Below are 112,098 nucleotides of genomic sequence, written 5' to 3' on the forward strand. Positions count from 1 at the left end.
CAAGGCGGTGAGCCGAGTGCCGCTTTTCGCCGGCTTCTTCGGACTTGCCCTGTTGCTGATGGCGCTCGGCTCGATGTGGTATCGCGAGGGCCGCTGACGCGCCCTTACGAGATACGCCTACGCGCGAAGCTTTTCGGGAAGAGGTTCGGCTGCCGGCGCGGCCACGGTTTCCGCGGTCGGTTGCGCATGGTCGGCGTGAACGACTTCGCCCCTGAAAGCCTCCAGGGCTCCGGGCCTCAGCTCGGCTGCGAGCAGCCGTGTCGGATCGACGGGCCGCGGCATGGCAAGCTGGCCGCCGGGAATGCGCGAGAAGCCGAGCGGCCCGTAATAGGGTCCGTCGCCCACCAGCACCACGAGCGCGGCGCCGTCAGCCCGCGCGGCGTCGAGCGAGATCGCGACGAGCCGTTTGCCGATGCCGAGATTCTTGAACGCGGGACGCACCGCCAGCGGACCGAGCAGCAACGCCCTCCCTTCGCCCGCCGCTATCGGCGTGAGCCTGACCGAGGCGATCACCTTACCGTCGTGAAGCGCGACGAGGGAGAGGTCGCGCCGGTGCGGGCCGCCTTCGCGGATCTTGTAGGCCGCGCGCGCGAACCGTCCCGGCCCGAAGGCCTCGACGTTGATGTCTTCGATTTCGTGATCGTGCGCGGCGAGTTCCGGCACATAAGTGACGTCGGCAAGGCTCATTGTCGAAAAATCCGGTCTTGAACGGGAAGAATGGTACGTGCGGCAGCAACCGCCAGCGCCGGCAAGGCGCTTCAGCTCATTCGTCGTCGCTCGAAACGGACTTTCATCTGGACAATTCCTCCGGGGCATCTTGCCACCGGAAATTCCGCTACCACCAAATCGGGACGCAGGCAATCGCTGTTTTCGTTCGCGCGACGAACTGTTCAACGCAGATCGTTTTGGCTTCCCGCCCTTCCGGCCTAGATAAGGTGCAGAGGAAAGGAGCCAGGCACATGGGACTTCTGGTTGACGGCGTCTGGAAAGACGTCTGGTACGACACGAAAAGCACCGGCGGCAAGTTCGAGCGCTCCAAGTCGCAGTTTCGCGACTGGATCACGCGCGACGGCAAGCCCGCCGACGGCCGCGAGCGCGGCTTCAAGGCCGAGCCCGGCCGCTACCACCTTTACGTTTCCTACGCCTGTCCGTGGGCGCACCGCACCTTGATCTTCCGTGCGCTGAAGGGGCTCGAGGAGATGATCTCCGTCTCCGTCGTCCACCCCTATATGGGCGAAAACGGCTGGACCTTCCGCGGCGGCGAAGGCGCCACCGGCGACACGGTCTACGGGCTCGATTTCCTGCACCAGATCTACACCAAGGCCGACCCGCGCTATTCGGGGCGGGTGACCGTGCCCGTCCTCTGGGACAAACGGGAGGAGACGATCGTCTCCAACGAATCCGCCGAGATCATCCGGATGCTGAACTCCGCCTTCGACGAATGGGGCGATCCGTCGCTGGACTTCTATCCGAGAGAATTGCGCGGCGAGATCGAAACCGTCAACGACATGGTCTATCCGGCGATCAACAACGGCGTCTACCGCGCGGGTTTCGCGACGACACAGGAAGCCTACGAGGAAGCCTTTGACGAGCTCTTTGCCGCATTGGACATGCTCGAAGACCGGCTATCGAAGAGCCGCTATCTCGTCGGCGACCGGATCACCGAGGCCGACTGGCGGCTCTTCACAACGCTCGTCCGCTTCGATGCCGTCTACTACTCGCACTTCAAGTGCAATCTGCGGCGCATCGAGGACTATCCCAACCTGTCGAACTATCTGCGCGAACTGCATCAGGTGCCGGGCGTCGCCCAGACGGTCAACATGCATCACATCAAGGCGCACTATTACGGCAGTCACGTCACCATCAATCCGACGCGGATCGTGCCGAAGGGACCGGCGCTCGACTTCGCCCGCACGCACGATCGCGCGCGGCTGAAAAAGGCCGCCTGAGGCCTCACCATTCCGCGCCGGCGACCTCGCCGCCGAAAAGCTCGGCGAGCCGGCGCAGGGTCGCCGGCGTGGTGCCTTCCGGCAGCGCGTCGAGCGGGAAGAACGCCGCCTCGGCGATCTCGCGGTCGGGCTTCTTGTCGCCAAGCCGCCGATATTGCGTGACGAGGAAGAGGGCGACATGGTCGCGTCGGCTCGCCTGGCGGTTGAAATGCAGCGATTTGAGCTCCGGCGCATCCGTCAGCTCGATATTCGCCTCCTCCATGAGCTCCCGCTCCAGCGCCTGCAGCATGTGTTCGCCAGCTTCCACGCCGCCACCCGGAAGCTGCCAGCCCGGCACATAGGTGTGTCTGATCAGCAGCACGGAATTGCTTTCCCGATCGAACACCGCCCCGCGCACCCCGAGCGTCATCGGTCGGCTCAGCAGAAACCAAAGGTGGAACAGACGGCCGCGCAGCCGCGGCAAAAGGTTGCGGCGGACGCCGGAACCTGGGCTCGCGCTCATACGGCTCGCCTCGGCGGCTGGAATCGAAACGACGCCTGCCTTAAAGAGGTTCGATGTTCAGGCTTGCCCATCTTTCCGATATCCACCTTGGACCCCTACCCGACCTAGCCTATCGCGATCTCGCATCCAAGCGGATAACCGGCTATATCAACTGGCGTCGCAACCGACGCGCCAGCCTCCATGAAGACGTCATAGATTCCATCGTTGCCGATATGAAGGCGGCGCGCCCGGATCATATCGCGGCGACCGGCGACCTGATGAACCTGTCGCTTCCCGGTGAGATCGAGCTTTCGCGGTTGTGGCTGGAGACGCTCGGCGAACCCGACCACGTCTCGGTCGTGCCGGGAAATCACGACGCCTACGTGCCGCGCGCCCTCGACAAGACCTGCGCGGCCTGGGCCCCCTGGATGCTCGGCGACGGCATGACGGAGCCCGCCAGGCGCGGCACCTTTCCCTACATGCGCGTACGCGGCCCGCTCGCCCTCATCGGCGTTTCGTCCGCCCGCGCCACCGCACCCTTCATGGCGAGCGGCTTCTTCGGCGAGAACCAGTCGAAACGACTTGCGACGCTTCTCGACGAGGCGGCGGCACGGTCGCTGTTTCGGGTCGTCATGATCCACCATCCGCCGGTGCGCGGCGCGGCACCGGCGCATAAGCGGCTGTTCGGGATCGGGCGCTTCCAGAATGTCGCGCTCAGGCACGGCATGGACCTGGTCCTGCACGGCCATACGCACCTGCCGACCACGCACTGGATCGACGGCGTGGGCGGGACGCGCATACCTGTCGTCGGCGTCTCCGCCGCGGGTCAGACGCCGGGCGGCTCGCGGCCCGCCGCCCAATACAATCTCTTCGATATCGGCGGAGCGCCGGGGCGCTGGGAAATACAGCTCACCCGGCGCGGCCTTTCCAATACCGCCACAGGCATCAGCGAGATTTCGACGGAAAGGCTTGGGTAACGCTCAGAAGGCGAGTTGCAGCCTGTCCCAGGCAAGCGCGAGCGTGATCGCGATGCCGAACACGGCGCCGAGAAGGGCAATGCCCAACCCCCGGAAGAAGGCGGCCCACATCCGCGACCTGCCGCCGCGGGCGCCGCCCATCTCGTGAATCGCTCCAAGCGCCGTGACGTCGCCTTCCATGAAACGCTGGCGCTCCACGAGCCGCTCGGCGATGTAGCGCGTCACCTGATCGGCCACCGGCTTCATGTCCACCGATTCGGCGAGCACGACCCGGCCGAGCCGCGTGTCCTTCAGGAAGCGGTAGGTGCGCCGGTCACGGCCCATCGTGACATGGCTGACCGCGTCGATCCAAAGCCTCGGCTGCGCTCCCGAGGAAATGGCGAGGTCGAAGCCCTGGTCCTCCGAAGGCACTTCGGCAAAGACCGGTTCGAGCTCCTGCGCCAGAAGTTCGAGCCTGATGCGCTGCGCCTCGCGCATCTCGATCACGACATCGTCGCGGTCGGCTGTCGCGTTCTTCACTTCCCGAATGGCTTCGGAAAGCGAACGCGTCACATTGTTGGTCTTGTTACCGGCTGGCTCACTCATGGCGTCTTTCCACGCAACTTCCTACTGCGGCATGCGCCCAACGGGACGCGGAGAGCCGCTTCAGCTACTTTCCCGAACACCATCCACGCCATGATCGGCCTGGAAGACGCTCAAGGTTAAGCAACAATTAACACAGGCCGAAAGCGAAATCACGATGATTGAACGCTTGCGCACCATTGTCGTTGCATGAGACCGCGAGGGATCAGGAACCCGCTATGTTTCGGCGGATCACGCGCAGCACTTCCTCGGGCGCCTCGTCGGGCAGCATGTGGCCGCGATCGGGGAGAAGGTGACGCGCGAAATGGGGGGGCAGGTTGTGGCACTGCCTGGCAGGCAACACGTTGTCGAGCCCTCCCCAGACCACGCTGACGGGCATCGCAAGCGCGGCCAGACGGTCGCGCGCGATCTCGCCCTGGCTGCCTCCCGGCGCAATGATTTCCGCGATCTTCCGAAGCATCGCGATGGCACCCGGCTGGCGACGGCCTTCCATTGCCGCCCCAACGGCTTCGTCGGGCACCGGCGACGTCCAGCCGAACATCCCCTCCAGGCAGGCGCGCAGACTTTCCTTGTCCCGCGCCGCGGCGAACCGCGCGAGAAGCCGGGCATTGATCTCCGGACCGAATCCGCCAGGGGAAAGTAGAGTCGCCGAAGCGATCCGCGCCGGCTCGGAAATGGCCATCAGCGCCGCGATCGCCCCGCCCATCGAATGGCCGACGAGATGAACGCGGTCGAGCCCACGGGCGGCGAGATCGGCAAGCACCGCCTTGACCGCGATCTTGGCAGGGCCCGCTTCCGGCCAATCGAGCGACGCGCCATGGCCCGGCAGATCATAGGCGAGGCTCGACGTTTCGGGAGCCAGTGCTTCCTGAAGCCCGCGCCAGACGCGATGGCTTCCCCCGAAACCGTGCAGAAACACGAGCTTCGCGGGGCTCTCCCCCTTTTGCACGGCATATAGCGATTGCTGCATGTCTCCTCCTCCGCAAGAATCGCAACCAGCCGGCAAGATTTCACGCCGGGCCGCATAGGTAAAGCGCCGCGGCTTCAGGACCGGTCGTGTCGAGACGGTTCAAGTTGCCGAGGAGAGGCCGGCCTGGCGAAGGGCGTCGACGAGCTTGCGGATCAAGTCCTGCGGGTACTTTCCGCGCTCGAAATAGCCGGCCGGGTCCGCCGAGAAGCGCGGATAGTTCGCCGTGATGTCCTCGAGCAGGACGGCCGCCTCTTCCTTCTTTCCAAGCGCGTCGGCGACGATGAGCTGGGCCGCGAGATAGTGCGCGCGGCGCGTCGTGGCGAGCAGCGAGACCGCATCAGCCGCACCCTCGTAGTCCGAGAGCATGAACTTGGCCAGGAAGAGCGAATAATCCCACCACGTCGGGTGCGCGCTGGCGGCGGTGACCGCACGCTGCATGATCGGCATGCCCTGCTGGTACTCGCCGGAAAAGATCAGCCCGGAGGCATAGGCGGCCGCCATGCTGAGGTCGTAGGTGTTGAGCTCGTAGGCCTTGCGCGCCCACCGCAGGGATTCCTCGACGCTCGCGGTGCGGGAAAGAACATGCCCGTAGGCGCGATGGGCGTAGGGGCTGTTCGGGCCGAGCTGGATCGCCTTGCGCGCGAGCTCCAGCGCTTCGTTCACCGTGGCGTTCGGGGGATAGTCGTGGCGGTCGGTGATCGTTTCCATGTGCAGCGAGGCGAGCTCGGAATAGACCAGCGGCGACTTGGTGTCCTGGTCGATCAGCCTTTCGAAACAGGTATAGGCGAGACGGTGCGCATCCGCCTTCTGGTCGCGATAATACCTGTCGTTGAGCATCAGGCAGCGGGTGAGCCCGGTCTCCAGATGTTCCTCCTCGATGAAGGCGTAGATCGATCCCGACGCCGTGACCACGGAGGTCAGAACGTCGGCGATCTCGTCGTCGACCACGGCTTCAGCGGACTCGGCTTCCGTAATCATTCGGGAGAAGATCGCCCTGCCGCGCTGGGCATTCTGCAGTTCGACCAGCACCTCCCCCTCGCTCGCGCCCGGCGTCACCGTGAAGATGAAATCCATCGTCGCCGTGTAGCCGTTCTTGAAGAAATCGTAGTCACGGGCGATGAACTCGACGGTGTCGAAGCCGGCGAGGCCGCGTCGCAGGGCGGCGCTTACCCGCTCCGTCGCATCGTCCTCCTCCGACGTGGCGAGGAACACCGCAGGCAAAAGGTCGCGCTCGACGGAAGCGGTGAGAGCGACGCGATCGGCCCTCCGCGCCGGATCGTTCGAGGCTGCTTCGGTGCTCGCCGCCGGCGTCTGCAGGTTCTGGTAGGCGATGACGCCGAGCAGGCCGATCAGCACCAGCAAGGCGGCGGAAAGCAGCTTCAACTGGCGAACGACCTGTCCGCCGTCGCCAACGGCCGGCTCGCTCGCGGCAGGCGGCTGAACCGGAGTGGAGGCAGGTTCGACCGCCGCGAATGCCAGGGGCTCGGCGAACTCGTCGACGTCGACATAGAAATATTCCGGCGCGTAGGACCCGCGCGGGATCGCGATGCGGATGGTCTCGGAACGACCTTCGGCCTCGTAGTAGTTTTCCAGGAGTTCGCGCAGCCGCCTCGCCTGAACGCGCACGACCGCGTCGGTGGCCGGATCGAAGCCGGAATCCTTGCCGAACACGTCTACGGCGATCGAAAAGCCCTTCAGCCTGTCGCCATTGCCCGCCTGATGTTGTTCAACCAGATAGCGCAAAAGATCGCGCGCTCGCTCGGAACGAGAAAATGTCTCGCTCGTGACAATCCGCTCCAGCGCATCGTGAACCTGCTCGGCGGGGGGCATGGAACGCCGCAAGTTCGACCCCTCCATTTCTCGTTATCAAAAGATCATACGCGAGTGCGCATGGGGCACAAACAAAATATGGGCAATCAAATAGAAACCGCCGGTCCAAAACGCGTCTGGACCGGCGAAAAGCTGTTGATATTTCTGGCGTTAACTATCGCATAAGTATTCTGTTGGCAGCGGATACAACCGCCTCAAGCGAGGCGGCAACGATATTGGTATTGATTCCGACGCCGAACAGCCGGCCGCCGGGATACTCCATTTCGACATAGCTGACCGCGGACGCATTCGACCCGCGCTGCAGCGAATGCTCGGAATAATCGAGCACTGAAAGCTCGATGCCGATGTGCTTCGACAGGGCATCGACGAACCCGTCTATCGGCCCGGTCCCCGTGCCGGTGATGGTCACGTCCTTGCCCCCGTCGACGATGACGGCCTCCACCACGCGCCGACCTTTGGACGAGGTATCCGGGAAGGTCTGATGGTCGACGAATTTGAGCCGCGCCTCCGGCTGGTCGACATAGACCTCGAGGAAACGGTCGTGGATCTTCCTCGACGGCTGCTCCTTGCCCTCGACATCCGTTATATGCTGGATGTCCTGACTGAATTCGATCTGCAGGCTGCGCGGCAGGTTGAGCCCGTAATCCGCCTGCAGCACATAGGCGATGCCGCCCTTGCCGGACTGCGAGTTGATGCGGATGATCGCCTCGTAGCTGCGGCCCACGTCCTGAGGGTCGATCGGCAGGTAGGGAACTTCCCAAACCGGCGAATTCGCCTTGCGGATGGCCTTCATGCCCTTGTTGATCGCGTCCTGATGGGACCCGGAGAAAGCCGTGTAGACCAGCTCGCCGACATAGGGGTGCCGCTCGGGAATCCGCAACTGGTTCGAATATTCGTAGACGTCCTTCATTCGGTTGATGTCGGAACAGTCCAGCATCGGATCGACGCCCTGCGTGTACATGTTGAGCGCCAGGGTGACGATGTCGACATTGCCGGTGCGCTCGCCGTTGCCGAAGAGCGTGCCCTCGACGCGGTCGGCACCCGCCATCAGGCCGAGCTCGGTTGAAGCGATGCCGGTTCCGCGATCATTGTGGGGATGCAGCGAGATGATCAGGTTTTCCCGATTGTCGAGTTGGCGGCACATCCACTCGATGCGGTCGGCATAGGTGTTCGGCGTCGCCATTTCGACGGTGGACGGCAGGTTGACGATGAGCTTGTTTTCCGCCGTCGGCTTCACGATCTCCGCAACCGCGTTGCAGATCTCCAGCGCCACCTCCAGTTCGGTCCCGGTGAAGCTTTCCGGCGAATACTGGAAGCGATAGCCGCCGCCCGCCGCGGCAGCCATGTCCATGATCATCTTGGCCGCGTCGGTGGCGATCTGCTTGATGCCCGCCACGTCCTTCTCGAACACCACGCGGCGCTGCAACTCGCTGGTGGAGTTGTAGAAATGGACGATGGGGCTCTTCGCGCCGTCCAGCGCCTCGAACGTCCGCGAGATCAGCTCGGGGCGGCACTGCACCAGCACCTGCAGGTCGACGGCGTCGGGAACATTTCCTTCCTCGATCGCCCAGCGAGCGAAGTCGAAATCGGTTTGCGAGGCTGAAGGAAAGCCGATTTCGATTTCCTTGAAGCCCATGTCGAGCAGGAGCTGAAACATGCGCGCCTTGCGCTCGTGGCCCATCGGGTCGATCAGCGCCTGATTGCCGTCGCGCAGATCGACGGAGCACCAGACCGGGGCTTTCTCGATGCGCTTCGACGGCCAGGTGCGGTCGGGAATATCGACCTGCGGGTAGTACTGGTACTTCTCCGCGGCGTCGGGCATGCCCTTGGCCACTGCCGGCTTGCCCGCATCCATCGTCGTTCGTTCGTTCATCGTCTCTCTCCAGCGCTGGCCGGACGTTCAATGCCACGGCGCCAAGCGCGCTTCCATGAATTTCTGCTGTTGTGGACAAGGAGCGTTGGTGCCGGCGGCGGCACATCGACCGCCGGGCGCTCCTTCAGCGTACCCGGCGATCGCCGCTAAGGCCGAGAAGGAGAAGCGTGGAGAGAAGGGCGCGCGCGGTCTCGCCCGCGAATGCGGACGCACGGGAAACGGAATGGGCGCTGCGCTTTGTCATGAGCGGCTTGATAGCCGAACATCCGCGCGGAGGCAAGCGCCAAGCATTTCAGCTCTTCACCCAGCGGGCCACCACGCGTGCGATCGAAGGCCCGAAGAGCAGGACGAAGAGAAACCGCAGGGCCTGCAGCGTCATGATGAAGGATATGTCGACATTGGCCGAGGCGGCCGCGATGATGGCGACCGAATCCATGCCCCCGGGGCTGGTCGCGAGATAGGCGGTGAGCGGATCGATGCCCATCTCGTGGCTGAGAAACCACGCGATCGCCCCGCAGAACGCCATCAGCGCCAGGATGGAAAGCAGGATCTGCGGCAGGGCGCGGGCCGCGTGAACCATCGTCTGCCGCTTGAAGTTCAGGCCGATCGTCCACCCGATCACGAGATAGCTGGCGGCAAGCAGCCATTCCGGAAGCTGGAACTCCGCCCCCGCGCCGAGATGGAGCAGCGAGCCGAGGATGAAAGAGCCGATGAAGAAGGGCGACGGCATTCTCGCCAGCCGCGCCAGCGCGCCTCCGGCGACCGCCACGGCGATGGTGGTGCCGAAGGCGATCCATTCGATCTCGGGAAACCAGACGGTCCTCGGCACGGGCGCGTCGGGAACCACCCAGAGCCGCGCGATCATGGCCGCGCCGAGCGTGACGATGATGACGCGCAGATACTGCATGAAGGCGACGAGGCGCTGGTCGGCGCCGAAGGCGCCCGCCATCAACACCATCGCGGTCGCCGCCCCCGGCGCTGAACCCCACACGCCGGTGGTACCCGGCAATATGCCCCAGCGGCTGATCGCCCAGCCGAGAAAGCTGCTCGCCGCGATCGTGGCGATGACGGCGGCGACGAAGACCGGCCAGTTGGCCGCGAAGGACGGGAAGATGTCGGGCGAGAGCGAGGGGGCGATCAGGCAGCCGACGATCGACTGCGCGGCAATGAACGGCAGCCTGGGAACGCGGATGGTGGCGCCATTCACGCCGGCCACGATCGCCGCGACCATCGGGCCGATCAGCAGTGCCGCCGGCAGGGCGAACAATTCGAAAATGGCGGTCAGCGCGAGGGAAAGGACAAGCAAGATCGTCCATTGCAGCGACGGGCGCATGAACGCCAAGCGTTCGCTGGCCGATTGTCCTGAGGATGCATCCATGCAGCGGTGATAAACCGTCGCGCGTGAATTGCGAAGCCCGTCAGGACGGAAAAAGCGCCCTGGCTAGCCGCCGAGGCCGACCCCGCCCACCGGCGCGGTCTCGACATGGCTGTCGAAGCCGGCGATCAGCGGCCGCGCCTTGGCGATCGCCTCCTGCACCCGCGGCAGCGACAGCGACGCCTTGTGGCTTTCAGCGCTGTCCCAGGCCTCGGTGATCCAGATCGCGTCGGCATCGGCCGGGTCGACGGCTATCACGTAGCTGAGGCAGCCGGGCATCTCGCCCGTGCTTCCAAGGAGAATTTCGACAAGCCGGTCGCGCTCGCCGGCGACCGCGCGCATTTTTCCGATCAATCCATACATCGAATGAACTCCTCTCCTGCGACCAGCCAATGGCCGGCTCTAAGCGAAGGGAACCGCGGCGGTGCCCTTCGGAAGTTTTGCCTCGTCGTCCGGCTCCACATGGATGATGACGCGCACGGAGGGAATCTCCTCCCGCAAGGCATCCTCGATCCGATCACAGATCACATGCGCGTCGCCGACGCTCATCTTGGAATCGACGACGAGGTGGAACTCGATGAAGGTGGCGCGACCGGCGATCCGCGTCCTGAGATCATGAACCTCGATCGCGCCCTTGGAATTGGCCGAGATGACGTCGCGGATGCGAATGTGCTCGTCGGGGTCGACGGCGACGTCCATGAGACCCTGCACCGACGAGCCGATCACCTGCCAGCCCTGCCAGAGGATGTTGAGCGCGACGATCACCGCCAGAAGCGGGTCGAGCCACGTCCAGCCGGTGACGACGGCGCCGATCAGTCCGACGAGAACGCCGGCCGACGTCACCACGTCGGTCATGATGTGCTTGCCGTCGGCGAGCAGCGCCGGCGACCTCTCCCGCCGGCCGGTTCGAATGAGGATCGTCGCCCAGCCGGCGTTGATCACCGCCGCCAGGCCGTTGATGGCAAGGCCGAGCCACGGCTCGTCGAGACGGACCGGTGCCTGGAAGGCGAGCCAGACCTCGCGCAGGATCATCAGCGCGGCGAGCACGATGAGCACGCCCTCGATGACGGCGGAGAAATATTCCGCCTTGTGATGGCCGTATGGATGGTTCTGGTCGGCGGGCTTGTGGCTCACCCTTATCGCCCACCACGCCGCGAGGGCGGCGATCACGTTGACCACCGATTCCAGCGCGTCCGAATAGAGCGCGACCGAGCCGGTGACGTGATAGGCGAAGTATTTCAGCGCCATGACGCCGATGCCGATGAAGATCGACCAAAGCGCGAGGCGCTGGATTCTCTGCTTGGAGGTCATGCCGCGCCCTCCCCGCCTGCACCGGCCATCCCCTTTTCAAGGGAAGATGGCCGGCGAGCCGGACTTGGATAATTCGAAGGACCTGGCATCGATCTCGCTAGGCCGCCTTGACCTTGGCCTTGCGCGGCAGGTGAGCCACCACGTTCTCGATCATGCGCATGCCGGCGTTCTGGCCGAGCGTCATGATCGATTCGGGGTGGAACTGGACGGCTGCCACCGGCTCCCTGCGGTGCTCGAAGGCCATGATCACGCCGTCCTCGGTCTCCGCCGTCACGACGAAATCTTCCGGGAGACGCACGGGATCGGCGAAGATCGAGTGATAGCGGCCGACCGTCACCTCCTTCGGAAGCCCGGAGAAGATGACGCCCTGCTTGTTCACCCTGATGCGCGACGGCTTGCCGTGCATGGGAACATGGAGCTGGCGCAGCTCGCCGCCATAAGCCTCCGCCAAGGCCTGCAGGCCGAGACAGACGCCGAAGATCGGCAGGTCGCGCCTGCGCGCCTTGTCGATCGTCGCCTTGCAGTCGAAATCCTTCGGCATGCCGGGGCCGGGCGAAAGAACGACGAGATCCGGATCGACCTTGTCGAAGACTTCCTCCGCCACCGGCGAGCGCACGGTGGTGACCGTCGCACCGGTTTGGCGGAAATAGTTCGCCAGCGTGTGGACGAAGCTGTCCTCGTGGTCGACCAGCAGGATCGACACGCCCTGCCCCACCAGCGCGCTTTCGCGCTCGGTTTCGGCCGCATTGCCCGCCGAAGCTTCCCTGATCGCCGAGAGCATCGCTGAAGCCTTCAATTCGGTCTCCGCCTCTTCTTCCGCCGGATCGGAATCATAGAGGAGTGTAGCGCCCGCACGCACCTCGGCGATACCGTCCTTGATGCGGATGGTGCGCAGGGTCAGGCCCGTGTTCATGTCGCCGTTGAAATGCACCATCCCGATTGCCCCACCATACCAGGCGCGCGGGCTTTTTTCATGATTTTCGATGAATCGCATGGCCCACAATTTCGGCGCGCCGGTGACGGTCACCGCCCAGGCATGCGAGAGGAAGGCGTCGAAGGCGTCCATGCCCTCGCGCAGCCGCCCCTCGATGTGGTCGACGGTGTGGATGAGGCGCGAATACATCTCGATCTGGCGACGCCCGATGACGCGTACCGAGCCCGGCTCGCAAATGCGGCTCTTGTCGTTGCGGTCGACGTCCGAGCACATGGTCAGCTCGGATTCGTCCTTCTTCGAGTTGAGCAGCTTGAGAATCTGCTCCGAATCCGAGATCGCGTCGTCGCCGCGCTTGATCGTGCCCGAGATCGGACAGGTCTCCACCCGGCGGCCGTTGACGCGCACGAACATTTCCGGCGAGGCACCGATGAGATATTCGCCCTCGCCGAGATTGATGAAGAAGGAATAGGGCGAGGGGTTGATCTTCTTCAGGCGGCGCGTGATGTCGGACGGCTTGGATTCGCAGCGCTCGAAGAACATCTGCCCGGGCACGACCTCGAAGAGATCGCCGCGGCGGAAACTCTCCTTGGCCTTCTCGACCAGCCGCGCATATTCGCCGGGCTCGTGGTCGGCGCGCGGCGGGATCCGGTCCGACGTACGGAACGGCTCGTCATGACCCTCGCGTGGCAGGCCCTCGGTGGAAAAACCCTCGCCCGCATAGTCGTAGCGGTCGTGCCATGCCTTGGCCTGATGGTGGTCGACGACGAGGATTTCGTCGGGCAGGAAGAGCACGAGGTCGCGCTGGCTCCCGGGCCGCTCCAGCTTCTCCTCGACGCGGTCGAACTGGAAGGCGAGGTCGTAGCCGAACGCGCCGTAGAGGCCGAGATTGGAATCCTCCGGAGACTTGAAGAGGGCCGTCAGCGCACGCAGCACCGTGAAGACGGTAGGCACGCGCGAGCGTTCCTCCTCGCTGAAGACGCGACCGGGCTCGGCCACCTGCAGCGCGAGCAGCCTGGGAGAAGCCTCCTTGACGGCAACCTCTTCCAGCCGCTCGAGCGCCTTGCGGATGACCGGAAGCAGCACTTCGCCACGTGCATTCAGTGCCTCCACCCTGACCGCGCGCCCCTTGGAGCTGACCACCAGCGGCGGGTCGATCATCGCGGTATCCCAGCGCGTATAGCGGCCGGGATACTCGTAATTCGAGGAGAAGACACAGCCGCGACGTGAGTTCAGCCGATCGATATAGCTCTCGATCGCGCCTTCATAGGGCGTATCGAAACGCTGGCGCGTGATCGCCACGCCTCCCGCGGTGACGTAGCGCTCCGCGCCATTCTCAAGCAATTCGACTGTCATTCCCGGCTCTCCACTCAGCTAAGCTCTGGTTCCCGGATCGGCTTGAAAAACAAAATGGCCGCCCGGATTTTCCGTTGCGGCCACCACCATTTTCACGCGCACGCGCTCAATCGGCCGCTGTCAGCGGGCCCACCACCAAAGGTTCTTGATCGAGCGCATGTTCATGGCGAAAGCATTATCGCGGGGCACCCCGCTCGGCAAGCGAAATTCTTGCCGCGGGCGCCTGATTTGCGCCTGCGGCAAACTCCCGTCGAGACACCTCTTCCCGCCTCAGTTCACGGGCCCCGGACCGCTCAACTCGCTCATGTCGTCCGCAGGGCGCTCGCCGGTCGCACGATTGTAGATCACCGTGACGATCCAGAGCACGACGCCGATGGCGAGCAGCACGCCGGCAATCGAATACTGTACCGGATCGCGCCCGGTCCACGGGCCGGCAAAGAACGCGCACGACACGGCACCCAGCACCGGCATGAAAGTCGGCGTGCGGAAATGCTCGTGCTCGACCGGGTCTCGCCGGAGAACGAGCACGGCGACGTTCACGACCGTGAAGACGCACAGAAGCAGCAGGGCGGTCGTGCCACCGAGCGCCGGCACCTCGCCGACGAAGGTGATCAGAGCGAAGGCCAGCAGGCTGGTGAAGATGATCGCGACATAGGGCGAGCGACGGCCGGCGTGGACCTTGCCGAAGATGGCGGGCAGGACATGCTCGCGACCCATGCCGTAGACCAGCCGGCTCGCCATCAGCATGTTGATGAGCGCGCTGTTGGCAACCGCGAACATGGTGATGAAGCCGAATATCTCGACCGGGAAGCCCGGCGCGCCCGCCTGCACCACCTTCAGAAGCGGCGTCTCGCCTTCGCCGAGTTCCTCGGCCGGAACCAGCGTTATCGCCGAGATCGAGACGAGCACGTAGATGACGCCGGTGATCAGAAGTCCCGCCAGCAGCACTTTCGGAAAGATGCGGCTCGGATTCTTGCTTTCCTCGGCCATGTTGACCGAATCCTCGAAGCCGACCATCGCGAAGAAGGCGAGAGTCGTGGCGGCGATGACCGACCAGAACGCCCCGCGATCGGCCGATGCGGAGAACTGGGTGACGCGCGAGACGTCGCCCTGCCCTGCGCCGATCGCCCAGAGCCCGATGAAGATGATGATCAGCAGGCCGGTGAGCTCGACCAGCGTGAGCACCACGTTGACCTTCACGCTCTCGCCGACGCCGCGGAAATTGACGATCGCGACCAGCGCCATGAAGGCAAGGCCGATCATGGTGATGCCGGTCGGACCGAAGCCGAGGCTGAAGGCTTCCGACATGTTCGCCGAGAAGGCGCGTGAGGCGGTCGAGGCCGACGTTATGCCCGAGCTCATAACCGCGAAGGCGACGATGAAGGTGATGAAGTGGATGCCGAAGGCCTTATGCGTGTAGAGCGCCGCTCCCGCCGCCTTGGGATATTTCGTCACCAGTTCGAGATAGCTGAAGGCCGTGATCAGCGCGACGACGAACGCCACGAGAAACGGCAGCCAGACCACGCCGCCGACCTCCTTCGCCACCTGGCCGGTGAGCGCGTAGATGCCGGTGCCCAATATGTCGCCGACTATGAACAGGAGCAGGAGCCATGGCCCCATCACCCGGTGCAGGCTCGGCTCGGCCGCGGGCTGGCCGGAAGCCCCCTCTACTGCCGCGTCGTTCATTATCCTCTCCTCGCATTGGATAAATCCCACCGTCAGTCAGTAGAGTACTGCTTGTCATCCTCGTCAATTGTGCCAGTTGCAGTTGTCCGCCTGTATCTGCGCAACGCCGAGATGGCGAGCCAGGAAAGACTCGCCCAGGCCGCGCCGAGCGCCCATCCCGCGGCGACGTCGCTCGGCCAGTGCACGCCGAGATAGATTCGGCTGATGCCCGCCGCCAGCGACAGCAGGATCGCCACCGCCATCACATAGACCCGCACGCGGAACTCTGTGACGAGCCGCATGAGAAGCGCGGCGAGGGTGAGATAGACGAGCGTGCTGAGCGTGGCGTGCCCGCTCGGAAAGCTCGCCGTGTGAATCGTCACGAGATGATCGACCACGTCGGGGCGCGGCCTTTCGTAGAAAAGCTTGAGGAGGTGGCTGACGGCCGCGCCCGAGCTTATCGACAGGAGCACGAACAGCGCCGGCCCGTATTTCCGCGACACCAGCAGGAAGCCGACCACGGCTGCGACCAGCACGACGATGACCGGATAGCCACCGAGCGCCGTGATTTCGGCCACGGTCTCGGCCATCCATGACGGCCCGATCGGATCGGACGGATCGGCCGGGTTGCGGAAGAGCAGCAAGAGGTAGTTGTCGACGCCGGCGATCTCGTTCTCGCTGACCTCGTCTGCGATGGCGAGGAAGATGTAGACGCCCGACGCGAACAGCGCGACCAAGAGCACCGGCAGTGTCGCAAGCCGCGTGTCCGTCATGCCGCGGACCAGATTGGTTACGGATTTGTCCATCGCCTCCTCAACCGATTGCGCGCAGCCGGCTTCTCCCGGCTCGAGTCGCGGCGGAGAACGTCAATCCCCCACGGATTAAGACGCATCGGCCGCGCGACGGGAGCGTTCCTTGTTCACACGCGCGAGCGCTTCGGCCAGAACGCCCATCTTCTGACGGTTTCCAGCGTCCGCCTGGTCGAACTGGACCTGCTGGCGGGATTTGCCGCGCACGGCGCGACGCTGCTTGTCGGCGATGTCGCGGGCGCGGTCGCGGCGCTCGCGCAATTGCTTGACGAGCTGCGAAATATCCTTGTCGGAAAGCTGCTTCAGCTCAGGTTGCCGCGACTTCGCGACAAGCTCGATCTCGCCATCGTTCAGCAGACGCCGTTCGTTCTTCCTGCTCGTGGCCATCCGAAACTCCTTATGGTCGTGTCCGCACCACCAGATCAACTAGGATGCGATGCGTGCGGTTGCCAGTCTATCGGCGATCGAGGAGCGATAAAGGATGAAAAAGCCGATGGCGGCAAATGCCGGCGGCAATTGCATACCTCGCCGGTCGCTCCTATGATTTCCAGGCCTGTCGTTCGCACGCATCGAGAAGCGAGGCCGTTATGGAGCGTGCCACCCAACCTACGGAGTCCCGCGAATCTTCCGGCGCTTGCCGAAGCCTTCTGCTCGCCTGTGCGCTTGCCTGCTTCCTGTCCTCGCCCATCCGAGCCGACGAAAACCGCATCTCGCTCGCGCTCGCAGATTATTTCCTGGCCGATACCTCCGGCGAAGAGCGCGACCAGACTGCCGAACACGCGGCCCGCCTCGCGCATTTCGACGAGATCCTGCATGACGAGCTCGCCGTAAGCGACAAGTTCGAGCTGGTGGAGATCGACTGCCTGCAACCGCGCTGCACCGGCGAGAACATGAGGCTGAAGCAGTTGCTCGAGCTCGCCAGGCAAGCCGGAGCCCGTTTCCTCGCCGTCGGCGCGGTCAACAAGATGAGCACGCTGGTACTCTGGTCACGCGTCGAGGTCTACGACGTCACGACCGGCAAAATGGTCTTCGACCGGCTGATCACCTTCCGGGGCGACAATGACGAGGCCTGGCGGCGGACCGCGCTCTACACCGCGAGGGAACTGATCAGGAACGCACCGGCCGGGAAGCGAGGCTAACCCGCCGGCGCGGCAGGCCGAAAGGCCTCACGGATCATCTCCACCATTCCATCGATCGCCGCGCTGGAACGGCGCGGATTGCGCCGCAGCAACACCCGTGACGAATCGATCTGGGGAAAGCCGTCGGCCTGCGTCAGCTCCCGGCAGTCAGACGGGATCGTGCTGCGCGAAAGGGAAGCGACGGCGAGGCCGGCGGAGGCGACGCTGACGAGCCCCGCCAGCGTGTCGCTGGTATAGGCGACACGATGACGGATACCGTATTGCTTCAGCGAGTTGACGGCCAGCGTCGAGCACCACGTGCAGTCGGTGAAGACCGCGATCGGAAGCGGGTCCCGTTCCTCGAGCCGATGGGCGATGGAGGTCGCCCACACGGTCGGGTCGACGCACAGCACCTCCTCTCCGGTCTGACGGTCCGGGCTATAGATGACGGCGAGATCGATCTGATCGCTCTCCAGCAATGCGAGATGCCGCGCGGAGGTGTCGGAGCGCACCGTAACCTCGACGGCGGGATGACGCTCGGCGAAAGCGGCCAGGGCACGAGGCAGGATCGTCTGGCCATATTCCTCCGGAATGCCAATCCGCACCGGACCGTCAAGCGGACCGGTGCGCATGGCCGCGCTGGTCTCTTCGAGCAACCCGACGACACGCCGGGCATAGGGAAGAAGCTGGTCGCCGCGCGGCGTCAGCGCCACGCCGCGGGGACCTCGCTCGAAGAGCGGCGCGCCGATGCTGTCCTCCAGCCGCCGGACCTGCATGCTCACCGCCGACTGCGTGCGTCCCACGCGTTCCGCCGCGCGGGTGACGTTTCCCGTCTCGACCACCGCGAGGAAGGTGCGCAGGAGATCGCTGTCGAGCGATAGGGACATGGATCCCGCCATCAACGAGTGTGATGTCAGGCATTCTCACTATTCGTTTGTCGAATGTCAAACCAGCGCACAGGCTACGTCCAGTCTTGGAGAGCCTCGAATGACCGACGAGCCGCATCGCACGCCGTATGTCGGCCCTTCGAAGACCGTGCTCGCGCGTCTGAAAGCGATGTGGCGATGCGCTCGGGCAAAGGCCGATAACCGCCGCGCGCTGGCCGACATCGAACCTCGCGCCACCGGGCTCGAAGATGCCGGAATCATCACGCGCGAGGAAGCTGGTCACTTCCTCGAACGGCAGAGGCTGCACCGGATCGCGGATTGGACTCGTCTGCGTGGCCGCGGGCTTTGAGCCTCGTCAGAACAGCCCTTCGATCTGGCCTTGCTCGTTGAGGAAAATCCGTTCCGAGGATGGCGATTTCGGCAGGCCGGGCATCGTCATGATCTCCCCGCAGATCGCAACGACGAAACCCGCACCGGCCGAAAGCCGCACCTCGCGCACCGGCACGACATGGTCGGTCGGCGCGCCGCGCAGGTTCGGGTCGGTCGAGAAGGAATACTGCGTCTTGGCCATGCAGACCGGCAGCCTGCCATAGCCTTGCTGCTCCCACTGGTGAAGCTGGTCGCGCACGCTCTTGTCGGCGATCGCCTCGAGCCCGCGATAGACGCGCTTGACCACCGTATTGATCTTGTCGAAGAGCGGCATCTCGTCCGGATAGAGCGGGGCGAATTGCGCGGCGTCCGAATCCGCGAGCGCGGCGACCTTGCGCGCTAGCTCCTCGATGCCGGCCGAGCCTTGCGCCCAATGCTTGCACAGGACCGCCTCCTCGCCCATCGACACGACATACTCCTTCACCGCCTGGATTTCGGCTTCCGTGTCGGAGTGGAAATGGTTGATCGCGACGATCGCCGGCACGCCGAACTGGCGGACGTTCTCGATATGGCGGCCGAGATTGGCGCAGCCCTTCCTCACCGCCTCGACATTCTCGGTGCCGAGGTCGTCCTTCTTGATGCCGCCATTCATCTTCAGCGCCCGCACGGTGGCCACGATGACCGCGGCCGCCGGCTTGAGGCCGGCCTTGCGGCATTTGATGTCGAAGAACTTCTCCGCGCCGAGGTCGGCCCCGAAGCCCGCTTCGGTGACGACGTAGTCGGCGAGCTTGAGGGCCGTGGAGGTGGCGACGACCGAGTTGCAGCCATGCGCGATATTGGCGAAGGGGCCACCGTGCACGAAGGCTGGATTGTTCTCCAGCGTCTGCACGAGGTTCGGCTGCATCGCGTCCTTGAGCAGCACCGTCATCGCGCCGTCGGCCTTGATGTCGCGTGCAAAGACCGGGCTCTTGTCGCGGCGATAGGCGACGATGATGTCGCCGAGCCGTTTCTCCAGATCCTTCAGGTCGGTGGCGAGACACAGGATCGCCATCACCTCCGAGGCGACCGTGATGTCGAAGCCCGCCTCGCGCGGAAAACCGTTGGTCGCGCCGCCCAGCGAACAGACGATCTGTCGCAGCGCCCGGTCGTTCATGTCCATCACGCGCCGCCAGGTGACGCGGCGCGTGTCGATGCCCTGCTCGTTGCCCCAGTAGATGTGATTGTCGATCAACGCCGAAAGCAGGTTGTGGGCGGTGGTGATTGCGTGGAAATCGCCGGTGAAATGGAGGTTCATGTCCTCCATCGGCACGATCTGCGCGTAGCCGCCGCCGGCCGCCCCGCCCTTGATGCCGAAATTCGGACCGAGCGAGGCTTCGCGGATGCAGATAACGGCCTTCTTGCCGATGCGGTTGAGGCCGTCGCCGAGGCCCACCGTGGTCGTCGTCTTGCCCTCGCCCGCCGGCGTCGGGTTGATCGCCGTGACGAGGATCAGCTTGCCGTCGCCGTTCTTTCGCGCCTGTCTGATGAATTCGGCCGAGACCTTCGCCTTGTCGTGGCCGTAGGGAAGCAGGTGTTCGGCCGGAATGCCGATCTTCGCGCCGATCTCCTGGATCGGCTTCTTGTCGGCCGCGCGCGCGATCTCGATGTCGGATTTGACCATGCGGAGCTCCCCCTCTTCAAGTTTGCCTGGCGTCATGCGTTCCTCGGGTCGCATAAAAGCGCGGCCGGTGGAAGCCGCGCCATTCCAAAACAGCCGCCGAATGCACCGATTGCGACGAGTTCACCGATCCAGCACCAGCCGCAGCTCGACCAGGTTGGAGCGGACGCGCAGGACGTAGAACCCCATCGTGGCGAGATGGCTGGGCATGATCCACCCGTCCTCGCGGCCGTTGGAGATGATCGCCGGCTGCAATCGCAGGGCGCTGGTTATCTGGTCCTCGGTCGCCTGCCACAGCGTGGCCAGGCCGCGCTGGGCGATCACGTCGGCAAAGTCGGTGCGCGCCGCCGTCAGGATGCCGTAATAGCCGTAGAGCTGCCCATAGGCGAACCAGTAGCGGTCATCGGCACGGAAATCGAACCAGCCGCCATTGTAGTTTTCCGAGCGCTCGCGAAGGATCGCCGAGGTCGAACCGATGTCGTTGGCGATGCGGTCGATGAACTGGATGAGGTTGTCGGCGCGGGCGTCGAACACGGCCGTGCAGGTTTCGAGCCGGTCGTTGAAGGCGCGCAGATCGCGCGCCGCCGCCCTGTAGAATGCCGGCGTCGGCGTTTTGAAGCCGAAGGGGTTGAGCCCGAAATACCAGGTATATTCGTCGATCTGCATTGCGCCGCGCGCGTCCTGCAGGCCCGAATCCACCTGGCTCGTGCCGCGGACGCGGCCGAGCGTGTCGACCAATTCGACCGTCGTGCGGCGAATCGCCTGATTCACGCCGCGCTGGAACGAGGCCTTGTTGTCGAAGAACGGCGTGTTGTCCCACGGGACGCCGAACAGGCCGAGCTTGTAGAGGATCATCGAGGAAATCCAGGCGTTCTCGTCGACGTTGAAGTCGATGAGGTCGGCCGTGACCTCCGTGATCGCCGAGCGCCCGCAGGTGCGGGTGCCGCCTTCGCCTGCGCCCGCCTCGCCGCCTTCGCCGCCGGCCGCCCGCATGCCGGTGAAGTTGTAGGCCGCGACATAGTTCGTGTCGAAGCCGGTCCAGCGCTGCGTTTCGAGGAAGAAATATCCGTAGAGGCCGACGAGAACGAGAAGGATGATCCCGATCGGCCCCTTTATCAGCCAGCCACGCCGCGCGTACCATCTGCCGGCGGCCAGGAATGGCCAGCAGATCCATGCGATCACGAGGCCGATGCCCCGTCCGATCGCCTGGAAGATGCGGGTAAAGAAATTGACGATCGGATCAAGCATGGTTTCGTTCACCCTCAATCGACGGGACCGCTGAGCGGTCACCATATACCGCCGTTTCCTTCAGATACGTGTCTTTCGGCGCATCCACAACATGAAGCACCGCTTAGTTGCCCTTGAAGCCGACCAAATCTTCCGGCGGAACGCGGCCCATCTCCTCCTCCCAATGGCGCCGACATAGCGAGACGTAGACATCCTTGCCGATCGCGACCTGCTCGCCCTGGCGCGCGACCTTGCCGTCCGGTCCGAGGCGGACGACCATCGTCGCCTTGCGTCCGCAACGGCAGATTGTGCGGACTTCGCGCAGTTCGTCGGCCAGTGTCAGCAGCGCGCGAGAGCCCGGGAAGAGCTTGCCCTGGAAGTCGGTGCGCAAGCCGTAGCACATGACCGGGATGTGCAGCCGATCGGCCACGCGGGCCAATTGCCAGACCTGTTCTTCCTCGAGGAACTGCGCCTCGTCGACGAACACGCAATGCACCGTGGCATGCTCGTTGTGCTCGCTGATGCGCTCGAACAGATCGTCGCCGTCGCGAAAGATCTCGGCTTCCGCCTCCAGGCCGATGCGGGAGGAGATGTAGCCGGTCTGATCGTCGCGCCTGTAATGGCCGGCGACGAAAAGCATGGTTGTCATGCCGCGCTCGCGGTAGTTATAAGACGCCTGAAGAAGCATGGTTGTCTTGCCGGCGTTCATCGTCGCGTAATGGAAATACAGCTTGGCCATCCGCTTATTAAGCGCACCCGCCGAGCCCGGGCGAGAGGCTGGCCCTCTCCGTCCACCGAAAATCAGCGTTGCCATGTCGCACATAGATCGGCTTGCGCCGCCCTGCGCAAAGTCATGTCGCTTGAAACGGCACGAAAATGGTGTTTGGCTCAAGCGGGAACAACAAGCCTGAAGCGCGTGCAACAGGCAGAAAAACCGATTGCAGATGGGAGACTTTTCATGTCGCGTACCAAGCTTTTTCTCGTAACCATGGGCGTTGCGACGGCGTTGTCCGCAGCCGGCGCAACGGCCGCCGAGCCGGATAGCTGCAAGACCATTCGCTTCTCCGACGTCGGCTGGACCGACATCACCGCAACCACGGCGACGGCTTCCGTCATCGTCGAGGCGCTCGGCTACCAGCCGGAGGTGCAGGTTCTCTCCGTGCCGGTCACCTACGCCTCGCTGAAGAACAACGATATCGACGTCTTCCTCGGCAACTGGATGCCGACCATGGAGGCCGACATCGCGCCCTATCGCGAGGACGGCTCGGTGGAAACGCTGGTCACCAATCTCGAAGGCGCGAAATACACGCTCGCGGTTCCGCAATACACCTACGACGCCGGCCTCAAGAGCTTCGAGGACATCGCCCAGTTCAAGGACCAGCTCGGCGCCAAGATCTACGGCATCGAGCCCGGCAATGACGGCAACCGGCTGATCCTCGACATGATCGAGAAGGATCAGTTCGGCCTCGGCGACTTCGAGCTGGTCGAAAGCTCCGAAGCGGGCATGCTCTCCCAGATCGCCCGTGCGGTGCAATCCGAGCAGCAGGTGGTGTTCCTCGGCTGGGAGCCGCATCCGATGAACGCCAATATCGAAATGGCCTATCTGGAAGGCGGCGACGACGTGTTCGGCCCCAATTACGGCGGCGCGACGGTGCTCACCAACACGCGCAAGGGCTATGCCCAGGAATGCCCGAACGCCGGCAAGCTGTTCACCAGCATGATCTTCTCGCTCGACATGGAGAACGAGATCATGGGCGCGATCCTCGACGACGGCACGGAGCCGAGGGAAGCCGCGAAGGCCTGGCTGACGAAGAACCCGGAAGCCTTCGAACCATGGCTTCAGGGCGTGACGACCTTCGACGGCGGAGACGCCGGCGCGGCCGTCAAATCCGCGCTCGGCCTCTAGGATACCGTCAGGGCCCGCGCCCTGACGTTCGATTGCGGTCGCCGGCCGGGCGACCGCTTTTTCTCACCCGAAGCAAGAGAGCAAGAGAGCGATGGACCCGATCTCCCAATGGATCGCCGGATGGAAAATCCCGATCGGCCGTTGGGGCCGACAGTTCTTCGATTTCCTGACGACCAATTTCGCCTGGTTCTTCGATTCGCTCGCGAGGGGCCTTTCGGCCGTTCTGGACGGGCTTACCGGCCTGCTGCTCTCCCTGCCCGCGATCGCCGTCGTCGCCCTGATCGCAGCGCTCGCCTATGTCCTGCAGCGCTCGTGGAAACTGGCGCTCGGCGTGGCCGTCGGCCTTCTCTTCATAATCAATCAGGGGCTCTGGAAGGAAACCGTGGAGACGCTGGTGCTGGTCGTCGCCGCAGCGACGGTTTCGATGGCGCTCGGCGTGCCGATCGGCATCTGGGCGGCGCACAATGAGCGCGTCTACCGCTTCCTCCAGCCGATCCTCGACCTGATGCAGACGCTGCCGACCTTCGTCTATCTCATTCCGGTTCTCATCCTCTTTGGCCTCGGCGTGGCGCCCGGCCTGATCGTCACGATCATCTTCGCCATGCCGGCGCCGATCCGCCTCACCTGGCTCGGCATCACCTCCGTGCCGAAACCGATGCTGGAGGCGGGAGAGGCCTTCGGCGCGACGAAGCGGCAGCTTCTCTGGAAGGTCGAGCTGCCCTCCGCCCTGCCGACCATCATGGCCGGGCTGACGCAATGCATCATGCTTTCGCTGTCGATGGTCGTCATCGCGGCGCTGATCGGCGCCAACGGCCTCGGCAAGCCGGTCGTGCGGGCACTCAACTCCGTCAACATCCCGCTCGGCCTCGAGGCCGGGCTGGCGATCGTCGTCCTCGCCATCATTCTCGACCGCATGGCGCGCATCGGCCAGGGAGGCGTCAAATGAGCGCTGCAGTTGAGTTCAAAGATGTCGACATCGTCTTCTCCAGGGAGAAGGACAGGAGCGAAGCGCTGACGATGATCGACGCCGGCGCGTCTCGCGCCGAAATCCTGGAAAAAACCGGCGCGGTGCTCGGCTGCTGCCAGGCGAGTCTGACCGTCGAGCAGGGCGAGATCTCCGTGCTGATGGGCCTGTCGGGCTCCGGCAAGTCCACCCTGCTGCGCGCCGTCAACCGATTGAACGAGGTGACGCGAGGCTCGGTCATCGTCCATGACGGCGATTGGTCGGCGGACGTGGTCTCGGCGAATGCCGCCGACCTGCGCAAGATCCGCCGCGAATGCGTCGCCATGGTCTTCCAGCAATTCGCGCTGCTGCCCTGGCGCACGGTGGAGGAGAATGTCGGCTTCGGGCTGGAGCTTGCCGGCGTGCCCGCGGCCGAGCGCAGGGAACGCGTGCGCGAGCAGCTCGAGCTCGTCGGCCTTTCGCAATGGGCCGGCAAATACGCGCACGAGCTTTCGGGCGGCATGCAGCAGCGCGTCGGCCTCGCCCGCGCCTTCGCCACCGAGGCACCAATCCTGCTTATGGACGAGCCGTTCTCCGCCCTCGATCCCCTGATCCGCACCAAGCTGCAGGACGAACTGCTGGCGCTGCAGGAGCGGCTGCACAAGACCATCATCTTCGTCAGCCATGATCTGGAAGAAGCGCTGAAGCTCGGCAACAAGATCACGATCATGGAAGGCGGGCGTATCGTCCAGACCGGCACGCCGGAGGAGATCGTGCTGGAGCCGGCCAACGACTATGTCCGCGACTTCATCTCCAACGTGAACCCGCTTTCCGTGCTCACCGCATGGAACGTCATGCGCGACAAGCGCGACCTGGAACCGGCCGGCGACGGCTGGGTGTGGCTCGACAGGCGCAGGACCACGCGCTTCCAGCTCGACGGCAACGACCTCGTCGTCGCCGCCGAGCGCAACGACAAACCGGCCGTGTGGGTCTCCTGCGATCCGATCGAGCGGCTGCCCGAGGGGACGCACCAGGTCTATTGGGCGAATGCCGGCACGTCATTGAAATCGGTGATGCACGCCATGCACCAGTCGCAGACGGCGCCCGTCGCCCTCTTCGACGAGCAGTCGCGCTTCGTCGGCGCGATCGGCGTGCGCGACGTGCTGAAGGCGGTGGTGCGGCGTTAGGTCTACCTTGCGCAAGATGCCGGCAAGCTCTCTTGCGCCGGCGCCCGACGCACCGCTAAGATGAAACCAGATTGTTTTGTTTCATAACTATCTTAGCGGAGGAAGCATTCCATGAATCCATCAGGTCAGGTCGCGATCGTCACCGGCGGCGGTTCGGGTCTCGGCGAGGCGACGGCCCGGGCGCTGGCGGCCAGGGGCGCGAAGGTGGCGATTCTCGACGTCGGCCTCGACCGCGCCCAGGCGGTGGCGGCGGACATCGGCGGCATCGCGGTCAAATGCGACGTCTCCAGCGCCGAGGGTGCCGAGGCCGCCGTCGCGGAAGTCGCCGACAAGCTCGGCGCGGCCCGCATTCTGGTGAATTGCGCGGGCATCGCGATCGCGCTCAAGACGCTCAGCAAGGACGGCCCGCATCCGCTCGACCAGTACCGCAAGGTCATCGAGGTCAACCTGATCGGCACGTTCAACATGATCCGCCTCGTGACCGATCGTACCCAGAAGCTCGAGCCGCTCGAAAGCGGCGAGCGCGGCGTCGTCATCAACACCGCCTCGGTCGCCGCCTATGACGGACAGATCGGCCAGGCCGCCTATTCCTCGTCGAAGGGTGGCGTCGTCGGCATGACGCTTCCGGTCGCGCGCGACCTCGCCCGTTCGGGCATCCGCGTCATGACCATCGCGCCGGGCATCTTCCTGACGCCGATGATGGCCGGACTGCCGAAGGAAGCCCAGGAATCGCTCGGCCAGCAGGTGCCGTTCCCCTCGCGCCTCGGACAGCCGTCGGAATATGCCGCGCTCGCCTGCCACATCGTCGAGAACCAGATGCTCAACGGCGAGGTGATCCGGCTCGACGGCGCGATCCGCATGGCGCCGCGCTGATCGGACGCGCGCATGGAGGAGAGCACGACAGGAAGGAAAACCGGCCCGTTGAGCGGGATGCTCGTCATCGAGATGGCGGGGCTCGGCCCCGTTCCCCTTGCGGGCCTGATGCTTTCCGAACTCGGCGCGCGCGTCGTGCGCATCGAACGCCTGAAGGCGGAGCGCAGCTTCCTGCATGTGCCGCCGGAATTCGACCTCGACCGGCACGGCCGCGAAATCCTCAGGCTCGATTTGAAACGGCCTGAGGGCGTGGAGCTGCTGCTGCGCATGGTCGAGAAGGCGGACGCCCTCATGGAGGGTTTTCGCCCCGGCGTCATGGAACGGCTCGGGCTCGGGCCGGACGTCGCGCTGACGCGCAACCCCGGCCTCGTCTACGGCAGGATGACCGGCTTCGGCCAAGACGGGCCGCTCGCCGACCGCGCCGGCCATGACCTGACCTATCTGGCGCTGTCGGGCGTGCTCCACGCGATCGGCCCGAAGGACGGCAAGCCGGTGCCGCCGCTGAATCTCGCCGCCGACTATGGCGGCGGGACCATGTTCCTCGTCATAGGCGTGCTTGCCGCCCTCCTCGAGCGAAGCCGTTCGGGAAAAGGCCAGGTGGTGGACGCCGCCATGGTGGACGGCGCCTCGATGCTCGCCGCTCCATTCTTCGGCTTCCTCGCCACCGGCTTCTGGCAGGACCGGCGCGGCGTGAACCTGCTCGATTCGGGCGCGCCCTTCTACGATACCTATGAGACGGCGGATGGCCGCCACGTCGCGGTCGCCTGCCTGGAGCCGCAGTTCTTCGCGGAATTCGCGGCGCTGCTGCCGCTGGAGGAACGCTTCGCCAAGGCGCAATACGATGCCGGTCAATGGCCTGCCATGCGCGAGGCCATCGCCGCGCGGGTCCGGCGGAAGACCCGCGACGAATGGGCGACCCTCTTCGAAAAGACCGATGCCTGCGTCGCTCCCGTCCTTTCCTTGAAGGAAGCGCCGAACCACCCGCACAACATCGCGCGCAAGACGCATTCCCGCGTAGGCGCGCTGACGCGCCCCGCTCCGGCACCGCGTTTCTCGCGCACGCCGGGTGAAATCTCGGGCGAAGCCGGCAACGATCCCGTCGCCGCGCTCGCCGCCTTCGGAATCGAGGACAACGAGGCCGAGGCGCTTGCCAATGCCGGGATAGTCGGCAGATAATAGGAGTAGATCAGTCAGGTTATCGAGGTGGCATGGTGAGTGAAAAGGCCAAGGACGTTCTGCGCGAAACGGACGACGAGGCCATCCGCCTTGCCAAGACCTTGTCGCGCTCCGCGCGCTATGGCGCGCTCGCGGTGCTCGATCCCGCAGGCGGCGCGCCGATGGCAAGCCGCGTCGCGGTCGCCACCGACCTCGACGGCGCGCCGCTGATTCTCGTCTCCGCGCTCTCCGGACATACGGGCGGCCTCGTCGCCGATCCGCGCTGCTCGCTGCTTCTCGGCGAACCGGGCAAGGGCGACCCGCTGGCGCATCCGCGCATCAGCATTGCCTGCCGTGCGGAGAAGATCGCCCGCGACGATGCCCGCCACGCGCGCATCGAGCGCCGTTTCCTCAACCGCCACCCCAAGGCGAAGCTCTATTCGGGATTTGCCGACTTCTCCTTCTTCCGCCTCCAGCCGACCGGCGCCAGCCTGAATGGCGGGTTCGGCAAGGCCTACGCGCTGGGCGCTGCCGATCTGCTGACCTCCGGCCCGGCGAGCGAGGAACTGGCCGACGCGGAGCAGGGTGCCCTCGATCACATGAATTCGGACCATTTGGACGCGATCGGCGTCTACGCGCGCTCCTATGCGGGGGCCGAAACGGGGAAATGGGTGCTCACGGGCCTGGACGCGGATGGAATGGATATCGCCTGCGGCGACGAAACCCGACGCATCTTTTTCCCCGAGCCGCTCACGCAAGCGCGCGAGCTGCGGCACGTCCTGGTCGATATGGCGAAGCAGGGACGGGCCAATTTGGCAAGCTAAAACAGTTACATATCTTGATATGTCACTCGATTAAACCTTGTGATTTGGTTCGATTGCGCTAGTTTAGGTCGGTGCCGGGCGGGATTGATTTGATTTTCTAACTGGCAAATCCGGTTCGACGTCATCGCCCCCAATGACGTCGCAAGGAGAATGCGGCTAACGGGGATAAAATGATATCGAAGGAGCTTGTCCATAACGCTGACAAGGCAGCCGAGTTTTTGGCCGCCATCGGCAACGGAAAACGTTTCGCCATAATGTGCCACTTGCTCGATGGCGAATTGTCGGTCGGAGAGATCGCCGATCGGGTCGAGCTGAGCCAATCGGCGCTTTCACAGCATCTCGCCAAATTGCGCGGACTGGATTTGGTGGAGACGAGACGCGACCGACAGATGATCTATTATTCCTGCCGGTCCAGCGAGGTACGTCACGTCATGAACACTCTGGACGGCATCTTCGGAGCCGAGGCCCCGACATCCGAGGCCGCCGAATAGCCTGCCTGCCAGGCAACAGTTTGCCGGCGCTCATCCGCGGCCGGCATTCCTCCTTCGACTTGCGCGATCACCGCAAGGGCTCCTATTCAGTGGCGAACCGTTGAATGGAGCCCGCAAAGCTTGACATCCGATCCGATAGCAATCCACGACGCCGACGATCCGCGCATCGCCGCCTACCGGGAGATACGCGAGCGCGATCTCGTAGGCCGTGAAAACCGCTTCATCGCCGAAGGCAAGGTGGTGCTCAACGTCCTGTTCTCGGCGCGCCGCTTCGCACCGGAATCGGTCCTCATCCTGGAGAACCGGTTGGCCGGCATGCAGGAAACGCTGCGCCACGCACCGGCTGACATGCCCGTCTATGTCGCGACGCAGGCGGTGATGGACCGCATCGTCGGCTTTCACATCCATCGCGGCATTCTTGCCCTCGGCAGGAAGCGAGGACCCGAAAATATCGCGGCGATGCTCGATTCGATGCCGGCGGATGCGCTCGTCCTGGTGCTTGTCGGCATATCGAACCATGACAATGTCGGCGCGATCTTCCGCAATGCCGCCGCCTTCGGCGCCGATGCGGTGCTGCTCGACCCGACGAGCTGCGACCCGCTCTATCGCAAGGCGATCCGCGTCTCGGTCGGCGCGACGCTCAAGGTTCCCTATGCCGTCGCCCTCGAAGAGGAGATGCTTTTCGACGCGCTCGGACGGGCCGGCTTCAGCCGGATAGCACTGTCGCCCGCGGGAAGGGAGGATATCGCGCAAATCAGGCCCGATGGCCGCACCGCCCTGTTTCTCGGCACCGAAGGTGAAGGCCTGCCACCGGAACTGATGGCGAGGATGCGGACCGCGCGGATAGAGATGGCGAATGATTTCGACAGCTTGAACGTGGCGACCGCCTCTGCGATCGCGCTTCACCGGCTATGGCGGGGCGGAGGCTGAGGGTTTACTTCTTGGGCTCGCTCGCGGCCTGAAGCGCCCTCACCCGGTCCGCCAGGCTCTGCGGTCTCGCGGCCGCGGACTGTTCCTCGCCGCCGCCGGGCGCCTGCAACGCCTTCAGAACCGGTGAATCAGGTCCCTCCAGGGCAGCCGTCATCTTGACCACCTCGGCTGCAAGCTGGTGGATCTGCTCGCGCAGCAGGGCATCGTCGGGAGCACTTCTGCCTGCGTCCTTGGCAGCGCCGCCTCCCTTTCGCACGACCCTTTCGCGAAGCCGCTTGTTTTCACGCGTCAGCTTGGTCAGCCGGTCGCGCAGGCGTTCGCGCTCCTTCTCCTCCTTCGTCGAGGCCTTGCCCTTGCGCCGTCCGGCGGCATCGTCATCCTTCTGCGCGTCGAGCTCGCCATCATCCCCGCCAGCCGACTCGCGCAACCGCGAAAGCTCGTTTTCCCGGCGCTCGAGCCTTTCCTCCAGATCGGCGATTTGCGAGATCATGCCGTCCAGCTTTCTTTCAAGCTCCGCGGCTCGCTTGCGCTCGCTCTTCACCGCGTCCAGCGCAGCCTTGTTGTCGGCGGTCAGCTCCTGGACCTGGCGATCCGCGTCCTTGCGCTGGTTGCGCATCGCGGCGAGATTGGTGGTGAGCTTGTCGATTTCCGCGTCGCGGGCCGCAAGCTCGATCTGATGGCTCGACGAGGCGAGGCTTGCCTCGTCGTACAATTGCTCGAGCTTCTCCAACTCGCCGGTGCGCTCGTCCACCTGCGTCCTGGCGTCCGAGACCTGCTTCCTCAGACCTTCGGCTTCCTCGCCGGCGCCGGAAAGCTGCGAGACCAGCCCTTCGTCCCTGGCGCGAAGTTCCGCGAGCTCGGCCGCCAGCTCGTCGCGCTCCCTGGTGAGCTGCTTCATCTCGACATGCGTGGAATTGAACTCGGCGAGCTGGCGCGCCGACTTCTCCTTGAGGTCCTTGACGCTGATCTCGAGCCTGCGCACCGTCATCGCATATTCGGCGCGCAACGCATCCTTGCTCGCCTGGATCTCGCCCAGGGTCAGGGGCATCGACGCTTCGACGCGCTTCCTGGTCAGCGCCACGGCGCGACGCCAGATCGCCGGGGCGACCGCGACCGCGATGAACCCCGCGCAAAGGAACCCCAAAACGAACAATAACGCTGACTGGATCACGTATCGTCTTCCCGGTGCCGGCTGCTCCGGTCAGAAGCCGGCGCGCGCTCTCTTTGACATGAGAGAGCGCGTCGAATCCAGCCCCCGCCTGCGCGGGATGATGCGGATTTCGAACCCGATCCTCAGAACGGGTTCCAGGTCGGCGACTGGGTCAGCTTGAGATAGCCGAGATTGACGCCGAGCCGTGCCCCGACGCCCGTGCGCACCGGAACGAGCAGGGTGTTGCCGCTCTTGAGAACGGTGAAGCCCAGTCCGGCGACCACATAGGCCGAACCCGCGACGCCGACGAAGCGCTTGTAGAGCTCCGGCACGCTGTCGAGATTGTAGATCAGGATCATCGTGCGCGATCCCTGCCCGCCGAAATCCCAGCCGAGCGAAGGGCCCTGCCAGTAGACGCGGTGGTCGCCCACATTTTTCGTGTAGAGCGTGCCTTCGCCGAAGGTGACGCCGCCGATCAGCGCTCCCGATCCTTCCTCGCCCAGCACATAGCCGTTGGGAAGCCCGTAGGAGGCAAAGACCTTCTCGATGACGGTTGCCAGCCCGCCGGACGTCGAGCCGAAGAACTGGTGCCCGGAATCGAGGACCTCCTGGGCGGTGTAGGTGTTGTTTGCGGCGCGCGCAGCCGTGGTCGTGGCGGATGCGGCGATGCTCGCGATCAAGGCGAGGACCACCGGCAGAGCCATCAACCGGCTGCGCAGAAAAAGCCTCGAAAACATATTTCAATCTCCGTTTCGTAGCCTTCCGCTTGCGCATCCCTGGGCCGGCGGCTCTTGCGGCCGCTTCGACAGGCGAATCTGTACCAAACTAAGACGCAATCCTTTTTCAACCATTAATGAATTACGAACTTGACAGGGAAGTTGGAGCGGCGGCAGTCGCGCGGGGTTTCGGGCGGTGCCGTGGCGGTCAAAACCGGACGCGTTTCCTTGCCGCCACCTCGTCGCTGTGTAACCAATAGCCGGCAGTCGAGCACATGATTCGCCGCCATGGGGCGGAGCCTCTCTCGAGGCCTTGATTCGAATTCTTCACGGGGACCGATTGGTAATGGCCGATATTTTCACCTTGTCCGCTCCGGATCTGGCAGCCCTCCTCTGCAGCCGGGTCTGCCACGACATCATTTCCCCGGTCGGCGCGATCAATAACGGCCTCGAACTGCTCGACGAAGGCGGCGCCGACGAAGACGCGATGCGCCTCATCAGAGCGAGCGCGCGCAACGCGTCCGCGCGGCTGCAATTCGCCCGCATCGCCTTCGGTGCGGCCGGATCGGCGGGCATGCAGATCGACACCGGGGACGCCCAGGCCGTCGCCACCGCCTTCCTCGCCAACGAGAAGCCGGAGCTGGAGTGGAAAGGCGCGCGTGCGCTTCTGCCCAAGAACAAGGTGAAGCTGCTGCTCAACCTGATTCTCGTGGCCAACGGCGCGATTCCGCGCGGCGGCAAGCTGACGGCGGAATTGCACGACCTCGAGACCGAGCCGAAATTCACCCTCACCGCCAACGGCCCGATGGTGCGCGTGCCGGCAAGGTTCCTCGAGCTTCATTCCGGCGTGCCCTCGGGCGAGCCGGTCGACGCCCATGCGATCCAACCCTATTACACGCTGCTTCTGGCAAAAGAGGCGGGAATGACGATTTCGATCCACGCCACGGCGGAGGAGATCGTGCTGACGGCGGCGTGAGGCGACCCGCCCCGCATGCAGCGTTTGCAAAAAATCTAGCTAACCGCTTACCGCCATCTTTACCGGATTAATATTAGCCTTCCCTGACTGAAGCGCGGCATTGGGGGCCGCGAGGAAGATTAGGGGGACTTGGCGATGAGACGATGTATGATCGTCGACGATTCGAGCGTGATCCGGAAAGTGGCGAAGCGGATCCTTGGCGGCCCGGACATGATCGTGGTGGAAGCCGCAAACGGGCGCGAGGCCTTGTCCATGTGCGGCGCCGAGCTTCCCGACATCATCTTGGTGGACGGCGTCCTGCCGGACATGCAGACCGTGGATTTCATCCGCGAGGTCATGTCGATCGATCCACACTTCAAGCCCAGCGTGGTCATATGCATGACCGAATTCGACGTCGGAGCGATCATGCGCGCCAAGCGTGCCGGCGCGAAGGGCTATATCCTCAAGCCGTTCAACCGCCCGCTGCTTCTGGAGCGCTTCCGCGAAATGCAGCTCGCCGCGTAGCGGCAGCGAAATGACGAAGGGCGGCTGACCGCGTCAACCGCCCTTCGAATTGCTTATCTTTCCCGCTCGCTATCCGCGGCTCAGGCGCTCTCGCGCATTTCCTCGGGTTCGCGCAGCACGTAGCCGCGGCCCCAGACCGTCTCGATGAAGTTCTGGCCGCCGGACGCCGCATCGAGCTTCTTGCGCAGCTTGCAGATGAAGACGTCGATGATCTTCAGCTCCGGCTCGTCCATGCCGCCATAGAGGTGATTGAGGAACATTTCCTTGGTGAGCGTCGTGCCCTTGCGCAGCGAGAGCAGCTCCAGCATCTGGTATTCCTTGCCGGTGAGGTGCACGCGCTGGCCGGCAACCTCGACGGTCTTGGCGTCGAGGTTGACGATGAGGTCGCCGGTGGTGATGACCGACTGCGCATGTCCCTTCGAGCGGCGGACGATCGCGTGGATACGCGCCACCAGCTCGTCCTTGTGGAACGGCTTGGTCATGTAGTCGTCGGCGCCGAAGCCGAGACCGCGAACCTTGTCCTCGATGCCGGCCATGCCGGAAAGGATCAGGATCGGCGTCTTGACCTTGGAGAGCCGCAAGGTTCGCAGAACTTCGTAGCCGGACATGTCCGGAAGATTCAGGTCGAGAAGAATGATGTCGTAATCGTAGAGCTTGCCGAGATCGACGCCCTCCTCGCCCAGATCGGTCGTGTAGACGTTGAAACTCTCCGATTTCAGCATCAGTTCGATGCTCTGTGCCGTTGCACTGTCGTCTTCTATCAGCAGAACGCGCATTTAAGTCCCCTTTTCCGCCGCCAAGCCGCCGCTAGCCAGCTTCCGGCACCGGAGCAGTGTTTGCCTGAATCGGAGGCTGCCACCTAATGGTTAACAAAATCTAATTCCGCTTTGCAAGCGATATCGGATTTTTTCAGCTTCCGCGCACACTCTCTTGAATCTAAACGATAAACTCCCGCAGTGAATCTTAATGTGGAAGTTTAACAAACGCCCGCAACCGACTCAAAAAGAGTCATTTTGCAACCTTTAGACTGTCGGCAGGGATTTTTACCCGCCCTTAAGTCCTCGCCACTATGATTAACAATGCGCGTAAACGAATGGTTACCAAGAGAGCGATTCCTTAGGAATTTGTTTCCATTCGCTGCGCCAAGATGGCAGCCGCACCGTCAGAGGTTTTGCGGTTCGACAGGTGAGGTCCCTGCGATTCCGGGAGTAGCGAGTCATGAAATCACGTGAAAACCTTGTTCGCCTGAAGCAGTTTCAAGTGAACGAGAAACGGCGCCAGCTCGCCCAGTTGGACATGATGATCGCCGAATTCGAGCGCATGGCGAGCGAGCTCGAGCTGCAGGTCTCGGCCGAGGAGAAGAAGGCCGGCATCACCGACATCAATCATTTCGCCTATCCGACCTTCGCCAAGGCCGCACGGCAGCGTCGCGACAATCTTCGCAACTCGCAGGCCGACCTGGCACAGCAGCGCGAGGCGGCCGAGACGGCCCTCAAGGATGCCGAAGGCGAGCTCGCCAAGGCGGAAATGCTGGAAATGCGCGACGGCAAGAGCCGTGACGTGGAAGTTGCCGGCCGCAGCGCGATGATCGGCTGAATCGCGCCTAGCGAACGATCGAGGACGGCGCGCCGCCGACATTCCTCCAAAAAGCCGCAAATCGACACTGAAAACGGCGTCAAAGCGCCCTCATCGGACGGTGAGGATTCCCTCCGGGCGGGCGATCATTCGTTTCGGAGACAATTATGGCGATTTCAATCACGCGGCGAGGTTTGCTCGCGGCCTCGATTTTTGCACCCGCAATCATTTCAGCACGCACCGCAAGCGCCGGAACCGGAGAACTGGCGGACCGGCTGAGGGACATCGAAACCGCCGCCGGCGGACGGCTCGGCGTGGCGATCCTCGACACGGGAAACGGAGTTCGCGTCGAACACCGCGCGCATGAACGCTTCGCCATGTGCAGCACATTCAAATTCCTGGCCGCCGCATGCGTGCTCGCGCGCGTCGACCGCGGCGAGGAACAGCTCGACCGCCGCGTCACCTTCGCGAAGGACGACCTGGTGACCTGGTCTCCGGTGACCGAAAAGCATGCCGGGGACGGCATGACCATGACCCAGCTCTGCCACGCGGCGGTGACCGTCAGCGACAACACCGCGGGCAACCTGCTGCTGACGAGCTTCGGCGGCCCTGCCGGGCTCACCGCCTTTGCGCGCTCGCTCGGGGACGAGCTGACACGCCTCGACCGCATCGAACCAGGGCTCAACGAAGCAACGAAGGGCGATCCGAGGGACACGACGACGCCCGCGGCCATGTTGGGCAACCTCGACAGGACGGTTCTCGGCGACGCGCTTTCGCCGGCTTCGCGGGACCGGCTCGGAGCCTGGCTGCGCGCGAACACCACCGGCGACAAACGCCTGAAGGCCGGCCTCCCCGCCGGCTGGACCATCGGTGACAAGACCGGGACCGGCGGCAATGGCGCGACGAACGATGTCGGCGTCATATGGCCGCCCGAACACGCGCCGATTATCGTTTCCGCCTATCTCGCCGAAACGACGATAGCCCCCGAAAAGCGCGAAGCTGCCTTGAGGGAAGTCGGACGCATCGCCGCAAGTCTTCGATCAAGCTGAAAAAGCAACGCGCCCGCTCGATTGTCGGCGGGCGCGTTTTTTCTTGCACCTGCGCTGCGCGGGCAAGGACGACCGCTGCCGGCCAGTGCCCGCGGCACGGCCGGCCTGCAGAACCCGTCAGGCCTCGCGGCCGGACGTCAGTGCCTGTATTGCTGAATGCGCGTGGTGCGAAGTCCGGCAAGGCCGTATTCGTCGATCGAGGCCTGCCAGGAAAGGAATTCCTCGACGGTGAGCTTGTAGCGTTGGCAAGCTTCTTCGAGGCTGAGGAGGCCGCCACGAACGGCGGCGACGACTTCCGCCTTGCGACGGATGACCCACCTTCTCGTATTGGAAGGCGGAAGATCGGCAATGGTAAGCGGACTCCCGTCCGGTCCAATGACATATTTGACACGCGGTCTAACCAGATCGGTCATCGTACTCTCTACAAAAACTCACAGACCTAATCGCCTGCACCTTAGCGCCCTGGCTTTAAAAATTGCCTAAGCGCGTAATAATGCTTAAGTAACAAAGGTAAATTCGGCATTAGGAATTAGCCGCGCCTTTTAACCTTTGAGTCATTCTCGGCCGGGCGCGGTGCAAGGAGTGATGCGGTGGCGCGTGACCGCCGCTTGACCTATATTGCTGCCGGGGGCATGAAGCGCCCTAAAACAGGACAACGGAAGTTTGGTTTCATGAACAGTCTCGATCTTCCCGGTCGGCCCCAGGACACGCGGGTCGTGGTGGCGATGTCAGGTGGCGTCGATTCCTCGGTCGTGGCGGGACTTCTGAAACGCGAAGGCTACGACGTCGTCGGCGTGACCCTGCAGCTCTACGACCATGGCGCGGCCGTCCATCGCGCCGGCTCCTGCTGCGCGGGCCAGGACATCGACGACGCGCGCAGGGTTTCCGAGACGCTCGGCATACCGCATTACGTGCTCGACTACGAGGAGCGCTTCAAGAAGGCGGTGATCGATCCTTTCGCCGAAAGCTACGTGGCCGGCGAAACGCCGATCCCGTGCGTTTCCTGCAACCAGACGGTGAAGTTCGCGGATCTGCTGCAGACGGCGCAGGACCTCGGCGCCGACGCGCTCGCCACCGGACACTATATCCGCAGCCGCGCGAACGGCGCCCATCGCGCCCTCTACCGGCCGGTCGACGCCGATCGCGACCAGAGCTATTTTCTCTTCGCCACCACGCAGGAGCAGATCGACTATCTGCGCTTCCCGCTCGGCGGCATGTCCAAGCCGCAGGTGCGCGAGGCCGCCGAAGCCATGGGGCTTTCGGTCGCCGCCAAGCAGGACAGCCAGGACATCTGCTTCGTGCCGCAGGGCAAGTATTCCGACATCATCGCCAAGCTGAAGCCGACGGCAGCCACGCCCGGCGACATCGTCCACATCGACGGCCGCGTGCTCGGCCGCCACGAGGGCATTCTTCGCTACACGATCGGTCAGCGCCGCGGCATCGGCGTCGCCTCCGGCGAGCCGCTCTACGTCGTCCATCTCGACGCCGACCACGCGCGGGTGGTCGTCGGGCCGCGCGAGGCGCTGGAAACCCACAAGATCTTCCTGCGCGGCGTCAACTGGCTCGGCGACGCCGAGCTGAGGGCCACGCCTTCGGAGGGCATGGAGCTCTACGCCAAGGTGCGCTCGACCCGCCCTCCCCGGCCGGCAACGCTGCACCATCGCGATGGCGCCACCTGGGTGGAACTCACCGAGGGCGAATCCGGCATCGCGCCGGGACAGGCCTGCGTGCTCTATTCCGACGAAGGCGACGAGGCGCGCGTCTTCGGCGGCGGCTTCATCGAGCGTTCGGAACGCGGCGCGGAAGCGGAAGCGATGCTTTCAAGGCTCCAGGCGATGCCGGTGGCCCACTCCGCCTGAATGCCCTCTCCCGGTAGCGCCGGCGTCCATCGCCGGTGCGTCCTTCGAGGCTCCCCTTCGACAAGCTCAGGATCGCACCTCAGGATGAGGGTGGCGTGTAACTTGGTTATGAGATCGCGGGCTCGAGAGCTCTTCGCATCCGGTGACGGTGTCCGCCCTTGCCGTCTATCCTCATCCTTCAGCCCAGTTGGCGTGCTGCAGCACGAACCATCAGCGATTGACAAATGAAGCTGAGTACCTCGGTCGTCTTGTCCATCGTGGATGGAAATGAAAGTAATGGGCGAGATCGCGGCCCATCCGCATCGGCTTGGATAATCTTCGAACCCGCGATTTCGCCGCTGATATCCGGCCTCCCTCATCCTGAGGTGCGATCCTGAGCTTGTCGAAGGGGAGCCTCGAAGGACGCACGACCGCGGTCAGTCGTGGTTGACGCTTCCCGCGGTGAGGATGCGAAGCACGGTGATCGCCTCCTCGCCGCCGGTGCGCGGCTCCGAACGCGTCTGGATGCAGGAGATGAAGTGCTCCAGCTCGCGCGTCAGCGGCATGCCCTCGACGACATTCACATAGGAGGGTTCGTTGGTGGTGAAGGCCCAATGGCCGCTGTCCTGCCAAACCGCGTGACGGTACACGGCGAGCTTGCGGTCCCAGGCCTCGACGTCGTCGAAGACGGCCATCGCCTTGGTGCCGACCACGGTGAGCCGGCGCTCGCGATATGGGTTCAGCCGCGAGGTGAAGAGGTGGCTCCTGACCCCGTCGGGAAAGCGCATGTGCAGATGCGCGAAATCGCTCAGATGGTCGAGCAGCGCCGCGCCCTCGCCCCGGATCTCCACCGGCGGCGCGCCGGTGATCGCGAGGATCATGGACAGGTCGTGCGGCGCGAGATCCCAGAGCGCGTCGTTCTCGGTATGAAACTTGCCGAGCCCGAGGCGATGGGAATGGATATACTTGACCTGGCCAAGCTCACCGCTGTCGATCAACTGCTTGAGTTGCTCGAAGGCGGGATGGAAGCGCAACACGTGGCCGACCATGAAGATGCGCTTGTTCCTGCGCGCGGCCTCGACCGAGCGCTCGGCGTCGGCGACCGTCAGCGCGATCGGCTTCTCGACCAGAACGTCCTTGCCGCTCTCGACGGCGCGGATCGCCATTTCGGCGTGGAACTGCGGCGGCAGCGCCATGACGATGGCGTCGACGTCGTCGCGCTTGAAAAGCTCTTCCGGCTCGATTGCCTGACAGTCCTGCTCGCTGGCGAATCCTTCCGCGCGCGCGCCATTGGCGTCGGAGACGGCATATAAGGCGCCAAGCGACTTGAGAGTGCGGATGTGGTTGGAACCCCAGTATCCGCAACCGAGAACGGCGATACGCGGTTTCATGAACCCTGCGATTGAACGTGGTGCGGGTGAGACATAATCCTGCCAAGCCCTGAACTCAACCCTGCAGAACAGGAAAAGCGTAAGCCGGCTCAAGCTTTCGCAAAAGCGTTCTTTGCCTGCTTGACAGCCAGGCGGTCCCAACCTTATATCCGCGCGTCCCTGGCGGCCGGCATGTGCTCCTCGGATGCACGCGGCGCCTTTGCGGCCCTTCCCGGGGCGGAGTAGCTCAGTAGGTTAGAGCAGAGGAATCATAATCCTTGTGTCGGGGGTTCGAATCCCTCCTCCGCTACCAAAATTGCATTTGTCCGGCCCGGAGACATAGGTAACAGATCGCACCTAAGACATGGGTGACGATCCGCCTCGGCGAGGCTTCTTCTGCTCAACGACACGGAGTTTCCCAGCCCGCGGGAATGTTTCTGAAGACATATCCGATCTGTCGCGGGTCGCCTACGTGATCGCGCCCGCTCTGCCCGGCTTCGGCGATTCCGATGCCCTGCCGGCGTCACCTGCCACTTTCGGTCAGACATCTCAAAATGCTGGGCCGGCTCACGATCGAACCGCGCCGCCCCCTACCTACCTACCTTCATGATTTCGGCACTCCAGTGGGTTTCCATATAGTCATGCAAACCCTGGAGGGCTGGCTTCATCATTCAGCACGCCGAGCAGGCGGACCGCCCGCGCCGTGCAGGGCGTCGACAATCCGTCGGCTGGAGTTCAGGCTGCCTGCTGCACCGCGTAGGTGTTGATGATCGCGCCGTTTTCCAGGCGACGCGTCTCGGTGAGATCGAGCCCCGTCTTCCGGCCTGGTTTGAAAAGCAGCGTACCCTCACCCAAAAGTACAGGCACGACGCAGATCATCAATTCGTCGACCAGACCGGCTTCCAGCAGGGAATGCGTGAGTTCGGCGCTGCCGAAGACATAGAGCGCTTTGGTCTCCTCGGCCTTCATGCGCTTCAGTTCCGGCACGATGTCGGCGGTTACCCGGCTGTTGTTCCAGTCGACCGACTTCAGCGTGCGCGAGGCGACCAGTTTCGGCAGCGCGTTCATGTAGGTTGTGACGTTGCTCGGTTCGGCCGATTTCCAGTAGTCGGCCATGCCCTGATAGGTCACCCGACCGAAAACGAGCGTCGCGGCTTTGTCGCCGAATTCCTCGCTCAGTTTTTCCAATTCCGGTCCCCAGGCGAGATTGTGGAAGTCGAGATCCCACTTCTTGGCGCCTTCGAAATAGCCGTCCACGGACATGAGGTTCCAGACGATCAGCTTGGCCATGTGCATTCTCCCAAGAAACCGATTGCGAATTGCAATCAGTTTACGGTATAGCCAAACCGATCCCGCGACGCAACTGGTATATTCTGAACAAAAGCCATGAAGGGGCGCAGGCCGATTCGGCCGCCCGACCGGTCCGACACATACGAAAGTCCGCTCACTCCCCTCGCGCAGACAATGCAGGCCGACTCAGTTCGTGATGGATCGGGGAATTCGGGCAGCGCGTTTCAGCCGCGACCACCATCTTGCACGAGGGTGCAAAATGAACAGACGCTTAGCTCATGAAGGATGGCTGCCTGGCATCGCAGTCCTGGCCGTCGTCGTTTCGGCGATGGTCTATGTCTGGGCGGCCTGATCCGGCCGCCCCATCGGCCGGGCGCGCCGGCGAACATCTTCGCCAGGCCGCCGTCCGGTTCAACCATCTTCATATATGAAAATACTATGGGCGACGGCGGCGAGCCGTCTCGAAAATATATGCCGTTCCGGCCAGTTTTCGCCGTGCTTTCAGCTCCACGCGACCGTACCCGGCTTCCGGATGGCGCGCCGGAGCATTTCGGAGAACGGCATATGCTCGACATTATCATGCTCGCGATCGGCTTCGGCTTCTTCGCCCTGACGGTGCTCTACGGCACGGCCTGCGAACGACTGTAGGAACAGGGCGATGATCCTCGATTACGCGCTCGGCGGCTTCGCGGCCGCATTCATCCTTTCCTACCTCGTCTACGCGCTCATCCGTCCCGAGCGGTTCTGAGGTGTTCCAATGACATTCAACGGCTGGATTCAGATCCTGATCTTCTGCGCGATCGTGGTCGCGCTCGCAAAGCCGCTCGGCTGGTACATGACGCGCGTGTTCGAGGGCGAGCGCACGTTGCTTTCGCCGCTGCTGCGCCCGCTCGAACGCGGGCTCTACGCGATTGCGGGCGTCGACGAGCGGCAGGAGCAGCACTGGCTCGCCTATGCGGTGGCGATGCTGTTCTTCAACGCCGCGGGTTTTCTCGCCCTGTTCGTGCTGCAGCGCCTTCAGGGCGCGCTGCCGCTCAACCCGATGGAAATGGGCGCGGTGACGTCCGACTCCGCCTTCAACACCGCCGTCAGCTTCGTCACCAACACCAACTGGCAAGGCTATGGCGGCGAGAGCACGATGGGCTATCTCGTCCAGATGGCCGGCCTGACGGTGCAGAACTTCGTTTCCGCCGCCACCGGCATCGCCATCGCCATGGCGCTGATCCGCGGCTTCTCCCGTGCCTCCGCGCGCGGCGTCGGCAATTTCTGGACGGATCTCACGCGCGGCACGCTCTATGTCCTGTTGCCGATCAGCTTGATCTACGCGCTCTTCCTGGTGTTCCAGGGCGTGCCGCAGACGCTTGCGTCCTATGTCGAGGCGACGACGCTGGAGGGTGGCAGGCAGACCATCGCGGTCGGTCCTGTCGCCTCGCAGCTCGCAATAAAGATGCTCGGCACCAATGGCGGCGGCTTCTTCAACGCCAATTCGGCGCATCCCTTCGAGAATCCCAACGCCATCACCAATCTCCTGCAAATGGTGTCGATCTTCGCGATCGGCGCGGCCCTTACCAACGTGTTCGGCCGCATGGTGGGCGACCAGCGGCAGGGCTGGGCGATCCTGGCCGCCATGGGCGTGCTCTTCATCGCCGGCGTGGCCGTGGCTTATTGGGCCGAGGCGGCGGGCAACCCGGCATTCGCCGCGCTCGGAGTGGACGGCGGCAACATGGAAGGCAAGGAGGTGCGCTTCGGCGTCGCCCTCTCCGCCCTTTTCGCCGTCGTCACGACCGCGGCCTCCTGCGGCGCGGTGAACGCCATGCACGACAGCTTCATGCCGCTCGGCGGCCTGATCCCGCTTCTCAACATGCAGCTCGGCGAGGTGATCGTCGGAGGCGTGGGCGCCGGGCTCTACGGCATGCTGCTCTTCGTCATCCTGGCGATCTTCATCGCCGGCCTGATGGTCGGCCGCACGCCCGAATATCTCGGCAAGAAGATCGAGGCCAAGGAGGTCAAGATGGCGATGCTGGCGATCCTGTCGCTGCCGCTGGCGATCCTCGGCTTCACCGCCATGGCCGTCGTGCTGCCGGCCGGGCTCGCCTCGCTCGCCAATGCCGGGCCGCACGGCTTCTCGGAAATTCTCTACGCCTACACGTCGGGAGCCGCCAACAACGGCAGCGCCTTCGCCGGGCTTTCCGCCAACACGCTCTGGTACAACGTGACGATCGGCCTCGCCATGATGATGGGCCGCTTCCTGATCATAGTTCCGGTGCTGGCAATCGCCGGCTCGCTCGCGGCCAAGAAGACCGTCCCCGCATCCGCCGGAACCTTTCCGACCGATGGCGGCCTCTTCGTCGGCCTGCTGGTCGGCGTGGTCCTGGTCGTCGGCGGTCTCACCTTCCTTCCCTCCCTGGCGCTCGGTCCGATCGTCGAGCATCTCGCGATGCTCGCCGGCCAGACCTTCTAGGCCACCGGCGTTCCGACAGGAAACAGATCATGGTTCGTTCCAATCAAACCGACATCCTCAGCGGCGACATAATGTGGCCGGCGTTCGCCAGCGCCTTCGCCAAGCTCGATCCGCGCCGCCAGATCCGCAATCCGGTCATGTTCGTGGTCGAGATCGTGGCGATCCTCACCACGATCCTCCTCCTGCGCGATCTCGTCACCGGGCACGACGGCATCGGCTTTTCCTTCCAGATCGTGATGTGGCTCTGGTTCACGCTGCTCTTCGCCAATTTCGCGGAAGCCGTGGCCGAGGGCAGGGGCAAGGCCCAGGCCGACGCATTGCGGCGCACCCGCACCCAGACCGACGCCAAGCTCCTGTCGCCCGACGGCCGCACGTCCTACGAGGTCGTGCCGGCCACCAGCCTGAAGGTCGGCGACGTGGTCGTTGTCGAGGCGGGCGACATCATCCCTTCCGACGGCGAGGTGATAGAGGGCGTCGCCTCGGTCAACGAGGCCGCCATCACCGGCGAATCCGCGCCCGTCATCCGTGAATCCGGCGGCGACCGTTCGGCCGTCACCGGTGGCACCCAGGTGCTTTCCGACCAGATCAAGGTCAGGATCACGGCCGCGGCCGGCTCGACCTTCCTCGACCACATGATCAGCCTGGTCGAAGGCGCGCAGCGGCAGAAGACGCCGAACGAGATCGCCCTCAACATACTGCTCGCCGGGCTGACCCTGGTCTTCGTGCTGGCGGTGGTCACGATACCGAGCTTCGCCGCCTATGCCGGCGGCACGATCCCGGTCGTCGTTCTCGCGGCCCTCTTCGTCACCCTCATCCCGACGACGATCGGCGCGCTGCTCTCCGCCATCGGCATCGCCGGCATGGACCGGCTGGTTCGTTTCAACGTGCTCGCAATGTCGGGACGCGCCGTTGAAGCGGCGGGCGACGTCGACACGCTGCTGCTCGACAAGACCGGCACGATCACGCTCGGCAACCGCCAGGCGACGGAATTCCTTCCATTGCGCGGGATCGACGAGCGCGAGCTCGCCGACGCCGCGCAGCTCGCCTCGCTTGCCGACGAGACGCCCGAGGGCCGCTCCATCGTCGTGCTCGCCAAGGAAAGATACGGCATTCGCGGGCGCGATATGGGGCAGTTGCATGCCCATTTCGTACCGTTCACCGCGCAGACCCGGATGAGCGGCGTCGATGTCGAAGGCAGCTCGATCCGCAAGGGCGCCATCGACGCCGTGCTCGCCAATGTCGGCGCAGCGGCGACCGCCACCGAGGGCGCCACGTTGCGCGCCCTGCATCCGGGCGTCAGCGCGGAAAGCGTGCGCGAGTTGAAGGAGGTCGCGGAACGCATCGCCAAAAGCGGCGGCACGCCGCTGGCGGTGGTGCGCGATGGCCGCCTGCTCGGCGTCGTCCATCTCAAGGATGTCGTCAAGGGCGGCATCCGGGAGCGCTTTGCCGAGCTGCGGCGCATGGGCATCCGCACCGTCATGATCACCGGCGACAACCCGATGACCGCCGCCGCGATCGCCGCGGAAGCCGGGGTCGACGATTTCCTCGCCCAGGCCACGCCGGAGAACAAGCTGCAGCTCATTCGCGACGAGCAGGCGATGGGCAAGCTCGTCGCCATGTGCGGCGACGGCACCAACGACGCGCCCGCCCTCGCCCAGGCCGATGTCGGCGTCGCCATGAACACCGGCACGGTGGCGGCACGCGAGGCCGGCAACATGGTCGATCTCGACAGCGATCCGACCAAGCTCATCGAGATCGTCGAGATCGGCAAGCAGCTCCTGATGACGCGCGGCTCGCTGACCACATTCTCGATCGCCAACGACGTTGCGAAATATTTCGCCATCATCCCCGCGATGTTCGTCGTCTTCTATCCACAGCTTCAGACGCTCAACATCATGCGGCTCGCGACGCCGGAAAGCGCCATCCTCTCGGCCATCATCTTCAACGCGCTTATCATTATCGCGCTGATCCCGCTCGCGCTGAAAGGCGTCAGATACCGCGCCATCGGCGCCGGTGCCCTCCTGCGCCGCAACCTTCTCGTCTACGGCCTCGGCGGCGTCGTCATCCCGTTCATCGGCATCAAGGCCATCGACCTCGTCATCACCGCCGTCGGCCTCGCATAGAAAGTCAACGACCATGTTTTCCCATCTTCGCCCCGCCCTCACGATGATCGTGGCCCTCACGCTCGTCACCGGGCTCGCCTATCCGCTCGCCGTCACCGGCATCGCGCAATCGCTCTTTCCCGTGCAGGCCAATGGCAGCCTGATCGAACGCGACGGACAGGTGATCGGCTCGTCGCTGATCGGCCAGGCCTTCTCCGGCGAGCAGTACTTCCATCCCCGTCCCTCGGCGGCCGGCGACGGCTACGACGCAGCCGCCTCGGGCGGCTCCAATCTCGGCCCGACCAGCGCGAAACTGATCGAGCGCGTCACAGCCGACGCTTCGGCGCTGAAGAACGAGAACCCGAACGCCGCCATGCCCGTCGACCTCGTGACCGCGTCGGGAAGCGGGCTCGATCCGGACATCTCGCCGGAAGCGGCAAGCTTCCAGGTGCCGCGCGTCGCAAAGGCGCGCGGCATATCCGAGGAGCGCCTGCGCGAGATCGTCGCCGGGTATGTCGAGGACAGGACGCTGGGCATCTTCGGCGAGCCCCGGGTCAACGTGCTTCGCCTCAATCTCGCGCTCGATGCCGAGACCGCAGAATGAGGATCCAGGCCATGCTCACTTCGTCCGAAATCTTCAGGCCCGAGGACGTCGCGATCGGCGTCGATGCGCCGACGGTGAAACAGGTACTGCTACAGGCGGCGCGCCTGCTTGCCGCCTCGTCCAACCTTCCGGAAGCGGAAATATTCAAGGCGCTGGTCGACCGGGAAAGCCTCGGCTCGACAGCGGTCGGACATGGCGTGGCCGCGCCGCATGCCCGCATCCAGGGCGCGGGCCGCGCGCACGCCGTCTTTCTGCGGCTCGCCCGCCCGATAGATTTCGAAGCAGGAGACGACCGGCCGGTCGACCTCGTCTGCGCCATCATCGGTGACTATCACGCGTCGGCCGAACTGCTGCGGACGCTCGCCGGCGCATGCCGCGGCTTGCGAAACGCCGAAACCCTGGCAAAACTTCGGCAGGCAAGGAACAGCGGCGAGCTCTACTCCATGCTGATCGAGGAAAGCGGACCCTGACGCAAGCAATGGCCGAACAGTCCAACCGGGACAAACGTCCCTCTCCCGAGGCACTTCTGGAGCAAGCCGAGCGCGAGACCCGCGGTCGGCTGAAGGTATTTCTGGGCGCGGCGCCCGGCGTCGGCAAGACCTACGAAATGCTGCTCAGCGCGGCGGCGCGGCGGCGGGAGGGCATCGACGTCGTCATCGGCGTGGTCGAGACGCACGGGCGCGCGGACACCCAGGCCCTCGTTCAGGGCTTCGAGATCGTCCCGCTCCGCCGCATTGACTACAAGGGACGTCCGCTCGAGGAGATGGACCTCGACGCAATTCTGAAACGAAGGCCGCAACTGGCGCTCGTCGACGAACTCGCCCACACCAACGCCGAAGGCAGCCGCCATCCCAAGCGCTACATGGATGTCGAGGACCTGCTCGCCGCCGGTATCGACGTCTACACCACCGTCAACATCCAGCATTTCGAAAGTCTCAACGACGTCGTCGCCCAGATCACCCGCATAAGGGTGAGGGAGACGGTGCCGGACCATTTCATCGACCGCGCCGATGAGATCGAAGTGATCGATCTCACCCCCGCCGACCTCATCCAGCGCCTGAAGGAAGGCAAGGTCTACGTGCCGAAGACGGCGCAGCGCGCGCTGAAGCACTATTTCTCGCTCGGCAATTTGACCGCGCTGCGCGAGCTGGCGCTGCGGCGTACCGCGCAGCGCGTCGACCAGCAGCTCCTCACCCACATGCAGGCGCATGCGATCTCCGGCCCCTGGGCGGCCGGCGAGCGCGTGCTGGTCGTCGTCAACGAGCACGAGAAAGCCCTGGCGCTGGTCCGCTATGCCCGCCGGATGGCCGAGCGGCTGCGCGCGCCGTGGCAGGCGCTTTACGTCGAAACCGCGCAAGCGATGCGCCTGACGGAAGCGCAGCGCGACCGCATCGCCGACACGATGCGGCTCGCCGAAAAACTCGGCGGCCAATCCGTCACCATCCCCGGCGGCGAGCTGGCCAAGGACATCATCCGCTACGCGGAGGCGAACAATTTCACCCATCTCGTCATCGGCCGCAGCAAGCGCTCGCGCCTCCATGAGGTGCTGTTCGGATCGATCACCAACGAGATCGTCCGGTCGGCAGGCGACATCGCCGTGCATGTCATCACCGGGCACGAGCAGAACCAGATCGCCGCCAAGACGGTGGCGACGCGCAAGGCCGCCTCTCCCCCGGCCAACCCGAGGCCCTATCTGGTGGGAGCCGGTCTCGTCGCAATCGCGCTCGGCATCGGCGTGCTGCTGACCCGGATACTCGATGTCCAGAACGTCGCGCTGGTTTTCCTCATGGCCGTGCTGGTCTGCGCCGTCACCTACGGCTTGTGGCCCGCCCTGTTCGTCAGCGGCCTCAGCGTGCTCGCCTTCAACTTCTTTTTCCTATCGCCGCATTACACCTTCACCATCAGCAATCCGGAGAACGTCGTCGCGCTGTTCTTCTTCCTGGTGGTGGCGCTGATCGCGAGCAATCTGACGGCGAGCGTCCGCCGCCAGGCAATGGTGGCGCGACGGCGCGCCAAGACCACCGAGGACCTCTATCTGTTCAGCCGCAAACTGGCGGGGACCGCCTCGCTCGATGATCTTCTGTGGGTCACCGCCTCGCAGGTCTCGGCGATGCTGCAGGTCCGCGTTGTCCTGTTCCTCCCCGACGACGGATCGCTGGCGCTGAGCGCGGCCTGGCCGCCGGAGGACGTTGCCGAGGAAGCGGATCTGGCGGCGGCGAAGTGGAGCTGGGAGAACAACCGGCCGGCCGGACGCGGCGCCGACACCCTCCCGGGCGCCAGGCGCCTGTTCCTGCCGATGCGGACCGGCCGGGGTCCGGTCGGCGTCGTCGGCATCGACAACGACAAGTCCGGGCCGATCCTCGACCCGGACCAGCGCCGGCTTCTCGACGCGCTCACCGACCAGGCGGCGCTTGCCATCGAGCGGGTCAATCTCGCGGAGGATGTCGACAAGGCGGAGCGCGCCGCCGAGAAGGATCGCCTGCGCTCGGCGCTGCTCACCTCGATCTCGCATGATCTGCGCACGCCGCTCGCCTCGATCCTCGGCGCCTCGGCGGGGCTGCGCACCCTTTCCGGACTCAGCGCCGCCGATCGCGAGGAGCTGCTTTCGACCATTCAAGAGGAGGCCGAGCGGCTCAACCGCTTCATCGCCAACCTGCTCGACATGACGCGGCTGGAATCCGGCGCCGTCGAGCCGAACATGGATCTGCTCTACATCGGCGAGGTGGTGGCGAGCACGCTGCGGCGGGCGGAGAAGATGCTTGCCGGCCACCGCCTCGAGCGCCGCATCGCGCCCGACCTGCCGATGGTGAGGCTCGATGCCGTGTTGTTCGAACAGGTATTGTTCAACCTGCTCGACAATGCCGTGAAATACGCGCCGCCGGGCTCCGCCATCGGCATCCGGGGCTGGCGCGACGGCGACGCCGTGCATCTTCAGGTGCTCGACGAGGGCGAAGGCATTCCGCTGGAGGACCTGCCGCGCATCTTCGACAAATTCTACCGGGTCCGCAAAAGCGACAGCCAGCGCGCCGGAACCGGCTTGGGACTTGCCATCTGCCGCGGCTTCGTCGAAGCCATGGGGGGGACGATAGAAGCTGCAAGCCGGAACGACCGGACCGGGGCGGTGTTCACCATTACCTTGCCGGTGCCTTCGGACGACCAGCGGACAACGGAAGCGGAAACATGAGCGGCCTTCCCACAAAGATCCTGATCGTGGACGACGAGCCGCCGATCCGCCGCCTCTTGCGGACAAGCCTCGCCTCTCAGGGCTTCCAGGTTGCCGAGGCGGCGACCGGCAGCGAAGCGCTCGCGGAGATCGAAAGCTCCGAACCCGACCTCGTCATTCTCGACCTCGGCCTGCCCGACATGCAGGGCAGCGAGCTTATCCGCCTGCTGCGCGACCAGGGCTCGTCATTGCCGATACTGGTGCTGTCCAGCCGCACGGACGAGCGCGGCAAGGTCGAGGCGCTCGACCTCGGGGCCGACGACTACGTGACCAAGCCCTTCGGCACGGAGGAGTTGCTGGCCAGGATCAGAACGGCCCTGCGTCACCGCCTGCAGCGGCAGGGAGAGCAGCCGGTGTTCCGCAGCAGCGACCTCTCCGTCGACCTGGTGCGTCGAATCGTGCGGGTGCGGGACGAGGAGGTGAAGCTCTCGCCGAAGGAATACGACATATTGCGCACGCTGGTGGCGCATGCCGGCAAGGTTCTCACGCACCGCATGCTTCTCAACGAGGTCTGGGGCGGCGAGACCGACGTCCAGTACCTTCGCATCTATATCCGCCAGCTCCGGCAGAAGATCGAAGCCGATCCGGAACAGCCGCACTTGATCCTCACCGAGACCGGCGTCGGCTATCGGCTGAGGGCGGACTGACGGGGCGGTTCCGGCTTCCACCTGAAATCGGAAGCCTCGCGCAGATGGCGGCGCAGGAGCGCCTCGGCCCATTCCATCTCCCCCGCCTCGACGGCATCGAGGATCGCCAGATGCTCCTTGCACGACTGCTCGATGCGTTCGGCCGGCAGTTCGTGGAAGGCAGCGGATTCCTGCATGCGCCGCAGATTGTTCTGCTGGCGCACGGCATCGGTCAGGAAGCGGTTGCCCGAGAACGCGACCAGCTTCTCGTGGAAGGCGGCGTTGACGCGGAACCACTCGTCGCCGCCCGTATCGCGCCCCCGATCTTCGAGGATGCGTTCATGCGCGCGGCGCAACGCGAGCAGTTGCTGCGGATCGGCCTTGAAGCGCGGCGAGCCGAGCGCGGCGCATTCGACGGCGATGCGGAACTCGTAGCTTTCGAGATAGGCGTCCTCGTCGACCAGCGTGTCGGCGAAGCGCCAGCCATGGCCGGGCAGCCGCTGAACGAGGCCCTCGGCGGCGAACCGCATGAGCAGCTTGCGGATGACGCCGCGCGAGACGCCGTAGCGCGGAATGAGTTCGGCTTCCGACACTTCCTGTGGCAGCTCGCCGAGCGCGCGCTCGCGCATCATGCGGCGATAGAGATCCTCCATGGGAGAGTTCGGCAGCAGCGCCGCCGCGTCGAGATCGGAAACGTCGCGCGCGACCTGAAGGCCGCGCGTCGGCATCGGCGCGAGCACGCCTTGCTGAACGAGCAACTCGAGCGCCGCGCTCACCGGCGAGCGCGAGACGCCGAAGGCACGCGCCAGCTCCGGCACGGAAACCCGCGTTCCCGCCGCCCATCCGGCGTCGCGGATGCGCTCCAGGATCCGTCGCGCCAGATCGATCTGAAGCGGGCTTGCGCCCTCGCCATGCGCGGCTGTTGGTGTGTCCATGAGCGGTACTCCCTGATCGCATTATAGCTCGGAACATGGAAGTTCGCAGTGGGGATAACTCTAAAGTTTATGCTTTTCATATAATCAAAATGCATTATAGTGACCCATCTTCCCGACATGAAAGCCTTTCGTTCATGAACCAAACCACGCCCTTTCCCCTGATCGAAGTCGACGGCGCACCGCGCGCACGCGGCCATGCCTATGGTGAGCAGGCGCGGGAGAGGATCGGCCTCTCGGCTGAACTCTACGTCGCCAGCCTGAGGCGAATGGGTTGCACGCAGGACGACATCGAGCGCTTCATAGCCACCTTCATGCCGGAAACGGCGAAATGGGCGCCTGACCTCGTCGAGGAAATGGAGGGGATAGCGGCGGGAGCAAATCTGCCGCTCTCCTCGGTCGTGCTGGTCAACGCCCGCACCGAGGTGCTGCAACTTGCCAAGCGCGAGCGCGGCGTCGTCGATGGCGAGCCGGACGGCTGCACCGGGGCCGTGGTGCTGCCGGCCGCCACACGCAACGGCAAGGTTCTGCACGGCCAGAACTGGGACTGGAAGGCCGAATGCGCGGAAACCTCGATCGTTCTGCGCATCCGCCGCGACGACGGACCGGACATCCTCACCTTCACCGAGGCCGGCGGGCTCGCCCGAAGCGGCTTCAACTCCGCCGGCATCGCGATCACCGCGAACTATCTGGAATCGGATCGCGACTATCGTCGTCTCGGCATCCCCCTGCCGTTCATCCGCCGCAGGGTGCTCGAGGCGAGGCACTTCGCCATGGCGCTGCGCGTCGTCGCGATCACGCCGAAATCCGGCTCCAACAACATGATGATCAGCACGGCCGAGGGGTTCGCGGTCGATCTCGAATGCGCTCCCGACGAGGCCTTCGCGGTCTATCCGCAAGGCGACATGATCGTGCACGCCAATCACTGGCAGAGCTCCGTCGCGCTTTCGAAGCTCAAGGAGACGGGGCTGGCCGAAGTGCCTGACAGCCTCTACCGCGACCAGCGGGTGCGCACAGCCCTCCAGGGTAGAAGCGGCGATATCGTCCTGGACGATCTAAAGTCCGCGCTCTTCGACGACTTCGCCACACCCTTCTGCGTTTGTCGGCCGCCGCTGGTGAAGGAGGGCGGGAACCTCTCGGCAACCGTCGCCATGATCGTGATGGAGCCGGGCGAAGGCGTGATGGAGATAGCGCCGCTGCCCGCGATCAACCGCGACTTCACGCGCTACGAATTGGCCATGGACGTCGAACCGGCCGAACGCGCAGCCTGAAGCGGGTCGAACGATCGGGAAAGGAAGAAGGAGAGCAAAGCACAAATGGGCCGTTTCTTCCTGTCCCGCGTAGCCAGCGCCATTCCCACGATCCTCATCGTGTCGTTGACCGTCTTCGTGATGATGCGCCTCATTCCGGGCGACCCGGCAACGTTGATGCTGGGCGATCTCGCCCAGCCCGGCCAGGTCGAGGCGATGCGGCGGCAGATGGGTCTCGATCAGCCCATTGCGCTGCAATATTTCATCTGGATGGGAGACGTGCTGACGGGGGATTTCGGCGTCTCGATCTCCTCGCGCCAGTCCGTCCTGCCGCTGATCCTCGACCGCTTCTCCGTCTCGGCGACGATCGTGCTCGTCGCCGTCTTCTTCGCAACCGTGATCGCCGTGCCGGCCGGCATGATCGCCGCCTGGCGGCAGGACAGCGCCCGCGACATCGCCGTCATCGCCACCGCGACGCTGTTCCTGTCCATCCCGAGTTTCTGGATGGGCCTCATGCTGATGATGGTGTTCGGGCTGACGCTGGGGTGGCTGCCGATCGTCGGCTACGTCCCCTTCAGCCGGGATTTCGGCCAGGCGCTCCTGTTCATCGTCATGCCGGTGATTACGCTCGTTCTGGTGGAGTCCGGCTCCATCGCCCGCATGGCGCGCGCCAGCACGATCGAGGTGGCGCGGCTCGAATACATCACCCATGCCCGCGCGAAAGGGCTTTCGGAGACGGCGGTGATGTGGCGCCACGCCTTCAGGAACGCCTTCGCGCCGACCTGGACGCTGATCGGCCTGATCCTCGGCAGCCTGCTCGCCAACATCGCGGTGATCGAGACCGTCTTCACCATTCCCGGACTGGGCCGCCTGCTGGTCGAAAGCATCTATGCCCGCGACTATCCGGTCGTCCAAGGCTGCATGCTCTTCATCGCCTTCCTCTATGTGATGGTCAACCTGCTGGTCGACCTCGTCTATCCGCTGCTCGATCCGAGGGTGACCGCATGATCGCTCGTGCCCTGGGCCTTCCGACCTTCCGTTTCAACGCCGTTCTCGGTGGCGCGATCGTGACCCTGCTCATCCTGGCCGCGCTGTTTGGCCCGTGGCTGGCGCCCCACAATCCGCTGACGCTCAACCTCTCCGCCCGGATGAGCGGGCCGACCTCCGTGAACCTGCTCGGCGCCGACGAGTTCGGCCGCGACATGCTGAGCCGCCTGCTCTACGGCGCACGCACCAGCGCGCTCATAGCCGTCTCGACCGTGGCCTTCGCGCTCGTCACCGGCGTATTCTTCGGCGTGCTCGCGGGTTTTCTGCGCGGCTATGTCGACCGCATCATCATGACTTTCAACGACGCGTTCCTGGCCTTTCCCGGCCTGCTGCTGGCGCTCGGCTTCATGGCGGTGTTCGGCGCCAGCCGCAACGGCATCATCATCGCGCTCGGTCTCGCTTATATGCCGGTCGTCGTCCGCGTCGTGCGCGCCGCGGTGATGTCGATCCGCGAGCGGGAATATGTCGAAGCCTCGCGCGTGATGGGCAACAGCGAGTTCGTCACCATGGCGCGCCATGTCCTGCCCAATTGCATCGCTCCGGTCACCGTGCTCGCGACCACCATGTTCGGCTGGATCGTGCTGTCGGAGAGCGCGCTCAGCTTCCTCGGCCTCGGCGTGCCGCCGCCGGCGCCGAGCTGGGGCAACATGCTTTCCACCGCGCGTCCGTTCATCTCGCAGGCGCCGCACATGATCGTCCTGCCGGGCCTCTGCATCGCCGTCACGCTTCTCGGCGTGAACATGCTGGGCGATGCGGTTCGCGACTGGCTCGACCCGAAGATGAAGGTTTGAACGACGATGCTGGCCGAAACGGATCGCTCTCCCCTGCTCTCGGTCCGCAATCTCCGCGTCGAGGTCCGTCCGGGTGGAGTGCGCGTGGTGGACGGGCTCGATTTCGACCTTCGCGCCGGCGACATGCTCGCGCTCGTGGGCGAATCAGGCTCCGGCAAGACGATGGCCGCGCGCGCGGTGCTCAACCTCCTGCCGCCACCGCTGGTGATCGCGCCCGAAAGCGCGATCGAGTTCGAAGGCCGCGACCTCACGCGCCTCGAACCGTCGGTGCTGCGGCAGATCCGCGGCGCGCGCATCGGCATGGTCTTCCAGGAACCAATGGTGTCGCTCAACCCGTCCATGACCATCGGCGAGCAGATGGCCGAGGGGCTCAGGCTGCATCGCTCCCTGCCGGCGGCCGAGATACGCGACCGTTCGCTCGCCATGCTGGAGCGCATACGCATCCAGAATCCGGGGAAATGCCTCGCCGCCTATCCGCATGAATTCTCGGGCGGCATGCGCCAGCGCATCATGCTCGCTTCCGTGATGCTGCTGAAACCGAAGCTGCTGATCGCCGACGAGCCGACGACGGCGCTCGACACGCTGGTCCAGCGCGACGTGCTCGACCTGATGGTTGAGCTGACGCAGGAAAACGGTACCGCCGTGCTCCTCATCAGCCACGATCTCGGCATGGTCTCGCACTATGTGCGCGACGTCGTGGTGATGCGCCAAGGCGAGGCCGTCGAGCAGGGACGAAGCGCGGACGTCCTCTCCGCGCCGCGGCACGAATATACCCGCAAGCTGGTCGACGCCCTGCCGCGCCGCGGCGGCGCCGGCACTCGCGGCAATGACGAGGACGAACCGCTGGTCGAGGTTCAGGATGTGGTGATCGACTATCCGGGTCGCGCACGGCTCTTCGGACGCGCGGAGGCGAAGCGCGCCGTCCATGGCGTCGACCTGACGGTGAAGCGCGGCGAGACGCTGGCGCTCGTCGGCGCGTCCGGCTCGGGCAAGACCACGCTCGGGCGCGCGATCATGGGGCTGGTGCGGCCTTCCAGCGGTTCCATCGCATTTCGCGGCCAGCCCGTCGCGTTGGGAAGCGGACCCGTGGCGCGCGAGCAGCGCCGCAATATGCAGATCATCTTCCAGGACCCCTATTCCTCCCTCGACCCGCGTCAGCGCATCGAGCAGATCGTCGGCGAGCCGCTGAAGCTGGACCCGAACATGGGCCGCGAGGCGCGCAAGGCGCGGGTGGCTGAAGTCTTCGCCGAGGTCGGCCTGCCCGCCGAATTCATGCGCCGGCTGCCGCATCAGCTTTCGGGCGGCCAGCGCCAGCGGGTCGCGATCGCCCGTGCCATCGTCCGCCGACCGGCGTTCGTGGTCGCCGACGAGCCGGTGTCGGCACTCGACATGACGGTGCAGAAGCAGATTCTGCTTCTGATCCGCTCGCTGCAGGAGCGCTACGGCTTCGCCTGCCTGTTCGTTTCGCACGATCTCGGTGCGGTGGAGCAGGTCGCCGACCGCGTCGCGGTGATGCAGGATGGGCGCATCGTCGAAATCGGCGCGCGCGATGATATATTCGATCGTCCGCGGCACGAATACACGCGCACGCTGCTCGACGCGGCGATGTTGCTCGATCGCCGCTTCGCCGGTGCCGGCGACAGGAAGAAGGAGGCGGCGAACGCATGAGTTGGACCATGCCCAGGCTTCAGGAAGGCGGAATGTCCGGCCGGCTCGGCTATTACGACCGCGGCCCCACGCCTTATTTCGCCTCGCGCCGCGACCCGCGCTTCTCCTATTGCCTCTACGTACCGCAGGACTACGAGTTCGACGGCAGCGAGCGTCTCGATCTCGTCGTGCTCATCCACGGCACCGCCCGCTGGGCCGAGCACTACCGCACGGCCTTCGCCGGCTTCGCGGAGGCGCGGCGCGCCGTGGTGCTCGCACCCCTGTTTCCCGCCGGCATGACCGCGCCCGGCGAGCTTTCGAGCTACAAGCTTCTGCGCCAGGGCGGCATCGACTACGACCGCGTGCTGCTCGACATGGTGGCCGAGGTAGGCGAGCGCTACCGCCTGCGCGACGACCGCTTCCTGCTGCATGGTTTTTCGGGCGGCGGGCATTTCACCCACCGCTTCCTCTATCTCCATCCGGAGCGCCTGCTCGGCGCATCGGTCGGCGCGCCCGGCATCGTCACGCTGCTCGACTTCGAGCATGATTTCTGGATCGGCGTGCGCGACTTCGAAACCGTCTTCGGCAAGCAGCTCGATCTCGACGCGATACGCCGGGTGCCGGTCCATCTGGTGATCGGCGCGGAGGACACGGAAACCTGGGAAATCCGCCTTACACCCGCAGACGATTGGTGGATGAACGGCGCCGAGAGGCTGGCCGAGGCGAATCGCATCGAGCGCATGGCCGCGCTGCGCGAAAGCCTGGAGGCGCATGGTGTGGCGGTGGAGCAGGACGTCGTGCCCGGTGCCGGCCATGATGGGCGGCAGATGCTCGAGCCGGTTCAGGCCTGGTTCGCGAGAACCCTGCAAACAGCGCGCGACGGAAGGGAAGCCGCGGCATGAAGCCGATTGGCAAGATCGCCGAAATCTGGCGCTATCCGGTGAGCTCGATGGGTGGCGAGCGGCTCGACGGAACAAAACTTGCCGCCGGCGGCATCGCGGGCGACCGCATCTGGGGAGTTGCGCGGCGCGAGGACGGCGAGGTGGCCGGACCAGAGAAGCGCAGATATTGGCGGCCGCTGCCCAATCTCTTCTCCAGGCTGGCGGGAGACACGCCACAGATCGGCAAGGGCAACGGCGACTGGTTCGATGCCGCTTCCGTCGAGGCCGAGGCGCTCGCCTCGTCCTTCCTCGACATGCCCGTCGCGCTCAAGCCGCATGTGCCCTTCGAGACCGAGAGGGAAGGCTTCGTCGCACCGCGCTATCAGCGCGCCGACCTGCATGTGCTGACGACCGCCTCGCTGAAAGCGCTTGCGGCGCTGGTCCCGGACCCGAATGAAATCGACGGCCGCCGCTTCCGGCCGAACATCGTCATCGAGACCGTTCCGGAACTGGAAGGTTTCGCGGAACACCGCTTCGTTGGAAAGCGCGTGGCGATAGGCAACGCCGTGATCGCGATATCCGAGCCCTGCGCGCGCTGCTCCTTCACCGCGCTCGCCCAGGGAGAACTCACCTTCGAGCCTGCCGTGCTCCACCGGATCGCGCAGCACGGCAATGGCGGCTTCGGCGTGCTCTGCGCCATCGAAGGACCCGGAGCGATCTCGCTCGGCGACGAGGTCAGGCTGATCGAAGAGTGAAGCTCCGCCAGCTTTCGGTGCTCGGCGGACCGGCGGAGATCGAAAGCTCGACCGCGTCGCCGATCTCGCAAACCATCGCGCCGAAAGTCGTCGCCTCCGTCACGGGTGAAGACGGGGACGGTTCGATCGAGACCTCGCCGCCTGCGCGGCAAGCGGAAAGCGCCGTCTTCACCGCCTCCACATCGACAACCGCTTTTTCGGATGGCGCGAGGTCGGCCCTCAGGCTTTCGAGGCGTGCGCGAGAATTGTCGCTGCCGTGCAGCGGGATATCCGGACTGAGCGCGTCGCGGCTGACGAGCGGATGGTTGGTGTGGAGCGAGCGGCCGCCCTCGATCTCGAGCACAGCCGCGCCGCCCGCCGAGCATTCGAGCGTTGCTATCCCGTAGCGGTCGCCGAGCTGGTAGTTCTGGCCGGAGGCATGGCCTACCGAGCGCAGGAAGCCCGCCGCCCCGGCAACGCTTCCTCGGGCAAGCGCGCGCCTCATGACGAAGGCGACGGGTAGACCCTTCGGGCTGACACCGAGCTGGGCGAGCGTGTTGACGCAGATGCCGAGCCCTCGGCCGGAAACGCCGTTGAGACCAACCATTCCGGCAGACGTGAAGACCATGGTCTCGCTGCCATCCATCTCGGTGATTCTCAGCAATGCCTGGGCGCCTTCGTGCCAGCGCGGCAGGTCCATGGTCTGGCCGACCATGGTTGGCCCGTCGCCGGTCGGTGCCATCGCGAGGCTGGAGCAATGACCGTCGCCGCGCGATTTTCCGAACCACCACTCCTCGTCCATGAGCTGCATGGCGTAGACGGTTTCGGCATCGATGTCCGCGCCCTCGGCAATGCCTGCCACCTCCTCGAGAAGGTCGGGTGCATGACGGGCGATCGCCGATCGAAAATCGGTACCGGCAAGAAAACGCGGCAGGAAGATCTCGGAGCTGGCACCATAAGCCACGTCGATCGCCTCGTGCCAGCGCCCGATCTTTTCGCCGATCACCGCGCGCAAGGTCTCGCCATGCACGCGACCGCGTTCGCGTGGCTCGGCGGGGCAATCGATGACGGGGAGATCGGAGGTACGCATGGCGTCATCCTTCACTGTTTCCGGGTGCCCGGCGATGCTGGCGGCGCTCCCGCGGAAAGGGGCGGGTTTTCCCGCCCCCAACCGCTCGGCATCGAACCGCCGGCTATTCCTTCCAGACACCCCAGGCGCGCGGCTTGTCGCCCGGCCACACTTCGTAGCCATGGACTTTGCCGCCGACCGCGTCGGTCACCATCTCAAAATAGAGGCCGAGGATCGGGACGTCCTGCTCCATCAGCGCATGTATCTTCTTGAAGATCTCCTTGCGCTTCTCGACATCGGTGGTCCGAGTCGATTCCAGGTAGAGCGTGTGGGCCTCCTCGTTCTCCCACTGCAGGGTCGGCGTGGCTTCCTTGTCCCCGACCAGGATGCCATAGATCAGCGACGGGTCGAGCCGGGCCGAATAGCCGAAGGACTGAAGCTGAAACTTGCCGGCCAGATAATTGTCGAGCTGGGCCGCCCAGTCGAGCACTTCCAGCTCGGCATTGATGCCTGCCGCCTGCAGCATGGCCTGCACGATCACCGAATTCTCGTACATGCCCTGGTAGCGGGTGTTGGTCTGGAGCTTGATGGGCTGCCCGGAATAGCCTGCCTCGGCGAGCAGTGCCTGGGCGGCGGCCGGGTCGTATTCGGGCCAGGCGAGGAAATCGTCGTCGAAGAAGACACTTGCCTGCGCCACGCCCGACGGGTTGAAGCCTGCCTGGCCTTCCGTGCGCGTCTGCGCGATCTGCTTGAAGTCGATCGCATGCGCGATGGCGCGGCGCATTCTGACGTCCGACATCAGCGGGTCGTTGGTCTGGACGAGGATGGTCGTCCAGGCAAGCCCCGGCGTCGACAGCACGTTGGCGCCGCGCGCCTTGGCGTCGTTCGTCCGTGACGGCTCCATGTTCGCCATCACGTCGATCTCGCCGGCGAACAGCGCCGTCTCCGCCGCGGCCGTGTCGGGAATGATCATGAAGCGGACAGCGTCGACATAGGCCGTGCGGTCGCCGGTCATGCCGCTGCGCTCTTCCTTCAGCGGGCGATAGTCGTCGTAGCGTTCGAGGGCGACATATTGCCCCTTCTCCCATTCGGCGAGCTTGAACGGTCCGCTGCCGATGGCGGAACCGTCGATCCATTTGCCGTCGTCACCCACATTCTTCGGGCTCGCGATCCATCCGTTGCACTGGATGTTGGCGAGCTGGGCGAGGAACAGCGCGTTCGGCTCTTCGAGAGTGAAGACGACCGTCCGATCGTCCGGGGTCTCCACAGACTGGATCTCGAGCCCCTGGCTGCCGTCGAAGAAGGGAATGCAGCGCCACTCATTGGCCGGGTCCATTCGGCGTTCCCAGTTCCATTTCACGTCCGCCGACGTGACCGGGTCACCGTCGTGATAGGTGGCACCCTCGCGCAGCTTGAAGCTGTAGGTGCGTTCGTCCTGCGAAAGCTCCCACGATTCGGCAAGCACCGGTCCGATCGTCAGGTCGTCGCGATAGCCCACCAACGTCTCGAATATATGGTGCAGGATCGTGTCGCTGTTGGCGTCGCGATCGATACCGTCGGTCGAGCGCATGTCGGCATTGATGCGGACTGTCAGTGTTCCGCCCTGCTTCGGCTCCTGCGCGATCGCCGTGCCTGCCAGCACCAGCAGCATAGCCCCGGCAAGCGAGGCTCCGAGCGCCAATCCCATTGTTCTTGTTCGTGTTCCCATTTTTTTCTCCGCTTGTTCGTCCGCGAAGCATTCTGGCTCAGGCGCGCGCGCGGACCTCGCTCAACGCCTTCTTGAAAAAATCCTTCACCTGCGGGAAAAGCTCCCGGTCGTCATGTGCGACGCCCGGCACCACATCGAGCCGGACGCTCATTCCCTGGTTCTCGAGGCTTCGCTTCAGCGACCGGATGCGATCGATGCGGGTCGCGCCCGCGAGGTCCGCGCCGGGCATCCACCAGGCATCCTTGGGCGTGATGGCGATTTCCCATGTTTCGAGATCCGCGCCGCCGATCACCATCTGCGCCGGCACGCGGCGGATCGCGTCGAGGTCGAGCTTCTTGCCGAAAACGATCTCGAAATCGCGCACGCCGACCCAGAAATCATGGTCGAAGTCGAGCAGCGTCACCACGCCCGGCGCGCCGATGGATGCCGCCAGCAGCCGTTCGGGGTGAAGGTAGAGAAAGCGATGGGTGAAGTGACCGCCGCCGGAAAACCCGTACATCAGCACCCGGTCGCCGGCGATGCGGTAACGTTCGCGCATCTCCTCGACCATGTCGAGCAGCACGGCGTCATAGTGCAGGTCGCCCGCCCGCAGCATCTTGTAGGATGAGAGATCGCCGGGAAAGCAGATATTGGCCGGAAACAGCGGGCAGAGCACGATGACGCCGTTGTCCTCGGCGAAATCGGCAAAGGCGTCGCGATAGGCGAGCATCCCCCGCTCGGTTCCGTGAACGATCACCGCCAGCGGATAGGACTCGTGCCCATCCTCGTCGTAATCCTGCGGCACGTAGGCGCAATAAGCGAAGCGCTTGTCGAAGCGCGAGGCATAAACGGTCGTATGCCCGAAATCGTAATAGGACAGCCGTTTCCCGTGACCGCCGATCTTGCGCATGGGTACCCTCTCCATCTGTGAGAAGCACTATTTCATAATTTTGTTGAACTGAAAAGCATCAAACCGTATCCAATTGCCATGTTAATTGTATTATAAGAACAGGTCATCACATAATGGCTGCCCGCATCCAACCTGCGCATTGCGCGGATTGCAGGGGGCGGTCGCGCGATCTGCAGGGTGGCGAAATGGAGGGACAGCGAATGGCGACCGGCTGGAATTTTCACGAACTCTATCTGTGGCACGACAACGGCAACGCCGCCCTGTTCTACCAGCCAGGGCTCGTCATCGAGCCGGGAGAGCATGCCGAGAACGCGAACACCAAAAGGCGTTTCCGCAATCTCATCGAAGTTTCGGGACTTTCTGAAAAGCTCGTCGCGATCCGCTCCGAGCCGGTCACCGAGGACGATCTCGCCCTCTTCCACGACCGCGACTATATCCGCCGCGTCAGGGCGCGCAGCAAGGAACATGGCGACAGGGGCTACTCGACGCCCTACGGCAAGGGCAGCTACGAGATCGCATGCCTGGCCGCCGGCGGGACGTCCTCGCTCATGGATGCGGTGCTCAAGGGCGAAGTCGACAACGGCTATGCGCTGGTGCGCCCGCCCGGCCACCACGCCGAACGCGGCCGGGGCCTCGGCTTCTGTCTCTTCGGTAACGTGCCCGTCGCCATCCTGAAGAACCGCCTCAGGCACAAGTTCGGCCGTGTGGCGACCGTCGACTGGGACGTCCATCACGGCAACGGTACGCAATCGGCCTTCTATTCCGATCCTTCGGTGTTGACGATTTCGATCCACCAGGAGGGTCTCTATCCCCATGATTCAGGGCGGCTCGAGGAGCGTGGAGAAGGAGAGGGCAAGGGCTACAACATAAACATCCCCCTGCCCGCCGGTTGCGGCCATGGCGCGTACATCGCCGCCTTCGAACGCGTGGTGCTGCCGGTGCTGCGCCGCTATCGGCCCGACCTGATCGTCGTGCCGTCGGGCTTCGACGCATCGGCGGCCGATCCGCTCGGGCGCATGATGCTGCACAGCGAGACCTACCGCGAGATGACGCACATGCTGATGGACGCCGCCGCCGAGCTTTGCGGCGGCAGGCTGGTGATGTCGCACGAGGGCGGTTACTCCGCCGCCTATGTTCCCTATTGCGGGCTGGCCGTGCTGGAACAGCTTTCCGGCATCAGGACGGAGATCGACGATCCCTTCCTGGCGGGCTTCGTCGCCTATCCCGGCCAGGAGCTTCGCCCGCATCAGGAGGCCGCAATTCAACAAGCCGCGGAACTGGTCGACGCGATCGCCTGACACGCGCCCGGAAACCGGAGCCTTGAAGGCGGGCTGGCGGCGTCCGGGAGAAGCATTCCGCCAACGGCGAACGGGTCCGCAAGGCGGCTCGCTCGGCGCCGGCGGGGATTATTTCAGTTGGCCGTCCCTGGTGCGGTCGGCGGCGGCGAAGTCCTTCATCACCTGGCCCATGAATTCCTCGCGGCTCACGCGCCCGTCGCCATTGGCGTCGACAGTGGCGAATTGCTGGGGCGTCAGCAGGCTGGCGAGATCGGACTGGCTCAGAAAGCCGTCGCCATTGGTGTCCAGCCGTGCGAAAGCACCGGTCATGAAGGTCTGATACTCCGCCTGGTCGACGCTACCGTCCTTGTTGGTGTCGAGCTGGTTGAGATGACCTTCGTGGATTGCGGACGGATCCTGCGCCGCCGGCGCCTGCTGGCCTGTGGGAGCCTGCTGCGGTGCTGGTGCTTGTTGCGGCGCGGGGGCCTGCTGCGCCGCGGCGAAGCCGGTGCCGAGAAGCAGGAATCCGGTGGCGATCATGGTTCTACGCATGGTGCGATCCTCCCTCAACGACATGCCAGGCGGTTGCCAAGGAAGCCACCGCCGCCAATGCCCGCGGCAGTTGCAAGCACCGCTCCGCTGCCGGCTCCGATGGTGCTGCCGATGAGGCCGCCGACGATCGCGCCGCCGACGGTACCGGCCACGCAGCCGAATTCATGATTGCGCGCCTGCACCTGCGGGTCCGAGCTGGCCTGACAGCCAGCCACAAGCATCACCGCGCCAATCGCGGCGATCAGTCTTCGTTTCATCATGTCCCTCTCCTTCCTGTGTATCGTCAGGTATTGCCGAGAGGCGACGGTCTTCGATCCCGCGGGGAGTTTTGCGCGTGAAATGCTTCGCTGTCAGCCACGGGAGGCATGACTTTCTTTAAACCGATGAAATCTCGTGTGTTTACAAGCCCGCGCAGTCGCAATCGCCGGACGCCGCGCAGCGCGATGCGCGAGGCTACCAGGGCCTCAGAAATCCTCCCAATCCTCCGCATCCGAAGCCGCCGCCTCGGCAAGCGCGAGAGCAGCATTTCCCACCGACAGGCGCTGCGGCGCCATCGCTGGGCGCGCGCCTTCCCGCGACGGAGGTTGGGCAACCTTGGCCTCGCCCGTCCTGAACTTGCCGATCAGCGAGAAGAGCGATGCGGCCTGCTTCGCCAGCGTGTGGCTGGCGGCGGTGGATTCCTCCACCATGGCGGCGTTCTGCTGCGTGCCCTTGTCTATCGTGCTGATCGCCTGGTTGACCTCGGCCAGGCTGATCGCCTGCTCCTTGGCGCTGGCGACGATCGCGGCAACGTTGACGCTGATCTCCTCGACCTGGCCGATCATCTCCTCGAGCGCCTCGCCGGTCTCGCCGACGAGCTCAACCCCGTTGCGCACCTGCTCGCCCGACGTACCGATCAGTTGTTTGATCTCCTTGGCGGCGCCGGCGGATCGCTGTGCGAGCTCGCGCACCTCCTGGGCGACCACGGCGAAGCCGCGTCCGGCCTCGCCCGCCCGCGCCGCCTCGACGCCGGCGTTCAACGCGAGGAGATTGGTCTGGAAGGCGATCTCGTCGATCATGCCGATGATGTTGGAAATCTGGCGCGACGAGGTTTCGATCGCGCCCATCGCTTCGATCGCCCTTCCGACCACCTCGCCGGAATGCTCGGCATTGGCGCGCGTCTTCGAAACGAGTTCACCGGCTTCCTGCGCCCGCTTGCTGGAATCCGACACCGTCGCGGTGACTTCGGTCATCGCGGCCGCCGTCTGCTCCACCGACGCCGCCTGCTGCTCGGTCCGCTTGGAAAGATCGTCGGCCGCCGACCGGATCTCGCCCGAGGCGGAGGAAATTGTGCCGGCGTTCGCCGCCACCTCCTGCATCGCCTGCCGAAGCCTGCAAACGGCCAGGTTGAAGTCGTGCCGCACCTGCTCCATCGAAGGCACGAACCGGCTCTCGAGGCCGACCGTCAGGTCTCCGTCGGCGAGTGCTTTCAGCCCCGTGCCCAACGCGGAAATCGCCGTCATGCGCTCCGACACGTCGGTGGCAAATTTCACCACCTTGTAGACCTTGCCGTTGAAATCGACGACGGGATTGTAGGCGGCCTGGATCCACACTTCCTTTCCGCCCTTGCCCACGCGCCTGAATTCGTTGGAGATGAATTCGCCGCGCGCAAGGCTCTCCCAGAATTGCCCATATGCCGGCGAAGCGGTGTAGTCGGCGTCGCAGAACATGCGGTGATGCTTGCCGACGATCTCGGAAAGCTCGTAGCCGACCGTCGCGCAGAAATTCGTGTTTGCCGTGAGGATGGTGCCGTCGGGCGCGAATTCGATGACGGCCTGCGAGCGTGAGATCGCTTCGAGCTTTCCCGCATCCTCGACGGCCTTGCGTTTCACATCGGTGATGTCGGTGGCGAACTTCACCACCTTGTACGGCTTGCCGTTGCGGAAAACCGGATTGTAGGAAGCCTCGATCCAGATTTCCTTGCCGCCCTTGCCGAACCGCTTGTATTGGCGGCTGTCGAATTCTCCTCGGGCGAGCCGTGCCCAGAATTCTCGGTAGCCGGCGCTCTCGGCCTCAGCCGGATCGACAAAGATACGGTGATGCCTCCCGACGATCTCGGATAGCTCATAGCCCATGGCGGCGCAGAAATTTTCATTCGCATGAAGAATCTTGCCGTCGAGATCGAACTGGATGACGGCCTGTGATTTCTGCATCGCGGCCAGAATGGCCTTGGCATCCGATGCCGCGTTCGGAAAGAAAGAGATCATAGGGGCCCCCTACCGGCGTTTCACTACATTGGTCACGGACGCCCATCCGTGGCCGCGGTCACAGTCGACATTGCTGAACCACCCCTAGGGAATGCAGCCGCGCGAGACGATGCGCTCCCCTCGCGTCCTGCCCTAACGATGCGGTGATCACCCCGTCGGACCCGACGCTGTGCCCTTCGAGCGCCGTCGATTTCGCGAAGAACGAAAGCGCCTCGTGAAAAGCATAATTAATGCTGCTATTAATTAGTTAATTATGTGCTTACTGTATTTCCCATGGAGCATTACTTTCTCCCGGAAAAATGACAGTTGAAGTCAAGATTTCGCGCACGCGGAAACGCTCGTAAATTCGAGTGCCTGTAGCAAGGAAATCGAGAACGCTCGGCGGGTTCGCCTCAGCGCACGACCAGCACCGGAATGATCGACTGGTTCACCACTTCCGCAGTCTGGCTTCCGAGCATCAGGCGGTCTATGCCGCGCCGGCCATGCGAGGCCATCACGATCAGGTCGCAGCCCAGCTCGCGGGCGCAGTCCACGATCGCGGCCGCCGCCCATTCATCGGGGACATGGAGCGTGCCCGCCTCAACGCCGAGCTTCTCGGCTTCGGTCTGGACCGACTTGAGCACTTCCCCGGCGAACTTCTTCTGCCGGGAATCGTAACGGTCGATATCGTCCTCGTCCGCGATCCAGCCCGCCGACGCCACCCTGCCCATCGTCGGAAAAGGCTCCGTGGCGACGATCACGGTGACCTTGCTGCCGAGCCGTTTGGCGAGTGCGAGCCCATGCGCTACGCCTTTGTGAGCGAATTCCGAACCGTCGGTGGGGACGAGAATATGTCCGTACAAGGCTGCGGTTCCTGTTCCAAAGAAGGGAAGGAAATCACCATCCCCGCCAATCGGCAAGCGGCAACATAGATCCGAAGACGGCAGAAAGTCCGACGCTTATGAGGAAAGCGCCGGACGATCCGCTGCGAGCGCGGATTTCTCGACGCCCTGATCGGAGATGTCGGCAGGAATGTCCATACCGAGCACCAGAGCCGCGGCTGTCCTCGATAGTCCGGGTGCGGACTGAATGCCGTAGCCGCCCTGCCCCGCCAGCCAGAAGAAGCCTTGCACGCCGGGCGCATATCCGGCCACGGGAACCTTGTCGGCCACGAAGCTGCGCAGCCCTGCCCATTTGTTCTCGACGCGCGAGACCTTGATGTTGAAAGCCGTCTCGATGCGATCGATGCAGATCGCGACGTCGATCTCCTCCGGCTGGGCGTCGCAGGGCGCCGACGGCGTCTCGTCGGCGGGCGACACCAGCAGCCTGCCGGCGTCGGGCTTTAGATAGAACTCCTCGTCGATGTCGACGACCATCGCCCATCCGTCGGGCGAGGCGCCTTCGGGCGCGGCGATCATCGCGGCGGTGCGCCGCTTGGGCACCAGCCCGATACCGGTAACGCCCGCGATCACGGCGATCTCGTCCGCCCAGGCGCCGGAAGCATTGACGAAGACGGGCGCACGGAACTCCCCCTTGCGGGTCTCTACGCGCCAGTCGGCGCCGTCATGGGCGAGGCCCAGCACTTCGGCGCCGGTTTCAAGCCGCCCGCCCTTCTCCTTCAGCATGCGCAGATAGCCATGATGCAGCGCGTGGACGTCGATGTCGGCGGCGTCGAGTTCGACGAAGGCCGCCGCCGCGTGATCCTCCCGCAGGAGCGGCATCAGCCTGCGCGCCTCTTCCGCCGAGACCAGCCTGGCATCGCCGCGGCCGGAAACCTCCGCGAAGGTTCTCTCGACGCTTTGCCTCTGCTCCTCGCGCCCGGTCATCAGCACCAGGCGGGGCGACAAGAGAGGATTCTCGGCAAACCCCTTTGGAGGCGCGCGGAAGAAGGGAGCCGACGCGCGAGTGAGCGCACGGATCGTGGATGGACCATAAGTCTGCGAAAACAAGGCGGCCGAGCGCCCGGTGGTGTGATAGCCGGGCTGGCTTTCGCGCTCGAGAAGCAGGACGCGCCGCGCGCCGGCAAGCTCGGCCGCCACCGATGCGCCCGCGATCCCCGCGCCGGCGACGATGACGTCGAAATGCGAAACGGTTTCCTCGGCCATTCGGTCAGAACTCCAGTGATATCATGCCACCCCCGTCCTAGCGCATCGGGCTGGAAGGGGAAAACCGAATTGCTTGTGCCAAAGGCCGTCTAGCGTTCCGTCACGACGGTGCCCTCTGTGACCCGGTCGCTCGGATGCAGGATCACGCGGTCGCCCTCGGAAAGTCCCGACTGGATGACGGTGTTGCGGGCGTCGCGCGCACCCACCTCGATCGGCCGCAACTCGGCCTGCCCGTCCGTGCCGACGGTAAAGACCGCCCAGTCCCGCCCCTGACGGAACAGCGCGCCGAGCGGCACGACCGGCACGTCGCCGTGCTCCTCCACCACGACGCGCACGATGACGCGGTATCCATGGCCGAGATCGCGGCGCTCCTCCGGCGGCGCGCGCAGGTTGAGGACGGTATTGACCCGCTGCTCCTCGATGCCGAGTGCCGAGACCTTGGTGAAGCCTGCCGGCTCGACCCTGTGGACCTCCGCCTCCAGAGGCGGGCCACCCCAGCCTTCGATCGTTGCCGAGGCCCCAGGCGAAATGCGAACCGCGTCGGAGGAAAGAAGCTCGGCGACGATCTCCAGGTCCGCGCGGTCGCCGACTTCCACCAGCGGCGTGCCGGCGGCCACCACCGCCTCGCTCTCGTGATGGATCGCGAGGATTTCGCCGTCGACCGGCGAACGAACGTCCACGCAACACACCTCGCCCAGTTCGCCGCCCTCCGGGCCGATGAGCCGCGCCTCCGCGCTTTCCTGCTCTCGCCTGCGCATGTCGATCGCGGCTTGCGCGCTGGCCACGCGCGCCTCGGCGCGTGCCACGGTCGCCTGCGCCTCCTCCAGCGTACGGTCGGAGATGACGTTGCGGCCTGAAAGCGTGCGGACGCGCTGCAATTCGCTGCGCGCGAAGGTGGCGTCGACTTCCGCTTCGCGCAATTGCGCGTCGGCCAGCTCGACCGCGGCATTCGCCGCCGCAAGCGCGGCCTGCGCCTCGCGCAGCGTGCGGGCGTCGAGGAAGCCGGGCGCGGCCGGCTGGATCCTCGCCACCACCGTCCTGCCGGCCTCGACCTTGTCGCCGACGCGGCCGGGCGTGCGCCGAACCGTTCCCGCGACCGGCGCGGAAACCGCATAGACGTCGCGGATGCGGCTCTTGCCGTCGTCGACGACGGTCACCGCGAGATCGGCACGCCCGATCGTCGCGAGATCGACCGGAACCGGCTGCGGGCGGAAGGTCCAGTAGAGAACCGCGCCGACCGCCAGGACACCCAGCATGATGAAAGCGGTTTTGCGGACGGGAAGAGCCATTGCGTCACTCTCTTGTCTTGAGCACTTCTATGAGGTCGAGGCGGTCGATGCGTCGCCGGACGATCAGGGAAGACAGCGCCGAGGCGACCAGCACGACGATGCTCGCCCAGCCATAGGTGGAAGGATTGATGATGAGCGGGATGCGGAACAGCTCGGTCTGCAGCCCTTGCGCCATGGCGAAGGCCATGGCGTAGCCCAGCGCCCAGCCGATCGGCAGCGCGGCAAGCGTCAGCAGGGCGAATTCGCCGAGCAGTATCCACGACACCTCTGCCCGGGTGAAGCCGAGCACGCGCAGGCTCGCCAGCTCGCGCCCCTGCTCCGAAAGCTGGATGCGCGCGCCGTTGTAGACGACGCCGAAGGCGATGATGCCGCCGAGCGCGACGTAGATCACCACCATCATGACGATGTTTTCGGCCATGGTTTCGCGGAATTTCGCCACCGAGGCGCGCTGCAGCGTGATCGAGCCGACCTGCGGCAGGTTCTTGACGGCCTCGTAAAGCTCGTCGGTGAGATTGGCGTCGATGGTCACATGCACGGCCGTGATCAGCGGCCCCTCGCGCATCAGCCGGTTGGCCGCCAAAATGTCCATGTAGCTGCCGAGCCCGACATAGCTTTCCACGATCGCCGAGACCGGCTGCCGGACCGTCTCCTTGCGATCTTCCATCAGCTCGATCTCGACGAATTCGCCACGGCCGATGTTCAAGATATTGGCGAGCGCGCTGGTGAGCACGATGCCTTCCTCCGGCATCGCCACTTCGTGCCCGTCGGTGTCGAGGAGACGCGAAAGCTCCGATCCTGCCGGCTTGCCGGTGATCGGCACGATCCGCTCCAGATGGCCGTTGCGGAAGCGTGCCGCGATGACGCGCGCAGGCTCCGCCGTCAGCACGCCGGGAAGCCTCTCGACCTCGTGGAAAGCCTCGACCGGCAGCTTGTGGACGAAACTGATCGTCGCATGCTGGCGTTCCGCGCCGAAGAAGGTGATGTCGATCATCTCCTCGATGGCGTCGAGCGAGAACAGCGATCCGACCAGCATCGCAACCGCGAGCGCCATGCCCAGACTGGTGAACAGCGAGCGCACCGGTCGGCGCGAGATGTTGCGGCCGATCATCACCGTCGTCTGCGGCAAATGCCGCAGGAGTGGCACGCCGCCCTGCCAGAGCTTCCTGTATTGCACCGGCGTGGGCGGCCGCATGGCGACCGCCGGCGGCAGGGCCGCGGCGGCGCGAACCGAGCGGATCGCACCGAGAAGCGCGGCCGTCACCGAAACCACCACGGCGATCACATACACGTCGATATTGGTGCGGAAGATGAGGAAGGGGAAATGGAAAAACTCGCCGTAGAGCCGGGTCAGCCCCTGGCCGAGGAGCGTGCCGGCGGCAATCCCTATGAGGACGCCGAGAAGGGCGATGACGATGACGAGCTTGACATAGTGCCAGGCGACGCCGAGGCCGGAATAGCCGACCGCCTTCATCAGCCCGATCTGCTCGCGTTCGAGCGCGATCAGCCGTGACAGGATCATGTTGACGAGGAAGCCCGCGACCAGCAGGAAGATCGGCGGCAGGACATAGCTCATCGCCTGGAGCTGGGTCAGTTCCGCATCGAGGAAGGCGTGGCTCTGCTGATCCTCGCGATCATGCGCGCCGCTGCCGCCATAGGGTTCGAGCAGGCGATCGATCTCGTCGATCACTTCACCCGGCGACTGGTCGCGCAGCAACTTGACGGCGACGGACGAGAACGCGCCTTCGAGGTCGAAGGCCGCGGCGAGCGCGCTCTGCGACATCCAGACGACGCCGAAACGCCTGTCGTCGGGCATCAGGTCGAATGCGCCGAGCGCGTAGATGAACTCCGGCGACAGCGCCACGCCGACGATCGAGAGCTGACGCTTGCGACCGTTTATGACCGCGCCGAACGTATCGCCCGGCTCGAAGCCGTGAGCGTTGGCGAAAGGCTCGTTGACCACCACCTCGTCGGGATGCCCGGGCTCCGGCAGGCGCCCCAGCCGCATGTGGAGTCGGTTCAGCACCTGCTCGCCGTCGTCGGGGATCGAGACCAGCAGACCGGTCGCCGGCTCCGACATCCCCTCTATGTCGAGGACGGCGTTTTCCTGGATGCGCGTCTCCACCGCCGCGACGCCCGGCAGGGCGGCGATCTCGTCGCGCAGGCGCATCGGCGCGCGCGTGGCGGTGGCGAAAACGTCGGCGAAGGCGTTGCGCTCGTAATAGGCCTCGCGCGTCTCGAACAGGGAACGCTGCGCCCCGACCGCGATGACCAGAGTCATCACGCCCGCCGCCATCACCAGCGCGATCGCGCCGACCTGTGCCCAGAGCCGGATGAGATCGCGGATCAGCTTGCGGTCGAGCACGCTCATCGCTTCTTACCAGGCGATGGAGGCCGGAGCCTCCCGCGTCTCGTTCTCGTCGATGCGCGCGACCTGCCCGTCGGCGAAATGGATCACCCGGTCGGCCATCTTTCCGACCGCTGCATTGTGCGTGATGACGAGCACGGTGGTGCCGAGATCCTTGTTGACCGAGGCGAGCGCCTCCAGCACGCGTATGCCGGTCTTGGAATCGAGCGCGCCCGTCGGCTCGTCGCACAGAAGCACCTCCGGCTTCTTGGCGATGGCGCGCGCGATCGCCACGCGCTGCTGCTCGCCGCCGGAGAGCTGCGCGGGAAAATGATCGTGCCGCTCGCGCGGCAGCCCAGCAATTTCCAGCGCTTCGGCAGGGTCCATCGGATCGCGGGCAATCTCGGTCACGAGCGATACGTTCTCGGTCGCGGTGAGGCTCGGCACGAGGTTGTAGAACTGGAAGACGAAGCCGACATGGTCGCGGCGGTATTTCGTCAATTCCCCTTCGCCGAAACCCGTTATCTCCTCGTCGCGGAAGAAGACCTTGCCTTCGGTCGCCGTGTCGAGCCCGCCGAGAATGTTGACGAGTGTGGACTTGCCGCTGCCGGACGGCCCCAGGAGGACGATGAACTCGCCGCTGTCGATCTCGAGATCCACGCCACGCAGGGCGTGCACCTCGACCTCGCCGGTGCGGTAGACCTTGGTGATCCCGTCAATCCTGTAGATGGCTTCCTTGGTCAAAAGGCCTCGATGTCGGGTTTGGGACGTCCGGGACTCGTCGGACGGGACTTCAGCTTCAGGTTGAGCAACGCACTCTACAGCGTCGGCTCCTCGAAGCAACGTCGCGGCCCTGACCGCGGTGCCGACCTAATATGATGGAAGCGGCGCCGGAAATGGCAAGGGACGCGGCAAAAACCATGCTACATTCCAGGCTGGAACGACCGATGCGGCAATCCGACCGGAGGATCTATCATGACCACGGAAAAGAAGAAGCCGAGCGAGACGGAAGCCGAGCGCCTGAAGCGCGAGGCGGACGAGGAGCTGACCCGCGAACTGGAGGACACTTTTCCCGCAAGCGATCCGCCAAAGGTGACGCGCGGCCCATACGAGCGGCAGCACACCTCGCCTTCCGATGGGAGCAAGGAAACCGACTGATCGGCCTGTGGCCATTCCCCATATTTCCGGCGCCCCGCGAAAAAACGCGCGCCGGCGCCGGCGCTGTCAATCTTCTCAAGGGGCTTATCGCCCCGCGATCGTCTTGACCTCGGTGAAATACCCGAGGTGCGGCGGAACCTGGTCGGCATGGCACCACTGTCCCGTTCAATTCCTCCCTGCCGCGAAGCGTTTAGGTAGCGCCAATATATGCATGAATATTGCAATATTACATGAAAACACTATATTTCAGTGATGAGCAATTCACTGATCACTCCGGCACAATGCAGGGCCGCGCGGGCTCTCATTGAATGGTCGCGCGAGAGGCTTGCCGGCGCCTCGCAGGTCGCGCTTCGCACGATAGTCGACTTCGAGAGAGGCGCTCGCTCGCCGCGGGTGGTGACGATGCTGGCGCTGCGGGCGGCCTTGGAGAAGCAGAACGTCGTGTTTCTCGCAAACGGCGAGGCCGTCAATGGCGGTCCGGGCGTTCGCCTGCATGTCCGGCAGCCGCAGGAGGGCCTGCGGCCAGAAGACCTCAACGCCGCGAACGACGACTGAATTCGATGTTTTCCTAATGGATAGTGCCTTATAGGCGAATGGGAGAATTCGATTCCTCCGTTCAGGCTGGATTGAGTTTCATATTCCAATTCTTTCCTTGAGGCAGAAGCGCCTTATCTCTGTTCGCAATGCGATAGCCTCTATTTTCGCGGCCAGATGCAGCTTCGTCTCAGGGAGACTTTCATGAAACGCCTCATACTGATCGGCGCGGCGCTTGCCGCCATCCTCGCCGGCCCCGCGAACGCCCAGTCGCCGAACAAGCTTCTCAACGCTTCCTACGACGTCGCGCGCGAATTGTTCGTCTCCGTCAACGAGGCCTACGCGGCCCAGCACGCCGGCGTGACCATCGACCAGTCGCACGCCGGCACCTCGCGCCAGGCCCGCGCCATCGCGGAGGGGCTCGAGGCGGACGTGGTGACCTTCAACCAGGTCACCGACATCGACTTCCTGGTCAAGAACGGCTTCGTCTCGGAGGATTGGCAGAAAGACTTCGCCAACCAGTCGTCGCCCTTCTATTCGCTGCCCTCCTTCCTGGTGCGCACCGGCAATCCCAAGAACATCAAGGACTGGAGCGATCTCGTCCGCGACGACGTCCAGGTGATCTTCCCGAACCCGAAGACCTCCGGCAACGCGCGCTACACCTATCTGGCGGCGACCGCCTATGCCCGGGAAGCCTTCGGCAATGACGAGGCCAAGGTGAAGGAGTTCATCGATAAGCTGTTCGACAACGTTCCGGTCTTCGACACCGGCGGACGCGCCGCCACCACCACCTTCGTGGAGCGCGAGATCGGCGACGTGCTGATCACCTTCGAGGCGGAGACGCGCGGCATCGCCAAGGAGTTCGGCGAGGACAAGTTCGAGGTCGTCACGCCTTCCGTCAGCCTGCTCGCCGAGTTCCCCGTCGCGATCGTCGATCGCGTCGTCGACAAGCGCGGCTCCCGCGATCTCGCGAAATCCTATCTCGACTTCCTCTATACGCCCGAAGGCCAGAAGATCGCGGCCGAGCACGGCCACCGCGTGAACGATGAAACGGTCGCCGCCGAGTTCAAGGACCAGTTCCCCGAAGTTCGTCTCGTCACCGTCGAGGACGTGTTCGGCGGCTGGGACAAGGTCCAGGAGGAGCACTTCGCTGCCGGAGGTCTGCTCGACCAGATCTACGGCGAGCGTTGACGTCGTCACGCCAATGGTTTTGATGGCCGGCAGGGGATGACCCGCCGGCCATATTCGTGACTACGGAAAGGTCTGTGATCGTGAGACGCCGCGTATTGCCCGGGCTGCCCTTGTCGCTCGGGATCACATTGTTTTATGTCGGGCTGATCGTGGTGCTGCCGCTGGCGGCGCTGGTCTTCAAGGCCGCGAGCCTCGGCCCGGAAGACTATTGGCGCATCGTCTCATCGGCGCGCGCGGTCGCCAGCTACCGCGTCACCGTCCTTTCCGCCTTCGTTGCGACCATATTCAACCTTTTGTTCGGGCTGGCGCTCGCCTGGGTTCTCGTGCGCTACGAATTTCCGGGCAAGCGCTTCGTCGACGCCATAGTGGATCTGCCCTTCGCGCTGCCGACGGCCGTTGCAGGCATAGCGCTCACTACGCTCTTCGCGCCCAACGGCTGGTTCGGCTCGATCCTCGGCGAGATCGGCATCAAGGTCGCGTATACGCCGCTCGGCATCATGATCGCGATGGCCTTCACCAGCCTGCCCTTCGTGGTCCGCACGGTGCAGCCGGTGCTGGAGGATCTCGACCCGGCGCTGGAGGAAGCCGCCCAGACGCTCGGCGGCACCGACACCTCGATCTTCTCGCGCGTGATCCTGCCGCTTCTGGTGCCGGCGCTTCTGGCCGGCGTCTCGCTATCCTTCGCCCGCAGCCTCGGCGAATTCGGCGCCATCATCTTCATCGCCGGCAACCAGCCGATGTCGACGGAGATCACGGCGCTGCTCGCCTTCATCCGCCTCGAGGAATACGACTACCAGGCGGCGGCCGCCATCGCCTCGGTGCTGCTGATCACCGCCTTCGTCATGCTCGCCGTCACCAACCTGCTGCAATCGCGCGCCCTGCGCTACACGGTGAGGAACTGATGACGGCTCCCGCGCGAAACCGCCCTCCCCGCGTCGGCGACAGCCCCGCCGTTCGCCGCACCCTCATCACCGCCGTTCTCGCGATCGGCGCCGTGCTGGTGCTCGCGCCGCTCGTCGTGATCCTCACGCAGGCCTTTTCGCTGGGTTTCAGCTATTTCGCGGAAACCATCACCGCACCCGACACCCGGCATGCCATCCTGCTGACTGTGCTTACGGCCTTGATCGCGGTTCCCGTCAACACCGTCTTCGGCATAGCGGCCGCCTGGGCGATCACGAAATTCGACTTCCCCGGCCGCCGGCTGTTGCTGATCGTCGCTGAGATTCCATTCTCCATCTCGCCGATCGTCGCGGGCGTCGCCTATCTCTTCGTCTACGGATTGCAAGGACTGTTCGGCCAGGCGCTGCAGGACGCGGACATCAAGATATTGTTCGCGCTCCCCGGCATCGTGCTCGCCTCGATGTTCGTCACCGCTCCCTTCGTCGCCCGCGAGTTGATCCCGCTGATGCAGGCGCAGGGGCGCGACCTCGAGGAGGCGGCGACCTCGCTCGGCGCGTCCGGCTGGCGCACCTTCTTCTCGGTCACGCTTCCCAACATCCGCTGGGCGCTGCTCTACGGCGTCGTGCTTTGCAATGCGAGGGTGATGGGCGAGTTCGGCGCCGTCTCGGTCGTGTCGGGCAACATTCGCGGCCAGACCAACACGCTGCCGCTGCATGTCGAGCTGCTCTATCACGACTACAACACGGTCGGCGCATTCGCGGCTGCCTCCATCCTCACCGTGCTCGCCATATTCACCATCATCGCCAAGGTGCTGCTCGAGCGCCAGGGAGCCGGCCGCGGCGGCCGCCCCGCGCTCGCAGCACCCAACGCAATTCCCGCGGAGAAACCCCAATGAAGATCCGTCTCGAAAACGTGGTCAAGACCTTCGAAACCTTCCGCGCGGTGCGCGACGTTTCGCTCGACATCGAAAGCGGCGAGCTCGTCGCGCTGCTCGGGCCTTCGGGGTCGGGAAAGACGACGATTCTGCGCATGGTCGCCGGCCTCGAATTCGCCGATGGCGGTCACATCCACTTCGGCGATCAGGACGCCACCGATATTCCGGTGCGCGACCGCGGCGTCGGCTTCGTCTTCCAGCACTACGCGCTCTTCCCGCATATGACGGTGGCGCAGAACATAGCCTTCGGCATGAAGGTCTCCAAGGTGAGGAGAGCGCGCCAAGAGATCGATGCGCGCGTCGCCGAGCTGTTGCGCCTCGTCAGGCTGGAAGGATTGGGCGACCGCTTCCCGACGCAGATATCCGGCGGACAGCGACAGCGCGTGGCGCTTGCGCGGGCGCTCGCCGTCGACCCCAAGGTGCTCCTGCTCGACGAGCCCTTCGGCGCGCTCGATGCCAATGTGCGCCGCGACCTCCGGCGCTGGCTGCGCGAAATCCACGGCGAGCTCGGCATCACCACGATCTTCGTGACGCACGACCAGGAGGAGGCGCTCGACCTCGCGGATCGCGTCGTCATCCTCAACGAAGGCAGAATCGTGCAGCAGGGCACACCCGAGGAGGTCTGCCGTCGTCCGAATTCCAGCTTCGTCATGCATTTTCTCGGCGATGCCTATCGCCTGCCGGCGCAGGTGGAGGCCGGAATCGCCAGGATCGGCGACGTAGCGCTCGACGCGCCCTCCTGCCCGGAAGGCCCGGCGGAGATCTATGTCCGCCCCGCCGATCTCGGCTGGACCAATTCGGGTTCGGGCATGCCGGCGGTCGTCACACGCGTCATCGATCGGCCCGACGGGCGGCGGGTGCTTGCAGATACCGATGCCGGACAGTCGCTCGAGATCGACGTGCCGCCGGAAACGCCGGTGCGTGCAAGCGACCGCGGCTTCGTCCAGATCAACAGAGGCAGTGTCTTTCCGGCCGCGTGATCCGGTGACGCCTTACGGCCACGAGGCGAAGCTCTCGCGCTCCCGGCGGCTGTCCCTCGCCTGCATCCGGTGGGTGCGCGGAGAAACACCGGTCGCCTTGCGGAAGAAGCGCGTGAAATGCGCCGGGTCGCGAAAGCCGAGGCCGTAGCCGATCTGCGCGATCGGCAGCGCCGATTCCTCGACGCGGGTCCGGGCCTCCTCCAGCATGCGCGCATGGACGAGCGCGAGCGGGCTCCTGCCCGTCGACTTGACGACCGTGTCGTGCAGCCGCCGCTCTGTCACGCCGAGCTCGCTCGCATAGCGGCGGATCGGAAACTGCTCGCGGAAATGTATCTCCACGGCCTGCAGGAAGCGCTGGAGCAATTGCGGCGCAGTGCGATCGTTGCCCTGTGAGAGCGGATGATAGTCGGAGAGGCGCTGCGCGTTGACGAGGATGATCGTGACACAGGCGGCAAGCAGCTCGGCGCCATTCTCCCTCGGCTCACGCACCTCGCGATGAATGGTCTCGGCGGCCATGGCGAGCGCATTCATGCCGACCCCGCCGCCCGTGCGTGCGGCATGGACCAATCGGTCCGCGGTGGTGCGAAGCGCCGCTGAATTGCCGCTTCGCCCTATCGAGAGCGACACCAGATTCTCCGAGAAGGACAGCACATATCCGCCCGAGCCCGGTTCGAGCCGCAGCGATTGCGCCGCGCCCGCCGGCATCCAGCAGAAGGCCGGGGCCTCCAGCCGCAACTGGCCCTTGGACAGCGTGACGGCGCCGCGCCCTTCCGACAGGGCGAGCACATGGCTGTGTCCGCCATAGCGCGCTGAATCCAGTCGCCACTCGCTCGGCGCGAAATTGGGCACGACCGCGTCGGCATAGGCGAGAACGGAAAGGTGGGAGACCTGCATGGGCGATTCATATAAGAATATTCTTAAATTGGCAATTTTTAATCCGAAATTGACAATTCGACCAACTTTACAGCACCGAGATCAAAATTATAGCGTTCAGATGCAGCGGCAATCAGAGCAACTGCCGCAAATCGGTAAAAGACGCATCGGCACAAACGTGCCGCGTATGTTCTGTTGCAAGAAAAAACGCCGGGACTATTCGGAGAGTTGGCCTGAAGCCTTGGCCGCGTTGATTTGCTTTTCTTCGTTCTGCCTGGGTGAAGAAAAATAAATTTGGGAGGATTGCATGAAAAACCTATCGAAATTACGCCTGAGCTACGCCCTGTGCGCGGCTTCGCTTGCGTTGATCGCGGCCTCGCCCGCCCTCTCGCAGGAATCGGTCCGCATCGGCTACGTCGTCTCGAAGACGGGCGCCAACGCCGGCGGCGCGACCACTTCGACCATCCCGAACTACGAATTGTGGGTGCACGAGATCAACGAGGCCGGCGGCATCCAGGTCGGCGACCAGAAGCTGAAGATCGAGGTCGTGGAATATGACGACCGCTCGAGCTCGGAGGAAGCGGTGCGCGCGGTCGAGCGCCTCGCTACCCAGGACAAGGTCGACTTCATCCTGACGCCGTGGGGCACCGGCAACAACCTCGCCGTCGGTCCGATCTTCGACAAATACGGCTATCCGCAGATCGCCGGCACCTCGGTCACCGATCGCGCGCCCGACCTCGCCAAGCGCTGGCCGAATTCCTATTGGCTGCTCGGCACCGGCGGCTCCTACGCGGAAGGCTTCGTCGACCTGCTCGTCAAGCTGCGCGAGGAAGGCAAGATCGGCGACGAAGTGGCGATGGCGTCGATCGCCGACGGCTTCGGCATCGAGCTTTCCACCGCCGGCCGCACGGCGCTGCAGGAGAACGGCTTCAAGCTGGTCTACGACCAGACCTACCCGCTCGGCACGCAGGATCTCGCGCCCATCGTCAACGAGGTCAAGGCGCTGAACCCCGACGTCTTCATCGCCTTCTCCTATCCGCCGGACACGCTCGGCCTGACCGACCAGGCGCGCGTGCTCGGCTTCAACCCGAAGATCTTCTACACCGGCGTCGCGACCGCCTTCCCCCTCTACAAGGACCGGTTCAAGGACGCGGCGAACGGGGTGGTGAGCCTCGGCGGCATCGATCCGAACGACGAGAAGGTCAAGGCCTACATCGCCAAGCACAAGGAAGTCACCGGCAAGGAGCCCGACCGCTGGGCGAGCTTCATGACCTATGCTGGCCTGCAGGCACTGCAGCAGTCGATCGAGCAGTCCGGCACGCTGGACAAGGAGAAAGTCAGCGAGGTGCTGCGCACCGGCACCTTCGACACCGTGCTCGGCAACATCTCCTTCGACAACGAGAACCGCCAGGTGCCGAACATCTTCACCGTCGGCCAGTGGCAGGACGGCGAGTTCGTCGGCCTCGTGCCGACCGACAAGGAGGGCTCCGGCGAACTGGTCTTCCCGAAGCCGGAATGGCCGGCCGCCCAGTAAGGGGCGACTGAACTCCGTGTCCCGCGCGCATCCTCGCGGGACACGTTTATCTCGAATACACGAAGGAACGCTCCGGCGGATCCCGCTATGCTGACCAATGCCATTCTCTCCGGCCTGACCATGGGCGGCATGTATGCCCTCGTCGCCATGGGCCTGACCCTGCAATACGGCGTCTCGCGCATCATGAACCTTGCCTATGGCGAGTTCGTCATCGCGGCTTCCTTCGTCGCCTTCCTGCTGTTCACATCGGGCGGCCTCTCGCCCCTCGTCAGCCTCCTGATCATCGTGCCGGCCGGCTTCGCGGTTTCCTATCTGGTCTACGGCATCCTCCTGACCCCGCTGGTGCGTCGCGCCCGTTCGCGCGAAGCGCTGGAGGCCGACAGCATCCTGTCCACCTTCGGCCTGTTGTTCATCGTGCAGGGGCTGATGCTGGTGTTCTTCGGCGGCAACTACACGAGCTATTCCTATTTCAACACGCCGGTGCAGATCCTTGGCACCACCATCGCCGCCAACCGGCTGGTCGTGCTCGGCTTCGCGGTGCTCTTCGGCGCCGCGTGCTATTTCTTCCTGATGCGCACCCGCACCGGCGTCGCGCTGCGCGCCGTCGCCGTCGATCCGATCGCGGCGGGACTTGTCGCGGTCGACGTGCGCTGGGCGGCGGCCCTCGCCTTCGCGCTCGGCGGCGCGATCGCGGTCACCGGCGGCGTGCTCGTCTCCATGTTCCTCACCTTCAACGCTAATATCGGCGTCGTCTTCACCATGAAGGCGCTGATCGTGGTCATCATGGGCGGCGTCGGCAACGTCGCCGGCGCGCTTGCGGCTGGCATCATCCTCGGACTGGTGGAATCCTTCGTCGCCACCTTCGTCGATCCCGGCCTCACCATCGCGGTCACCTACGCCGTCTTCCTCGCCGTCCTTCTCGTACGGCCCGGCGGTCTTTTCGGAACGGCAAAATGAAGAATTCGCCTGCATTCGTGATCGGCGCGGGAGCCATCCTGTTTGCCGCCCTCGCCTTCGTTCCCTTCTATGTAGACGGCTACGGCCTGGCGCTCGCCATCGGCATCGCCAGCTACACGATCCTCGCGACCGCCTGGGCACTGTTCTCGGGCCCGACGCGCTACATCTCGCTCGCCACGGTCGCCTTCTTCGGCGTCGGCGCCTATACGGTCGCCGTGCTCGGCGAGGTCCTGCCCTGGCCGCTGGTGATGCTGGTCGCCGCGATCAACGGCATGCTGCTCGCCCTCGTCGTCGGGCTCTCCACGCTGCGCCTGGCGGGCATCTATTTCGTCATCTTCACCTTCGGCCTGACCGAGCTGATCAAGCAGCTCGTCACCTGGTACGAGGTCAAGATCACCCGCACCGTCGGCCGCTACGTCTTCCTCGACATCGACCAGCAGACGATCTACTGGCAGCTTCTCGCTCTCGCCGCGATCCTGTTCCTCGTCGGCTATCTGATCGGCCGTTCGCGCCTCGGCTTCGCGCTGCGCATCATCGGCGGCGACGAGACGGTCGCGCGCCACGTCGGCATCGACACCACCCACGCAAAGGTCGCGCTCTTCGTCTTGAGCGCGCTGTTCATGACGCTGACCGGCGCGATCATGGCGCCGCGCTGGACCTATATCGACCCGGCGATCGCCTTCAATCCGCAGGTCTCGTTCCAGGCCGTGATCATGGCGTTGCTGGGCGGCGTGCAGCGGCTATGGGGGCCGGTCCTAGGCGTCATCCCGATGACGCTGCTCTTCGAATATCTCAATGCGAATTTTCCGAACTACTTCATCCTCATCCTCGGCATCGTCTTCATGCTTATCGTCTATCTCCTGCCGCAAGGCGTGGCCGGCGCGGTTTCCAGCCTGCGCGCCTGGTCGCGGCGCGACGGCAAATCCGTAGAGGAAGCACGATGAGCACGCTTCTCCAAGTCAGCGGCGTCACCAAGCGCTTCGGCGGCCTGACGGCCGTGCGCGAGGCGAGCTTCGTGGTGAAAGCGGGTGAAATCCTCGGCCTGCTCGGCCCCAACGGCTCCGGCAAGACGACGATGATGAACCTGATCTCCGGCAATCTGAGGCCGGATGCCGGCGGTATCGCCTTCGAGAACACCGAGATCGCCGGGCGCAGGCCGCATCTCATCGCCCGTGATGGCGTCGCGCGTACCTTCCAGCTCGTCCGCGTCGTTGGCGAGATGAACGCGCGCGAAAACGTCATGGCCGGGCTTGCCTTTCGCAAGTCCCCGCTCTGGGGGAGCGCTGCAGAGGACGAGGCCGACCGGCTCTTGGAGCGCGTCGGGCTCGCCGGCCGCGCGCAGACGCCGGCGGCCGACATGACCTATATCGACCAGAAGCGGCTGGAGCTTGCCCGCGCGCTCGGCCTCAAGCCGCGCCTTCTGCTCCTCGACGAATGGCTCGCCGGGCTGAACCAGACCGAGCTGGAAGGCGGCGTCTCGCTGATCCGCTCGCTCGGTGAGGACGGCGTTACGGTGATCATGGTCGAGCATGTCATGGCGGCGATCCGCTCGCTGTGCGGCAGGTGCGTCGTCATGAATGCCGGCGCGATCATCGCCGAGGGCTCCACGGGCGACGTCATGGCCGACCCGGCCGTCGTCAGTGCCTATCTCGGAGACGAGCATGCTTGAGGTTTCCGCCCTCTCCGTCGCCTATGGCAAGCATCAAGCGCTGCGCGACGTATCCATCGTCGCGGCGCCCGGCGAGATCGTCGCCATCCTCGGCTCCAACGGCGCCGGCAAGTCCAGCCTGCTCAAGGCGCTCGCCGGGTTGGTGCCGAAGTCGCGCGAGACCTCCGTCACGCTCGGCGGCAAGGACATTTCGAGGCTGCGTCCGCACGAGATCGTCGAGGCGGGGCTGGCGCTCGTGCCGGAAGGCCGCGGCCTTTTCGGCGACCTCTCGGTGGCGGAGAACCTGCAGCTCGGCGCCTTCGCCAAGCGCGCCCGTCAGGGCGAGGCGGACCGGCTCGCGCGCGTGCTCGACATGTTTCCGCGGCTCAAGGAACGGCGCGCGCAGATGGCGCGCACGATGAGCGGCGGCGAGCAGCAGATGCTGGCGATCGGCCGCGCGCTGATGTCGTCACCCGACTTCGTCCTGCTCGACGAGCCCTCGCTCGGTCTCGCGCCGGTGGTGACGCAATCGCTCTTCTCGATCCTCGGCGACATCGCGGCGGCCGGCACCGGGATCATTCTCGTCGAGCAGAACACGCGTGCCAGCCTCAGAATCGCGCAGCACGCCTATCTCCTCGAAAACGGCCGAATCGTCGGCCAGGGCACGGCGGCCGAACTCAGTGCCGATCCCGCCGTGCAACGCGCCTATCTCGGCCTCTGAAAGGGAAAGGAAAACGCCTATGTTCAACGTCCAGCTCCTGATCGACAATCAGTATCGCGATGCCAGCGACGGCGCCGTCTTCAACCGCATGGACCCGCTGACGAAAGCGGAAGCCACCAAGGCGGCGGCCGCCACCGTGGCAGACGCCCACGCGGCCGCTTCCGCCGCGGCGGCCGCGTTCCCCGCGTGGTCGAAGACCGGTCCCGGCGAACGCCGCAAATACCTCTTGAAGGCCGCCGACCTTCTGGAGGCGCGCACCCCGGACTTCATCGCCCGCATGGCGGCCGAGACCGGCGCGACGCCCGGCTGGGCCGGTTTCAACGCGCATCTCGCCGCCAACATGCTGCGCGAGGCGGCGTCGATGACGACGCAGATTTCCGGCGAGGTCATTCCTTCCGACGTGCCGGGAAGCTTCGCCATGGGCATCCGTCAGCCGGTCGGCGTCATCCTGGCGATCGCGCCGTGGAATGCGCCAGTCATCCTCGGCGTGCGCTCGATCGCCATGCCGCTCGCCTGCGGCAACACGGTGGTGCTGAAGGCCTCCGAGCTCTGCCCGGCGACGCACCAGCTCATCGCCGAGGTGCTCAAGGAGGCCGGTGTTCCCTCCGGCGTCGTCAACTTCATCACCAACGCGCCCGACGACGCGCCCGAGATCGTCAACGCCCTCATCGCGCATCCCGCCGTGCGCCGCGTCAACTTCACCGGCTCGACCCGTGTCGGCCGCGTCATCGCCGAGACGGCCGCCCGCCATCTGAAGCCGGCGCTGCTGGAGCTCGGCGGCAAGGCCCCGCTGCTGGTGCTCGACGATGCCGATATCGACGCGGCGGTCGACGCCGCCGCCTTCGGCGCCTTCATGAATCAGGGCCAGATCTGCATGTCGACCGAACGCCTCATCGTCGACGAAAAGGTCGCCGACGAGTTCGTTTCCAGGCTCGCCGCCAAGGCCAGGACGCTGAAGGCCGGCAAACCCACCGAGGCCGGCACGATCCTCGGCTCCGTGGTCAACGTCGAGGCGGTGCGTCGCATCGCCGAATTGGTCGAGGACGCGAAGTCGAAGGGCGCGACGGTCGCGGCCGGCGGCGACGCCGACGAGACCGTCATGCAGGCGACCGTCATCGATCGCGTCACCTCGGCCATGCGCGTCTATTCGGAGGAATCCTTCGGCCCGATCGTTTCGGTCATCCGCGTTTCCGGCGTGGAAGAGGCGATCCGCGTCGCCAACGACAGCGAATACGGGCTCTCCGCCGCCGTCTTCAGCCGCGACATCTCGCGCGCCATGGAAGTCGCCGGCCGCATCGAGAGCGGCATCTGCCACATCAACGGCCCGACCGTGCATGACGAGGCGCAGATGCCCTTCGGCGGCGTGAAGGCTTCCGGTTACGGCCGCTTCGGCGGCAAGGCGGCGATCGCCGAGTTCACCGAACTGCGCTGGATCACGATCCAGAACGGCCCGCGCCACTATCCGTTCTGATCGCAACGATCACGCCAGCATTCAAATCCGCGCCGCTTCGGCGCGGATTTTTTATGGGACGTGCGTCCTTCGAGGCTCGCTGCGCTCGCACCTCAGGATGAGGGAGGTTGGGCTATTCAGCCACAGGACGGTGGGCTCGAAGGCGCATCGCGGGACAAAGGAGAGCGACTTTCGAACCCACAACCTCACGGGGCTAGATTCTCGGCTTCCCTCATCCTGAGGCGCGAGCGCAGCGAGCCTCGAAGGACGCACCTCGGGGAGGTTGGCGTATTCACCCACAAGCAGGTGGGCTCAAAGGCGCATCGTGGGACAAAGGAGAGCGACTTTCGAACCCACAACCTCACGGGCCCGATCCTCGGCTTCCCTCATCCTGAGGCGCGAGCGCAGCGAACCTCGCAGGACGCACCTCGGGATGAGGAAATGGGCTATTCACCCACAAGCCGGTGGGCTCGAAGGCGCATCGCGGGACAAAGGAGAGTAACTTTCGAAACCACAACCAACGGTCTTGATCCACAACCTCCCTCATCCTGAGGCGCGAGCGAAGCGAGCCTCGAAGGACGCACCACTACATCGGCCGCCGCCCTCATCCCGCCACAGGCGCCGCCTATCCGGCTCGGATGATCCTGCGACCCGCCGCGATTCTCGCCCTGCTCGTCCTCCCGCTTGCCGCCTGCGCGGCATCCGGTGGACCGCCCGTTCGTCCCGCCGCGATGATGGAGCCGAAGGCCGATCCGATCCCTGCCGGCATACGCCCGCTGACCGTCGAGCAGGACGACGATCTGAGGCACGACTAGCCGGTATGCAAATCGAGCTGGCGGAAACGCGTCTGGTCGACCGCCGCCGCCATCAGCGTCTGGGTATAGGAATGGGACGGATTGTCGAAAATCTCCTCCGTCGGCCCTTCCTCGACGATCTTCCCCTGCTTCATGACGACGAGGTAGTCGGCCATCGCCCGCACGACGGCGAGGTCGTGGCTGATGAACAGATATGACAGGCCGTGCGCCTTCTGCAGGTCGCGCAACAGTTCGACGATCTGCTTCTGCACAGAGCGGTCGAGCGCCGATGTCGGCTCGTCGAGCACGACGACCTTCGGCTTGAGGATCATGGCGCGCGCGATCGCGATGCGCTGGCGCTGGCCGCCGGAGAACTCGTGCGGGTAGCGGTTGCGCATGACCGGATCGAGGCCGACCTCCTTCAGCGCCTCGATCGCCCTGCGGTCCCTCTCCCTGGCGCCCAGCGACGGCTCGTGCACCAGCAAGCCCTCGGTCACGACCTGGCCGACGGTGAGGCGCGGCGAAAGCGAGCCGAACGGATCCTGGAAGACGAGTTGCAGTTCCTTGCGCAGCGGGCGCATTTCGCCCTTGTCGGCGTTGGAGATGTCGCGAGCCTCGAAGCGGATCGCGCCCTCGCTCGGCAGGAGCCTGAGAAGCGCGCGTCCCAGCGTCGACTTGCCGGAGCCGGATTCCCCGACGATGCCGATCGTCTGCCCCTTCCTCAGGGCGAGCGAGATCCGGTCGACCGCGCGCAGCTCCAGCTCCGCCCCACCGAAGAAGCCGCCGCCGGCGCGGAAGACAACCTCGACATTGTGCCCTTCGAGCAGGATCGGCGCATCGGGCACGGGCGGTTCCTTGCGCCCGGTCGGCTCGGCCGAGAGCAGCATCTTCGTGTAGGAATGCCGCGGCGAGGCGAACAGGCTCTCCGTTTCGCCGCTTTCCACCACCTCGCCGGAGCGCATCACATAGACCCGGTCGGCGAAGCGCCGCACGATGCCGAGATCATGCGTGATGAAGACGATCGCCATGCCGAGCTTACGCTGCAGCTCGGCGAGAAGCTTGAGGATTTGCGCCTGGATCGTGACGTCCAGTGCCGTCGTCGGTTCGTCGGCGATCAGCATGTCGGGGTCGTTGGCGAGCGCCATGGCGATCATGACGCGCTGGCGCTGGCCACCCGACATTTCGTGCGGATAGGCGTCGATGCGCCGCTCGGGATCGGGAATACCGACGAGCTTGAGCAGTTCGATGACCCGCGCCCGCGCCTGCGACCGGCTCATGCCGCGATGGTGGATCAGCGGCTCGGCGATCTGCCGCCCTATGCGGTAAAGCGGGTCGAGCGAGGTCATCGGTTCCTGGAAGATCATGGTGATCTTCTCGCCGCGCACGTGGTTGAGCTGCCGTTCCGGCAAGCCGATCAGCTCTTTGTCACGATATCTGGCAGAGCCGCGCGCGCGTCCGTTGGATGCGAGCAAACCCATCATCGCCATCATGGTCTGGCTCTTGCCGGAACCGGATTCGCCGACGATCGCCACCGTCTCGCCCGGCTTCACGTCGATATCGATGCCCTTGACCGCATGCACCACGCCGTCATTGGTCTCGAAATCGACATGCAGGCCGCGAACGCTGAGGATATTGTCTTCCGCCATTCTCAACGGTCCTTCGGATCGAGTGCGTCGCGGAGCCCGTCGCCGAGGAAGTTCAGCGCGAACAGGATCGCGGTGAGCGTCACCGCCGGATAGATCAGCAGCCACGCCGCTCCGCGCATGTTGGACGCGCCTTCGGAGATCAGCAGGCCGAGGCTGGTGAGCGGCTCCTGCACACCGAGCCCGAGGAAGGAAAGCAGGCTTTCGAGCAGGATCGCCTTCGGCACCAGCAGCGTGACGAAGACGACGACCGGCCCCAGCGTGTTGGGAATGATGTGTCGCTTGAGGATGCCGGCATTGTTGACGCCAAGCGCTTCGGCCGCCTGCACGAATTCCTGCCGTTTCAGCGTCAGTGTCTGACCGCGCACGATACGCGCCATGTCGAGCCATTCCGTGCAGCCGATGGCGATGAAGATCAGCACGAAGTTTCGCCCGAAGAAGACGACCAGCAGGATGACGAAGAAGATGAAGGGCAGCGAATAGAGTATGTCCACCACTCTCATCATGACGTTGTCGATACGGCCGCCCAGATAGCCCGCGATCGCGCCGTAGGTGACGCCGAGCAGCAATGCCATCACGGAAGCGAGCACGCCGATCGCCAGCGAGATGCGGATGCCGATCAGGATGCGCGAGAGCAGGTCGCGGCCGTTGGCGTCGGTGCCGAATATGAAGCGTATGCGGCTGACATCGGCCGCCAGCACGCCGCTGCGGCCGTCATCGCTCAGCTCCTCGATGCGGGCATTGGAGAAGAGGTCGGAGCGGTCGACATAGCGCACGATGCGCGGATCGAGCGGCTCCCCGTCGGAGATGGGAACGCGGACCGTGGAGCCGTCCACCTCCGTCTCGCCCATCTCGATGCGGGCGCGGGCGACCGCGCTCTCGAAGGCCGGAACGATGGCGTCCTCCTTCGGATAGGCTTCCAGGCTTGCCGGCGCGCGCACATATTGCGGATAGATGCGGTCGTAGGGATGCGGCGAGAACCACGGCCCGAATACGCCGGCAAGCGCGATGAAGAGCAGCACGAAGGCGCTCGTCACCGCCGCCTTGTTGCGTCGAAGCCTGAGCCAGGCGTCCTGCCACAGCGACCGCCCGGCAGCGGCGGACGCCGTCGGGATTTGCGTTTCAGTCATGGCGGGATTGATATCGGTCATCCGCGCCTCCTCAATCGTAGCGCACGCGCGGATCGAGCCACGCATAGAGAATGTCGACGACGAGATTGAAGACGATCACGAAGACCGCGATCACCACGACGGTTCCCATCACCAACGTGTAGTCGCGTCCGAGCGCGCCCTGCACGAAATAGCGGCCGATGCCAGGAATGCCGAAGATCGTCTCGACCACGACCGAGCCGGTCAGCAGCGCGGCGGCGGCGGGGCCGAGATAGGAGACGACCGGCAGGATCGCCGCCCGCAGCGCATGCACCCCGACGACGACATGCGAGGGAAGACCGTAGGCGCGCGCCGTTCGCACATGATTGGAACGCAGCGCTTCGATCGTCGCGCCGCGCGTGAGCCGCGCGATGATCGCGATCTGCGGCAGCGCGAGCGTGGTGACGGGCAGCACCATGTGCTTCCAGGTGCCCCAGCCGCCGGCGGGCAGCCAGCCCATCATGACGCCGAAGCCGAGGCTGAGCAGGGGCGCGATGACGAAGGTGGGTATGGTGATCCCGAAGGTCGCCGTGCCGACCACCATGTAGTCGACCCACGTGTTCTGGCGCAGCGCCGCCCACGCGCCCAGCACCACGCCGATGACGAGGGCGAGGCTGAGAGCCAGGCTGCCGATCCTGATCGAAACGGGCAGACCGGTGCGGAAGAGATCGACGACGGAGAAGTCACGCCTCGTGAAGCTCGGGCCGAGATCGCCCTGGGCGAGATTGCCGAGATAGATGAGATATTGCTGCCAGAGCGGCTTGTCGAAATTGTAGGCCCGCTCGAGGTTCTGCATGATCAGCGGGTCGAGCGGCCTTTCGAGGTCGAACGGACCTCCCGGCGCAAGACGGATCATGAAGAACGCGATGGTGATGATGATGAACAGCGTCGGCACCGCGCCGACAAAACGCCTGAGCACATATGCGAACATGATCGGCTCCAGATCGGCCATGCGGAGCCGGCAACGCCGCCTGCCCGCATCGGCCTATACGCATGGACGGCGGAAGAAAGCCGCGCGGTGCCGCACGGCTCTCCCGTCAGAGCTTCCTCAGTTCTCGATCGACATCCACCGGGTGCCGTGGAAGTTCATCACATTGTCTTCCCAGCCCTTGAGCTTGTTCGAGACCAGCGAGCCGGAGGAGTAGTAGAGGATCGGAATGATCGGCACTTCCTTCAGCAGCAGTTCCTCGGCCTGGCGCAGGATTTCGCCACGTTCCTTCAAATCGCCGGTCGTTCCGGCCTTCTGCATCAGCGCGTCATACTCGGCGTTCTCCCAGCGGGGATAGTTGAAGCCGAGATTCTGGCTCTCGAACAGGAACAGGAAGTTCTGCGGATCGGAATAATCGCCGATCCAGCCGGCGCGGGTCATGTCGAAATCGCCGTCCTGCTTCATGTAGTCGAAATAGCCGGTGCCCTCCATCTCGACGATGGTGGTGTTGATGCCGATATTCTTCAGCATGTCGGCCAGCGCCGTCATGGTGTTCTTGTGGTTCTCGCCGGTGTTGTGGCGAAGCTCGACGGAGAGCGAGCCTTCAGCGACGCCGGCCTCCTCGAGCAGTTTCTTGGCCGCATCCTCGCGGTCGAGGATGTCCATGTCCTTGTATTCGAGGAACACCGGATTGTCGTAGTTGGAGATGCCGGGCGGCACCATCGACCATCCGGGCAGCATCGAGCCGCGCCAGATTTCATCGGCGAGGAACTCGCGGTCAATCGCCATCGAGATCGCCTGACGTACGCGCGGATCGGCGAGCTTCTCCTTCTTCACCTTGACCGGCAGGTAGTAGGTGCCGAGATAGGGCGCGACATGGACCTGGTCGCCGAGGTTCTGCCTCATGTAGTCCATCTGCTGGTTGTCCAGGTCCGAGCAGGAGAGGACTTCGCCCGCCTCGAAACGGCGCAGACAGGTGGCGCGATCCTCGAACGGAATGAAGTTGACCACGTCGATCTTGACGTTTTCCGCATCGTGGAAATGCGGGTTCTTGCGCATCACGATCTTGTCGTTCGGCGTGAAGCTTTCGAGCATGTAGGCACCGTTGGTCACCATGTTGCCGGGCTTGGTGAAATCGGTGCCGTGCTGCTCGACCGAGGCCTGGTGGATTGGATGCCCGGTCTGGTGGGTCAGCAGCTCGAGGAAATACGGCGTCGGCGCGTTGAGCTTGATCTCGAGCGTATGGTCATCGACCGCCTTCGCGCCGAGCTCGGAAAGCTCCTTCTCGCCCTTGTTGATCGCCTCGGCGTTCTCGATCGGATAGAGCATGTTGGCATAGGGCGCCGCCGTCTCGGGGTTCTGGATGCGCTGATAGGCGAACACGAAGTCGCTCGCCTTCACCGGGTCGCCGTTCGACCATTTCGCGTCCTCGCGCAGCTTGAACGTATAGGTCAGGCCGTCGTCCGAGATTTCCCAGCTCTCCGCGACGCCCGGCACCACCTCGGCCTTGTTGTTCTGGACGACGAGACCTTCATAAAGGTCGCGCATCAGGTTGCCTTCCGGAACCGTCGACGTCTTGTGATGGTCGAGCGTGGTCGGGTCGGTGTCGTTCCCACGATTGTAGACGACCTCGGCGAAGGCCGAACCGGCGAAGACTCCTCCTGCAGCCACGAGGGCGGTGGAAAGCATTGCCGCCTTGACAGCGTTCTTTAGCATTTTCTTGTTCTCCTCTTTTGATCTCCCGCAGGAGATGTGGCCCGATTATGGCCGCTTGAAACTGCAGCGCAAGTGGAGAAAACAAGCATGCGAAACGGTTTTATTTCGTTCTGAACCCCCATTTTGCAAGGTTCTTCATCCTTCCCTTGCGGAAATTGTCGACTGGACAATTCCAACTTGACGGTCAACTTGCAGGCCGTTCGAGTTCGAAAGATCTAGACGGTTTCCAACTTCCCGATCTCCTCCAGAAGCGCAGTATCGACGGCAATGCCCTCGGCCATCAGCCGCTCGCGAATCTCCCTGCGGCGATGGCCTGGAACCCGTGCGCCCTCCATCGCGTCGATGAGCCCCGCCATCTCGCCGAACCGCGCCAGGGCGCCAACGCCGAAAGTGCCCGGATCGATCGCGACGATCGCCTGCCCGGTTCCGGGCGGAGCACCCTCGGCATCGAAGAACGAGGACTGCTCATAGGCGAAATTCGCGCCGGTCAACCCGGCTGCGAGCAGCTCGACCATCAGCGCGAGCGCGGTGCCCTTGGCGTCGCCCATCGGGACCATCGTGCCCGCCAACGCCGCCTTCGCGTCGGTGGTTGGATTGCCGTCGGCGTCGAGTGCCCAACCTTCGGGGATCGCCTCGCCTTTCTGGTTGGCCGCCATGATCCTGCCGCGTGCGACCTTGGAAAGCGAAACGTCGACGACGATCGGTTCCCCGTGCTCGACCGGACATGCGAAGGCTATCGGATTGGTGCCGAACAGCGGGCGCCGCCCGCCCCAGGGCGCGATCGACGGCGGCGAATTCGCGAACATCAGCGCGACCAGTCCGCGTTCGGCAAGCGCCTCGACCGTCAGGCCCGCCACGCCGGCGTGATGCGAACGCGATATGCCGGCGATCGCGATTCCCTGGACAGGCGCCATTTCGGCGAGATGCGACGCCGCGAGCGCCAGCGCCGGATAGGCGAAGCCATGCGCGGCGTCGATGTGGACGGCGCCGGGGCGGATACGGTCGGCGCGGGGCACGGCATGGCCGTCGACCTTGCCCGCGCGCGCCTGCGCGGCGTATGCCGGCACACGGCGCAGACCGTGGCCACCCTGCCCCGCAAGCTCGGCGCCGACCAGGGCGTCGGCCACCAGCCGCGCGTTCTCTGGAGCGGTGTTGGAGGCGACCAACGCATTGACGACGAGCGCATGCGCCTCCTGAACGCCAAGCACGATATCGCTCATTCTCGATCTCCGGGTTCGTGTTGAGGGGTGGAGTTCTGTCGCATCCCGGGAAACCGGAGACAAGCCGAGGGATTGGTTTTCGCCGCCGCCGACGCTATGCCTACAGGCCAACGAGGAGAACTGTCATGCCGAAGACGATGAAGGGTCCGGGAATATTCCTGGCGCAATTCGTGGGGGACGAGGCTCCCTTCAACTCCCTGCCGGCGATCACCAAATGGGCGGCCGATCTCGGCTACAAGGGTGTGCAGATCCCGACCGGGGAAACGCGCCTGTTCGATCTGAAAAAGGCGGCGGAATCGCAGGCCTATTGCGACGAGATCGCGGGCATCTGCGCCGAAACCGGCGTCGAGGTCACCGAGCTTTCCACCCACGTCCAGGGGCAGCTCGTCGCCGTCCATCCCGCCTATGACGCGCAGTTCGACGGCTTCGCGCCGGAGGAGGTGCGCGGCAACCCGAAGGCGCGGCAGGCATGGGCCGTGGAACAGATGATGTTCGCCGCCAAGGCTTCGGAACGCCTGGGGCTGAAGGCGTCGGTCTCGTTCACCGGCTCGCTCGCCTTTCCCTATCTCTATCCATGGCCGCAACGGCCGGCGGGCCTGGTCGAGGAGGCGTTCGCGGAGCTCGGACGCCGCTGGAAGCCGATCCTCCAAGCCTATGACGAAGCCGGCGTCGACCTCGGCTTCGAGATACACCCCGGCGAGGACGTGTTCGACGGGGCGACCTTCGAGATGTTCCTGGATGCCGTCGGTGGCCACGGGCGGTGCACGATCAACTACGATCCGTCGCACTTCCTGCTGCAGCAGCTCGACTATCTCGCCTTCATCGACATCTATCACGAGCGGATTTCGGCCTTCCACGTCAAGGACGCCGAGTTCAACCCGGACGGGCGGCAGGGCGTCTATTCCGGCTATCAGGGCTGGCTCAACCGCGCCGGCCGCTTCCGCTCGCTGGGCGACGGCCATGTCGACTTCACGGGCATATTCTCCAAGCTCGCCCAGTACGACTACGACCGCTGGGCCGTTCTGGAGTGGGAATGCTGCCTCAAGAACGCCGAGGACGGGGCGGCCGAGGGCGCGCCCTTCATCGCATCCCAGATCATCCAAGTCACCGAGAAGGCGTTCGACGATTTCGCCGGCACAGGCGTCGACCGGCCCGCCCTGCGGAAGATGATGGGCATCGATTGAACAGCGGACGACATACGAGGAAGAATGCGATGGTCAGCGGCAGGAACATTTCGAGGAACGGCGGGCCGATCCGCTACGGCATGGTCGGCGGTGGCCAGGGCGCCTTCATAGGCGGGGTGCATCGCATCGCCGCGCGCCTCGACGGCGAGTTCGATCTGGTGGCGGGAGCGCTTTCCTCCGATCCGGGGCGCGCCAAGGCGTCGGCGGCCGAACTGGGCCTCGATCCGAAGCGCTCCTACGCCTCCTTCAAGGAGATGGCGAAGGCGGAGGCCGCGCGCCCCGACGGCATCGAGGCCGTCGCCATCGTCACGCCCAACCACATGCACTATCCGGCGGCGAAGGCGTTCCTCGAGGCCGGCATCCATGTGATCTGCGACAAGCCGCTCACCTCCTCGCTTGCCGATGCGAAAAAGCTTGCCGCGCTGGCCGAAAGCTCGGGCAGGCTCTTCGTGCTCACCCACAACTACACCGGCTATCCGATGGTGCGGCAGGCGCGCGAAATGGTGCGCGCCGGCCAGCTCGGCGACATCCGGGTGGTGCAGGCGGAGTATCCGCAGGACTGGCTGACCGAGAAGGTCGAGGATGCCGGCTCGAAGCAGGCGTCCTGGCGGACCGATCCGAAGCAGTCGGGCGCCGGCGGGGCGACCGGCGACATCGGCACCCACGCCTACAACCTCCTGCGCTTCGTCACCGGGCTGGAGCTCGATGCGCTCGCCGCCGATCTCGACGCCTTCGTGCCCGGCCGCAGGCTCGATGACAACGCCCATATCCTTCTCCGCTTCCGCCCCAAGGGCAAGGAACAGCCCGCAAAAGGCATGCTCTGGGCGAGCCAGGTCGCGCCCGGCAACGAGAACGGGTTGAAGCTGCGCGTCTTCGGCACCAAGGGCGGGCTCGAATGGGTGCAGGCCGACCCGAATTATCTCTGGTACACGCCCTTCGGCGAACCGAAGCGGCTGATGACCCGTGCCGGCGCCGGCGCGGGTCCTGCCGCGGCGCGCGTCTCCCGCGTCCCTTCGGGTCACCCCGAAGGATATCTCGAAGGCTTCGCCAACATCTATGCCGAGGCCGCCCGCGCGATCCGCGCGGTGCGCAAGAAAGGCGGGAAGGTTCCGAAGGACGTCGTCTTCCCGACCGTCGCGGACGGGGTCGAGGGCGTCGCCTTCATCGAGGCCTGCGTGAAATCCTCACGCAGGAACGGCGCTTGGACGAAGCTCTGACGTCCGTTCAGGAGACGCCAAGCGCGGTGAGCCGGCCCGGCAGGCCGGCGATGGTTTTCACGTCCGCATTGGCGAAGGCGACGCGCAGATGGCGTTCGAGCCCGCTGCCGAAAAACTCGCCGGGGATCGTCGCGACGCCCGCCTCGACCGCAAGCCGCTCGGCCACCTCGACGGACGAGACGCTCGCGAAGGGATGGCGTACGAAAGCGAAATAGGCGCCGATCGCCTGAAGCTCCCAGCCTGGAGCCCGCTCCAGCGCCGCGCGCATGGCCGCCGACCGCGCTTCGATCTCCCGTCGGTTCCCCTCGCGCCACTCTCCCAACGCAGGCAGGCCGCGGGACACGGCGGCCTGCGGGGCGCGGGGCGCGCAGATCTGGAGATTGTCCATGACCTTGGCGATCTGGTTGATCACCGAGGCATCCGCCGCCACCGCGCCGAGCCGATGGCCGGGAATGCAGAAGGATTTGGAGAAGCTATAGAGCTGGATGAGATTGCCGCGCCAGCTTTCGCCATCGAGAAGATCATGCGGCCGGCCCGCGTCGGCGGGAAGGAAGTCCCGATAGGTCTCGTCGAGCATGAGCCAGACACGCCGCGCGCGGCAGAGCTCGAATATCTCGCGCAGCAGCGCCGGCGGATAGACGGCACCGGTCGGATTGTTCGGCGAGACCAGCGCCACCGCCTTGACCCCGCCGTCCAGCTTTGCCGCGATTTCCGAAGGTTCCGGCAGGAAGCCGTTTTCCGCCCGGCATTCCACGTAGCGCGCCGACACGCCCAGCATGGCGAGCGTGGTCTCGTGGTTGAAATAGCGCGGATTGGTCATGAGTACCGCATCGCCCGGCCCGGCGACCGCCATGATCGCGGCGACAAAAGCCTGGTTGCAGCCGGCGGTGATCTGGATGTCGTCAGCTCCCACCGAAGCACCGTAAAGCTCCGCAACATGCGCCGAATAGGCCAGCCGCAGGCCGAGATCGCCCTCGATCGCGCCGTAGCCCGTACAAGCAACCGACCCGGCCGCCTCCCCCAGCCACTCCAGGAGGTCGGCATGCGGCGGATAACCGGGCACGGCTTGCGAAAGATCGATCAGCGGCCCGCGCGAACCGTCATATTTTCTCGCCCACGCCTGCACGGCGGGAATGGGCGGCGGCGAAATCCGCGCCACCAGCGGGTTGAAACCGGGTTTGGATGGATGGAGCATGGGCATCTAGCTCTTCTTACGCTTGAGCGGCGCGTTTTTGCGCATCCGCATCGCGCTGTGTTGAACCGGACGGCGGATCGTTCGGCGGGCGGAGGATTGCGGCTCGGCGCGCGCGTCCTCCTGCTCCAGCTCGGCGAACAGCCAGTCGATGAAGACGCCGACGATGGGAGCGGCGCGCAGGTCGCTGCGGCAGGCGACATGGAAGGCGTCCGCCGCCGGCACCGCCAGATTGAACGGCGCGACGAGCTGACCTCTCGAAAGCAGCTTCGCCGCCGTCATCGTATCGCCGAGCGCGATGCCGTGGCCGTGCATCGCCGCCTCGATCGCCAGACGCGCGTCGCACATGTGGTGCTGCGGCCCGCGCCTGAGGTCGAGCGCATCGGCGGCGGCCAGCCAGGTGTGCCACTCGCGCCCTTCGTCGGCGTGCAGCATGACGTGATTGCCGAGGTCACGGATCGTCCGGATCGGCTGGCTGTTCATGAGCTGCGGGCTGACCACCGGGAAGAGGTCGAGATGCGTCCAGCGCTTGACCCAGCAATCGGTCCAGCTCCCGTCGCCATAGAGGATGCAGACGTCGATCTCCGGCGCATGGATGTTTGCCGGATCGTTGGAGGCGTCGAGCCGGAGCTGGATGTCCGGGAACTGCGCGGTGAAGCTGCCGAGCCGCGGGACCAGCCAGAAGGAAAGCAGTGCCGGCACGCAGGTGATCGAAAGCACGCCCGAACTGGTCGGCCGCGTCATCCGCGCGGTCGCCGCCGCGATCTCCTCGAAGGCCGATGATACCGCCGGCAGCAACTCGGCACCGTGGGCGGTAAGCCTCAGGCGCTGTCCCGCGCGATCGAAGAGGCGGACGTTGAGCGAGGCTTCCAGCGCCTTGATCTGGTGGCTGATCGCACCGTGCGTGACGTTGAGCTCTCCGGCCGCCTTGGTCAGCGAGCCATGGCGGGCCGCGGCCTCGAAGGCGCGCAGGGGATTGAGCGGAGGAAGGCGGTTTGCCACGGCTGCCACTGTGTGAGTTATTCTCACAAAAGCGCCTACAACAATATCAATTGCGTTTTCAATAGGCCTGCCACAACATGAGGCAATCGCCCTGCGCGCCGGTCCGCGCGCAAAAGCGCAAAACACGATGGGGAGATCGCTGGCATGACATGGAATCCGGCCAAGCTGGAGGAGCTGAAGCGCAAATATGGCGAAGGCCATGGCGGCGAGCTTCACGACCCTAAATTCCGCAAGGTGGCCGACAGGATCTTCTCCGCGACCGGCACGCGCGTCGCGCCATATGCCGGCATTCCGACATTTCTTTCAGCGCCATCCCATCCGATCGATCCGACAGCCCCCGATTTCGGCGACCTGCAGGTGGCGATCGTCGGCATACCGATGGATCTCGGCGTGACCAACCGCAACGGCTCGCGCTTCGGCCCGCGAGCGCTGCGGACGATCGAGCGCATCGGTCCCTATAATCACGTGCTGGAGTGCGCCCCGGTGCATGAGCTGCGCGTGGCCGATGTCGGCGACGTTCCTTTCGCCAGCCGCTACCTGCTGGAACAGAGCCACGCCGATATTGAAACCCATATAAGCCGCATCGTCGACGCCGGCGTGGCGCCGCTTTCGGTGGGCGGCGACCACTCGATCAGCTACCCGATCCTCCGCGCCATCGGCAAGGACCGCCCGGTCGGCATGATCCATATCGATGCGCATTGCGACACCAGCGGCCCGTTCGACCAGACCAAGTTCCACCATGCCGGACCGTTCCGGAACGCGGTTCTCGACGGCGTGCTCGATCCCTCGCGCTCGATCCAGATCGGTATTCGCGGCGCCGCCGAATATCTCTGGGAATTCTCCCATGCCTCCGGCATGACGGTCATCCACGCCGAGGAGATTTCGGCGATGGGAATGCCGGCCGTCATAAAGAAGGCGTTGGAGATCGTCGGCGACGGCCCGACCTACCTTTCCTTCGACATAGACAGCGTCGACCCCGCCTTCGCGCCCGGCACCGGCACGCCGGAAATCGGCGGACTGACGACACGCGAGGTGCTGGAGCTCCTGCGTGGGCTGAAGGGCGCGAACCTCGTGGGCGGCGACGTCGTCGAGGTCGCGCCGCAATACGATTCCACCACGAACACGGCGCAGGTCGCGGCGCAGGTGCTGTTCGAAATTCTCAGCCTGATGGTCTTCAGCCCCGCCATCGCTGGAAAGAAGAGCTGAAGCGACGATAGAATACCAAACCAGAAAAAGACGGGAACGACACGGACCGAGATCCGACAGAGGAGACATGAAAATGAAGAAATTGCTCGAAATGGGCATCAGCCGCCGCGGCGTGCTGGGCGCCGGGCTGGCCACCGCCGGCGTGCTCGCCATGCCTTCCATCCTCCGCGCGCAGGACCGCTCGATCAAGGTCGGCGTCTATGGCGGATACTTCAAGGATTCCTTCGACAAGAACATCTTTCCCGAGTTCACGAAGGCTTCCGGGATCGCGGTCGAATCCATCGCCGAGCCGACCGGCGAGGCATGGCTGGTGCAGCTTCAGCAGGCCGCGCGCGCCAACCAGGCGCCCGCCGACCTTTCGATGATGTCGCAGGTCGCGATGCTCAAGGGCCAATCGACCGAACTGTGGACGCCGCTCGACACGGCCAAGCTGAAGAACGCGGACAATCTGCTCGACCGCTTCGTCAACAAATATCCGGACGGCCGCATCGCCGGCATCGGCGCGGTCGCGTGGTACATAACCCTGGTGACCAACACCGACGCCTATCCGGAAGCACCCGATTCCTGGGCAGCCTTCTGGGATCCGGCGAACGCCGACAAGCTCGGCCTTCTGGCGCTCGTCTCCAACTCCTTCCTGCTCGAGGTCACCGCCAAGACCTTCATGGGCGGCACGAACGCCCTCGACACGGAGGAAGGCCTGCTCGAGGCCTTCGAGAAACTCGCCGAGGTAAAGCCCAACGTGCGGCTGTGGTACCGCGACGAGGCGCAGTTCGAGCAGTCGCTGAAGTCCGGCGAAATCCCGATGGGCCAGTATTATCACGACGTGACCGGCCTCGCCGCCGCGGACGGCCATCCGGTGCGTTCGACCTTCCCGAAGGAAGGCGGCATTCTGGATTCGGGCTGCTGGGCGCTGTCGAAAGCCTCGCAGAAGGCCGAGGAAGCGCATGTCTTCATCGACTATATGAGCCAGCCTGAAATTCAGGCATTGATGTCGCGCAAGGTCGGCACCGCACCGACGATCAAGCGCGAGCTGCTCGACCTCACCGACGAGGAGTTCGATGCCGTCTCCTCCGACATCGACCCGATCATCCCGCGCTACGACCTCTACACCACCAAGGCCGACTGGCTGAACCAGAAGTGGACGGAGCTGATCGTGGGCTGACGTCCTCTTCCCGGGCGGGGGCCGCTGCTTTCGCGGTGGCCCCTCTCCGGTCTATAGAGAGGAAGGAGCCGGCGCCGCCCACCGCAAGACGGCAGGCGCGAGAGCCACCCATCAGGTGCAGGACATCAGGAACATTGCCCATGTCCGGACTCGAACTGCAGGACATTTCCAAGCGCTTCGGCAATTTCACCGCCGTCGACAACGTCCGCCTCTCCGTGCCCCACGGCACCTTCGTCTGCATGCTCGGCCCGTCGGGCTGCGGCAAGACCACGCTTCTGCGGATGATCGCAGGGCTGGAGGAGCCGAGTTCGGGCAGGGTCGTGCTGGACGGCGGCGACCTCACGCCTGTGCCCACCCACAAGCGCAATCTCGGCATGGTCTTCCAATCGCTGGCGCTCTTTCCGCATCTGAACGTCGGCGAGAACATCGCCTATCCGCTGCGCATTCGCGGCGTGGACAGGGGCGCGCAGAAGAAACGCGTCGACGAGCTGCTGGCGATGATCCACCTGACCGGCTATGGCGACCGGCCGGTCTCGAAACTTTCCGGCGGCCAGCGCCAGCGAGTGGCTATCGCCCGCGCCCTGGCGATATCGCCGAAGCTCTTCCTGCTCGACGAGCCGCTTTCCGCGCTCGACGCCAAGCTGCGCGAGGCCATGCAGGTGGAATTGCGGCAGTTGCAGCAGCAGCTCGGCATCACCACCATCGTCGTCACCCATGACCAGCGCGAGGCGATGACCATGGCCGACCTCGTCGTCGTTATGGGCGAAGGCCGGATCAGGCAGGCCGCGCCGCCGATCGAAATCTACCGCCGGCCGGCGGACGCCTTCGTCGCCGATTTCATCGGCTCGACCAATCTTCTCGACGTCGAGGCTGACGGCGCCGGGCGCGCGACCGTTCTCGGGCGCGCCGTGCCGGGGCTCGAAATGCCTTCCGGCAAGAACAAGGGCGTGATCTCCGTGCGGCCCGAGGACGTTCACCTGACCGCCCCGGCCGAGGGCACGGTCGCCGGCAAGGTCACCTTCGTGCGCGATCTGGGCGGCACGATCGAAACCTTCGTCGAGGCGGAAGGCAAGACGATCGTCGCCGTGACCACGCCGCGAGAGCGCACCGGCTTCTCGGCCGGCGATCCGGTCGGCATCGTGCTTCCGCGCGAAAATTGCGTGGTGCTCGACGCATGAGACGCGAGCCGCCACGAACGATCGCGGACTATGCGCCGCTCGTCTTTCCGGCGCTCATGCTGATCGTCTTCTTCGTCATCCCGTTCTCGACGATGATCGCGGTTTCGTTCTTCCAGCGCGACCAGGCGGGTTTCTACACGCCGACCTTCACCCTCGACAATTACGAGCGCTTCCTCAGCGCCTTCTTCGGCGGGGTGCTCGGTTTCTCCATCATGCTGGCCGTGCTGGTGGCGGTGGTCTGCGTCGCCGTCGCCTTTCCCTTCACATATTTGCTGGCGCGCAGTTCGCGCCGCGTGCAGACGGTGTGGCTGGTCGCGATCCTCTCGGTGCTCTCCTTGTCGGAAGTCATCATCGGCTTCGCCTGGTCCACCCTCTTCTCGCGCACCGCCGGCATCACCAACCTGCTCGTCGCGGTGGGGCTGATGTCGGAGCCGCAAGCGCTGTTGCCGGGCTTTGGAGCGGTGCTGACCGGCATGGTCTACCAGGCCCTGCCCTATACGATCCTCGTTCTCTATCCCGCGCTCGTCCGCCTCGACCCGACCCTGCTGGAGGCGGCGCGCACGCTCGGCGCCTCTCCCGCCCGCGCCTTCCTCAACGTCGTCGTGCCGGCGCTGCGCAACACCATCGTCGCGACGCTGATCATGGTCTTCGTCTTCGCGCTCGGCTCCTATCTTCTGCCTCAGCTTCTCGGACGACCGCAGCACTGGACGCTTTCGGTGCTGATCACCGACCAGGCGATCTACCAGTCGAACATGCCGTTCGCGGCGGCAATGGCGGTGTTCCTCGTCCTGATGTCGCTGGCGCTGGTGGGGCTGACGCTGATGATCGGCGGCCGCAGGGAGGCCTCGGCATGAGCGCGCGCCTGCTCAAGGGCACGGCCTTCCTCGTGGTGGCGCTCTTCCTCATCGGTCCGCTCGTCGTCGTGGCAGGCGTCTCGATCAACGAGAAGCAGGCGCTGACCTTCCCGCCGCAGGGTTTCTCGCTCGCCTGGTACGGGCAGATCTTCACCGATCCGGGCTGGCGCGCCGCCCTGATCGCGTCGCTGACGCTGGCCGCCTCGTCGGCCGCGCTCGCCGTCCTGATCGCCCTGCCGCTCGCCTGGTTCCTGTGGCGGCGCATCGCCCCTTGGGCGAACGTCTTCCAATTGCTCGGCGTCGCTCCCTTCATCCTGCCACCGGTGATCACCGCGCTCGGCTTCCTCACCTTCTGGGCGACCGTGGGCGCTTACGGCCAGCCATGGACGGCGGCGATCAGCCACGCGATCTTCTTCGTCACCCTTCCGCTGGTGACGCTCTCGCTGGGCTTCAATTCAATCGACCGCTCGCTGGTCGAGGCCGCCTCGACGATGGGCGCGGACGACCGCACGGTGCTCAGGACCGTCGTGCTACCGCTGATACTGCCCTATCTCGTATCCGGCTTCGCCTTCGCCTTCGTGCTCTCGCTCAACGAGTACATCGTCGCCTACATGACCGTCGGCTTCACGATGGAGACGCTGCCGATCAAGATCTTCAACGCCCTGCGCTACGGCTACACGCCGACCATGGCGTCGGTCTCGATCTTCTTCGTCGCGCTCGCGGCGATCATCTTCGGCCTGATCGCCCGCTTCGGCAATCTGCGCAAGCTGTTGGGAGCAATGTCGGGAGACGAAAAATGAGGATCGCCGCCCTCCAGATGCAGGCGCTCGCCGGCGACACCGAGGCCAATCTCGCCCGCATCGAACGCGCGGCCCGCGCCGCGGCCGAGAAGGGCGCCGACCTCCTGATAGCACCGGAGCTTGCCGTCACCGGCTATGGCGCGGGCGCGACGATCCATAAGTTGGCGGAACCGGCGAACGGAGCGATCGTCGCCCGCCTCCAGGCGATGGCAACGGAAAACGCCATCGCGATCATCGCCGGTTTCGCCGAAACGGCCGGCGACAGCGTCTACAACAGCGCGGTCTTCACAGACGGCACACGTGAGCCGACCGTCTATCGGAAGTCGCATCTCTACGGCCCCTACGAGCGCGATCTCTTCGTTCCCGAAAGGCCAAGCGCCGTCGTGGTCGAGCATGGCGGCATGAAGATCGGCATGCTGATCTGCTACGACGTGGAATTTCCGGAGAACGTGCGACGGCTCGCGAAATCGGGCGCGACGCTGATAGCAGTGCCGACCGCCCTGCCCGCGAGCGATCACGCCGCCTTCATCGCGCGCCAGATGATTTCCGTGCGCGCCTTCGAGAACCAGGTCTTCGTCGCCTATGTGAACCATTGCGGCCGCGATCCGCTCTATGCCTATGCCGGTCTGTCGGCCATTGCCGCCCCCGACGGAAGCCTGCTCGCCGAAGCCGGCGTCGAAGCGGAAGCGCTTGTTTTCGCCGATATCCGGCCCGTGGATTTCACGGCCTCCGCCGAGCAGAACACCTATCTGCGCGACCTCGTCACCTGAGTTCGGCACACGGCTGCTCGATCGCCGCGTTAAGCATCCTGACAAATGCCTGCCGCGCGCGGCTTATCGCGGCCCCGCGCAAGCCTTATAATCCGCCGAATTGGAGAGAATGCCGGGGTTGGCCTTTACCTTTTGGTGGCCGGAAGCGTGCAATAGTGCGCTTCCTTTTGGTGGCGGGGGTTTGACTGTTTGAGCAGCCTGGACGGTGTCACGTCGATTGCCGACGGTGAAAGAGAAGCCTTCGCCGGTGCTGCCGGGATTCGCAAGGTCGCGGTCGTGCTCGGCATGGTGACGCCGTACACCAACCGGCTCTACGAGGAGATCGCCGCGCAGTCCGGCATCGAGCTTCGCGTGTTCGCCTGCACCGATATCGAGCCCGGCCGGCAATGGACGCTGCCGCCCGCGCAGCGTTACAGCCGTCGCGTGCTGTCCGGCCTGCGCTGGCACCGCACCTATCTGAGCCACGTCTATTTAAATCCTTCGATCGTGCCGGCACTCTTCGCATACCGGCCGGATGTCGTGGTCATCTCGGACTTCTCGCCAACCATGCTTTTTGCCGCACTCACCGCCCGGCTAATGGGGAAAAGCGTCGCCCTGGCGAGCGATACCCAGCCCGACACCGATCCCGGCGCGAATTCCGGGCTGCACCGTCTGGCGCGCCGCCTGATCGTGCCTCTTGCGACGGCCGGCGTCGGCGGCAGCGAGGGAACGCGCGAGGTCTTCACCCGATACGGCCTCGGCCGCGAGCGAACAGTGGTGTGCCCTGTCGTTCCGGGCTGGGACTATCACGGCGACGCCCCTTCCTTCGAGGAACGTCCCTACGATCTTCTCTTCTGCGGCCACATAGACGAGGAACGCAAGGGCGCGCTCTTTTTCCTCGAAACCGTCAAGCGGCTGCACCAGCGCGGGCGGCGGCTTTCCGTTCGGATCGTCGGCGACGGCCCGCTGCGCGCGCGGCTCGAACGGGAATTCGCGACGAGCGGCATCGATGCGCGCTTCGACGGCTATCTCCAGCAGGACCAGCTCGCCGAAGCCTATCTTTCCGCCCGGCTCTTCCTTTTTCCCTCGCGCGGCGATCCGTGGGGGCTGGTGGCGAACGAGGCGGCGCAATGCGGCACGCCGACGATCGTCTCGCCCCACGCCCAGGCGGCTCATGAGCTGGTCGTTCCCTATGGATGCGGAAGCGTGGTCGAATTGGAGGAGGATCGCTGGGCTGACGAGGTCGAACGCTATCTGGACGACCCTTCCCCGTGGCTTCGGGCGCAATCCGGCGGCGTCGCCTCGCGCGGCGCCTTCTCGCTGCAGCAGGCGGCGCGGAACTATCTGAAGGCGATGGCGATCGCGCGCGGCCGTCCCAAGGTACGGTCCTGACGTGGCGAATCTCGCGGACGAAACCCGCATGCCTTTTCCCGGCCGATTGACGGGCGGGCTCGCCAGGGCATGGAACGGCGAAGGCATCTGGTCGGTCGCCAACCAGGCGACGATCAGCGGCATGAGCTTCGTCGTCTCGGTGATCGCGGCGCGGCTGCTCGGCATCGAGGATTTCGGCCGCTTCGCGATGATCATGGCCTTCATCACCGTGATCGGCTCGGTGCACTATCATCTCGTTTCCGGACCGATGTTCGTGCTGGCGGGACTGCGCGAGAAACGTTCGAACGCCTATTTCCTCACCTTGCGCCGGGGCCTGCTCGCATCGTCGCTCTTCGCGGGACTCGTCGTCGCCGTGCTCACGGTCTGTCTCTTCGCCGGCCGCGACGGCGGGGTTTCCATCCCCCTGATCATGGCCGCCGGCGTCGCCGCGATCGGCCAGGTCCTGCATGACGGCATGACGCGCATCCTGTTCGCGAGACGCCGCGCGCGCGCGGCATTCGTGCTGCAGGTCGTCCGGCACACGCTCTTCGCCCTGATCTGCGTCGCGATATGGGCGAGCAACGGACTCAGCCTGGCGACATTGCTGCTGGCGGTCGGCATTCCGCCGATCGTCGTGATGGCGCCGCTTGCCGCGCGCTCGCTTCGCCGCAACAGGACCAACACGCGCATGGCCCGTCCCATCGCGCAACGCCACTGGAAGGTCGGACGCTGGATGGTGCTGATGGTGCTCGTCACCATGCTGCAGGAGCAACTGGCGACGGTGGTCGCCGGCCTGTTTGCCGGCGACACCGAGGCGGCCGGCGTGCGCGGCGCGCAGATCATTCTCGGGCCGTTCCTGATCCTCATCATGAGCCTGGAGAACATCGTGCCGCGCGTCGCGGCCGACCGCCTGCGCGCCGGCGGACCGCAGGCGTCCTTCGCCTACCTTTCGCGACTGGGGCTCCTCATCGCTCCGGTCATCGCCATCGGATGCGTCGCCGTCATCCTGTTCGCCGAGAGCCTGACGACCTTTCTGCTCGGCAAGGATTTCGCGCGCTACGCGCCGACCGTGCGCATCCTGGCGCTGACGCCGCCTATCCTCGTGCTGCGCGATCTGTCGATGGTCTATCTGCGCGCCATCGAGAACACCCGCGCGATCTTCCGTGTTTTTGCCACCAGCAGCCTCGTCGCCGCCGCCGCCATCGTGCCGTCGGTGATGATATCGGGGGCCAAGGGAGCCGCGGCCGTCATCGTCACCTGCCATGCGCTGTCGGCGGCCATGCTGATGCTGACGGCGGCGCGCCACCGAAGCGCGAACATGGCCGTTTCCACCTGACGGCGTTTGCTACCAGACCATTGGAACGGCCAGCCATTGGCCGCTGCCGATGACGCTACGCCCCATCATGTTGCCATAGAAAGGCGCGTGTATTCGCATATGCGCGAGGTTCTCCTCAAGCGGCAGCGCCAGCTTCCACTCCGTGCGGTGGAGCGACAGCGGATCGCGCGACGGCGCATGCTGCAGGCCCGATATGCCGCTCGCGATGGTCTTGAAGCCGACCGCCTCGCAATAGTCGCGCAGCGCCGGGCTGAAATGCCGCCGCATCCCATACGGAAAGGAGAAGTCGCGCACCTGCTTGCCGATAAGACCCTCCAGATAGGTTTTGGAATGCAGGATCTCGGCGTCCCAATGCCGCCGGTCGAGCCTGGAGAGCATGGGATGCGTGTGAGTATGGCAGCCGATCGTGTGTCCGGCGGCGCTGATCTCGCGCAACTCGGCGCGGCTCAGCGTCCTGTCGCTGCCGCGATAGGCGATGCGATCCCTGTAGTCATGGATCGCCGACGGTGAAGCCATATCCCGGAAGACGCCGGAATTGACATAGAAGGTGCAGGTAACGCCGTGCCGTTCGAGAACGGGCAACGCTCTGTGCCAGCTCTGGTAGTTGTCGTCGAACGAGATGAAGAGGCGCTTGCCGCGCCCGCCGGCGGCGAACGCCCGTGGGCTCGCCGTGCGATAGCCCTCCCTCACCAGATGGGCGATCGCTTCCTCGAAGCGAGGCATGTTCCAATCTTCCAGTTCATGGAAGTAGATGGCCAGATCGTCCGGCAGATGCTTCTGGAAGAATTCGAGATGGAATTTCCGGATCATGTGCAATGCCACGGTCTTCAATGTCTCGTCCACCCTTTCAAGTTGGCCGCCCGTCGAAGGCGAGCGCTCAAACCCCGACCATCTTCTTCAGGCTTTCCCTGAAGTTGCTTTCGCTGAAATTCGTCTCGTAGCGCCGGCGCGCCGCCTCGCTGTCGCGCGCGAACTTTTCCGGCGCTTCGATGTAGGAGCGAACCTTGTCGACGAGCAGCCCGGCCAGCTCCTCGTGATTCATGCCCGCGTCGAACACGTTTCCCGAAAGCTCGGCGCCCATCATTTCCGCAATGCCTCCGACATCGAGGACGAGCGGCACGCAGCCATGGGCCATCGCCTCGATGAGCACCAACGGCGCGAGATCATGCCGTGAAAGATAGAGAAAGATGCCCGTCGCGGCGAGCTGGCGGGATTTTTCCCCGCCGCCGACCGGTCCGGTGACCTCGATGAGATCGTCGAGGCCGCTTTCGCTGACATGGCGCTTCAAATCCTCGACCGTCAGCTCCGCCGTCGAGCCGCCCATGATGCGACCCTTCACGGGCAGGCCGGCATCCCTCATGTCGCAGATCGCCTCGACGAATTCGAACACGCCCTTGCGCGGGTCGAGGTTGCAGAGCGTGCCGATGACGGCCGCGTCGCTCTTCCTGCGGCGGACCGACCCGGGGTCGGGCGCGAAATTCGCAAGCGGTTCGACATGCGAGAACAGGCCGGAGGCGCGACCTTCGGCGGCGCTGCCCTCGGTGACTGCGACGAGCTCGGTTCCGGCCAGCATTTTGCGCATCAGGGCATGTTTCCAGCCGGTGCCTTCCGCGATGCGCCCGATGCCCTCGCCATGGACATGGACGAGCACGCGGGGTGCGAGACGCCCGGCGAAACCGGCCAGGATCGCGTCCCGCATGGCGGTGTGCGCCCACGGCGCCATGGCGACATAGGCCAGGTCGTAGCGACGTCCGGCCGCGATCATGCCCGCGAGCTTCGCGAGCGTGCCGGCGAAACCGAGATATTTTCCGAACCGGCGTTTGCCGACGTCGCTGCTCTTCGCCGCGCCGCCGCCCCAGACATGGGTGAGACCGCAGCCGGAAGCCTGGAGTGTCTCGTGGACGGCCGCGCTGATCGCGCTCTGGCCGTGCAACGGAGGAGGAAGCTGCGCGAGGAACAGCACGTCCTTGGCGCGCGTTCCCGCTGCCTGCGCCGGTTCGTGTCCCTGCGCGGCAACGGACCGCCTCGGGTTTCCGACCCTGCGAAACGCCATCTCAAACCCCCTTGCGTCAGACTGCATTTTCATGAACGAGACCTCGGAAGGGCGTGGCGGCGATGATCTTCAGATCCATCCAGACCGACCATTTCTCGATATATTCGAGGTCGTATTCGACGCGCTTCTGCATCAGATAAGGATCGCCGGTCGGCCCCCGGAAGCCGTTGATCTGCGCCCAGCCGGTGATGCCGGGCTTGACCTTGTGCCGATTGCCGTAGCTCTCGAGCAGGTCGATATACTGGTTGTTGAGCGCCAGCGGATGCGGGCGCGGGCCGACGATCGACATGTCGCCGAGCATGACGTTGATGAGCTGCGGCAGCTCGTCGAGGCTGGTGGCGCGCAGGAATCGGCCGACGCGTGTCACCCTGGCGTCGCCATGAACCGCCTGCACGAAATCGTCGCCGTCCTCCATCACCCGCATGGTGCGGAACTTCCACACGGTGATGATCTTGTGGTTGAAACCGTGCCGTCGCTGCTTGAAGAAGACCGGCCCCTTGCTTTCGAGCTTGATCGCGATGGCGATGACGAGGAAGGCCGGCAACAGGGCAGCGAGCGCGATCGTCCCGACCGAGTAATCCTCCAGCGTCTTCAAGAGGCGCCCCCATCCCGATATGGGACGCCGCTGCACGTCGAGAAGCTGCATCCTGTCCAGGGTCGAGACACCGCGTATTGGAAGGTTACGCTCGCCGAAATCGAGCGAGACATGCACTTCGGCTGGAAGAACGCTCAAGGTGGAGAGGATTTCGGGCAACTCGGCATAGGAGTCCGCATCGGGTGCGACGATGATCAGGTCGAGATCGTGCTTCTGGCCGAAGTCGACGAGGGCGGAGATCGCCGCCGATGCGGAAGGCCGGCCGCGTCCGCGCGCTGCGGCGACGAAGCTCTGCACGACCCGGATCTCCGGGCTCGCCTTTCCGATCGTTTCCTGAAGGCGACCGACCGCCTCGCGCGATCCGTAGATTGCGGCGTTGCGGCGGATGAGCCCGCTGCGCGCACCTTTGACGAACGCGCCGGATGCGAGCGCGCGCAGCGTCATCACGGCCGGAAGCGCGGTGACGACCCACAGCGCATACCACACCCGCGAGAAATCGCTCGCCACGCCGAGCATGAAGCCGGCCACGATGAGCAGCCCGAAGGCCAGCAGCAGGCAGGCGATGGCCCGGCCGATGAAGGAAGAAAAGGAGCAGAGCGCGCGGAATTCGTAGAGTCGCCGACTCTTGGCGATGGCCACGTAGAGCACCGGCAGCGCGACCATGACCATCAGATATTCGGCACAGAAATCCTTCACGCCGAGCTGTCCGTGCACATAGTAGACGGCGACCGCAACCCCGCACAGATGTATGGCGAGAACTTCCAGCAGGACGTAGATGTCGATCACCATCTCCGTGCTGCTCAAATGCGGGCGCCAGCTTCTCCTCGGACGGTTCTCCATCCGCTGCGCGCGCTTGAGGAAGTCCTGACGGTCCCTGGTATTGATGACGGTGCTCAAGATCGGAACTACCCTGTTGTGCCAAAATGGCGATTGCCGGCGTACGGGGCATTCCAAGCACGGATCGTGCCAACAGTTTCTGGGAACGGCATCGGAGGTGGCGTTCGTGGCTGCGACCACCCATTCAGAATTCCGAAAATTATTCGAATTTTTCTCGAATTCTTCCGGTTAGCCATGTTCGCAAACGTCGTTTGACACCGCCGAACCTGTTCGATCACAAGAGAGCCGGCCGCCGCAGCCATCGCTTTTCGCGCGGCCGCGACAGGGGTGGATCAAAGCAACATGACGAGCGACATCGTGGATCGCGGCGGGCTCAGCGCGCCAGTAGAAGTCGAGGAACGCGCGAGCATCAAGCTGTGGCACCGGCTCTACGGGAAATATGTGGCGCCGCGCTTCCGCGGGCAGCGCATGGCGCTGTTCCAGCGGCTGATGCAGGTCTCGGATCGCGAACGCATCATCGATCTCGGCGGTGCCGAGGACACATGGAAGATGATCGCCGCCGAACCGTCGGTGACGATGGTCAATCTCTGGGGCGAGGCCTATCGCCATTCGCGCTTCGTCTACGAGATCGGAGACGCCTGCGATCTCGGCCACGGCGACAAATCCTTCGACATCGCGTTTTCCAATTCCGTCATCGAGCATGTCGGCGACTGGGAGCGGCAAAGGCGGTTCGCGGCGGAGATCCGCCGGGTCGCGCCGCGCTACTTCGTGCAGACGCCCAACCGCTATTTTCCGATAGAGCCGCACTATATGTGCCTCGGCATCCAGTTCCTGCCGACGACGATATTCAAGAAGCTCCTGCCCTGGCTCAGCCTCTGGGGCCTGACCATTCGCCCCTCACGCGAGGAGATCGACGCTTCGGTCGCCGAAATCCGCCTGCTGACCAAGGACGAGATGCGCGAGCTCTTCCCCGACGCCGAGATCATCGAGGAGAAGTTCCTCGGCATGACGAAGAGCATAGTGGCGGTCCGCCGCTGAGGCGAGGCCTGCCGGTATCCGACACAAGCGGCTAGGCGGCCTCGAACACGTAGAAGAAATTCGTCGCCTTGTACTCGTCCGTCGGGCTGACCGGCAGGCAATAGGAGGTGTTGGTCAGCCATCTGGGCAGCGGCAACCACCAGCCTGCCTTCGAGCCTTCCACGAAGCGGAAGCCTTGCGCCTCCACCAGCGATGAAAATTCCGAGAAGTTCCACCGGTGCACGGTCGCCGGATTGGGGCCCTTGCGCTCGTGCATGTAGCAATGTTCGTTGGAGATGCTGCAGATGAAGGTGCCGCCCTTTTTCAACACACGACGGATTTCGGAAAGCGCCGTCTCGATCTCGGGAATATAGGACAGCGCCTCGGTGGAAAGGACGACATCCGCAACCGCGTCACCCGCCGGAATGGCCGTGGCCGAGGCCAACACCGGATTGAAATCCGGATACCGGCCGAACATCCGGCGCAGGTGGAATTCGGAGAAGCGGATGTCGAGCGCGTTGTAATTCCCGGCTCCGACATATCGCATCAGGCTGAAATCGCCGCTGGCGACGTCGAGCACGGTACCGCCCGCTTTTCGATGTTTGGCGATGAGACGCCCGATCTTCCATTCGATGAAACCGTCAACGAAAAGGTCGTGGTGCAGCTTGTGCAGGGGCCACGCCAGCTTCTTCAGGAGCAGCCTCGACGGCGTGTCTCGCGTGATCCCGATCTCGCCGCCCTCCATCCTCTCCACATCGGCGGTCAGCGGCACCTTCCGGTTCCCTATCGGGACATGCTTGTCGGTCTTCCATTCGATATGCGGCATCGTCTCATTCCGGGTCGTTAAGCGTCCTTTAACCTTCCCCAGCAAGTTTCTTGCCAGGGCGGCATGGGGTCGCGATTCTCGCGCCCGCGGCACGCGCGAGCGGCCGCTCGATGGCGGGGCACCAAGATGAGTTTGCTCAACAGCACGACAGAGCCTCCCTTCATCCGCAGGAGTTGGCTCGACACGCCGATCGAGCCCGCGCTCGCGGTCGTCGCAGGCGTCATCGTCTTCTTTCTCACCACCCATTCGTTCCAGTTCCTCTTCGCCGACACGGTGGTGGGCGGTATGGCGGAACGCGCCTCCGGACGCGGCAACCTCGCCTATCTCGCGCTCTACGGCGCGCAGGGCGGCATCTTCGCGCTGCTCATGGTCATGCGGGTGGTGAGCGGCGCCGTCACGGTCCGGCTGGGCCTCGCGATCACCTTCTGCCTGTTCGTCGTCGGCTCCGCCTTCTGGTCGATCGGCTCGAGCTCGACGCTGTTCTACGCGACGGTCCTGAGCAACCAGGTGATCGCGGCCTATCTGCTCGCGCAGTATCTGACGCCGAAGCAATTCCTGCGCCTGTTCTTCTTCGTCGCCGCGATCATCACCGTTTCATCCTTCGTTCTGCTCTTCATCGCGCCTGAACTCGTCGCCCAGGAACGCTATGGCGGCGGCTGGCTGGGCGACTATGAATATACCGGCGTGATGTCGAGCAAGAATCTCGGCAGTTACGTCTTCGTCGCCGCTCTGTTGCTGGCCTGGCACGGCCGGCTGATCGACGTCGGCTGGTCGTGGCGGCTGATCGTCGGCGTGCTCGCCCTGTGCTCGATCGCGCTGTCGAGCTCGGCGACCGCGCTGCTCGCCGCGGTCTTCCTTATAGGGTTGTCGACCTTCATCCGCCTCATCCGCCCGCAGCCCTTCGGCCTGTTCTTCGCGGTCTACCTCGCGCTTCTGACGATCGTCGTTACGGTGCCGTTCATCGACATCGGCAATCTGCTCGGCGTGATCGGCCGCGACGCCACCTTCACGGGGCGCACCGAGCTATGGGCACTCGCCTTCGAGGCGATCGCGGACCGGCCGGTGCTCGGTCACGGCTATTACGGCTTCTTCGACACCAACCCCTTCTCGCCGGTATGGAACTTCTGGGAGCATTTCCTCTATTTCCTCACCGACACCTTCCACAATTCGGCGATCGACACGACGGTCTCCCTCGGCTTCGTCGGCCTCGCGATCATGTGCGCGGTATGCGTGTTCGCCGGGCTGATCGCCTTCGACAAGGCGGTGGAGGCAGGCGTGCGCATCCTGTCGCTCACGATCCTCTCCGTCTTCGTGATCGGATCGTCGATGGAACTCGCCATCTTCCACCACAACTACATCGCGACGATCATCGTCTTCTACTTCGCCTTCGTCGCGAACAAGCCTCGCGAACCGGGTTCGCGAGGCTTGCAAGGTATCGGAGATGACGGCGATCAGGCCGCGCGGAAGGCAGGCTGAGGCCGCCGAGGAGCTTTATCCTGCGGCTTCCTCGCCGGCGCGCTTCCCGTCAGCACGCCCATCAGCAGCGCCAGCGCCGAACCGCCGAGCAGGCCGACCAGAAGGCCGAAGGCGAGGACCAGGCTCGTACCGGCACCGACCGCGCGCTCCGGCGGCATGGCGAAGGAGATGATGCGGGCGAGGTTGGTGTCGAGTTCTTCCTGCTCGCCCAGTTCCTTCGCGCGGACCATATAGGCCTGGTAGACGTTGCGCTTGGCCTCGGCTTCGCGCTCCAGCTCGCGCAGGCGCACCATCGCGTCATTGGTGCGGAAGCTTTGGCCGCGCAGCGCTTCATATTGCGCCTCGAGCTGCTGCCTGTTCGACAGGGCACGCTCATAGTCCGCCTCCGCCGCCTGCAAGATCCTACCGATCTCCGCCGTGATGGCGGCGCGCGCGCTTTCCACCTGCGCGGCGAGTGCCCGCATCTGCGGATGCCGCGACAGCATCTTCTCCGACAGGATCGCCTGCTGGTCGAGCGCCTGCTGATATTGCGACCTGAGGAGCGCGATGTTGTTGGAGGCGACAGCCTCCGGGAGCGACTGCACGTCGCCCGTCTGCGCGGCGCGGCGGCTCTGATCGCGGCGCGACTGCGCATTTGCCAGCTCGCGGTTCGCCTGGGCGAGCAGAATGTTGAACTGGGCGAGCTCCTGCTCGTTGGCGAGGCCGCCATTGATGCCGAGAATATTGTTGTCGAGCTTGTAGGTTTCCACCGCGTTCTCGGCTTCCGTCACCTCGGCGCGCAACTCGTCGAGGCGCTGGTTGAGCTCGCCGGAAGCCCGGCGCGCCAGACCGGAGCGGTTGTCGATCTCGTTGGCGAGATAGGTCTCCGCGATCACATTGGCGAGCTGCGCCGATTTGTCGGCGTCCTTCGTCCGCACATGCAGGTTCACGACATAGCCGAGCTTGTTGCGGGTCGTTGTGACGGCGGAACGCAGTTCGCCGAGCGCCCTCGCCTCGGGAGCGATCGCGTTGCCCTGACCGAACACCAGGCTTGCCAGGGAGGAAAGCAGACCACCTTCCGAACCGACGAATTCGCGGTCGAGATAGAGCCGTTCCGATTGCACGACCTTGGCCAGCACGCTGTCCGAGGTCATTACGCGCATCTGGCTTTCGACGAAGGCGATACCGGCGTCCGACGTCTCGGCCGCCCGCGTCACGTCGCGCTCCACCACCTGAAGCCCGCGCGGATCGACATAGATCTCGGCGCTGGCATCGTAATAGCGGTCGCGCGTCACGCCGTAGGCGAGCGCCAGCATCAGGCACAAAAGCGCCGTGCCGGCGATCATCAGCCAGCCCTTGCGCATCATCGTCACAATGTCGCGCAGCGTCATGAACGGGTGCGGGTCGGATGCGCTCGGCTGCCCGGCTTGCGGCAGCCTGTGCAGGTTGTGATCGGGATATACGCGTTCCACCAGACTATCCACTTCCTGATTGGCCGGATTTTGCCGGCTCGTCGCCCAGTCTTCAAGCAAAACCGACTTCGTCGCCCGGCTGCGAGCCGGAATCCGCGAAACGGCGGAGCCCTGCGAGCTGCATCGCAAGCAGCGCGAGGAAATAGGGATTGAGATAAAGATAGCGCCGCCACAGACGGCGAGGCTCGCGCATGAGCCGGTAGAGCCATTCGAGCCCGCGATCCTGCAGGAACCGGGGCGCCTGGCTGAGCAGGCCGGCATGGAAATCGAACGCCGCACCCACCGCGAGCGCCGGGCGCTGCAGAATGTCGGCATATTCGTGCACCCACACCTCCTGGCGCGGGCAGCCGAGGCCGACGAGAA

General features: G+C 64.7%; 108 protein-coding genes and 1 tRNA gene (2 of these 109 running past the window's edge). 60 read left to right on the forward strand and 49 right to left on the reverse strand.

What is annotated here, in order from left to right:
- Positions 1-97: the 3' end of a membrane protein gene (locus tag XW59_RS12885; RefSeq protein ID WP_047145761.1), read on the forward strand. The gene continues 1,976 nt to the left of window position 1, outside the view; only the last 97 of its 2,073 coding nucleotides appear in the window; the start codon falls outside the window, past its left edge; it ends in the stop codon at positions 95-97.
- A 20-nt stretch (positions 98-117) separates the two neighbouring features.
- On the opposite strand, the gene XW59_RS12890 is transcribed toward XW59_RS12885, so the two are convergent.
- Positions 118-687 carry an N-acetyltransferase gene (locus tag XW59_RS12890; RefSeq protein WP_047145762.1) on the reverse strand — a complete coding sequence of 190 codons (570 nt, stop codon included), beginning with the start codon at positions 685-687 and terminating at the stop codon, positions 118-120.
- 272 nt (positions 688-959) lie between these two features.
- Between XW59_RS12890 and XW59_RS12895 the strand changes: the two genes are divergently transcribed.
- Positions 960-1,949 carry a glutathione S-transferase family protein gene (locus XW59_RS12895; protein ID WP_047145763.1) on the forward strand — a complete coding sequence of 330 codons (990 nt, stop codon included), beginning with the start codon at positions 960-962 and terminating at the stop codon, positions 1,947-1,949.
- A 4-nt stretch (positions 1,950-1,953) separates the two neighbouring features.
- On the opposite strand, the gene XW59_RS12900 is transcribed toward XW59_RS12895, so the two are convergent.
- Positions 1,954-2,451: an NUDIX domain-containing protein gene (locus XW59_RS12900; protein ID WP_047145764.1), complete on the reverse strand. Its 498-nt coding sequence runs from the start codon at positions 2,449-2,451 to the stop codon at positions 1,954-1,956.
- A 53-nt stretch (positions 2,452-2,504) separates the two neighbouring features.
- Between XW59_RS12900 and XW59_RS12905 the strand changes: the two genes are divergently transcribed.
- Positions 2,505-3,407 (forward strand): metallophosphoesterase, encoded by a 903-nt coding sequence (locus tag XW59_RS12905; RefSeq protein WP_137327021.1) that lies wholly within the window; start codon positions 2,505-2,507, stop codon positions 3,405-3,407.
- A gap of 3 nt (positions 3,408-3,410) precedes the next feature.
- On the opposite strand, the gene XW59_RS12910 is transcribed toward XW59_RS12905, so the two are convergent.
- The 11 genes from XW59_RS12910 to XW59_RS12960 form a co-directional block, all read right to left on the reverse strand.
- The gene (locus XW59_RS12910) at positions 3,411-3,992 is read right to left on the reverse strand and encodes a hypothetical protein (RefSeq protein WP_047145766.1); all 582 of its coding nucleotides are present in this window, start codon (positions 3,990-3,992) and stop codon (positions 3,411-3,413) included.
- 202 nt (positions 3,993-4,194) lie between these two features.
- Positions 4,195-4,959, reverse strand: coding sequence for an alpha/beta fold hydrolase (locus XW59_RS12915; protein ID WP_047145767.1), 765 nt, complete (start codon positions 4,957-4,959; stop codon positions 4,195-4,197).
- 99 nt (positions 4,960-5,058) lie between these two features.
- Entirely contained in the window at positions 5,059-6,801 is a 1,743-nt protein-coding gene (locus tag XW59_RS12920) for a hypothetical protein (RefSeq protein ID WP_047146019.1), read from the reverse strand.
- A 142-nt stretch (positions 6,802-6,943) separates the two neighbouring features.
- Entirely contained in the window at positions 6,944-8,611 is a 1,668-nt protein-coding gene (leuA, locus tag XW59_RS12925; RefSeq protein WP_082137601.1) for a 2-isopropylmalate synthase, read from the reverse strand.
- 343 nt (positions 8,612-8,954) lie between these two features.
- On the reverse strand, positions 8,955-10,040 hold the full coding sequence (locus XW59_RS12930) for an AbrB family transcriptional regulator (RefSeq protein WP_047145769.1): 1,086 nt from the start codon (positions 10,038-10,040) through the stop codon (positions 8,955-8,957).
- A gap of 63 nt (positions 10,041-10,103) precedes the next feature.
- Complete coding sequence (locus XW59_RS12935) at positions 10,104-10,400, reverse strand: putative quinol monooxygenase (protein WP_047145770.1); 297 nt, start codon at positions 10,398-10,400, stop codon at positions 10,104-10,106.
- Positions 10,401-10,439: 39 nt separating this feature from the next.
- Positions 10,440-11,348, reverse strand: coding sequence for a cation diffusion facilitator family transporter (locus tag XW59_RS12940; RefSeq protein ID WP_047145771.1), 909 nt, complete (start codon positions 11,346-11,348; stop codon positions 10,440-10,442).
- A gap of 97 nt (positions 11,349-11,445) precedes the next feature.
- Positions 11,446-13,635 (reverse strand): anthranilate synthase, encoded by a 2,190-nt coding sequence (locus XW59_RS12945; RefSeq protein ID WP_047145772.1) that lies wholly within the window; start codon positions 13,633-13,635, stop codon positions 11,446-11,448.
- Between the two features lie 270 nt (positions 13,636-13,905).
- The gene (locus XW59_RS12950) at positions 13,906-15,321 is read right to left on the reverse strand and encodes an APC family permease (protein ID WP_047145773.1); all 1,416 of its coding nucleotides are present in this window, start codon (positions 15,319-15,321) and stop codon (positions 13,906-13,908) included.
- A 32-nt stretch (positions 15,322-15,353) separates the two neighbouring features.
- Positions 15,354-16,106 (reverse strand): phosphatase PAP2 family protein, encoded by a 753-nt coding sequence (locus XW59_RS12955; protein ID WP_047145774.1) that lies wholly within the window; start codon positions 16,104-16,106, stop codon positions 15,354-15,356.
- Between the two features lie 75 nt (positions 16,107-16,181).
- On the reverse strand, positions 16,182-16,496 hold the full coding sequence (locus XW59_RS12960; RefSeq protein WP_047146020.1) for a hypothetical protein: 315 nt from the start codon (positions 16,494-16,496) through the stop codon (positions 16,182-16,184).
- Positions 16,497-16,696: 200 nt separating this feature from the next.
- On the opposite strand from XW59_RS12960, the gene XW59_RS12965 reads away from it, so the two are divergent.
- Complete coding sequence (locus XW59_RS12965) at positions 16,697-17,248, forward strand: DUF2380 domain-containing protein (RefSeq protein ID WP_052958153.1); 552 nt, start codon at positions 16,697-16,699, stop codon at positions 17,246-17,248.
- Here the strand turns inward: XW59_RS12965 and XW59_RS12970 are convergent.
- Entirely contained in the window at positions 17,245-18,114 is an 870-nt protein-coding gene (locus XW59_RS12970) for a LysR substrate-binding domain-containing protein (RefSeq protein WP_047145775.1), read from the reverse strand. The genes XW59_RS12965 and XW59_RS12970 overlap by 4 nt on opposite strands.
- Positions 18,115-18,214: 100 nt before the next feature.
- On the opposite strand from XW59_RS12970, the gene XW59_RS12975 reads away from it, so the two are divergent.
- The gene (locus XW59_RS12975; protein ID WP_047145776.1) at positions 18,215-18,463 is read left to right on the forward strand and encodes a hypothetical protein; all 249 of its coding nucleotides are present in this window, start codon (positions 18,215-18,217) and stop codon (positions 18,461-18,463) included.
- 6 nt (positions 18,464-18,469) lie between these two features.
- Here XW59_RS12975 and XW59_RS12980 read toward each other — a convergent pair whose 3' ends face one another.
- The 3 genes from XW59_RS12980 to XW59_RS12990 form a co-directional block, all read right to left on the reverse strand.
- The gene (locus XW59_RS12980; protein ID WP_136068219.1) at positions 18,470-20,179 is read right to left on the reverse strand and encodes a formate--tetrahydrofolate ligase; all 1,710 of its coding nucleotides are present in this window, start codon (positions 20,177-20,179) and stop codon (positions 18,470-18,472) included.
- A gap of 84 nt (positions 20,180-20,263) precedes the next feature.
- Positions 20,264-21,388, reverse strand: a complete 1,125-nt coding sequence (locus XW59_RS12985) for a DUF2333 family protein (protein WP_047146023.1) — start codon at positions 21,386-21,388, stop codon at positions 20,264-20,266.
- Between the two features lie 103 nt (positions 21,389-21,491).
- The gene (locus XW59_RS12990) at positions 21,492-22,106 is read right to left on the reverse strand and encodes a thymidine kinase (protein WP_047145777.1); all 615 of its coding nucleotides are present in this window, start codon (positions 22,104-22,106) and stop codon (positions 21,492-21,494) included.
- Between the two features lie 219 nt (positions 22,107-22,325).
- Here XW59_RS12990 and XW59_RS12995 point away from each other — a divergent pair, with 219 nt between their 5' ends.
- The 8 genes from XW59_RS12995 (at position 22,326) to XW59_RS13030 (ending at position 29,676) form a co-directional block, all read left to right on the forward strand.
- Positions 22,326-23,273: a choline ABC transporter substrate-binding protein gene (locus XW59_RS12995; RefSeq protein WP_047145778.1), complete on the forward strand. Its 948-nt coding sequence runs from the start codon at positions 22,326-22,328 to the stop codon at positions 23,271-23,273.
- A gap of 91 nt (positions 23,274-23,364) precedes the next feature.
- A complete protein-coding gene (choW, locus tag XW59_RS13000) occupies positions 23,365-24,219 on the forward strand; it encodes a choline ABC transporter permease subunit (RefSeq protein WP_047145779.1) in 855 nt (284 codons plus the stop codon).
- Positions 24,216-25,403 (forward strand): choline ABC transporter ATP-binding protein, encoded by a 1,188-nt coding sequence (gene choV, locus XW59_RS13005; RefSeq protein WP_047145780.1) that lies wholly within the window; start codon positions 24,216-24,218, stop codon positions 25,401-25,403. The genes choW and choV overlap by 4 nt, the downstream gene beginning before the upstream one ends.
- 111 nt (positions 25,404-25,514) lie before the next feature.
- Positions 25,515-26,276, forward strand: a complete 762-nt coding sequence (locus tag XW59_RS13010; RefSeq protein ID WP_047145781.1) for a 3-hydroxyacyl-CoA dehydrogenase — start codon at positions 25,515-25,517, stop codon at positions 26,274-26,276.
- Between the two features lie 57 nt (positions 26,277-26,333).
- Positions 26,334-27,452: a CaiB/BaiF CoA-transferase family protein gene (locus XW59_RS13015; RefSeq protein ID WP_281406228.1), complete on the forward strand. Its 1,119-nt coding sequence runs from the start codon at positions 26,334-26,336 to the stop codon at positions 27,450-27,452.
- A 32-nt stretch (positions 27,453-27,484) separates the two neighbouring features.
- Positions 27,485-28,255 carry a HugZ family protein gene (locus XW59_RS13020; protein WP_047145783.1) on the forward strand — a complete coding sequence of 257 codons (771 nt, stop codon included), beginning with the start codon at positions 27,485-27,487 and terminating at the stop codon, positions 28,253-28,255.
- A 170-nt stretch (positions 28,256-28,425) separates the two neighbouring features.
- Entirely contained in the window at positions 28,426-28,746 is a 321-nt protein-coding gene (locus XW59_RS13025; RefSeq protein ID WP_047145784.1) for a metalloregulator ArsR/SmtB family transcription factor, read from the forward strand.
- 120 nt (positions 28,747-28,866) lie between these two features.
- Positions 28,867-29,676: an RNA methyltransferase gene (locus tag XW59_RS13030; RefSeq protein ID WP_047145785.1), complete on the forward strand. Its 810-nt coding sequence runs from the start codon at positions 28,867-28,869 to the stop codon at positions 29,674-29,676.
- A gap of 4 nt (positions 29,677-29,680) precedes the next feature.
- Here XW59_RS13030 and XW59_RS13035 read toward each other — a convergent pair whose 3' ends face one another.
- Positions 29,681-30,847, reverse strand: a complete 1,167-nt coding sequence (locus XW59_RS13035; protein WP_047145786.1) for a hypothetical protein — start codon at positions 30,845-30,847, stop codon at positions 29,681-29,683.
- 122 nt (positions 30,848-30,969) lie between these two features.
- The gene (locus XW59_RS13040; protein ID WP_047145787.1) at positions 30,970-31,563 is read right to left on the reverse strand and encodes an EipA family protein; all 594 of its coding nucleotides are present in this window, start codon (positions 31,561-31,563) and stop codon (positions 30,970-30,972) included.
- Positions 31,564-31,888: 325 nt separating this feature from the next.
- Between XW59_RS13040 and XW59_RS13045 the strand changes: the two genes are divergently transcribed.
- Positions 31,889-32,518, forward strand: coding sequence for a histidine phosphotransferase family protein (locus tag XW59_RS13045; RefSeq protein WP_047145788.1), 630 nt, complete (start codon positions 31,889-31,891; stop codon positions 32,516-32,518).
- Between the two features lie 135 nt (positions 32,519-32,653).
- The gene (locus XW59_RS13050) at positions 32,654-33,022 is read left to right on the forward strand and encodes a response regulator (RefSeq protein ID WP_047145789.1); all 369 of its coding nucleotides are present in this window, start codon (positions 32,654-32,656) and stop codon (positions 33,020-33,022) included.
- 80 nt (positions 33,023-33,102) lie between these two features.
- Here the strand turns inward: XW59_RS13050 and ctrA are convergent, their stop codons facing one another.
- Positions 33,103-33,798 (reverse strand): cell cycle two-component system response regulator CtrA, encoded by a 696-nt coding sequence (gene ctrA / locus XW59_RS13055; RefSeq protein WP_047145790.1) that lies wholly within the window; start codon positions 33,796-33,798, stop codon positions 33,103-33,105.
- A 442-nt stretch (positions 33,799-34,240) separates the two neighbouring features.
- Between ctrA and XW59_RS13060 the strand changes: the two genes are divergently transcribed.
- Positions 34,241-34,618 carry a flagellar export protein FliJ gene (locus XW59_RS13060; protein WP_047145791.1) on the forward strand — a complete coding sequence of 126 codons (378 nt, stop codon included), beginning with the start codon at positions 34,241-34,243 and terminating at the stop codon, positions 34,616-34,618.
- 146 nt (positions 34,619-34,764) lie between these two features.
- On the forward strand, positions 34,765-35,646 hold the full coding sequence (gene bla / locus XW59_RS13065) for a class A beta-lactamase (protein WP_047145792.1): 882 nt from the start codon (positions 34,765-34,767) through the stop codon (positions 35,644-35,646).
- A gap of 137 nt (positions 35,647-35,783) precedes the next feature.
- On the opposite strand, the gene XW59_RS13070 is transcribed toward bla, so the two are convergent.
- On the reverse strand, positions 35,784-36,059 hold the full coding sequence (locus XW59_RS13070; RefSeq protein WP_024849925.1) for a DUF1153 domain-containing protein: 276 nt from the start codon (positions 36,057-36,059) through the stop codon (positions 35,784-35,786).
- Positions 36,060-36,317: 258 nt separating this feature from the next.
- On the opposite strand from XW59_RS13070, the gene mnmA reads away from it, so the two are divergent.
- Positions 36,318-37,505 (forward strand): tRNA 2-thiouridine(34) synthase MnmA, encoded by a 1,188-nt coding sequence (gene mnmA / locus XW59_RS13075; protein ID WP_047145793.1) that lies wholly within the window; start codon positions 36,318-36,320, stop codon positions 37,503-37,505.
- Between the two features lie 416 nt (positions 37,506-37,921).
- On the opposite strand, the gene XW59_RS13080 is transcribed toward mnmA, so the two are convergent.
- A complete protein-coding gene (locus XW59_RS13080) occupies positions 37,922-38,875 on the reverse strand; it encodes a Gfo/Idh/MocA family oxidoreductase (protein ID WP_047145794.1) in 954 nt (317 codons plus the stop codon).
- A gap of 215 nt (positions 38,876-39,090) precedes the next feature.
- Between XW59_RS13080 and XW59_RS13085 the strand changes: the two genes are divergently transcribed.
- A tRNA-Met gene (locus tag XW59_RS13085) sits at positions 39,091-39,167 on the forward strand.
- A gap of 422 nt (positions 39,168-39,589) precedes the next feature.
- Here the strand turns inward: XW59_RS13085 and XW59_RS13090 are convergent.
- The gene (locus XW59_RS13090) at positions 39,590-40,144 is read right to left on the reverse strand and encodes a dihydrofolate reductase family protein (RefSeq protein WP_047146024.1); all 555 of its coding nucleotides are present in this window, start codon (positions 40,142-40,144) and stop codon (positions 39,590-39,592) included.
- Between the two features lie 471 nt (positions 40,145-40,615).
- Between XW59_RS13090 and XW59_RS29350 the strand changes: the two genes are divergently transcribed.
- Genes XW59_RS29350 through XW59_RS13125 form a run of 8 tightly spaced genes read left to right on the forward strand, consistent with a single transcriptional unit; the run spans position 40,616 to position 49,181 of the window.
- On the forward strand, positions 40,616-40,792 hold the full coding sequence (locus XW59_RS29350; protein WP_170990147.1) for a hypothetical protein: 177 nt from the start codon (positions 40,616-40,618) through the stop codon (positions 40,790-40,792).
- 10 nt (positions 40,793-40,802) lie between these two features.
- Positions 40,803-40,892, forward strand: a complete 90-nt coding sequence (locus XW59_RS13095; RefSeq protein WP_082137582.1) for a potassium-transporting ATPase subunit F — start codon at positions 40,803-40,805, stop codon at positions 40,890-40,892.
- 9 nt (positions 40,893-40,901) lie between these two features.
- The gene (gene kdpA / locus XW59_RS13100) at positions 40,902-42,605 is read left to right on the forward strand and encodes a potassium-transporting ATPase subunit KdpA (RefSeq protein WP_047145796.1); all 1,704 of its coding nucleotides are present in this window, start codon (positions 40,902-40,904) and stop codon (positions 42,603-42,605) included.
- A 29-nt stretch (positions 42,606-42,634) separates the two neighbouring features.
- Positions 42,635-44,728 (forward strand): potassium-transporting ATPase subunit KdpB, encoded by a 2,094-nt coding sequence (kdpB, locus tag XW59_RS13105; protein ID WP_137327022.1) that lies wholly within the window; start codon positions 42,635-42,637, stop codon positions 44,726-44,728.
- A 13-nt stretch (positions 44,729-44,741) separates the two neighbouring features.
- Complete coding sequence (kdpC, locus tag XW59_RS13110; protein WP_047145798.1) at positions 44,742-45,311, forward strand: potassium-transporting ATPase subunit KdpC; 570 nt, start codon at positions 44,742-44,744, stop codon at positions 45,309-45,311.
- A gap of 11 nt (positions 45,312-45,322) precedes the next feature.
- A complete protein-coding gene (locus XW59_RS13115; protein ID WP_047146025.1) occupies positions 45,323-45,781 on the forward strand; it encodes a PTS sugar transporter subunit IIA in 459 nt (152 codons plus the stop codon).
- Positions 45,782-45,789: 8 nt separating this feature from the next.
- Positions 45,790-48,495, forward strand: a complete 2,706-nt coding sequence (locus XW59_RS13120) for a sensor histidine kinase KdpD (protein WP_137327023.1) — start codon at positions 45,790-45,792, stop codon at positions 48,493-48,495.
- On the forward strand, positions 48,492-49,181 hold the full coding sequence (locus XW59_RS13125) for a response regulator (RefSeq protein WP_047145799.1): 690 nt from the start codon (positions 48,492-48,494) through the stop codon (positions 49,179-49,181). The genes XW59_RS13120 and XW59_RS13125 overlap by 4 nt, the downstream gene beginning before the upstream one ends.
- Here the strand turns inward: XW59_RS13125 and XW59_RS13130 are convergent.
- A complete protein-coding gene (locus tag XW59_RS13130; protein WP_047145800.1) occupies positions 49,160-50,095 on the reverse strand; it encodes a GntR family transcriptional regulator in 936 nt (311 codons plus the stop codon). The two genes, XW59_RS13125 and XW59_RS13130, sit on opposite strands and share 22 nt — an antisense overlap.
- A 134-nt stretch (positions 50,096-50,229) precedes the next feature.
- Between XW59_RS13130 and XW59_RS13135 the strand changes: the two genes are divergently transcribed.
- The 6 genes from XW59_RS13135 to XW59_RS13160 are packed head-to-tail and all read left to right on the forward strand — an operon-like array spanning position 50,230 to position 56,463.
- Positions 50,230-51,363, forward strand: a complete 1,134-nt coding sequence (locus XW59_RS13135; RefSeq protein ID WP_047145801.1) for a C45 family peptidase — start codon at positions 50,230-50,232, stop codon at positions 51,361-51,363.
- 45 nt (positions 51,364-51,408) lie between these two features.
- Positions 51,409-52,350, forward strand: a complete 942-nt coding sequence (locus XW59_RS13140) for an ABC transporter permease (RefSeq protein WP_047145802.1) — start codon at positions 51,409-51,411, stop codon at positions 52,348-52,350.
- Positions 52,347-53,180 carry an ABC transporter permease gene (locus tag XW59_RS13145; protein WP_047145803.1) on the forward strand — a complete coding sequence of 278 codons (834 nt, stop codon included), beginning with the start codon at positions 52,347-52,349 and terminating at the stop codon, positions 53,178-53,180. Before XW59_RS13140 ends, XW59_RS13145 begins: the two co-directional genes overlap by 4 nt.
- A 6-nt stretch (positions 53,181-53,186) precedes the next feature.
- Positions 53,187-54,848 (forward strand): ABC transporter ATP-binding protein, encoded by a 1,662-nt coding sequence (locus tag XW59_RS13150; RefSeq protein ID WP_047145804.1) that lies wholly within the window; start codon positions 53,187-53,189, stop codon positions 54,846-54,848.
- On the forward strand, positions 54,845-55,729 hold the full coding sequence (locus tag XW59_RS13155; protein ID WP_047145805.1) for a hydrolase: 885 nt from the start codon (positions 54,845-54,847) through the stop codon (positions 55,727-55,729). The genes XW59_RS13150 and XW59_RS13155 overlap by 4 nt, the downstream gene beginning before the upstream one ends.
- Positions 55,726-56,463: an MOSC domain-containing protein gene (locus tag XW59_RS13160; protein ID WP_047145806.1), complete on the forward strand. Its 738-nt coding sequence runs from the start codon at positions 55,726-55,728 to the stop codon at positions 56,461-56,463. Before XW59_RS13155 ends, XW59_RS13160 begins: the two co-directional genes overlap by 4 nt.
- Here XW59_RS13160 and XW59_RS13165 read toward each other — a convergent pair.
- The 3 genes from XW59_RS13165 to XW59_RS13175 all read right to left on the reverse strand — a co-directional run bounded on the left by XW59_RS13165 (position 56,444) and on the right by XW59_RS13175 (position 60,108).
- A complete protein-coding gene (locus XW59_RS13165) occupies positions 56,444-57,532 on the reverse strand; it encodes a C45 family peptidase (RefSeq protein WP_047146026.1) in 1,089 nt (362 codons plus the stop codon). The two genes, XW59_RS13160 and XW59_RS13165, sit on opposite strands and share 20 nt — an antisense overlap.
- Positions 57,533-57,635: 103 nt before the next feature.
- On the reverse strand, positions 57,636-59,219 hold the full coding sequence (locus XW59_RS13170) for an ABC transporter substrate-binding protein (RefSeq protein ID WP_082137583.1): 1,584 nt from the start codon (positions 59,217-59,219) through the stop codon (positions 57,636-57,638).
- A 37-nt stretch (positions 59,220-59,256) separates the two neighbouring features.
- Entirely contained in the window at positions 59,257-60,108 is an 852-nt protein-coding gene (locus XW59_RS13175) for a hydrolase (protein WP_082137584.1), read from the reverse strand.
- A 200-nt stretch (positions 60,109-60,308) separates the two neighbouring features.
- Between XW59_RS13175 and XW59_RS13180 the strand changes: the two genes are divergently transcribed.
- Positions 60,309-61,406, forward strand: coding sequence for a class II histone deacetylase (locus XW59_RS13180; RefSeq protein WP_047145809.1), 1,098 nt, complete (start codon positions 60,309-60,311; stop codon positions 61,404-61,406).
- Positions 61,407-61,514: 108 nt separating this feature from the next.
- On the opposite strand, the gene XW59_RS13185 is transcribed toward XW59_RS13180, so the two are convergent.
- From XW59_RS13185 to XW59_RS13220, 8 genes are all read right to left on the reverse strand, one after another.
- Complete coding sequence (locus XW59_RS13185; RefSeq protein ID WP_246666084.1) at positions 61,515-61,937, reverse strand: EF-hand domain-containing protein; 423 nt, start codon at positions 61,935-61,937, stop codon at positions 61,515-61,517.
- Between the two features lie 14 nt (positions 61,938-61,951).
- Positions 61,952-62,158, reverse strand: coding sequence for a hypothetical protein (locus XW59_RS13190; protein ID WP_246666093.1), 207 nt, complete (start codon positions 62,156-62,158; stop codon positions 61,952-61,954).
- 243 nt (positions 62,159-62,401) lie between these two features.
- Entirely contained in the window at positions 62,402-64,183 is a 1,782-nt protein-coding gene (locus XW59_RS13195) for a PAS domain-containing methyl-accepting chemotaxis protein (protein ID WP_047145811.1), read from the reverse strand.
- 392 nt (positions 64,184-64,575) lie between these two features.
- Positions 64,576-65,025, reverse strand: coding sequence for a universal stress protein (locus XW59_RS13200; RefSeq protein ID WP_047145812.1), 450 nt, complete (start codon positions 65,023-65,025; stop codon positions 64,576-64,578).
- A gap of 96 nt (positions 65,026-65,121) precedes the next feature.
- Positions 65,122-66,267, reverse strand: coding sequence for an FAD-binding oxidoreductase (locus XW59_RS13205; protein WP_047145813.1), 1,146 nt, complete (start codon positions 66,265-66,267; stop codon positions 65,122-65,124).
- 89 nt (positions 66,268-66,356) lie between these two features.
- Complete coding sequence (locus XW59_RS13210) at positions 66,357-67,556, reverse strand: efflux RND transporter periplasmic adaptor subunit (protein WP_047145814.1); 1,200 nt, start codon at positions 67,554-67,556, stop codon at positions 66,357-66,359.
- 4 nt (positions 67,557-67,560) lie between these two features.
- Complete coding sequence (locus XW59_RS13215; RefSeq protein WP_047145815.1) at positions 67,561-69,924, reverse strand: ABC transporter permease; 2,364 nt, start codon at positions 69,922-69,924, stop codon at positions 67,561-67,563.
- A gap of 6 nt (positions 69,925-69,930) precedes the next feature.
- The gene (locus tag XW59_RS13220) at positions 69,931-70,644 is read right to left on the reverse strand and encodes an ABC transporter ATP-binding protein (protein ID WP_047145816.1); all 714 of its coding nucleotides are present in this window, start codon (positions 70,642-70,644) and stop codon (positions 69,931-69,933) included.
- Between the two features lie 231 nt (positions 70,645-70,875).
- Between XW59_RS13220 and XW59_RS13225 the strand changes: the two genes are divergently transcribed.
- From XW59_RS13225 to XW59_RS13250, 6 genes are all read left to right on the forward strand, one after another.
- Positions 70,876-71,058: a hypothetical protein gene (locus XW59_RS13225; protein WP_047145817.1), complete on the forward strand. Its 183-nt coding sequence runs from the start codon at positions 70,876-70,878 to the stop codon at positions 71,056-71,058.
- Positions 71,059-71,310: 252 nt separating this feature from the next.
- The gene (locus XW59_RS13230; protein ID WP_052958155.1) at positions 71,311-71,613 is read left to right on the forward strand and encodes a helix-turn-helix transcriptional regulator; all 303 of its coding nucleotides are present in this window, start codon (positions 71,311-71,313) and stop codon (positions 71,611-71,613) included.
- A gap of 183 nt (positions 71,614-71,796) precedes the next feature.
- The gene (locus XW59_RS13235; RefSeq protein ID WP_047146029.1) at positions 71,797-72,783 is read left to right on the forward strand and encodes a sulfate ABC transporter substrate-binding protein; all 987 of its coding nucleotides are present in this window, start codon (positions 71,797-71,799) and stop codon (positions 72,781-72,783) included.
- Between the two features lie 80 nt (positions 72,784-72,863).
- Complete coding sequence (gene cysT, locus XW59_RS13240; protein ID WP_047146030.1) at positions 72,864-73,685, forward strand: sulfate ABC transporter permease subunit CysT; 822 nt, start codon at positions 72,864-72,866, stop codon at positions 73,683-73,685.
- Positions 73,685-74,578 (forward strand): sulfate ABC transporter permease subunit CysW, encoded by an 894-nt coding sequence (gene cysW / locus XW59_RS13245; protein WP_047145818.1) that lies wholly within the window; start codon positions 73,685-73,687, stop codon positions 74,576-74,578. Before cysT ends, cysW begins: the two co-directional genes overlap by 1 nt.
- Entirely contained in the window at positions 74,575-75,597 is a 1,023-nt protein-coding gene (locus XW59_RS13250; RefSeq protein WP_047145819.1) for a sulfate/molybdate ABC transporter ATP-binding protein, read from the forward strand. Before cysW ends, XW59_RS13250 begins: the two co-directional genes overlap by 4 nt.
- 12 nt (positions 75,598-75,609) lie before the next feature.
- Here the strand turns inward: XW59_RS13250 and XW59_RS13255 are convergent, their stop codons facing one another.
- The gene (locus tag XW59_RS13255; protein ID WP_052958156.1) at positions 75,610-76,491 is read right to left on the reverse strand and encodes a helix-turn-helix domain-containing protein; all 882 of its coding nucleotides are present in this window, start codon (positions 76,489-76,491) and stop codon (positions 75,610-75,612) included.
- Here XW59_RS13255 and XW59_RS13260 point away from each other — a divergent pair.
- The 8 genes from XW59_RS13260 to XW59_RS29355 all read left to right on the forward strand — a co-directional run bounded on the left by XW59_RS13260 (position 76,490) and on the right by XW59_RS29355 (position 83,595).
- Entirely contained in the window at positions 76,490-76,762 is a 273-nt protein-coding gene (locus tag XW59_RS13260; protein ID WP_136068221.1) for a hypothetical protein, read from the forward strand. The genes XW59_RS13255 and XW59_RS13260 overlap by 2 nt on opposite strands.
- Positions 76,763-76,777: 15 nt before the next feature.
- Entirely contained in the window at positions 76,778-78,004 is a 1,227-nt protein-coding gene (locus XW59_RS13265) for an amino acid ABC transporter substrate-binding protein (protein ID WP_052958157.1), read from the forward strand.
- 87 nt (positions 78,005-78,091) lie between these two features.
- Positions 78,092-78,961, forward strand: a complete 870-nt coding sequence (locus XW59_RS13270; protein WP_047145820.1) for a branched-chain amino acid ABC transporter permease — start codon at positions 78,092-78,094, stop codon at positions 78,959-78,961.
- Positions 78,958-79,905 (forward strand): branched-chain amino acid ABC transporter permease, encoded by a 948-nt coding sequence (locus tag XW59_RS13275; RefSeq protein ID WP_047145821.1) that lies wholly within the window; start codon positions 78,958-78,960, stop codon positions 79,903-79,905. The genes XW59_RS13270 and XW59_RS13275 overlap by 4 nt, the downstream gene beginning before the upstream one ends.
- Positions 79,902-80,630 carry an ABC transporter ATP-binding protein gene (locus tag XW59_RS13280; protein WP_047145822.1) on the forward strand — a complete coding sequence of 243 codons (729 nt, stop codon included), beginning with the start codon at positions 79,902-79,904 and terminating at the stop codon, positions 80,628-80,630. Before XW59_RS13275 ends, XW59_RS13280 begins: the two co-directional genes overlap by 4 nt.
- Positions 80,623-81,330, forward strand: a complete 708-nt coding sequence (locus XW59_RS13285) for an ABC transporter ATP-binding protein (RefSeq protein ID WP_047145823.1) — start codon at positions 80,623-80,625, stop codon at positions 81,328-81,330. Before XW59_RS13280 ends, XW59_RS13285 begins: the two co-directional genes overlap by 8 nt.
- 19 nt (positions 81,331-81,349) lie before the next feature.
- Positions 81,350-82,801 (forward strand): aldehyde dehydrogenase, encoded by a 1,452-nt coding sequence (locus XW59_RS13290; RefSeq protein ID WP_047145824.1) that lies wholly within the window; start codon positions 81,350-81,352, stop codon positions 82,799-82,801.
- 617 nt (positions 82,802-83,418) lie between these two features.
- Positions 83,419-83,595, forward strand: coding sequence for a hypothetical protein (locus tag XW59_RS29355; protein ID WP_170990148.1), 177 nt, complete (start codon positions 83,419-83,421; stop codon positions 83,593-83,595).
- On the opposite strand, the gene XW59_RS13295 is transcribed toward XW59_RS29355, so the two are convergent.
- The 5 genes from XW59_RS13295 to XW59_RS13315 form a co-directional block, all read right to left on the reverse strand.
- The gene (locus XW59_RS13295) at positions 83,592-85,220 is read right to left on the reverse strand and encodes an ABC transporter ATP-binding protein (RefSeq protein WP_047145825.1); all 1,629 of its coding nucleotides are present in this window, start codon (positions 85,218-85,220) and stop codon (positions 83,592-83,594) included. The two genes, XW59_RS29355 and XW59_RS13295, sit on opposite strands and share 4 nt — an antisense overlap.
- Before the next feature lie 2 nt (positions 85,221-85,222).
- On the reverse strand, positions 85,223-86,347 hold the full coding sequence (locus XW59_RS13300; RefSeq protein WP_047146033.1) for an ABC transporter permease subunit: 1,125 nt from the start codon (positions 86,345-86,347) through the stop codon (positions 85,223-85,225).
- 31 nt (positions 86,348-86,378) lie between these two features.
- Positions 86,379-87,296: an ABC transporter permease subunit gene (locus XW59_RS13305; RefSeq protein WP_047146034.1), complete on the reverse strand. Its 918-nt coding sequence runs from the start codon at positions 87,294-87,296 to the stop codon at positions 86,379-86,381.
- A 117-nt stretch (positions 87,297-87,413) separates the two neighbouring features.
- The gene (locus tag XW59_RS13310) at positions 87,414-88,982 is read right to left on the reverse strand and encodes a peptide ABC transporter substrate-binding protein (RefSeq protein ID WP_246666094.1); all 1,569 of its coding nucleotides are present in this window, start codon (positions 88,980-88,982) and stop codon (positions 87,414-87,416) included.
- 242 nt (positions 88,983-89,224) lie between these two features.
- Positions 89,225-90,229 carry an Ldh family oxidoreductase gene (locus XW59_RS13315; RefSeq protein WP_047145827.1) on the reverse strand — a complete coding sequence of 335 codons (1,005 nt, stop codon included), beginning with the start codon at positions 90,227-90,229 and terminating at the stop codon, positions 89,225-89,227.
- 125 nt (positions 90,230-90,354) lie between these two features.
- Here XW59_RS13315 and XW59_RS13320 point away from each other — a divergent pair, with 125 nt between their 5' ends.
- Together XW59_RS13320 and XW59_RS13325 are read left to right on the forward strand one after the other, a co-directional pair.
- Positions 90,355-91,413, forward strand: coding sequence for a sugar phosphate isomerase/epimerase (locus XW59_RS13320; RefSeq protein WP_047145828.1), 1,059 nt, complete (start codon positions 90,355-90,357; stop codon positions 91,411-91,413).
- Between the two features lie 29 nt (positions 91,414-91,442).
- On the forward strand, positions 91,443-92,630 hold the full coding sequence (locus XW59_RS13325; RefSeq protein WP_047145829.1) for a Gfo/Idh/MocA family oxidoreductase: 1,188 nt from the start codon (positions 91,443-91,445) through the stop codon (positions 92,628-92,630).
- A 7-nt stretch (positions 92,631-92,637) separates the two neighbouring features.
- Here the strand turns inward: XW59_RS13325 and XW59_RS13330 are convergent, their stop codons facing one another.
- The gene (locus XW59_RS13330) at positions 92,638-93,831 is read right to left on the reverse strand and encodes an aminotransferase (RefSeq protein ID WP_246666085.1); all 1,194 of its coding nucleotides are present in this window, start codon (positions 93,829-93,831) and stop codon (positions 92,638-92,640) included.
- Positions 93,832-94,824, reverse strand: a complete 993-nt coding sequence (gcvA, locus tag XW59_RS13335) for a transcriptional regulator GcvA (protein WP_047146036.1) — start codon at positions 94,822-94,824, stop codon at positions 93,832-93,834. It lies immediately after the preceding gene.
- Between the two features lie 144 nt (positions 94,825-94,968).
- Between gcvA and speB the strand changes: the two genes are divergently transcribed.
- From speB to XW59_RS13375, 8 genes are all read left to right on the forward strand, one after another.
- Complete coding sequence (gene speB, locus XW59_RS13340; protein ID WP_047145830.1) at positions 94,969-96,030, forward strand: agmatinase; 1,062 nt, start codon at positions 94,969-94,971, stop codon at positions 96,028-96,030.
- A 73-nt stretch (positions 96,031-96,103) separates the two neighbouring features.
- Positions 96,104-97,192 carry an ABC transporter substrate-binding protein gene (locus XW59_RS13345; RefSeq protein WP_047146037.1) on the forward strand — a complete coding sequence of 363 codons (1,089 nt, stop codon included), beginning with the start codon at positions 96,104-96,106 and terminating at the stop codon, positions 97,190-97,192.
- Between the two features lie 140 nt (positions 97,193-97,332).
- A complete protein-coding gene (locus XW59_RS13350) occupies positions 97,333-98,370 on the forward strand; it encodes an ABC transporter ATP-binding protein (RefSeq protein ID WP_047145831.1) in 1,038 nt (345 codons plus the stop codon).
- A complete protein-coding gene (locus XW59_RS13355; protein ID WP_047145832.1) occupies positions 98,367-99,224 on the forward strand; it encodes an ABC transporter permease in 858 nt (285 codons plus the stop codon). The genes XW59_RS13350 and XW59_RS13355 overlap by 4 nt, the downstream gene beginning before the upstream one ends.
- Positions 99,221-100,024 (forward strand): ABC transporter permease, encoded by an 804-nt coding sequence (locus XW59_RS13360; RefSeq protein ID WP_047145833.1) that lies wholly within the window; start codon positions 99,221-99,223, stop codon positions 100,022-100,024. Before XW59_RS13355 ends, XW59_RS13360 begins: the two co-directional genes overlap by 4 nt.
- The gene (locus XW59_RS13365; protein ID WP_047145834.1) at positions 100,021-100,794 is read left to right on the forward strand and encodes a carbon-nitrogen hydrolase family protein; all 774 of its coding nucleotides are present in this window, start codon (positions 100,021-100,023) and stop codon (positions 100,792-100,794) included. Before XW59_RS13360 ends, XW59_RS13365 begins: the two co-directional genes overlap by 4 nt.
- A 189-nt stretch (positions 100,795-100,983) precedes the next feature.
- Positions 100,984-102,165, forward strand: coding sequence for a glycosyltransferase family 4 protein (locus tag XW59_RS13370; protein ID WP_052958158.1), 1,182 nt, complete (start codon positions 100,984-100,986; stop codon positions 102,163-102,165).
- Positions 102,166-102,193: 28 nt separating this feature from the next.
- A complete protein-coding gene (locus XW59_RS13375) occupies positions 102,194-103,480 on the forward strand; it encodes a lipopolysaccharide biosynthesis protein (protein ID WP_136068225.1) in 1,287 nt (428 codons plus the stop codon).
- 9 nt (positions 103,481-103,489) lie between these two features.
- Here the strand turns inward: XW59_RS13375 and XW59_RS13380 are convergent, their stop codons facing one another.
- From XW59_RS13380 to XW59_RS13390, 3 genes are all read right to left on the reverse strand, one after another.
- Positions 103,490-104,290, reverse strand: coding sequence for a polysaccharide deacetylase family protein (locus tag XW59_RS13380; RefSeq protein ID WP_052958159.1), 801 nt, complete (start codon positions 104,288-104,290; stop codon positions 103,490-103,492).
- 67 nt (positions 104,291-104,357) lie between these two features.
- Positions 104,358-105,533 (reverse strand): glycosyltransferase, encoded by a 1,176-nt coding sequence (locus XW59_RS13385; RefSeq protein WP_047145836.1) that lies wholly within the window; start codon positions 105,531-105,533, stop codon positions 104,358-104,360.
- A gap of 16 nt (positions 105,534-105,549) precedes the next feature.
- Complete coding sequence (locus XW59_RS13390) at positions 105,550-107,025, reverse strand: undecaprenyl-phosphate glucose phosphotransferase (protein ID WP_052958160.1); 1,476 nt, start codon at positions 107,023-107,025, stop codon at positions 105,550-105,552.
- Between the two features lie 282 nt (positions 107,026-107,307).
- On the opposite strand from XW59_RS13390, the gene XW59_RS13395 reads away from it, so the two are divergent.
- Positions 107,308-108,003: a methyltransferase domain-containing protein gene (locus tag XW59_RS13395; protein ID WP_052958161.1), complete on the forward strand. Its 696-nt coding sequence runs from the start codon at positions 107,308-107,310 to the stop codon at positions 108,001-108,003.
- Between the two features lie 31 nt (positions 108,004-108,034).
- Here XW59_RS13395 and XW59_RS13400 read toward each other — a convergent pair whose 3' ends face one another.
- Entirely contained in the window at positions 108,035-108,808 is a 774-nt protein-coding gene (locus XW59_RS13400) for a class I SAM-dependent methyltransferase (protein WP_047145837.1), read from the reverse strand.
- Between the two features lie 126 nt (positions 108,809-108,934).
- Between XW59_RS13400 and XW59_RS13405 the strand changes: the two genes are divergently transcribed.
- Entirely contained in the window at positions 108,935-110,284 is a 1,350-nt protein-coding gene (locus XW59_RS13405; RefSeq protein WP_170990149.1) for an O-antigen ligase family protein, read from the forward strand.
- Here XW59_RS13405 and XW59_RS13410 read toward each other — a convergent pair.
- Positions 110,260-111,735 (reverse strand): GumC family protein, encoded by a 1,476-nt coding sequence (locus tag XW59_RS13410; RefSeq protein ID WP_136068227.1) that lies wholly within the window; start codon positions 111,733-111,735, stop codon positions 110,260-110,262. The two genes, XW59_RS13405 and XW59_RS13410, sit on opposite strands and share 25 nt — an antisense overlap.
- A gap of 52 nt (positions 111,736-111,787) precedes the next feature.
- A protein-coding gene (locus tag XW59_RS13415) for a WecB/TagA/CpsF family glycosyltransferase (RefSeq protein ID WP_047145839.1) crosses the window boundary here: on the reverse strand, positions 111,788-112,098 show its end. 493 nt of this gene lie beyond the right edge of the window; 311 of the gene's 804 nt are visible here — the last part of the coding sequence; its start codon lies off the right edge, out of view; its stop codon occupies positions 111,788-111,790.

The organism is Aquamicrobium sp. LC103 (genome assembly GCF_001014615.2).
In the GTDB taxonomy this organism is placed as follows: domain Bacteria; phylum Pseudomonadota; class Alphaproteobacteria; order Rhizobiales; family Rhizobiaceae; genus LBCQ02.

What these genes read in the sequence shown, in the direction of transcription:
- XW59_RS13350 (WP_047145831.1), top strand. Translation starts at nt 97,333, where the DNA reads ATGTCCGGACTCGAACTGCAGGACATTTCCAAGCGCTTCGGCAATTTC.
- XW59_RS13115 (WP_047146025.1), top strand. Translation starts at nt 45,323, where the DNA reads ATGCTCACTTCGTCCGAAATCTTCAGGCCCGAGGACGTCGCGATCGGC.
- XW59_RS13355 (WP_047145832.1), top strand. Translation starts at nt 98,367, where the DNA reads ATGAGACGCGAGCCGCCACGAACGATCGCGGACTATGCGCCGCTCGTC.
- XW59_RS12900 (WP_047145764.1), bottom strand. Translation starts at nt 2,451, where the DNA reads ATGAGCGCGAGCCCAGGTTCCGGCGTCCGCCGCAACCTTTTGCCGCGG.
- XW59_RS12910 (WP_047145766.1), bottom strand. Translation starts at nt 3,992, where the DNA reads ATGAGTGAGCCAGCCGGTAACAAGACCAACAATGTGACGCGTTCGCTT.
- XW59_RS12905 (WP_137327021.1), top strand. Translation starts at nt 2,505, where the DNA reads ATGTTCAGGCTTGCCCATCTTTCCGATATCCACCTTGGACCCCTACCC.
- XW59_RS29355 (WP_170990148.1), top strand. Translation starts at nt 83,419, where the DNA reads ATGATCCTGCGACCCGCCGCGATTCTCGCCCTGCTCGTCCTCCCGCTT.
- bla (WP_047145792.1), top strand. Translation starts at nt 34,765, where the DNA reads ATGGCGATTTCAATCACGCGGCGAGGTTTGCTCGCGGCCTCGATTTTT.
- XW59_RS13175 (WP_082137584.1), bottom strand. Translation starts at nt 60,108, where the DNA reads ATGCGCAAGATCGGCGGTCACGGGAAACGGCTGTCCTATTACGATTTC.
- XW59_RS12945 (WP_047145772.1), bottom strand. Translation starts at nt 13,635, where the DNA reads ATGACAGTCGAATTGCTTGAGAATGGCGCGGAGCGCTACGTCACCGCG.
- XW59_RS13380 (WP_052958159.1), bottom strand. Translation starts at nt 104,290, where the DNA reads ATGATCCGGAAATTCCATCTCGAATTCTTCCAGAAGCATCTGCCGGAC.
- XW59_RS13230 (WP_052958155.1), top strand. Translation starts at nt 71,311, where the DNA reads ATGAGCAATTCACTGATCACTCCGGCACAATGCAGGGCCGCGCGGGCT.
- XW59_RS13255 (WP_052958156.1), bottom strand. Translation starts at nt 76,491, where the DNA reads ATGCAGGTCTCCCACCTTTCCGTTCTCGCCTATGCCGACGCGGTCGTG.
- XW59_RS13265 (WP_052958157.1), top strand. Translation starts at nt 76,778, where the DNA reads ATGAAAAACCTATCGAAATTACGCCTGAGCTACGCCCTGTGCGCGGCT.
- XW59_RS13305 (WP_047146034.1), bottom strand. Translation starts at nt 87,296, where the DNA reads ATGTTCGCATATGTGCTCAGGCGTTTTGTCGGCGCGGTGCCGACGCTG.
- XW59_RS13295 (WP_047145825.1), bottom strand. Translation starts at nt 85,220, where the DNA reads ATGGCGGAAGACAATATCCTCAGCGTTCGCGGCCTGCATGTCGATTTC.
- XW59_RS13125 (WP_047145799.1), top strand. Translation starts at nt 48,492, where the DNA reads ATGAGCGGCCTTCCCACAAAGATCCTGATCGTGGACGACGAGCCGCCG.
- XW59_RS13345 (WP_047146037.1), top strand. Translation starts at nt 96,104, where the DNA reads ATGAAGAAATTGCTCGAAATGGGCATCAGCCGCCGCGGCGTGCTGGGC.
- XW59_RS12940 (WP_047145771.1), bottom strand. Translation starts at nt 11,348, where the DNA reads ATGACCTCCAAGCAGAGAATCCAGCGCCTCGCGCTTTGGTCGATCTTC.
- mnmA (WP_047145793.1), top strand. Translation starts at nt 36,318, where the DNA reads ATGAACAGTCTCGATCTTCCCGGTCGGCCCCAGGACACGCGGGTCGTG.
- XW59_RS13330 (WP_246666085.1), bottom strand. Translation starts at nt 93,831, where the DNA reads ATGCCCATGCTCCATCCATCCAAACCCGGTTTCAACCCGCTGGTGGCG.
- kdpA (WP_047145796.1), top strand. Translation starts at nt 40,902, where the DNA reads ATGACATTCAACGGCTGGATTCAGATCCTGATCTTCTGCGCGATCGTG.
- XW59_RS13260 (WP_136068221.1), top strand. Translation starts at nt 76,490, where the DNA reads ATGGGCGATTCATATAAGAATATTCTTAAATTGGCAATTTTTAATCCG.
- XW59_RS13280 (WP_047145822.1), top strand. Translation starts at nt 79,902, where the DNA reads ATGAGCACGCTTCTCCAAGTCAGCGGCGTCACCAAGCGCTTCGGCGGC.
- XW59_RS13185 (WP_246666084.1), bottom strand. Translation starts at nt 61,937, where the DNA reads ATGCGTAGAACCATGATCGCCACCGGATTCCTGCTTCTCGGCACCGGC.
- XW59_RS13050 (WP_047145789.1), top strand. Translation starts at nt 32,654, where the DNA reads ATGAGACGATGTATGATCGTCGACGATTCGAGCGTGATCCGGAAAGTG.
- XW59_RS13190 (WP_246666093.1), bottom strand. Translation starts at nt 62,158, where the DNA reads ATGCTTGTGGCTGGCTGTCAGGCCAGCTCGGACCCGCAGGTGCAGGCG.
- XW59_RS13160 (WP_047145806.1), top strand. Translation starts at nt 55,726, where the DNA reads ATGAAGCCGATTGGCAAGATCGCCGAAATCTGGCGCTATCCGGTGAGC.
- XW59_RS12970 (WP_047145775.1), bottom strand. Translation starts at nt 18,114, where the DNA reads ATGTCCCTATCGCTCGACAGCGATCTCCTGCGCACCTTCCTCGCGGTG.
- XW59_RS12895 (WP_047145763.1), top strand. Translation starts at nt 960, where the DNA reads ATGGGACTTCTGGTTGACGGCGTCTGGAAAGACGTCTGGTACGACACG.
- leuA (WP_082137601.1), bottom strand. Translation starts at nt 8,611, where the DNA reads ATGCCCGACGCCGCGGAGAAGTACCAGTACTACCCGCAGGTCGATATT.
- XW59_RS12915 (WP_047145767.1), bottom strand. Translation starts at nt 4,959, where the DNA reads ATGCAGCAATCGCTATATGCCGTGCAAAAGGGGGAGAGCCCCGCGAAG.
- XW59_RS13155 (WP_047145805.1), top strand. Translation starts at nt 54,845, where the DNA reads ATGAGTTGGACCATGCCCAGGCTTCAGGAAGGCGGAATGTCCGGCCGG.
- XW59_RS13080 (WP_047145794.1), bottom strand. Translation starts at nt 38,875, where the DNA reads ATGAAACCGCGTATCGCCGTTCTCGGTTGCGGATACTGGGGTTCCAAC.
- XW59_RS12955 (WP_047145774.1), bottom strand. Translation starts at nt 16,106, where the DNA reads ATGGACAAATCCGTAACCAATCTGGTCCGCGGCATGACGGACACGCGG.
- XW59_RS13135 (WP_047145801.1), top strand. Translation starts at nt 50,230, where the DNA reads ATGAACCAAACCACGCCCTTTCCCCTGATCGAAGTCGACGGCGCACCG.
- XW59_RS13205 (WP_047145813.1), bottom strand. Translation starts at nt 66,267, where the DNA reads ATGGCCGAGGAAACCGTTTCGCATTTCGACGTCATCGTCGCCGGCGCG.
- XW59_RS13365 (WP_047145834.1), top strand. Translation starts at nt 100,021, where the DNA reads ATGAGGATCGCCGCCCTCCAGATGCAGGCGCTCGCCGGCGACACCGAG.
- XW59_RS13320 (WP_047145828.1), top strand. Translation starts at nt 90,355, where the DNA reads ATGCCGAAGACGATGAAGGGTCCGGGAATATTCCTGGCGCAATTCGTG.
- XW59_RS13315 (WP_047145827.1), bottom strand. Translation starts at nt 90,229, where the DNA reads ATGAGCGATATCGTGCTTGGCGTTCAGGAGGCGCATGCGCTCGTCGTC.
- kdpC (WP_047145798.1), top strand. Translation starts at nt 44,742, where the DNA reads ATGTTTTCCCATCTTCGCCCCGCCCTCACGATGATCGTGGCCCTCACG.
- XW59_RS13060 (WP_047145791.1), top strand. Translation starts at nt 34,241, where the DNA reads ATGAAATCACGTGAAAACCTTGTTCGCCTGAAGCAGTTTCAAGTGAAC.
- XW59_RS13180 (WP_047145809.1), top strand. Translation starts at nt 60,309, where the DNA reads ATGGCGACCGGCTGGAATTTTCACGAACTCTATCTGTGGCACGACAAC.
- XW59_RS13095 (WP_082137582.1), top strand. Translation starts at nt 40,803, where the DNA reads ATGATCCTCGATTACGCGCTCGGCGGCTTCGCGGCCGCATTCATCCTT.
- ctrA (WP_047145790.1), bottom strand. Translation starts at nt 33,798, where the DNA reads ATGCGCGTTCTGCTGATAGAAGACGACAGTGCAACGGCACAGAGCATC.
- XW59_RS13250 (WP_047145819.1), top strand. Translation starts at nt 74,575, where the DNA reads ATGAAGATCCGTCTCGAAAACGTGGTCAAGACCTTCGAAACCTTCCGC.
- XW59_RS13300 (WP_047146033.1), bottom strand. Translation starts at nt 86,347, where the DNA reads ATGACTGAAACGCAAATCCCGACGGCGTCCGCCGCTGCCGGGCGGTCG.
- XW59_RS13325 (WP_047145829.1), top strand. Translation starts at nt 91,443, where the DNA reads ATGGTCAGCGGCAGGAACATTTCGAGGAACGGCGGGCCGATCCGCTAC.
- XW59_RS12975 (WP_047145776.1), top strand. Translation starts at nt 18,215, where the DNA reads ATGACCGACGAGCCGCATCGCACGCCGTATGTCGGCCCTTCGAAGACC.
- speB (WP_047145830.1), top strand. Translation starts at nt 94,969, where the DNA reads ATGACATGGAATCCGGCCAAGCTGGAGGAGCTGAAGCGCAAATATGGC.
- XW59_RS13210 (WP_047145814.1), bottom strand. Translation starts at nt 67,556, where the DNA reads ATGGCTCTTCCCGTCCGCAAAACCGCTTTCATCATGCTGGGTGTCCTG.
- XW59_RS13375 (WP_136068225.1), top strand. Translation starts at nt 102,194, where the DNA reads ATGCCTTTTCCCGGCCGATTGACGGGCGGGCTCGCCAGGGCATGGAAC.
- XW59_RS13130 (WP_047145800.1), bottom strand. Translation starts at nt 50,095, where the DNA reads ATGGACACACCAACAGCCGCGCATGGCGAGGGCGCAAGCCCGCTTCAG.
- XW59_RS13165 (WP_047146026.1), bottom strand. Translation starts at nt 57,532, where the DNA reads ATGCGTACCTCCGATCTCCCCGTCATCGATTGCCCCGCCGAGCCACGC.
- XW59_RS13215 (WP_047145815.1), bottom strand. Translation starts at nt 69,924, where the DNA reads ATGAGCGTGCTCGACCGCAAGCTGATCCGCGATCTCATCCGGCTCTGG.
- XW59_RS12995 (WP_047145778.1), top strand. Translation starts at nt 22,326, where the DNA reads ATGTCGCGTACCAAGCTTTTTCTCGTAACCATGGGCGTTGCGACGGCG.
- XW59_RS13400 (WP_047145837.1), bottom strand. Translation starts at nt 108,808, where the DNA reads ATGCCGCATATCGAATGGAAGACCGACAAGCATGTCCCGATAGGGAAC.
- XW59_RS13285 (WP_047145823.1), top strand. Translation starts at nt 80,623, where the DNA reads ATGCTTGAGGTTTCCGCCCTCTCCGTCGCCTATGGCAAGCATCAAGCG.
- XW59_RS12965 (WP_052958153.1), top strand. Translation starts at nt 16,697, where the DNA reads ATGGAGCGTGCCACCCAACCTACGGAGTCCCGCGAATCTTCCGGCGCT.
- XW59_RS13150 (WP_047145804.1), top strand. Translation starts at nt 53,187, where the DNA reads ATGCTGGCCGAAACGGATCGCTCTCCCCTGCTCTCGGTCCGCAATCTC.
- XW59_RS12985 (WP_047146023.1), bottom strand. Translation starts at nt 21,388, where the DNA reads ATGCTTGATCCGATCGTCAATTTCTTTACCCGCATCTTCCAGGCGATC.
- XW59_RS13195 (WP_047145811.1), bottom strand. Translation starts at nt 64,183, where the DNA reads ATGATCTCTTTCTTTCCGAACGCGGCATCGGATGCCAAGGCCATTCTG.
- XW59_RS13270 (WP_047145820.1), top strand. Translation starts at nt 78,092, where the DNA reads ATGCTGACCAATGCCATTCTCTCCGGCCTGACCATGGGCGGCATGTAT.
- XW59_RS13360 (WP_047145833.1), top strand. Translation starts at nt 99,221, where the DNA reads ATGAGCGCGCGCCTGCTCAAGGGCACGGCCTTCCTCGTGGTGGCGCTC.
- XW59_RS29350 (WP_170990147.1), top strand. Translation starts at nt 40,616, where the DNA reads ATGCCGTTCCGGCCAGTTTTCGCCGTGCTTTCAGCTCCACGCGACCGT.
- cysW (WP_047145818.1), top strand. Translation starts at nt 73,685, where the DNA reads ATGACGGCTCCCGCGCGAAACCGCCCTCCCCGCGTCGGCGACAGCCCC.
- XW59_RS13275 (WP_047145821.1), top strand. Translation starts at nt 78,958, where the DNA reads ATGAAGAATTCGCCTGCATTCGTGATCGGCGCGGGAGCCATCCTGTTT.
- XW59_RS13225 (WP_047145817.1), top strand. Translation starts at nt 70,876, where the DNA reads ATGACCACGGAAAAGAAGAAGCCGAGCGAGACGGAAGCCGAGCGCCTG.
- XW59_RS13385 (WP_047145836.1), bottom strand. Translation starts at nt 105,533, where the DNA reads ATGGCGTTTCGCAGGGTCGGAAACCCGAGGCGGTCCGTTGCCGCGCAG.
- XW59_RS13140 (WP_047145802.1), top strand. Translation starts at nt 51,409, where the DNA reads ATGGGCCGTTTCTTCCTGTCCCGCGTAGCCAGCGCCATTCCCACGATC.
- XW59_RS13120 (WP_137327023.1), top strand. Translation starts at nt 45,790, where the DNA reads ATGGCCGAACAGTCCAACCGGGACAAACGTCCCTCTCCCGAGGCACTT.
- XW59_RS12980 (WP_136068219.1), bottom strand. Translation starts at nt 20,179, where the DNA reads ATGACGCCAGGCAAACTTGAAGAGGGGGAGCTCCGCATGGTCAAATCC.
- choW (WP_047145779.1), top strand. Translation starts at nt 23,365, where the DNA reads ATGGACCCGATCTCCCAATGGATCGCCGGATGGAAAATCCCGATCGGC.
- kdpB (WP_137327022.1), top strand. Translation starts at nt 42,635, where the DNA reads ATGGTTCGTTCCAATCAAACCGACATCCTCAGCGGCGACATAATGTGG.
- XW59_RS13290 (WP_047145824.1), top strand. Translation starts at nt 81,350, where the DNA reads ATGTTCAACGTCCAGCTCCTGATCGACAATCAGTATCGCGATGCCAGC.
- XW59_RS13170 (WP_082137583.1), bottom strand. Translation starts at nt 59,219, where the DNA reads ATGGGAACACGAACAAGAACAATGGGATTGGCGCTCGGAGCCTCGCTT.
- XW59_RS13040 (WP_047145787.1), bottom strand. Translation starts at nt 31,563, where the DNA reads ATGTTTTCGAGGCTTTTTCTGCGCAGCCGGTTGATGGCTCTGCCGGTG.
- XW59_RS12990 (WP_047145777.1), bottom strand. Translation starts at nt 22,106, where the DNA reads ATGGCCAAGCTGTATTTCCATTACGCGACGATGAACGCCGGCAAGACA.
- XW59_RS13235 (WP_047146029.1), top strand. Translation starts at nt 71,797, where the DNA reads ATGAAACGCCTCATACTGATCGGCGCGGCGCTTGCCGCCATCCTCGCC.
- XW59_RS13045 (WP_047145788.1), top strand. Translation starts at nt 31,889, where the DNA reads ATGGCCGATATTTTCACCTTGTCCGCTCCGGATCTGGCAGCCCTCCTC.
- XW59_RS13020 (WP_047145783.1), top strand. Translation starts at nt 27,485, where the DNA reads ATGGTGAGTGAAAAGGCCAAGGACGTTCTGCGCGAAACGGACGACGAG.
- XW59_RS12890 (WP_047145762.1), bottom strand. Translation starts at nt 687, where the DNA reads ATGAGCCTTGCCGACGTCACTTATGTGCCGGAACTCGCCGCGCACGAT.
- XW59_RS13090 (WP_047146024.1), bottom strand. Translation starts at nt 40,144, where the DNA reads ATGGCCAAGCTGATCGTCTGGAACCTCATGTCCGTGGACGGCTATTTC.
- XW59_RS13405 (WP_170990149.1), top strand. Translation starts at nt 108,935, where the DNA reads ATGAGTTTGCTCAACAGCACGACAGAGCCTCCCTTCATCCGCAGGAGT.
- XW59_RS13025 (WP_047145784.1), top strand. Translation starts at nt 28,426, where the DNA reads ATGATATCGAAGGAGCTTGTCCATAACGCTGACAAGGCAGCCGAGTTT.
- XW59_RS12930 (WP_047145769.1), bottom strand. Translation starts at nt 10,040, where the DNA reads ATGGATGCATCCTCAGGACAATCGGCCAGCGAACGCTTGGCGTTCATG.
- XW59_RS13145 (WP_047145803.1), top strand. Translation starts at nt 52,347, where the DNA reads ATGATCGCTCGTGCCCTGGGCCTTCCGACCTTCCGTTTCAACGCCGTT.
- XW59_RS12935 (WP_047145770.1), bottom strand. Translation starts at nt 10,400, where the DNA reads ATGTATGGATTGATCGGAAAAATGCGCGCGGTCGCCGGCGAGCGCGAC.
- XW59_RS13070 (WP_024849925.1), bottom strand. Translation starts at nt 36,059, where the DNA reads ATGACCGATCTGGTTAGACCGCGTGTCAAATATGTCATTGGACCGGAC.
- choV (WP_047145780.1), top strand. Translation starts at nt 24,216, where the DNA reads ATGAGCGCTGCAGTTGAGTTCAAAGATGTCGACATCGTCTTCTCCAGG.
- XW59_RS13310 (WP_246666094.1), bottom strand. Translation starts at nt 88,982, where the DNA reads ATGCTTTCCACCGCCCTCGTGGCTGCAGGAGGAGTCTTCGCCGGTTCG.
- XW59_RS13010 (WP_047145781.1), top strand. Translation starts at nt 25,515, where the DNA reads ATGAATCCATCAGGTCAGGTCGCGATCGTCACCGGCGGCGGTTCGGGT.
- XW59_RS13395 (WP_052958161.1), top strand. Translation starts at nt 107,308, where the DNA reads ATGACGAGCGACATCGTGGATCGCGGCGGGCTCAGCGCGCCAGTAGAA.
- XW59_RS12960 (WP_047146020.1), bottom strand. Translation starts at nt 16,496, where the DNA reads ATGGCCACGAGCAGGAAGAACGAACGGCGTCTGCTGAACGATGGCGAG.
- XW59_RS13015 (WP_281406228.1), top strand. Translation starts at nt 26,334, where the DNA reads ATGCTCGTCATCGAGATGGCGGGGCTCGGCCCCGTTCCCCTTGCGGGC.
- XW59_RS12950 (WP_047145773.1), bottom strand. Translation starts at nt 15,321, where the DNA reads ATGAACGACGCGGCAGTAGAGGGGGCTTCCGGCCAGCCCGCGGCCGAG.